The following is a 115,343-nucleotide window of genomic DNA, read 5'->3' as shown; positions in this document are numbered from 1 at the left end:
AACAAGTTTTTCACTAAAATTAAGTTCGTTAAATGTTTTGTTCTTTTTAGAAATCATCAAAGAAGGGCAAATTATATTAAAATTATACTCAAATCCGTTAGGGTCAAGTTCATCATTTTGAATAATATAAACTGTATTTGATTTTTTTAGAGCCTCAATCAGTGGACTTATAACTGCCCTATTTCCTTGTACTAATTTACGTTCCATAGGTTTCCCTTTTGTATGAATAGTACCTGTCTCAAAAGTTTTAAATTCTCTTGCCGTTTTACTTTTTACCAATACGCCATCCTTAAATAAGTACATACCTTTAGCATTAGAGCCTTTACCACTCAGAGTACTTAAAAAAGCTATATCTGCAATAATACTGTCTTTATTTTCCTCTAAAATCGTTTGATCATCTATAAGTAGAGGAGGTGTTTTATGATCTAAAATAATAGCATATTCGCCTTGGGAAAAATCCACATCCTTTAAAAAGTTTTTTTCAGTAGTTTCTATAAATTTATATTTCAAAAGAAATACACCTATTTTAAAAAAAGAAAAAATCAGTAGCAGTACTCCTAATATAATTCCGATCGTTTTTAATTTTATCATTTTTTCTATTTTTAACCAATCAATTACTTATAATGTATAACCTCGGGGCTTGCCCACAAGGCATTAAAAAGGAAAATTAACATTAATTTCGATGTAAACATCGGAGTATTTTAAATCTCGATTATCGAGTAAAAATCCTAAATAAAGTGCTTTAATTTTAACCTAATCTATTTATGTTCTAGTTCCAGAAATATTTGGCTGATGTACTCTTTCAGCTTTTTATCATCTAAATAGTTTCGGTTATGCCAATATACTTTATTGTTTTCTAAATGCGCTTGGTTTTTATGAAACGGTTTTCCTGAAATTAAAAATAGAGTATAGTATTGCTTATCATGAATCACCATTTCTACATATTCTTCTTTTTTTAATTTACCCTTATGTACTATATTTTGCTGATTTCCTGTTCCTAAGTACACATCAAAATTGGTAAATTTATAATGTGGGTTATTACTATCAAAGTTTCTATAGGTTTTACGGTCTCCTCTTTTGAAAATAAATTTTCTGACTTTTTCAAAATCTTCTTTCGAAAAAATTTCATTTAGATCTAGGAATTTTTCTTCTTCCAAGCTTTTCCAATCTTCTAAAAGACTATAAGTATCAATACCTTCTGGCAAATCCCCCTTTCGTTCCATTTTAAAGCGAACGTTTTCTTTTGAGTTAAAACGAATAAAACGACCTTCTATTTTTCCTGTTTGCGATTCATATTTGTATTCTTCTAAATGAGGGTAACTTATAAGGTGATTTTCTTCATCAGAAGAAAAGGAAACTTTTCGTAAATCTTTAAGGTCTTTATATTGTATGTATATGGTTGCATTTAGTTTTCCTCCATCCTCATAAAGATATTTTGATGTCATATAGAGAGGAGCTAAATCTTCTATTAATTTTTGTTTTCTCATTAGAGAATCTAGCCCAACCTTAGCCATATCTTTATATTGTGTTATACTATACAAATCATATTGGTGAATTGTGATCTGTTTTGTTTGTAGGTTGATTTCTATTTCGGCAGATGTAGCAGCTATAGGAATATTTTCATTAGATAAAAAAGATACCAATGCAAATACTAATAGTTTTATTTCTTCCATTTATATGTTATTATTTTAAACATTCCTTAACCTAATTATAATAGGTATTATTAGAGCAATAAAACTGAAGCCTGTTTAATAGTTTTTATAAACTTCATTTCATCCAAGAGCTCTACAAACTGATGCTATAACATTAGCAACATTTCTTCTGGTACTATCTGCAGATTTATTAAAACTTTACTCTGCTTCATCTTAAAGATATTTTCTCGTTTTTAGAAATTTCACCATTTTTGGATGAATTTCTTTACGATCCATCTTTTTAAGTGGTTTTAGTTTTGCTCCTTTCTGCACGAGAAAACCAACTAACTTAGGATGGTAATTTTTAACGGCTTTACATATTGGGGTTAAATGATGATAAATACTATCTCTAACTTCTAAATCAGCCCCATTGCCAACCAATACTTCAACAACTTCTAAAATTTGCGCTTCACTATATTTTGATATAGCATCTTCTTCTATAAGTGCTGTAAATATAGGGTAGGCTCCTAATGGAGAAAAAAGATTGGGATTTGCTCCTACTTTTAATGCATATTTTATTCCTTCAATATTTTTGCTTCTACAAAGTGATGTTAGAATTGTTTGATGAAATAGTGTATCTTCTTCTGATGAAATTGGCAAAAAATTAATATCACCTCCAGATTGTAATACCACATCTGCTATTTCAAAATTATGATGGCTAATAGCTTGTTTTAATCCACTAGTACTAAATTTATTGGTTGTATTAGAAGAAACTCCTTCTTCTAAACATTGTAGAACAGTTGCTAAATCACCGTTAGCGCACGCTCTAGTAAAAGTAGCTTCTAGATTTGTGAATCCAAATGCATCTAGTTTTTCTTCTGATTCTAGAGCTACTGAATTTGTAACAACCTCTTCTTTCTTAGGCTCTACAGTTGGTGCTGCATTTTTGGTTAATTCCCAAAAAATATGACAATTTTTATCTGCTTTATCAGATTTTAAATAGTCAATACTTTGTTCAAAATACTTTTGTGTATTGGCATTTAAACTCTTTTTGTAAGTATGGGCAGCTTCTTTCTTTTTTAAGGATAAAGATGCCATAGCATATGCCGTAATTTGCTCCGGCAAATACCCCTGACTTTTCATTTGCCATCCAAAGCCATTATTTAATCCCGATTGAAATTGAAACTTAGCATTTGCTATGAAAATTCCAAAACCATAAGCAATAGCGGTAAGATCTGTTAAATACTCGTCATTTTCAGCAATTCGTTTTTCCCCTAATAGTTTTTCATGAGCTAGCTCATGACATATCGTAGCTATTAAACTTTCTGTATTTTTTAGCTGCCCCCTTTCAATTCTAATTAAAGATTGCTCTCCTATATTTTGATAGGTACCCGCTGCTCCTGAAGATCTTCCCATGATGTCTGCGTTAGAACTTAACAAGGTACCATCATCTAAATAGGTGTTATCTTCAGTATAGAATGCTAAAGAAATCTTATTTTTTTGAATGTGCATAAGTGCTAAACAGTGCTCTAAAATAAATTCGGCATCAGCTTCTGAACCATCAAAATCTCGATTAAAGAATTCTTTAGTTGGTGTTATCGTTTGTATTGCTAGTAAACGTTCTTCACCAATACTTTCCTTCAATAAAGCTAAAGATTCTTCTACCCAAATTTGGTCTTCAGTTGTTATGGGTAATTTTGGTTTCTTTTTCCAGAACATCAACAATTATTTTTTAGTAATATACACTTATACAACGTAAGCTACACCAAATAAATTATTTTTTTACTCTATAATCGAGATTTTAATACTCCAAGGCTAGCCTAGATATTTTTAATTTATTTCATAGTGAATACCTCGGAGATTAGCCGGTAGTTTACTACCAAATCGCAGGACCATCAAATCCAACTACAAATAAGTATCTTTTTTTGTCTACAAAAGCAGAATTTGTAATAGCGTATGGATCTTTTCTACTTTCTTCTTTTGTATCTGGAGTACGGAAAATTTCACCATTGCTAAAAGCTTCCGATAACTCGTATACCGTTACCTGACCATTACCAGCAACTACCATTTTTCTTTGATCAGAAGAAAAATCAATATCCACCACACTTAAACCAACATGTAAATACCCGTATTGATAACCGTTAAAATGCTTAAACCAAATATAACCATCACCTGCACCTAAAGCCCAACCCCAATTGTAAACTCCTGCTGTGTTAATCCATCTTTGGTTATCCGTAAAATTTAAAAAGTCTTCGCAACTTTCATCTGATGTGTAAATTTCCAAACCAGATTTTATTTTATCTATGGGTAATGAAACACTGGCACTTCTTGAAAAGTGACAAGAACTTAACAATACTTGAGGGCCTGACTTGGCTATTTCACTTTTATCTACTAAATAATTAAATTTTGCAAAATTAGGATAAGACGAAAATGGTTCAACCTCAGTGATAGTCTTCCAAGAATTGTCCTTTTTTTCAAGAATCAGATGATTAGAATCTTTAGAACCTGCAACAATATATTTAGCATCAGGAGAAACATCTACATGCGGATATTCCACTTTCATTTCATATTCACCATAGTCCTCTTCATCACATTCAAAATATTCTGTATTAATAATTTTTGATTCATTTTCAGTTAACACAAAAATACCTGCTCGTGATGCTATAGCTAGTTGGTCACCGCCTGGAAAAACAACTACTTTATGGATGTTCATTGTTAAAAAGTTTTTTTCAGAAAGGTCATCTACATACGCTGGATTTTCTTTTAAAAATGCTTCTCCATAGGTTTTAGGTGGTGTAAATGTACTCACAATTTTTCCGTCCCAACCTTCGTGAACATCAATTTTATCTGGATATACTTTAGCTAAGTATTTTTTATCGAAAGACTTCCCTGTCATAAAAATACCGCCATCTAAAAAGGTTCTTGTATTATCCTCTAACATATATACCAAACGTTCTTGAAACCATTCATTAACAGTGGCAACAATACGGCCATCATCTAACAATATTACCTGAGATGCTACACCCGTTATACCTTGTAAGTCTAGAGGATCTGTATCTGGTGGAAATAGTTTGCGTAATTCATCATATTTTTTAGCCTCATTATATGCTCCTATGATATTAAGAACATCTTCGGACATATCTTTTCTGGTTTCTTCTGGGCAGGGTGTTGTTGGGTTTTCTTGGTCCATATAAATAATATCTAACCAATCGTTTACTCCATTTTTATACGCTAAACCTTCTTTTATCCAACGTTGAGATTTTTCTTCTGCTGAATTGTTGTTTTGATTTTCCATGTTGTGCTGTTTTATTATTTAGATTACTGTTTGTGTGGTATTAATTTGTATAAAACTTTCTTCATGGTAAAATTACATCTCCAATATGTTCCGTTTACCCCTATAAACCGTGATAAATTGCTTAGTATCAAATTAAAATTGTAGAACCTTTGTAAGAAGTAACATATTTTATGCTAAACGTTCAATAGCATGTGTATCAGAAAGAAGTGCTATGATGTATCCTAATATTTTTTTAAAGTCCTTCTCATTAGCTGTCCAAATAACACAAGTGGCACTTTCAGAATCACCTTTAAGCTTTTGGACTAATTCTGGTTCTTTTTCAGTTATATAGTTACGAACCAACTGTTCCCATTAATGACCATCTATGGTATCATATTCCTCAAACACAGAGAAAAGTGCTTGAAAAGAAATTACTTCTTTTCCCTTATACAAGCTTTCTTCTATGCTCATATAAATAGGTTCAAAAGATTCGTCTTCCCAGAAACCTTCTTCCTTTAAAATTACGCCCAAATTTTGTGGAACCTGAAATTCGCTTATTGGTTTTATTTTCATTTTTCAAAGGGTATCGGCAGTAATTTCATTGAGCATCGCATTCCAAATAGCATTAGGAAAACAATAATCATCCATACTCATGTTTACATCATATATGTTAATTGGTGTATGAAGTCCGTTGTTAAAATATTCATTTCGCATTGAATGTGCTCCAAATCCAAATAAAATAAACATATCACTTTCTGCCTTCCATGAAATTCCTTCATTAATTGTAAATCGTAAAAAATGATTTGGTATCGTAATACTTTTCATTTTCATCACCCAATCTGAGCCATAAATTTTATTTCCGTAGGTACTACCTTTTGTAATTGTAGCAGTGATACTAACCACTGTACTACATAAATTCTCATAGCTCTTAATGCAGTTTTGCATTAAAAAATTAGCATCTTTCTCATTAGTTAGGGTAACAAATCTTGCTAAAAAAAGCATATAGGCAGCCATATCTACTTTATTCACTTTCTTTTTCTTAAGGAAATTCAGCAACAGATAAAACTCTTCCACCCTAAAAACCATTTCATGATTATGGCTATTAATCCAACCCAATGGGTAATAATCATTTCCCTTCTTTAGATATAAATTTTCTTCAACCTCATTAGTATCGTGTATCTGAATTAAACTAGAAAACGAGAAGTTTTTAGTAATTGAAAAATCTAAGCGCAGGGTTTCAAAATTCCAGGGATATTTTTCTCCTTCATAAACCGATTCTTGAATTTGATTTTTATAAACAAATTCTTCTTTGAGTAATTGCAAGGTGTCTGAAGGTAATGGCTGTTGCCCCATACTATAAAGCCATGACCAAAACTCTTTTTGTTTAAAACATTTCATCTATTATATATACATTATTTCATAAAGATCAAATAATTGTTCTACTCTTTCATAATATGCATTAGGCAAACCCTCTGTGTAGACAGAGTAATCTGGAGGACTAAGTTTTTTACCTGCTAAAGGTTGAAGCATTACAGAAGGAATTTCACGAACGTAAACCATATCTTTTCGTTTTTCACTCCAATCTGTTTCTTGATCTATTTCTATGTTCTTTGGATTAAAAGCTAGGGTATTAGTACTATAAAAACCCGCAACATATTTTGTTTCTATTTCGGTAATAAAATCAAAAGCTTCTATTGCCCAAGATTCTTTTTGCAAACAGTCTTCACGATTTAAAAACTGCTTAAAATAATAAGGCTCAGACATCCAATAAGCAGCTAAAACAATTGCCTTATCTGTTTTAGGGTTATTCTTTATCCAATTTAAAAAATAAGCGTTATCATCAAAATTAGCAGTAAGCACAGCATGATATAATTCTTCGTTAGACGCTTTGCTCAAAAAATCATCCCAAATTTCATTTTCAAGTTTTAAATATGCTGCTTCTGATATTAGCTTTTTCATGGTCTATTCCTATTTATTTTTAGTGCATTATTTCGTCTTTTCTTAAGCTACCATTTATAGCATATTATTTTTCCTTTACACAACATTCCATATTTTTCCGCATCAGCGTCCATACTTAAATACCAATAATTTGTTCCATGTTTAAAGCCATCCCCGATGAGAATAGATTCTATGGTAATATGAAAACTTGAAAATAGGACTAGGAGAACAACAATTGATTTATAGGCCATTTTAAAAATAGTATTGCCTCTGGTTTTCTTCATCCATTTTAATGCAACATACCTCAACACAGCTAATAAAACACTCCAAACCAAAGTATTTAATATTAAACCAAAAATACTGTAATAATATTGCATAGAGCTCACTATAGATTTTTCTTTAAATACAAACGGACTTCCATAATAATCTGGCAACACTTCTTCACCTGAACAGTTATATTCTACACCAATTATTAAAGAAAGAACAAGCCCTAGAGCGATATATGGAATGATTAGATATTTGATTTTTTTGATAGAAGACACATTGAATTTATTAATGTAAAACCTGTGTTGTAAAAGCGTCTTACATTTATAATTTTAACTGATGCATTTATTTAATTTAATTGTATAAAATTAAACGCTAATACTGCTATTATTATCCCTGTAAATAGGGAAATCACCAATATGCTCCTGATAAAAAAGTCATCCGAATAAAGCTAACGATACTTTCTTCCGTTAATTTAAAGGGATGCTCTAAATCGGTTATTTCTTCATCATCTATAAAAACAAGATAAAGTCCGTCTTTATGAGCTAGTAAGGCATTTTCAATAGCAGTTTCTTCTAAAGCCAAGGTTTTATTGGTTAAATCGCCAAAATCTATTTTACCTGTTTCACTCTGTTCTTGAATTTCTGCAGCGTTCAAAAACGAAAGTACTGTAACACCTTCACGCTTTTTGTTATACTTCTTTACTTCATGACGCACGCAAGCTTCTATCAGTTGTTTTAGATTGTTGGGTCTAGCATCTAATGCAACATCAAATGTTTTTACTTTCTTCTTGCCTAAACGCTTTAGCTGTATGGTGAGTTGTTTCATAATTTTCGTATTTAAACAATAGCTAAGCTTACCGTAACGGTAAAATACTTGATTTTATTCCTATCAAATTCCAATCGTACGCCGGTTGGTTCTTTGGCATCAAGAATTTCCCCGGAAGCACCCATCGTAACAATTCCGGTCAAATAAGGGTCTATTGCCTTGAGTTCTTCATTTTCAAAACCACCTAGTTTGCCTCCACTTTCCCAACCGCAGCACACCCATTTCAACGTGCCCATATTGTAATTTAGCACTAAAAAATCTTCCACTTTCTTCGCATTTTTCCCTGAAACGCGGTAGGTTGCCTTTACCAAAGTTTGACTATCCGTTATCACTTCGCAGGACATAAATTCAAGTCCTTCTGGCTTTTTCGCATAGATTTCTAACAAATCACCACATAAAGAAGACTTGTCCAATACTGAAGACTCTTGAGCTTTTACAAGACAAGAAACAAAGAGCAAGCTTATGAATATATTAAAAACAAGTTTTTTAGCTACCATATTTATTGGGTTAAGGTATTATATGTTTTCAAAATTTCCTGATACTCTTTTAACGTGATGCCCCCTAAAATAATTTCATAAGGCAATTCTTTATCTTCTTTTCTAAGCGATAAAAACAAGACCCTATTTGCATCATTCCATACTATAAATTTGTTTTCAAACTCATATATTAATGGGTTTTGGGTAGCTAAATTTTCAAAAGCATCCCAATCATCATTTGATAGTTGTAGCGCTACTGGAATTAAATCTTTGTTTGGTTCTTTACCAAGCAACTCTGTAATTTCACTTACAAAAACATCATATTTTTGCGCTGCCAGTGTTTCCTGTTCTTCATACGATAAGTTCCCTGCATCATTAAAACCATAAAAAGATTGGGAATGTGCTAAACTAATTTCTGGCCACACATATGCTTCAGGTTCATAGTCTTTTTCTTCACCAAAATCATCATCAAAATTCTCTTCGGTAATACCTTCTACATCTGGGTTTGTTTCCCACATTTTTTCTAAATTTTTAAGCATTTCTTGTTTCTTTTCAGGAGAATAATCTGGCGAATCAAGCATCATCTTCCGAAGATTATCTTTATCGGTTTCTACAATATGCTTTTTATTACTTTTTTCTAAACGATCTTCTAAATCGTCTAAAAACTTGTGGATCGTTGCATCAGTTTGTTTTTGGGGCAATAGATATTCTTTTGCTATTTTCTTTGCAACGGGGATCAAATTTGTATCTAAATCATCAATGATTTGCTCTTCTTCTGAATATGTGAATTCTTCTATTGCACAACATAAATCTTCTATCCCTTTTCTGGATAAGACTATCCCTGCTAAATCTGAGTTTACAATTTTATCTATCATACGATCTTTATCTGCTAGCCAAGTTGCATTGGAATCTGCTGGTTCACTTTCAAGAAATATCAATGCGTAATCTGTAAAAATATCCCAAAGTGTAGCTTTTGGATTTTCGGGCTTTATAAATGCTTCAACAATTTCTTTTGGGCTTTTTGTTACTAACCAAAAATCTTTCATTTGCTATTCATTTTCTTTAATTTCTGCTAACTTCCATTCATTATACATTTTAAAAGCTAGCATTTTCTTTTCATTATATTCAAAAAGGAATTTCCCTTCACGCTCGGTCATAAGATGAAATTTTTTATGATACCGTTCTTGCATAAAAAAATCCAGACTAAACATATCACTTTTGCGCTGCTCCCTCACCGCCCATCTGATATATGACATACCATAATCTAAATAATTAATTGGATTAGAACAGCCTAAAATCAAGTTTTCAGATTTCTTTTTCGGATTTGGGTTATAGCTAAAGTTGATGACTAATTCATTACTAGCCTCTTTATTGTTAACCTTCCCATAATACAGTTCATCAGCTATCTTTGTGGCATCTCCATTTGCATGACCTCTAAGCAACATACTGTTAACAACAGTACCTTTTTTAACCCGTGGGCCAGACATATGCTTTAGCACTTGAAAAGTATAACTCAAAATAGGAATATGGCAACCCGTGTGATGTACTTCTATTAGTTTAACTTTTGCTGTTGTATATTCAAGTGAATCTAGATCTACTTGCTGCCCAAGTACCAGATTTCCGAAATTAAAAAACAATGTCATAACTAATATTACAATTGTATTTTTCATTTTAACCTTTATGAATCTGTGCTAAAATTGTTGGGTCTTGAATTTTATGGTCTTCTGCTAATAATTTCATTTTAGAAATTAATTCTGCCGTTTTGGGGTCATCATCAACAAAAGGTAAAAACATGCGCCCTCTGTGCTGGCTTTGTATGGCAATAATATTAAGTGCTAAACCTTTCTTACTAACATTAGCACTTCCCAAATGAATACTGTATTCGCCTAACTTGCCTTTAATAATAAGGTGGCGTTCTTTTACCTCAACATTATCTAACTTAAACAAACGAGCGGATTCTCTTGCTAAAACACCACGCATTTCCATGGTACTATGACTCGCCTCTGGGTCTACCCCACCTACATGAGCAACACTCACTACCAAATCTACATCACGCATTACTTCACTGAACAATACTGGAGGAATCTCCGTCATAGGTAAAGGCTTGTAGTCTTTTAGTGAATGAAAACAAACATATTCTAAGGTTGGTGCTTCCACATCTGCTGGTGAAAACCAATCTGCCATGGCATACATAGTTGCCATAAAACCTTGCTTATGATATACTTTTTGCAATCCTTCATCACGGTTTACAGTCCAACCTCTACTGCGCAATAAAGCAACTGTTTTTTTGGGTTGAATTTGATGTCCTTGGTAACGTTCAGATCTAAAACTTCGTTCGCGCTCATCTTTTGTAATGACATACAACTCTCTAAACACCTGTTTAAAAGGTTGGGTAATCCGATTTTCAAAAAGATATTTTTGATACAAATCCCATTGTACACTTTCGTACAATTGTGATGCGTGAGCTATTACTAAACTATCTGTAGCTTTTATGGTATGTTGTTTTTTATCAGTATCTATTAAAAAACCATCATGATAAAATCCAGCTACTTTAGTTTTTGGATTAAAAAACACCAACTTCCCTAACATAGCTTTTACTACCGGATGCCCCATAATTTTAGATAATTCTTCCTTGGTAAAAACATCTCCACGTATCATGGCATTTTCTAAAGAAAGTCTGGTTCTAGAGTATTGTTTAGACAAATAGCTTTTTCCTTCTTTTAAGGTCTGGATTTGTTTGTCTTTTTTGTATTTAGCAGGAATGGTTTTTTGGATTTTATCACCTTTATGAACCTTAATATCTGCCTTACCATGATCATCTACGACTAGTTTTACAGTAACATCATCAAAAACTACAGTATCATTTTCCATAATTTTAGCTGTTGCCTTCCCTTCCATTGCCCAACTAAAACGAATGCTATCTTCAAAACCAGCGTTTCTGGAGAGATTGTCTAAAGCAATTTCTGATGCTTTTTTCTCACTTTCTTGTCGTTGGGCTCCAAACTGTTTGCTTTCTTTAAGGAAATTTTGAATTAAATTATACCGATTTAATAAGTCCTTTTCTGCATTGGTTTTACTTAAAGGAATAAGACCCAAGGCTCTTAGATAATCTTTATCTCGTTTCTCTTTTATTTTTTTTAGGGTGCCAGTAATTTTAACTTCGCCAAGCATTACACTAGAATAGAGCTTTACTTGTCTGTGGCCATTACCATGCGAAATGTATTTTGCACCATCATGCAATAATTTCCAATTTGCTTTTCCTAAACTGCTATATACGCTATTAAACCAATCGATATCTATTGCTCCTTTTGCAAAATCGTTTTTATCAATATTAGAATACCGCGCAATTAGCGTTTCTTTTTGTGCACTCATATAATCCGAGGCATGGGCATGAAACCACCAAATGGCATTCTCTAAATCATCTATTTGTAAATATTTACCAATCCATTCTGCCCATTGGGTGGCGTAACAAGCAACTTCTATTAGACGCTTTTTAGTGATTTTTGCTGCTTTTATTCCTGCTTCAAAGTGTTCATATGTATCTGTTTCGGATGGAACACTGATACTCAAAATAGTACTAAAATTCACTTTTTTACTATCTTGATGGTAACTGTAACCTCTGTCTAGGTTTTCTTTACCAAGCCGTTCCAAGATTTCAAAAACATAGTTAACCCCTTCAACTTTTACAAAACTACTGATATACTCAGAGGCTTCAGTAGGTAAATCGCCGCGCTCCACCTCTACTTTAAGCATGTTTTCTTTTAACTGTTGTACTGATGCAATGGAGGGTGCAAAATCTTTATAGGGTTTGGTATAATAATTAATACCACCATCTAGCAAACGAAACAAATCTTTTTGATACAAAGCCTGAAAAACAACATTTTCATCAGGAACTAGTCCTTTTTGATACAGTTTTAATAAAAAATGAATATTTGGTGTTTGTATTTGTTCCTCGCTATTTTTTGCTTCTGTAATCGCATCAAAATTGATTACTTTTTTAGGAAAACCTAGAAATTGTGCAAATACATAAACCTGTAAATTATAATAGTGTTTTGCCTTTGTTTCGTTATTTTCTAATAAATAATCAAACTCCTGATTTGAAATAAGAAAACCTGCTTGGTTTAATATATGTGTCCACAAAGTATCTGCTCCATAATGATATTGCGGCTTTTTTAATGCTCTTGTTTTAAACTCGTTTGGGCAATTGGCAATCATATCTTCAAATACATCTACCTTAAAATTAATAAGTGTCATCTCATCTTTATGAACTTGATGTATAGCAGATAAGATCGTACCTACTTTTCTATTAATACTATGATAATTTCCTGTTTTATCTATATGCAAACCGTCTAAAGCTGGATAATACGATTTTACAAAATCTGCCATTTCTCTACAACGAGCAAATGGGTCCAGATAAGCATTTAAATAAAATAAAGTATAAAATATTTCAAAATCATTTAAAGTACTTTGAGCATACCATGCTTTCCAAACTTCTGCTAAAGGCAAATCATTTAAATACTCTTCTTTGGTAAAGGTTTTTCGGTTTCTGGTTTTTGAGATAACGTCTGTTCCTAATAAAGTGGTTTCCGTAGCTCCTTGATAGCCCTCATACTGGTATTCGTAATTTCGGTTTTCTTCAAATAGCGCTATTAATTTATTGATTTCTGTAACTGTTTTCTTTTCATCAACAATATCAGTTATGCGGAGTCTAGACTTTGATTTCATAAAATCTAGCAATCCTTTTTTTTCTTTAAATTTAGATTCAGGAGTTATTAATGGACTCATAGCATTATAATTAATGACTCCAAAACCATTAGCAAAGTTATATTCACTGGTTTGCTCTTTAGAAAATTTTGCTAGATAAACTTCTTCATTTTTATTGAGAGTTTTACGCTCTTGATAGTTTTTTACTTGGGTTGCTACAAAATCAGGATATCTTTTTTCTTCGCCTAAAACGCTTAAAATTTCTAAACCTGCCAAGCGTTGTTCTACTTTTTTGGAGCTTACCAGGTTAATGGTGCTTGTTTTTAATTTAGTTTCTGGTTGTTTTATCAGGAGTTCTATAGTATGCTTTCTAAGATCTTTGCCTTTTCTAGATAGTAAATCTTCTAAAAGCCCAAGTTCTTCCTCTTCTAGATCCATATACTCAAAACCTCGCAATCCTGTAGCCATAACAGATCCGTTACGGTCTTTTACAGCTTGTTGTAATAACACTCGTTGCCATGCATTTTTTTCAAAATGTAATCTAGGAATTTCTTGCCCATGTGTTTGACGATAATTCCAAGAAAGAGAATAGGTATAATGCTTTGGGAAAATCTTGCGCATAAAAGATTCGCGCGCTTGGTTTGGTAACTTAGACAAATCTTGCGCTAATAGCATCATTTGTTCTTCCTTTGCATAATTAATAAGGTAGTTGTAGAAATAGAAGGGTGTAATTTCATATTTTTTCCATTCAAAAACGGTACCTCCAAACCATTTCCCTTCTGTGGGTAGGCTATCAGCAGTAGCTTTAACTTTTTCAAAGAAATCGGTAGTCCAATCAATAGTTGGAGCGTTCAAGAGCATCCAATAATCTAACTCTATATCTTTACCCCAATGTTCTTTCATATAAGGCGTCAATTCGTGTTTGGTGCGAACCGTTTCATAGATAAAAAACAAACAAAGTAGCTTTTTTTCTTTGTTGGTATTTTCATCAAACACCAAATCGAAGGCCTTTGTATTTGCCAAAGAGACATTTTTGAGTCCTATTGACCATAATGCCACATAACTTTCTAGGTGATCTTTGCTTTTCAAAGCTTCATCAACTTTTTCAGGAGCGTCCATAAACTCGGCCGCCAATTGTAAAGTGCGCTTGATTGCAGCTTTTTTAGGGGCATTCCACCCAAAACCAAACCAAGTATCTACTGCCCTAACTACGCTACTAAAGCGTATAAGATCGTGCTCTAAAATAGTATTTATTAGATAACGAAGCGCACCAATATTAGTTTCGTCTAAAGTTTCAAGGATTGTTTGGCGTAATCCTTCTTGGCGTTGTGCTGCCAATAATAGGCTCTCTACCAATTGCCAGTTTTCCTTTTTATCTGTTAATAATAAGGCTTTAATAATATCTCTAGATACAGCACCTAGCTCATCTTCGCCTTGAATAATAGCTGTAATAGTTTGTAATAATGCTGTATTACCTTCCTGCAAAACCACTGCTAATATATAGGCATTCCCCATATTTTTATAGTAACCTGTTAGCTGTGCTTGCTCACTAAAAGAACAGTCCGCAAAGCCAAGTGTACTGGTGTTACATAAGGATCTTAAGGTATTGATAGCTCCACTAATATGCTTGCTAATGATGGCCATCCGAAATGGACGCCTATTGTACCCTGATTGATATGGTAATTGCATGAGAAGCGACCATATTTTAGCTATATAAGGCGCTCGCAATGTTCCATAAAGTAATGCTGCCAATTGCAAACCTTCCTTAGTGTCCCAAGGGTTTTGTTTTAGATCTTTAAAAGCTTGTTTGTAATAGCTAACAACTGGTGTAGTATCTCTGTATTTAGGGAGATGAGCAATAATAAGCCTCCCTAAGATTTGGTATGGTTTTGAAAAACCACTAAAAGTTTCTGCTTTAAAACTTAACTTCTTTTTATCTTTTAAAACCGCAGCTACTTGCTCTTTTGTCATCATAGTTATCTTTTTTATTGTAGTAAAGCCTTCACCTTCCAAAATGCTATGGCATCTTCCATTTTTTTACGATTCTCTTCAAATCTACTTTGTTGTTTTGCATTTAGTTTTTCCGAATAGTATATTGTTTCTTCCATAACAAATTCTAAAAAATGTACTACGCATGTTGCTTGTTTGGTATTGAGTAATGAAAATCGTTTTTTGGAATAGTCCGATTCCAAATTATTCATAAGGGCAAATCGAACCTCGGGAGGTGATAGATTAAAGTCTTTATTCTCATTAAGTTTATCTTCTTCATCCATAAAAACATCTAACGCAAAAAGAAGATATATGGGCAAATGAAAACGCATGCCTTTAGCATCGTGGAAAGAGATGGAACTACTACATTCGTATAATCTAAGTACAGGAATCTTGCGCCAATCATCTCGCTCATCTTTAGCCTTTAAACGTTGGTATTCTTTCCCATCTTGGAGTCTTTCGTCTAGAGCCCAACCTTCCCAAAGCCCTATGCCATCATCAAGAGTAACTGCTTCAAAGGCTTTGTATATTTCTCCGATAAGTTGTGCTTTGGTATGTGACATTTTTTTAGTTTAAACTGCTATATGTTTCAAAATTAAGGCATCGATAAGGTTATAGGTACACTGTTTTCAGGGGAAAATTAAGTACATCAAATATTTAGGTGATACAAAAATCTTATATCCATTGCTGTAAATTAGCATCCCATTTTTTTATTTCCTTTTTTTTCAATGCTTCAAAAGCTTCATCAAAATTGTCAAAGAAAAAAATATGATCTATAATAGCATCATTGTCTTCCGTAACATCCAATAGTGTAGCAATAGCGTGTTTGTTTTTATTACTTAGCACCACAACCTTTTGTATATGTTCTGGCTCGCTAAACAATCTAAGCATATCGTCTCCCCAAGTATATGTTACATTTCTGATATCAATTAGGATTTTAAACGGGTTCCAGACTTCAACTGCTAGCATTACGTTTCCTAACAAATAACCCAATTCTGTTTTACCTTCAGAACCTTCTCTATAGGTACCCGAAAACGTGATAGATAAAATATCATTTAAATGGTTATCCTCTAATTCAGTTATTGCAAACTCGCAAGACATACCATTACAAGTTTCCTGTAGGGTAACGTTTTTTAAAGCAGAATTGTTTTCATTACTATTCAAAATATGTTTGGTATTAGGTTTTACTAAATTAGCTACTTCAATAAGGTTTCTATATCTGTTATCATATCTTGAAGTTCTGGCTGATATAGTTTTTTAATAAATGCTTCATGCTCATTTTTATACTTTGCCAGCATGGAAGACCCTTGTTCTTTAGAATAGGTTATATTGGCCATTCTATCGCATAATTTCACAAAAGCAGCATTGGGTGTTTCCTGAATACCTTGGTAATATTTGTCATTTGCACGCGCTGCTCTGGTTTTTCCTTTTTCATTGGTTAAGGCATAAGCAAGTTCTGCTATTGTTTTATTGGTATTTTTTAAAACATCATTATAAGTTTCTCTAGCATCTTCTATAATATCATGTACCCAACAAGCACAATACACATTTTCCAAATCTTCTTTAGGGATAAGATAGCTATACTTTTGGGCAACTTCATACACCATATTTAGATGAAAAGTATAAGGTTTATCGTCATATGTATGGTTTACTTTTTGGTGACAATCGGTGGCATATTTTATGGTTTTCTGTAGCATCGTCATATTTTTTAAATAAAATACTAAGTCATTCTCCCCTTAACTCTTGCGTTATTCTGATTTCTATTGTACAAAACCACAACCTAATTTTCCCGTTTTTGTTTCTTCACCAGTATCTAAATTGTACTTAACTTCTTCCGTGACAACGTAACAGCATTTGCCTTCCAGTTCAGGACAAACCGAAGCTACATCAGTAGCTACTTCAGAATCTATAAAACCAATTAAAAACTTTTCATCTGCGGAAACCTTAAATTCGCCCATAGTACCAAAACTAGACATGGTTTGTTGGGCAACATTAACAATAAGATATTCTTGATAGCTTGGATCACCTTGTAAATCAATAATAAAATGATGATCTAAAAGCATATTAATACTTGAAAAGTCCATTTCTAATATTTCTGTTTTAACGGTATACAGAGTATCTTTCATACTAATTTTTAACTCTTCTCCTAGCTTTAAAGGCTTTGAAAATAATGCATAACGGCTTAGGTTAGTATCTTCTTCGTTATAGTTTTCAAGCACCCCATAATTACCCTTGCTATAATATGTTATCACATTACTTCCTTTTTCGGTTGTATATATATGGTAATTAGAATCATTTTCATTTCGCCAATCAGTAACTTTTTTTAAAGTATATGATGTAGTTTTTATTTTATGTTCTTCTTTAGGCTCCTCAATTTCTTTAGAAACAGAATCTATGGCAATTTCATTAGTTACTACTTCTGTTTTGTTCTCTGGAGTATCCTTAAAAGACATTAAAACGGTGACAAAAAGTACTATACTAGTTAACAAAAATTTGTTTATCATTTTATATTTATTTGTATCATTGTTATAATTGTTCTTAGCCTTATAAATTGCTAAGTTATTTACTCACCGTTTTCAGTAAGTTTTTATTCTAATTCCCAAGATTCTAAAAGTGTAAAGATTTCTTTATCTTCCCATTCACTATCATCTACCAAAAAACAATCATCATGATCAAATAAAAGACTGTAAAATGGGTCATCAGGTTTTTCGGGATGCGTAAAATCAATCACCGTTTTCATTTGATGTTTTTTAGCTAATGCTTGTGCTATTTTAATTTGATATTCCTTGATGATGTCTTCATCTGTTTCTGTAAAACTGATTTCTATAGGATAACTTTTTACATCTGTAGCAACGGTATAAAAACCCATACTATTACTTCTTAAATGATGTGTAGTTTCTTCATCCGAATACAAATCGATATAAAACCATTTTTTCTCTGGATAATTCTTTTCAAAAAAACGAAGTAAGGCTTCTGGTTTTATGTTTTGTTCTATGAGTATCATACGCTTAGTAATTGGCCACTTTAATTTTTTTGGCACGTAATTCTTTAATTAATGCTTTAGAAAAATTCATACTATTAGTTGCTTTTAGATTAGGAAGGTGCTTTACATCTTCAATAGATGTTACATCAAATTGGTTATCCTCACCATCCCAAAAAGGAATTATTTGCCTGTACACTTCATCTCCTCCATCTGGTTTTAATTCTTTGATATCCAATAGCAAATCCATAGGTATTTCTAAGTCTTTAAAATACAAAATTACTTCAGGAATAATTGCATAACCTTCTGCTTCAATATCAATTTTTCGTTTTTTATAGGTTTTTGCGAAGCCCCAAACATCAAATCTTGGCAGCAGTACTTTATCTATATACATCAATTGGTTGATAACCATTAATTTGAAATTAAAATCGTTATCAAACTTTACATTGCCCTTAGGGTAGGTATCTAATTTAGCTTTGGTTTTAGCATTATATAAGGCTTCATTCCGCATTTCTATTTTTACGGTTTTCTTGGGAAGTTTTATAAATTCTTTCGGCAAAGATGTAAAGGGATTCTTTTTTATCTGGAGTTCTTCAAGCCTCGGTAACGTAACGATTTCAGCCGGCAAGGCGGTTAATTCTGCTTGTGTAAGGTCTATTAGTTGAAGGTTGTTCAATTGGCCAATCCATTTAGGGATTTCTACTAATTGATTTCCGTTTAATCTTAATACTTTTAATTTTTTTAATTGTAATATTCCCTCTGGCAGATGCTGAATTTTATTATTACTTAAATTCAATTCCTCTAGTAAGGTTAGCGCTGCAATATCTTCTGAAATTGACGTTAATCCGCAATCGGATAAGTCAAGCTTTCTAAGGTTTTTTAGGGTCACAACTTCCGACCAATCTGACAAAGCATTCCCAACAAAACTAAAGTAATGCAAGCTTTTTAAGGTATCTAAATGAGCCGGTATTTGGCTAAAACTTTTTCTGTCTATATACTTATCCGTATTCGTAAGACTTAATTCTACCAAGTAGGGTATTTCATGAATTACATTCAAAATATCTTGTGATAGCTCCCCTACATTATCTAAGGCGAGCGCATTGAGGTTTCTGAATCTCAGGAGTTTTTTGGGCGTCAAATCTTTCACGGATTGCTTGTATATAGCCAATGCCTTTAGTTGGATTTTATCATACAACTCTTCTGGAATGGCAAATCCGTAGCCTAAATATTCTTTAAGGATATAGTCATTGCCCGTATCATGCCGCGCTAAGTCATAAATATCTGTATAATATGGCCTAGGGTATTGCTTTGCATAAGACAGTACTTCCTTTAAATAGGTTTCCCTTTTTACTTTTTCGGCATGTGGATTGGTACTATTGTAATCGTCATCATCACAATAGCCATAGACCTCATCCTTACCCAAGGTACCCAAACGCTTTTCTAAAATAGCTTTAAGCTCGTATCTTAAAACAATACTTTCATAACGCTCTTGAAATTTTTGAGAACCAAGAAGCTTAGATAAACCACTAATTCCTGTTTTCACAAAACCTTTGAATTCTCTTTCGGTCAAGGCCACTTGTAGCACCTCAAATGCAAACAATCCTTTAGGGGCGGGGTTATCTTTGGAGCGAACCGGTGGGAGTATTTGGCAAACAAAAAATCTTTCCTGCCCGTACCCACTGGCTTCTTTAAAGAAAATATCACCAAAAGGAGTAGCTCCTAAAACAGTACGTTCTTTATGGTCCTGGATAACAACATCTAAAATTTGATTTTCTAAAGTCATCTTTTCAATGCTACTTTTTATAGGGTTAAACTATATTATTGTGTTTATAACTGTTACCGTATTCATCTATTATCCCTCTGTCGTTATTGTTATTAATTTATAAGAGGGATCTAATTTTAGCACCACCATAGTGTCACGATAGCCACTATCTATGTCATAAGCAAAAGCAAAATCCATGACTATAAAAGCTTCTGATTCTGCTAAGGCATAAAAACCTATTCTTACAATTTTTAGCTTGCCCAATAACAGTTTTGGTGTACTCTCATCAAAAGGTTCGGGCACTAGCCCTTTAAAAGGTTCTTCCTTTAAATGATAGTCTACCCACTCCTGAATGTAATCTTTAACCGTATTGCCCGTGTTAAAGTCTTTCTCTACCAACTGTTCTGCTTTTGTTACGAGTGTATCCAAATTATCTAACGCATCAGTTACCATAGCAAGATTCGTTTCACTTAGGTCGGTAAAATTCACATCAAGGTCCATGGACATTCCTTTATACCTGAAGTCATCACCGTATAGTTCTACAATAGCATAGTCGTACCGATATGGTGTATGTTCATCATCGAAATATTCTAATTCAATTTCACCAAAATATGGTAGGGCTATTTTCTCCATGGTATGCTATTGTGGGTTGCCCGTCATCGTTATTTTCTGGAATTTGTAGTCTTGATTTAAATGCAACACCAACATATCATCTCTGTAGCCTAAATCCCAACTCCAACCAAAAGCAAAATATACTACTATAAAAGCCTCAGAGTCATGTAAAGCGTTAAACACGACATTCACAATATCTAATTTTTTCAATAGTAATTCAGGTGTTTCTTTGGTAAAAGGTTTTGGTACAAGACTATCGCTATCATCTGAATACCATCTTGTTTTACTTAAATGCCAAAGCATCCAAGATTTTATATAATCATACGCAGTTTCTCTCTTTTTATACCCACTCTTTTCATTTTCCGTTGCATTCAAACGTGCATTAAAATCGTTTGTTACAATAGTATTGGCTTTAGAGAATATTACATCTAACTCATTTAAGGCTTTGGTTACTAGGTTGATATTAAAATCAGTCAACTCGGTAAAATTTACATCTAACCTTCTGGGTTTATCTTGAAAAACAAAGTCTCCATAAGCGAGTTTACCAATGGCATAATTATATTTAAATGGTGTAAACCCTTCTTCGTTATATGGTATTTGCACCTCTCCAAAATGGGGTAATGTTATTTTTTCCATAAGCTTTAATTAACAACTCGTCATTGTCACAACTACATTTTTAAAATTGCTTTTACGGAACATCTATATAATATTTACCTTCCAAGGGTTCTTCTTGCCAAAAAGCTTGTTTAAAAGTCCAATGTGGTTTGTCCTGATAAAGTGTGTGATAATCGCCCCAAGAATACCTAAAATCATAGGTTTGTTGTGTTTCTTTACTATATACTGTTCCATATAAATAGGCGCTTGTGGTGCCACTTACTCTACCCGTAATCAATTTAACTTTATCAATACTAACTTTGGTCCCTATAGGAAGCGTTTCTGAAATGGGTAAATCAGGATTCATCCCATAACTGGTACCATCTTCTAAGTGAAAATATTCAGCATCGCTAGGATGTTTCAAAATCTGTGTCTCTTTTTTCGTGGTAAGGGTTTTATTAACAATATCTACAAACGGAGATTTATCTGAAACATCCTTTGACTTTGGCCAGAATAATAGATAAATACAAAGTACAAAAAATGCTATTCCTAATATTGCGACAATCCCACAACCGATCAATACTTTTTTCATTTTTGTTCAATTAAATTTTTACGGTAATCTGGGTAAAACACATCAAACGGATTGTAATCTCCTAGAATATAATATTGTTCTAAGTCATTATCATCATAAAACTCGAGAATCTCCTTATCGTCGCTCTCCAAAACATGGGGATATAACTTTTTATCCGTATTTGTGGCATAATAGGTACCGTCAATAGATTCAACACAGTAATACCTTTTTAGTTCGTTCTCGGCTTTGGGAACTTTGGAATCCAGCGCATCAAGCAACTGTTTTCGTTGCTCATCTGTGAAAGGATATATCTCTCTATCCGTATACACCGCTATCAAAGTCTTATCACGGTTTTCATATTTTTTATATAACGTAATGGTAGTGTCAAGAGGATTTTCATTAGGTAATACCTTTATGTCTTTACGCAACGATGTAATACTATCCCTTAAGTCATAATATGAACTGCGAACAGCTCCTATTTGAGTTGAGAAAAGTCTAAATTTTGCACTGACCACAAACTCTGGATACGTATTCCCTAAAAAACTCAAATTATTAGCATAATGGTACTGTAAGAGTTCATAGTAGGTTCTATCGATATCTTCTAGCAATTGAAAATAACGACGAAATGGAGAATGCTGCTCTTTATGGGATAGGTCTACAGCATCTGTCTTTTTGGTTTTGTCCAAAATATGATAATACGTTTCATCTAGTTTTTCCGCATCCTTAAAAAATTGCTCTTTTATCCGTATCGTACCCAACAGTAACTTTCTATTAAGATCTGCTGGAAAGTATTCTAATACTTCACTACTATGAAATCTGTTTTGATACTCCCTGTCCTTTTTAATACCATTTATCGTAGCCATAATATTTCTATGATATTCTGAAAAGGTTGCCATGGTATAAGCAGCATGTTGCACAGTATCACGAGTATGGTTCAATGTTAGTTTTGCAAACTCGGTATTCCAATAAGGAGCTGCCAGTTTGAAGAGTTCATATTCGTACTTTACATCTGTGTATATTGTAGAGATCGCATTTTTTCTGACTTCCTTATCGTTGTTCTTATTTTCAACTTTTTGAATATAATCTAGTCTCGCGAGAATTACTAAACTTAATCCTATTATACAGAGAACGACCAAAAAGGTTAGCAAAACATTATACTGCTTGTTTGTTATTTCTTTCATTGTACTTACTTTAACTACTCTCTAGAGTGACAAAAACATTACTGAAATCTTTTTTTACCAAATCGCTCTTGTGTATTACATAGAAAATATCACCGGCGTCACCCCATTGCATATCTCCAGCGGATGTTACCACTAAAAGTGTGATCCAATCTTCAGGGTTTCCTTTTTTAGCCAATGACGCCTGTAATTCAGGAGCTTTATGTTGTGTGAAACCATGAGCGTTTACTGCATACTCAAAAGAACGCTTCTTATTTAGGGGTTCTTCAAAACTATCGTATAACGCATCTAGAAGTTTATTATCTTCTTGAATTTTAGCGCTTTCACCTGTAAAGAGGTGTTTGTTTACATAACTGGCGTAAAATGATGGAGCACTGTTCATTTTCGTAGCACCAACTTTAAAGCCTTTATATCCATTATCGATCATTTCAAAATAATCCTCGTTGGTAAAATCGAAACGCTTGCCCGAAGCGAGGTTCGCATTGTCATCTACATAAATAATCTTACCAGGGTTATTGAGACCCCCATAAATATTATGCATGGTTTCCAAAAAGAAAAATAGCGTACCGGTTCTAGGTAAATATGCTTGTAAGTGCGCAATTTCAGCACAATTAATTTGCCCTATGAACTCATAAACATAATCTTCCTTATCATCTCGCCAATTCTCACCAAATCGGGGATATGGTATATTCTCGGGTAAATCTGGCATACCGCCAAAACGATGGTTGCCTATGGCAGCATAGTCTTCTTCGTTTGTATGTTTAAACCCGATGGCTTTCTTAACCAAGGGCTTTAGCGCTGTTTGGTATTCCGCCAAGGTATTGTCTTTGATGACCAAATCGATTTCAGGTACCAATTCCGTATCATACTGAGACCAAAAAACAGCATCATCCCAATCTGCTACCCCTTTACCATCAGCGCCTTTATATGTAAAATCTAACAAGCGTCTCTTATCGCTTATATTCAACATAACCTTTTCTATGTGGTTGAATGCCTTTGGCAACTGTTCTAATGGGTTGGCTATTAAATCTACTTTCTTTATTTTGGGCTGTAACGCAAGTGCTTCGGGTATGGTTTTAAATTGGTTCCTATCTAGCCAAATATTTTGAAGTTCAGGTAAATTGATTTCTTCTGGAATATACTTGAGTTTATTCGCCGATAGCCACAAATGTTTTAATTTAGGAAGTTGCCAAATCTCATCTGGTAGGGATTTAATTAAACAATTATTAAGGGACAATTGCTCTAAATTTTTAAGTTTTGCTAGGTTTTTGGGAAATTTTTCCACAAAAATGCCATTGATATGTAAACGATCCAATTGCGTTAATGTTCCAATGGCTGCTGGTATTTGCAAAGTAGGGAGTTCCTCTTCTTTTTTATAATGCGCTGGGTTGGATATTGTTAAGTTTTTCAAATTTTTAAAAGTGAAAATAGCATCAGGCAACACGGTAAAATCAGGTTTTTCAATATGCAAAAAACACACATCCAAGGGGTTTGCCGTTGCCGTTTCTTCCATGGAGGTGAATCGGTAGTCTTGCCAGTTTAAATGGTCTACACTGAACTTCTTTGCCACTGCAATAGGAAATGTCTTATCATGGTAGCTTTTCGTCATTTCTCCCTTCAAAAGCACCCAACCAGAATCAAAAGTGACCGATCCATTGAAAGCTAGCCTATAATCAAACCCTTCGCTTTTCGCATGAAGAAATAAAGGCGCATTGGTCTTTTCTTCTTCAAAATACAACTGCCCCGTGGGTATTCCATTTTTATGTATGCCTTTGGCTTGGAAGGTAAGAGAAACGGATCCATCATCCGGATAATCGTCCAACAGCATTTTGGCGACACCTTTTTTCACTTCAGTTGTTCTTGCCTTTAACTGAACTTGTACGTCACTGGAAAACGACCCAATACTTATTCTGGTTTCCTTAGCAACGAACTCAAAATCAAAATCGCCCACCTTGAAAAATTCTTTCCCGTCTACGGGAATCCGAACATCGCGGAATTCCTTTTTTTTATCCTCCTTCTCTTTCTCCTCTGCTGTTTTCAAAGCTTCTAAATTGGCTCTTGAATTTTTGTCTATAGCTGCAATATGTTGTACTAGAGCTTGATTGCGAGTTTCTGTATTTCCAATAATTTCAATGGATTCGAAAGACGCTAACACCCAAGCCTCCAATGCATCTGACGGAATTTTTTCGTGGATGGTCTTCACCTCTAGAAAAAACTGGTCATCTAAAAAAATGGCGGCACGAAAATACTGGAGTTTAAAATGAACATCATTCCAAGACGCATCGTTATGTGAATGAACTATAAAAGTTGTAAACCCTTTGAATTTCGTTTCTTCAAAACTGATTTTTTCGGATTTGTAATACAAAGACAAACACCAATCTTTCCATTTCTGTTCTAAAGTATCACCCTTATAATCTTCTGAATTTAGATCAGCGATTTCAAAAAGCCTTGCCTCTATTTGCGGATGTTGTACTTTACATTGAATATTCTGGTTCTCTGCCCTAATACCGATTTTGGACTGATGGATTACTTCAAAATCTTCCGGAATTTCAAATTGAACAATAGCTGTAGTGATTTTTTTCATAGCAATTTACTTTTGGACTTCTAGTTGGGTAGAACAGTTTAAACGCGCATCGCCGTTTTTATCCCAAATTTCAACTTGCCAAGTAACCGGATTTGTCAAAACCCCTTTGTTTATTTTCACAGTAGAACCTAAGCCTTGTTTTATCTGCGCTTCGGAAAGATCACGGTCTTTCAGCAAATCAGGTAAGTCTAAAATTACCTTGTCTTTGGCATCCGTTACTTTTACAGACATCCCTAAACTGGCTTTTCCATCGCGCATTGCATACCCCTTTAAACCTTGCATATCTAGTAATACATTGTCATCAAAACCGATTTTACCATCTGTGATTATGGTACGGTTATCTTGGTTAAAAATATAAGCTTCCTTTACCGAAAGTCCGTTTTCAATTAATTTTACTTTGGGGTCTTTTTCCAGTTCTAATTCCAATTTGGAATAAAACACACCATCGCCTTTGGTATCAAACACTTTATATTCTACATAGTATGTTTCTCTGGACTGAATTGGGGAAGCCAACGTTATATTACCATTTAAATCGGCCGACGCAGCTTTGATTGGCTTCCCCTCTAAAAGGTTTTTATTTTGGAGTACCGTATCACCTGCTTTAGATATCACTGCAACTTCCATTTCTGGATAAATATTTCCGTTTTCTACAACAAAGCCACCAATATTTTTGAAATTCGTGTAGACTATTTGACCATAAAAAAAGGTGTTATCATTCAATTTGTTCGTGCCATCAGAAATATAAACCTTATCTGCCGAAAGTCCATCTCCCTTTGTGGTTAGGCCTGTCATCAAATCAGTACTGACGGATTTATTGAAATTACAGGCTGAAAAAAGTCCTAAAATGCTCATTGCTAGTATTGTATTTATTTTTTTCATCTTTTTATCTTAATCCAGGTCCGCCAAGGTTAGTCTTTGCGAACAAATGAAATTCTTTTCTAAGCGCTTTCTTGTCAATACCATATTTATCAGCGCTTTCATTTAAAGACTTTGTTATTTTTCGCACAGATTTAAATAATATGCCTGCTAAAATAAGTAAAGTGATTACAAAAACACCCATTATAGAGGCCATGGTCATTTTAATTGTATTCAATTCATCTAAAGGAAAACGCTTGCCTGCCACAAAAAAATTATAGCCTACAATGACTGCTACTACGCCAAAAATGATATATCTAAGGTATTTGTATTTGGCAGCATATCCCAAATAGCTTTCCACTATAGTTTTCATTTCATTCTCGGGTATCTTAGTTAATAATTGCAAACCTTGGTTCGCTGTATTGGTATTTTCCATAGTTTAATTATTTGGGTATGTTTTTGTCATATTATTTTAAAAATAATTGCGTTGAAGGTTCAACAACTCATTTAATTTGGGCTTGCCATCCAAAACGCTTTGCGCTGAGGCAATCCATTCCTCTTTTATAGGGTGTTTTTTTTCACTAGTCATAGCCATAGCTTCTTTGGCGAAGTCAAAAGCTTTTTTGGTATCTCCCTTTTCAAAGTAATGTATGGCGTACACTAATCGCAACTCAATATAACTCTGAAAAAACTGATGCTTCTGTGCTTTCTTTTTTAAATAGCTTTGCGCTTCTACTATTGACATTTGAAAGTCGTTAAAAAGGGGCTTTTCGTATTCGGAAACTATTTTTGCCCTATATTTTTTAAGGTAAAGGAGCATATTTTCCACGTATTTTTTTAGCGTTGCTTCAGAATTTTTCAAACTAAATTTCCACCCTCCCATATAGTGCAAGTTTTTGTTGGTATCCCAATGTTTTGTTGGAACATAACTAATCAAAGTCTGAAAAAAATGAATATATTCTGGGGTATGTATCGCTTTTCTACCCTGCCATCTATTCAACAAACCGTGTTGAATGCCGATTTTAGGATACAATAATTTTAAATCTTTATAGTCCGCATCTAAAAAAAGATAGGTATGCAAATCGTCATCACTAGGCTTCCCTTCTTCTCCTTTTAATTGATGATGATATAACCATTTATAGCCGTATTTGTACTCAGCACTCCAAACTAAGTTCCAATTTTCAGTGTCTAAATAGTTTTCCAGTGCTTTGGGAATAATTTGAAGTTTTGCTTCTTTTTTGGGGTTGGGGGTTATCTCTTTCGTATAGTCCGTTTTTATTTGGGCTTCATCACATTTGAAATCCAACAACCATTTAATGCAATACAAACGTTCTATATCATTTTCATACTCTTCGATTTCCTTTAAAATAGGCGTTTCTAATTCCCCAGAGGCGGTATCATCGCGTTTTCCACTAAAAGGAGGATTCGATTTACCGATTTCTCGTATCGCATTGATATCTTTCTGTTGTACAAAATCATTGAATTGTTTTGGAAAACCGTCTTCCTCCTCCAAATCAATACTTACCAAATTAACCAAAAGCGCATACCAATCACTGAATAAAGATGGGTTGTTTTGAAGTTCTGCTTCTTGAAGCATTTTTAATATAAGTGCACTTGGCTTTAGTAGTTTTGGAGCATTGTGTTCTTTCTTTGGGAGGATTTCATGCTCACATAAACGTTGCCAAAAATTACTTCCCGCATCAGCATACAAAAATATTCCTGTTTCTTCTTTTTGAGCATAAACGGATTCATCTCCCTTGCTGACTTTAGATGGAAGCCAATTGTTTTCTTCAATATTCAGTTCTTTAAAAAAAAGAGGATGGCTATGGTAATCAGGATGTTTTTCTAAAGGAATACGATAGGTGAATTTTAAATCTAATAAGATATCTATAACCCGAAAATGAGTATAGCCTGTATCAAACTTGTATTGAAAATGGTACAGATTATACAGAAGATCTCGCTTTACAGAAGCCTTTATTTTGGGCTTCGCAACCAAATGGACAGAATCTTCAACTATACCTTCTATTTCGTGCATTGACATATCTACAAACTTTAAACGCCATAACCACCATAGGTGGCAATCACAAATTGATTAAATTCTTTTCTAGTCTTTTTATTAGATAAGTTATACTTTAAAGCTACCCTTTTTATTGCATTCCTAATTATAAACTGACCTTTTAACAAAATACCTACGACAGCGAAACAAGGAATTAAGAACAGAATCAATATTCCTATAACTATATTTTCTGTGGAGAAATCACCTCCATACATATCTGTGAAAATCAAAAAATTATGGAGACAAGCTAGCACACCAAAAGCCAAGATAATCATCTGTACTTTTTTCATTTGTTTACCATGGGCGAGGTATAAGTCTACTAAGTTTTGAAGCTGAGCATCAGAAAGTTCGAAAAGCTCGGGAAATGCGCTTTTACTGTAACTAAATAAGGGTGAGTTTGTTGTTTTGATTTTAGACTCCATTGAAACACTATTACTAGGTAAAGTTCTGTTAATAACGCGAATAATGCATCCCTTATTTCAGGGGTTTATCCTTATTTGCTCTTAAAAAATTGAAAACTGAGATAATGGACACATAAACTCCCTCCAAAAATCCAAAAGCCTTTTGCTTTATGTACAAACAACTCCAAAAATACTTCGGCAGGTAACCAAGTTGCCCCAAATTCGCTGCGAGCATCAAAGGCAATTTGAAATCCCACAAAAAAATATCCTATAGAGAACAACAAAAAGATAAGCGTTGCCAGTACCCGTTTTGATTTTAAGAAAATTGCCAGGAGAAATACTAAAAATCCATAAACAACACCCGTAGAAATTACAGGAGGCACCACATAATCCTTAAAATTATAAAACTTTATATCACTAATTAAAATCTTAGCGAAAAGGAATAAACAAACTATCATCAAGAGTGCTGCGAATATCGACAAAACCATACGCCATAACCCCTTCATCTATTTGGTTTCTTTATCTTTTGAAACCTCAACCAAGTCAAATTTCAGAAGTCCATCTTCCTTTTTAGGCAGATATACAATTTCGTAGTCAAAAGTATAATCCGCTATTTTTTCCCCCTTTAAGCTAAGGGTCAAATAATCCCCATCATAATTCCAAGTACCTTTTTCTAGAATAAAGGCCCCAACGGGACATTCTCCAATATCTTCGTTGGACATGCGCTGTGTAAAAGTATGATCATCTTCAAAAGTGAACACGTACTGTCCCGAAGATGCTTCGGTTTTCTTAAAGATAAGACTATCATGTGGAAAAAAACCACCGGTTATCCAATCCAATTCCCAAACTCCTTTGAGTTCAGTTTTTTGAAAATCTTGTGCGTTCATTTGTAATACGGTTAATAACAGTCCTATAATAATTCCTTTTTTCATATCCTTATTTCGCTAATCCATTTTCAAATTCTCCCAAATAAAAATTCTTTGTACTTGAAAACCACTCAGTCATATCTTTTTTGATAGGAAGTTCAAATCCTAATTGAAGATGTTTGTGGTGATTCCAACCCATATACTCTTTTCCTACAAAACGAATTTTAGCTTTTCCATCTTTAAAAGAGAGGATACAGAAGCCTGTTTCTGTAAAAGTTATTCCAGTATCTGGATTAAAAAATTCAAGCATATTTTTGCTATTCTTTATGCTTGAAACATCAATTTTAAATTCTTTAGCCCTACGTTTTACCCAAGTATCTTCTTTAAAAGCTTCAATTACATCTTTCTCGTCAAAAAAATGTAAAATTGAAATCTCCTCACCTGTTTTATAGTTTATTGTTTTTACCCCTACACTGTTTCCCATTTTTCCACAAGCAGATTCGCTTGCTTCACCATATTCATAACTAAAGTAATTACTAACTAGTGAGAGTGGATTGTAATACGATGCATAAAAAACAGGACAATCATCATTAGGCATAGATTCTTTTTTTATAAAATTATCATGATCTGTTTTTGAGTTATACAGTTCTTTATCATCATACACTGCTTTATTGGTGTAGAGTGTAAAATTCCCTTTAGAGAATAATGGCTTTTTTCCCATTTTCTCTTTTAGTTTGTTCAGTACTGCTTGAGATGTTGCCATATCAAAACCACTTATATTGAATATGCCATTAGGTATTGGCATATGTACTGCAGCATTGCTGACTACTCTACCATCTAGCACTAATGCAATCTTAGTTGGAGTATTGTTTTTAGTAAAAATTTTAAGCTTTTCTGTACCTGTAGCATTAAGGGTAAAAAACAAACTATTTTGGTTTCCAAAATCCATAGGTTGGGAATTCATATCCACAACATCAAACAAACTAAAAATAGACTCTTTTTTTATGTAAAGGTTAGCGTCTGTATCTAACTCTTTTACCAAAACACCTTGTTTGTTTTCATCAATTTGAAAAAAACCAGTAGGTAAATCTTGAGCGTTACTAAAGTGTACCACTAAAAATATGAGTAAAAAGAAAAAGATTCGCATAAGAAATTAATAAAATTACTTTTGGTAATAGCTCACATACAAATCAGCCATTTTTTTGTAAACTCTGCTTCATTGACAATCTGATAAGCTCCAGCTGAAAGTGAATTTTCAGTTTCGGAAGCTAATCCTAGTTGTAAAACGGTGGTTAAACTAAGTCCGTAATGAAAAAGCGAATTAGAATCATTTCCATGTTTTATAGCGAGTTGATGATTTTTATAAAGGTTAGCAATAGCGCAGGTATTTACTTCAGCTTTTTCTTTAGCCGCGGTTAACCATTCTTCTAATTGGGTTTTAGCTTTTGGTTCAAAATTGGACTGACTTATTGCCAATTGTATTCCAAAAACAATTAATATGATTAGCGCTATTCGTTTTCTCATCCCTTTACATTTGGTCTAGAAGCTGTTGTTTTTTTGTATTAAATTCTTCTTCAGAAATTAAATCATCTTCAAAAAGCTCTTTAAGTTCTTTTAATTTTGCTCTTATATCTATTGCTGCAGGTGTAGTTTCTTTTTGTGATGCTTGTGGTTGCTGCATTGCATTGCTCATATTCATCCCAGCAAACATACCCATGCTAGCGCCTGCCATACCCTCGTTCTTCGCCATATCACGCATCGCTTTTAACCTTTGAAGTTCGGCATAGTCTACTCCCGCAATGTTTGCAGTGCGAACCTCTGCCTGCATATCACTTATTTCGCCAATTCTTTTATTAGTTTCTTCATCAAAAGAACTTCCTTCTATTCTAAAATCTAATAATTTAAACCCTAAATCTTCAAAAACAGATATGGTTTTAGCTTGTGCTTCAGTAGCAATCTCTTCTATATGGCTATCTATTTCAGCATAAGAAAATTTTGCATTGGCTAAATAATTAGAAATTGGTTGTGTAATACGAGATAAAAAGATTTCCTGAAGTTGTTCTACAAAATAATCTAACTGCCCAGCTAGAACATTTCTAAAAAAATTCTCTGGTTGTGTAATTCGTAAAGAATAGTTCCCAAAGGCTCTAAGGTTTACTGGAAATGCATATACAGGATCATTATAAGTAATAGGAATTCTTGTTCCCCAGCGTATATTTAACATATCTGACTTTCTGTAAAACCAAATACCCGTTTTATGCTCACTTTCAAAAGCATTCATAAACTTTTTAATGGTAGTCCAAAAAGGCTTATTACTTGTTTTTATATCATGCATTCCTTCTTCTTCAAAAACGCCTTCTACTTTACCCTCATACGTAAATATACAGCCTTGACCCGGCTGCAGTATCAGTTTAGAAGCGTTTTTAAGTTCGTCTCCCCTATCGGTAAACCTATAAAATAATTGATATTGCTTTGGGTTCTCCCATTGGATTACCGACCGCATTTGGTTTTTTAAATTCATCTTTATTTTTATTTGAATAAAATGCTAGATTAATCTAGAAAGCTATTATTTAATTTTTTGGGTTTTTAGTAGTGTTTTAAAAGCATTTAACTCAGTTCTAATGGCTTCTTTGGGTATTAAATTTACAAGGTGTTTGCTTGGTAGATTAAAAACCAATCTTTTACTTCTTTAACCTTACGTGTTTTGGACCATTCCATTTCAGTTGTAAACGATTCACCTTTCATTATTATTTTGTCATCAATAAAGGTATAGCTAATTTGCTCTTGTAACATTTGATTAGAAAAAAAAATCTCTTTTAGATCTAATCTTAATGGAAACGTAAGGCATTAATATAATCATGATACCACAAGTTAAAATAATAAAGGGGTCAGAAATTGCAACTTCATTATCCTTTAAAAAAAACACTAAAACACCCATAACAACAAAAAACACTCCAATAATAATAGTGATGATCACCATAGGTTTCTTGTAAAATAATTTTGTCATTAAACTAGAATAGCTCTTAAAGTTTAATTTTGTTGTTATGGTCATGTGGGTTTTCTAAAAGTCTATATCGCCTCCTAAATCTACAGCATCATTTTTGTAATGCTCTTTCCAGTGCTTCTCCCATTTTTCCATAATAGCAGACATTTCTCTAAAACGTTGCTCATAATCTGGGTGCGTATGGTCCATAAGCTCCCTATTTTTATGAGAATAATGTGCACTAACCTGACTCCATTCTTGCAAATTAAAACCATAATCCTGTAATACGGTTACACCATCTATTCCATGTTCTGCTCCTATAGACATATGAAAGAATATTTTTTGAAAAGTATCAAAATCAGGTACTTTTTCTAATAGACTTTCTAAAGAGGGCGCATCTGAACTTGCGCCTGCAAATTTGCCTACTTTTGGATTGGTAAAAAAGCCACTATACGTTGTTGCTACCGACATGTCTTGTGCCATTAAATCTCCTAATTTATTAGTCCACTCTTCGTTAGTTTTTTGCCAAACAGGCAGTTCTAAACCCAATATTTTACAGACTTCTTCTGCTGACATTCCTGCTGCTATGTTTCCACTAGCTGCTCCCCAATCTTCAAATGTTACTCCGTTTATTGCTTCCATTCTTTACTTTTTATTGTGTTTGTATTTGTTTATAATTTTCAAATTCTTTCTTTTTACGTTCCATATCAGCTTCATACCTTTCTTCTAATTCTGAATTAAGCCCCATACGTTCTTTAAAGAAACTACTCCAATACCTTGTATACGCATCTAAATAAGTAGACCAATAACTTTCAGGAGCCTGCCCCCTATGATCTTGAATTGCATCTACTGCAGCACTCATAAGCTTATATTCTTTTGCTGTTTTTATTGCAGCAATATTATCTACAATACCCCAACCAATTTTTATAAATTTTGTTTCAGGTTCTACTGTGTTTACCGAATTACAAAATTTGCACGTAATGTATTGCGCTCTAAAAATGTCTTTTTCTATCACTAAATCGGCATTACACTGTGAGCATGAGGCTTTTTTATTTGCAATTTTAATAGCATGATCATAAAATTTCTGAGAAAGTTCTCCTTCTAATTTTCTTTGAAAATCATCTAAGGCATAGGTTAATTTGTGATTTAAATCGTATGCTTTTTTACCTTCATCAAAGGCAAAATCTCCCATAGACTCCATTTCTAACGCTACTTTATTATGCCATACCTCATCTATTTTTTCTATTAATGCATATACCTGTGCCTTCATCCCACCCCAAGCACGCATTACAGTATCGTATTCATAATTTGTATCTACTAATTGCTCATGGCATGCTTCTTCAGCATGTGAAAGTGATTCGTTAAATCGGATTTCTATTTTTTGTAAAAAGGAATCCCAACGTTGTATTAATTCTTCTTTAGTAGCCATATGCTATGCGTCTGCTTTAAAATCTTTAACATCTTCCATAAAAGGTTTTCTACAATAATCACATACTACCAAGTTTGTGTTTTTTGGTCGTGGTGCTCCGCAAGCATCACAACTTCGAGAAGCTACTGAAGTTTCTGTTTTTTGCCCTTTAGAATTTATTTCGTTTCTAGAGTTAGCAGCATTATTTGTAATTTTCTTAAATGGATTAGACATTTGTTTGTATACTATTATGGGTGCAAATTAAACTGAACTAAAAATTTACACATCCCTGTTTTCCGTAGTTTTAAACTTTAATTATGATTTAGTAACTAAAAATACTTAATTGTATTGTTGAAAATAGTGCTATGATACAAAAACAAGTACCATTTAACTGAGTGGTACTTCATTTCATCAAAAATTAATGTGATTTCTATTCCACAGGAAATAATAGCGATCCAAAATAAACTTTCAGTAATTATTGAAAGTTTAAAAATATTTGTATATTTGTTGTATGGAGTTTGAAGAAGCAAAATATAAATTTATAAATACCTGGGGGAGTTTAGGATCGCTTTGGGGTATTAATAAAGCTATGGCACAGATACAAGCTCTACTTTTTATATCTCCAAAACCATTATCTACAGAAGAAATAATGGCAGAGCTTAAAATTTCTCGTGGAAATACGAGTATGAATGTACGTCAACTTATAGACTGGGGCATTGTTACAAAAGAATTGGTTGCGGGCGAACGTAGAGAATATTTCTCCACAGAAAAAGATGTTCAAGAATTAACGCGCATCATTGCAAATGAACGTAGTAGAAGAGAAATAAAACCTGTTATCAAAGCTTTACAAGAAGTAAGCACGATAAAAGATGATGGTACTCTAGCAACAAAAGAACTCATAAAACAAACAAAAGCTTTAAAAGATTTAACAGAAACAGCAGATAGTATCTTAACAAAAGTATTGGGTGAAAAACAAAACTGGTTAACAAAATCTATCATTAAAATATTCAAATAAAAAAATTTAAACAATACTTTCAATATTTTCTGAAAGTTCAAAATAATAAAATATGAGTGATTTTATAAAAACATCCAAAGCATTAAATGGTGTGGCGCTATGCAGTTTAATATTTGGAGCATATGGAATAATTCTAACGGGTTTCATACAAATTTTAGCAGCTATTTTTTTTCTAATAGCATTTCCCAAGGACAAATGGATTTATAGCTACTTTGTAATCACTGGTTTATTTTTTTTGTTTTGGGATAGATATTTTTTTGATTCGCAATTTATAATTCCTATCGGCTTAATGTTATACTTAACCTATATTATTCATTTTAAAAAAATAAAAATTCAATAATTTTTAAAACTCATCATTATGAAATATAACGTTCCAAATTGGCTTATTATCCTTGGGGGTATTGGTCAAATATTTACCGCATTAATTTATCCATATATACGTCATAGAGTTTTTGATTGGTATACTGATGTTAGACAGTTAAAACCCTTAAATCAGGAAATTGCAAAAACCTATGGCAGGTATATTCAAGGTTTAAATTTCTCCTTTGGCTTAATTGCTATTTTACTTTTTACAGAACTACAAAACGGCACAAAACTAGCAATTGCTCTAACTGGTTTAATTGCTGCCTACTGGGTAGGTAAAGTAGCAACTCAAATTGCTTACTACCCTATGTACGAGATTCCACAAGAAACCATTTTTAAAATAGGTAGTTATTGTATGAATACGCTATTTGTTCTTTTTGCAGTGGTATATACATGGCTTCTCATAAATAATCTTGTACAATATTTTTAATAAAACCTAATATTATGGAAACGATACGATTAGAACAAAACCATATGGCTTCAAAAGAAACTTCAAGAAATGTTGTAGACCTTGTAGATTTTTATAATGAAGCTACTGAAGATTATAAATTTTGGAGTAAAGATTTTAATATGCATTTTGGATACTTCTCTCCTTTTAAAACCAATATGTTTAAAAGAGATACGATGCTTAATGAAATGAACAGGCAAGTTTTAAAACGTCTTGGTGCACAAAAGCAAAAATTTAGCTTAGCCGATTTAGGTTGTGGTATGGGAGGCACCATGCGTTACGCTTTACAACAAAATAAAAACCTTAGTGCATTAGGAGTAACATTATCCGAGTTTCAAGCTAGGGAAGGAAACAAATTATTAAAATCTTTAAAAGGAACTATTTTAAAAGAAAATTATAATAATACCTCTTTACCCTCTAATTCTTTTGATGGTGCATTAGCTATAGAGAGCTTTTGTCATTCAGGACATCACAAAGCATCATTTAAAGAAGCCTATCGAATTTTAAAAAAAAGTGGTAGACTTGTTATAGCCGATGCGCTTCTTAAAAAAGAGATTGATCAATTATGCTATGGCAGCAAATTATCCCATAATAAACTCTGTGATTACTGGGCTTTAGAAAAATTAGGAAATATACATACTGTGGCGAAAGAGTTGAAAGAAGTAGGTTTTAAAAAAGTAATCATAGAAGATATTTCTTTTAAAGTTGCACCTTCTGTTTTACATGCCCCTTTTGCAATTATAGGTTTTGTATTGCAAAAACTTTTAAAATTGAAACCCATAAAAAAAGAAAGTCTTCATAATTTAAAAGGTTCTTTTTATGCTTTACTTTCTGGTTTACAAATGCAAAGTTTTGGCTATTATATGATTACCTGTACCAAATAACTAGTATATGATATGCCCTAGACTCAAAAAAGATTATATACGAGGGTCTAGGGTATTCTATTAAAATCTTGTTGAAAAAAGAAGTAAACTTTAACGTAACACCGTCAATGTGTTTTACAAACTCCTTAAAATTAGGTTTCACAGATCAATATTTAATAAAAATGTGAATTTAAGTGATTTTTTTATTTCTCTATTTTAGAGAAATAAGTAAACAGCCACTTAAATAAATCATAACTCAGAATAGACAGCAAACATCTTATAATCTTATTCTTTAAATTTTGTAGTATAAAAGTTATATTCTTATCTCGTATAAATATTTCTTTTATTATTTTATTTTACTATTTTTAAGATAATCCATTAAAAGAAATTACGCTTTTAAGCTCCTATTTAACAGGCAAAAACAACTTTCTTAAAAACCTTAATACTATCAATAAATAGTATAGAGTATAAAAAATTATGCACTTTTTAAAAATACCTCTAAAACATTTACAGTATTTTATTGTAAATTAAAAAAAAATGTGCTAATAAATTATTGTATATGATCTACAACTCTTTTCATTTATACACCAATTAATCTTTAAAACATCTTAGTTTTTATTGATAAAATTGGATAGAAAAATAGTTGAATAAAGTTATCGCACGCAGATTAGTTTTTAAAATTTTATGTATGATAAAGAAAAAAAACCTCGTTTATGTGCTATTTTTTTTATGCATATACGCTTGTGATTTTAATAATGAAAACAACACAAATTCTAAGATTAAAGAGTATCAAAAACAAGCAATTGAAAGCTCTTCTGATTCTAGTTATATCTTTTTAAAAAAGAGCGAAAAATTAATAAAATCTTCATCATCGATTTCAGATTCGTTAAAAGCAGAAAATAATTATTTATTGGGAAAATATTTTAGAAAAGATGGGCAATTAGATAGCGCAGCTATTTATTATCATAAAGCTACTGATTTTGTTAATAATGCAATAAGTAATCAGCAAGAATTATTTTATTACTATGCGACTTGGAGTGCTTATTTCGATCAAAACAGATATGGTGATTGTATTGCGATTACCAAAAAATTTAGAACATTACTAGACGATAATGATTTTGAATATCTTTCAACGTATTATTATATGGAATTAGATATTTATGATATAACAAAAAATTACAAGGAGGCATTAAAGATTAACAAAAATCAAATTAGAACTCTTAGAAAAAAGAAAGATACAGTAAGTATTAATACTGCTTTAATTTCGCAGGCTAAATACAAATACCTTTTAGATGATAAAAAAGGAGCTTATAGAATTTTAGACAGCCTCTTATCAGCAGGTGATATACTTAGCATTAACGATAAACGTCAGCTATATTTAGATTACGGTGTTCATCGTTACAACGATAGAGATTACAAAAGTGCATTAAAAAATTACTTAGTAGCATTAGAAAACACTAAAAAATTACCTAAAAATGGTTTTAAAAATAATGAATTAGCTAGAGTTTATATCAATATTTGTGACGCTTTTATTCAACTTAAAGATTATAAAAACGCGGAAACGTATCTTGATTCTGTGTCTAATATTGGGCTAAATAAAATCAATAATATACAGCGAAGAGATGTTTTAGGGTATCAAGTTCAACTATCATATTTAACTAATAAAGACATCTCTAAGGTAAATAGTTACTTAGATACTATTTATGACTATCAATCAAAAGAATATGAAAACAAGTATACTAAAGAATTAGTAGCCCTTACAAAATCAAATGAAAATCAAAAACAAATATTAATAGAAAAAAATGATTTAGAAGTTAAAAATCTCAAAAGAACCATTATTCTGTTAAGTCTAATTGCTTTGATCATAATAATTGGTGTATTATTATACAAACAAAGACAATATCGTTTTGAAAAGCAAAGCTTACAAATGCAGCAACGTTTGTTACGTTCACAAATGAATCCACATTTTACATTTAACACACTAACTGCAATTCAAAACCAAATTGAAGAAAATCCAGAACAAGCAACTAGTTATTTATTGAAGTTTTCAAGGCTATTACGTTTGATTCTAGAGAATTCTACCCAAAATTATGTTCAATTAGATAAAGAGATAGAAGCTTTAAAAAAGTATATAGCGTTGCAATTACTTCGGTTCCCAAATAAGTTTGAATTTAATATTGATTTGAAAAACATAGAAGAAGATGATTTTATTTTTATTCCTCCCATGTTATTACAGCCAATAATAGAAAATAGTATTGAACATGGTTTTTTAGGAATAGATTACCTAGGCAAACTAAAGTTGATATTAACAAAAAAGGAAACCTATATTGAATGTATCGTAGACGATAATGGTAAAGGATTTAATTTGTCTACAAATAAAAACAAACAATCTACGTCTACTCGTTTGATTAATGATTTTTTAAAAAAATCAACGAAATTTGAAGTTGAAGTAGTTAATAAATCTGATAAAAATGGAGAACAAACAGGAGTTATTGTTAAATTTCGAATCCCAGTAAAATTAACAGAAAATGATTAAAGCTATTGTAATAGACGATGAAGAATACATGAGACGAGATGTTTGTACCAAACTCGCAAACAACTTTAGTAAAGAAATTAATGTTATTGCCGAAGCTGAAAGTGTATCTAGTGCGTTAGCAGTAATTGAAAAATTTGAACCAGATTTATTATTTCTCGATGTTAATCTTGCAGATGGAACAGGTTTTGACCTTTTAAAACAATGTAAGTTTAAAAAACTAGATGTTATTTTTATAACTGGCTTTGATCAACATGCCATTAAAGCTATAAGGATAGGTGCTTTGGATTATATTTTAAAACCTGTTGATATAGATGAATTTAAAGAAGCCGTTGTTAAAGCTATTGATAATAATGACAAAGAGAATCACCTTGAAAAACTTATAGAGATTTCTAGTGAATATTTTAATGGTGTAAAAAATAAGAGGATTATTTTAAAAACCTCTGATAATGTATATGCTATCTATGAAGACGATATCGTTTATTGTAGATCAGATGGTAATTATACTACTTTTTATACGCAACAATTGGAAAAGATAATAGTATCAAAACCTATAAAAAAGATTGAAGAAATACTTTCGGAAGATGTTTTTATTCGTTGCCATCAATCTTATATCGTTAATAAAAAGCATGTGCTTAAATATAATAAGCAAGGTATCCTAATTGTAAATTTAGATATTAAAATTCCGGTATCTAGTAGACGAAAAGAGTATACTTTAAAAAAGATTTTTAATTAAAGATCAATTATGAAAAATATAATATCAATTATGAATTAGTTACATGCGAATATACATGCATATATAATGTTGTAGAAAAATAAAAGTAATATTATAACATAATTTAAAAAAAACCGATATGAAACTGTCACAACTTATTTTAATGTCCTTTAGTCTTTTATTTTTTTCTTGTAGTACAGATAATGATGAATTTTCTGTAGATAAAGAATTAAATAGTCTAGAAGAGATTAATAAATTATCCTCATTAGACAAACAGACACATAGATCATCCATCAGAATTGGAGATCCTTTTGAAAAAACAATGCAATGGGCATCCTATATTGCTGCTCAAACCATTATGTCTGATAATAATATCCGTACAGAAGTATTTAATATACTTAATGGTAGAGATGCTATTTCTTTTGAAGAATTGATTGGAGGAGGCGAATCAAATAATTCGCTTTTTAAAGCTAAATTCATGGCTACTCTTAATTCAATCCTACAATTACATAGAGCTTCATCAGGACCAACTTTTGGTAGGCAAACTCCACCGCCACCTGTTGTAGACTGTGGTTGCGCTATCCCTGAAACTCCAGAGTCTGAAGCAAATTTATTTATGAACAGTTTATTAGAAGATAATTGTATAGAATTATATATGCCTGAAGGCTTTTCACCACTTACCCCAACTGGTATAACACACTCTCTAACATCTACTGCACATCCATTAAACGGGGATGATTTTAACGAAGGAATCATACATTATTCAGAACCTATTTTTAATGGTTTATTTGATGTTATAACTAAAGAAGTAGATGTAGATTCAAATTATTTAACCGATATAAATTTTGATATAGTTATCGTTGTAAGGCCAGTCAGAGTTATGCTTGGGCTAGGTACTAATCCTTGTTTTTATCCTCAATACCCAGATATCGATTTTACAGATTTTTTAAGCAATTAAACTTTTAAAAATCAATTTTTAAAATGTGTAAAACTCTCTAGAATCTTTCTAGGGGGGTTTTTTTAACTCATTATTAAAAATAACTTACGAATATGAAGTAACACGCATCACTTATGAAATGACTATTGCTGTCTTGGTATTTTCAATTCATCTTAGTAACACAATTACAATAAGATTAAAACTTACACCTATGAAAAACTCACTAGCAAGCCAAGTACAACTCTTATTATTAAAAAATAATATTCCTTGTGATAAAGAAGAATTAGCTTTTCAAATAGAAAGTCATCCATCATATCCTAGCTTACATGCTATAACGGGTGTTTTAGATCATTTTAATATTGATAATGTAGCTTTAGATGTTCCTATTAACAAAGAAACACTTTCGCAATTGCCAAATTGTTTCTTAGCACAAATTAAGGACAATGATACTATGAGCTTTGTTATTGTGAATAATAACAACGGCAGTTATAACTTAATTTCTGAAGATCAAAAAAAACAAAAATTATCTTCCACCGAATTTTTAGAAAAATTTACCGGCATTATAGTCGCTGTAGAAAAAACAGAAGATATTGCGTTTCAAAAAAATAATGATTCAAAGATTAATAGGTTCCTTATCATATCTTCTTTCATTCTATTAGGAACATTTTTTATCCATATAGGTACTGGTCTTAGCACATTAGCATACTTTTTATTGGCTGCTATAGGTGTTTATATTAGTGTTTCTATTATAAAGCAAGAATTAGGAGAAAAAACATTTCTAGGAGAGGCTTTTTGTGCTCCAACCGCCACAAATACTAATAGTTGTGATGCTGTACTAACATCTAAAGGGGCCCAATTTGGAGCCTATAAACTTAGTGATTTTAGCATTATTTATTTTATAGGTTTACTCATCGCTACGGTTCTTTTAACCACCTTAAACAGTACTGTAAGTATGCTAATGCTTATAAGTGCTATTACAATTCCTATTACGATCTATTCCATTTACTATCAGTATGCTATTGTAAAACAATGGTGCTTTTTATGTTTGGGGATCACAGCTGTATTATGGGCACAAGCAGCTCTTATGATTAGTACTCATTACAATAGCACTATATTTTCTAACATTACGATAAGCGATGTTTTTGTATTAGTATTTGGTTTCTTATCTGCTTTTACCATTTGGAATGTAATTTCTCCTAATCTGAAACGTATTAAAGAGTTAAAAGAATCAAAAATAAAATACTTTAAATTTAAGAGAGAGTACCGTTTATTTGAAGCTTTATTAAACAAATCAGCAGTTGTAGAAACGTCTATTCCAAATGCTTCTGAGATTGTTTTTGGGAATCCAAATGCGGCTCTAAATATTACTGTAATAACAAGCCCTTTTTGCGGACATTGTAAGCCTATCCATACCTTAATAGCACAAATCTTAAAAAAGTATTCAGAACATGTTCAGATATGTATTCGTTTTAGTACTCATGAAGCCAATACTCCTTTAATTGATATTACGAGTAGAATCTTAGAACTATACCATACCGAAAGTAATGCTAAATGTTTAGAGGGTATGGATAATATTTATGGTGGTTTAACTACTGAACTATGGTTTAAAAAATGGGGCAAAACAACAAATGGTACCCCATATATACATACACTACAATTAGAACGTGAATGGTGCCAAAATAATAACATCAATTTTACACCCGAAATTTTAATCAACGGACGTTCATTTCCTAAAGAATACGAACGCTCAGAGCTCCTCTATTTTATAGAAGACCTCTATGAAAATATCCATTTACAAGAAGTTAGCACCTTACAGAAAACCTTATAAAATACGTAAAGCCCTTTTACAAGGGCTTTACAGAACAATATTCTCTCGCGAAGAATAGACACAATCTGTGAGTGTCTTTAAATGTTCACGGCAAATATAATTATTAAATATTTTTAATATGAAGAATTTAAAAAACTTAGGGAAATCTTTACCTAAAAATGAACAACAAAACATTTTTGGAGGATTGAGCTCTAGTGGAAATCGATGTGTTAATGAATGTATCAGCGGTTCTTGTAGTGATCCAAATCATAGCTGCGTAACAACGATATGTCGTAGAGAAAATGGTGGTGTGATGGGTAAAAATGTATGCAGATGTACAAGTGGCAATAACTAATATTCTTTTTCTTATAGTTAATTAAATAAACATAAATACAAAAAATAATTCTTTATCAACCCTAAATTCGATAAAGATAATGTTTTGGTTAGGTTAAATATTCTCTCGCGAAGAATAGACACAAACTGTGAGTGTCTTTAAATGTTCATGGCTAATATAATTATTAAATATTTTAAAATGAAAAATTTAAAAAACTTAGGAAAATCTTTATCTAAAAATGAACAACAAAACATTTTTGGGGGATTGAGCTCTAATGGTAATCAATGTGTTTCAGGTTGTTGGTATGATGCACAATGTGGCGGAGGCCCTGATTGTAGGTGTATAGGACATACTTGTACAACATCTGATGGAAGTTCAACTCTTCAATACCTCTGTAGATGTGTAAATGGTGAAAACTAAAAAATCACTTATAATATTCTTTTTAACTGTTAAGAATAGACACATGCTGTGAGTATCTCTAAATATTCACAATAAACATATAATTTATTAAAACTTTAATCATGAAAAAATTGAAAATTTTAGGGAAAAATCTCAGTAAAAATGAGCAAAAAAAAGTGTTCGGTGGATTAAGCTCTCAGAGTTATGGTTGTGCTTCTGGTTGCTCTAATAATGCTCAATGTGGTGGAGGCACTGATGGCGCTGATTGTAAATGTATTGCAAGTCTATGCCACACTGGTGGAGTTGCTTATGCTCAATATCTATGTAGATGCGTAAATGGTGAAAACTAAAAATATTAAATAGATATTAATAATATTCTCGCGCGAAGAATAGACACAAACTGTGAGTGTCTTTAAATGTTCACAGCAAATATAATTTATTAAATATTTTAAAATGAAAAACTTAAAAAATTTAGGAAAAATCCTAAATACTAAAGAGCAAAAAGAAATTAATGGAGGATTGCTTCCTGTTGGTTTAGGAGAATTTAGATGCCCTGGTACAAGGCAATGTGTTATAAGCGTCCTTCCTAGTGGAGATCTTTTATGTGGCCCTTGCCATTTATAACTTTATGTAAAGCGAGCTTCGGCTCGCTTTTTATTAAGCTCCACATTTATAACTCTTTTTAAAAGCTTTAAAAAAATAATTCTCTAAATAAACATAACTATTTAAATTAAACTCTCTCTCCTCTATAAATAAACCAAGGGTAAAACAAATTTGAATTAAGAAATATGTTCTAACAACGAATAAACATAAATTGTGAGTGTCTTTAAATGTTCACAGCAAACACAATTCATTAAATACTTTTACATTAAAAATTTAAAAAACTTAGGGAAGATTTAAGCAAAAAAAGATTAAGGCGGTGATATCATCCATGGGAACATGATGGTTGTATATGGTTATACTGTAGAAATATATTTAACAGGCTTTCTATTTTCGTTTGTCTAAAAAGAATTCATACCTAACAATATTTTATTTGAATTTTCAAATAACTCTAAATAATGCTCTTAACTATTTCAAATAATTTAGAATATTATTTAACACATTACTCTAGTCTAAAAAAATCAAGTTTATTAGCGACTATTTGTATTATTATAGACAAAAAATACATACTTTAGTTTTATATCATTTAAATTTATTTTTTTTGAAAAAATTCCCCTTTTACAAACAGGCAGAAGCTAAAGATTGTGGTCCTACTTGTATTAAGATCATTGCCAAACATTACGGTAAAATTATTAATGCTCAACAGTTACGTACACTCTCTGAAACCACTCGTGAAGGTTCTAGCCTTTTAGGACTTAGTGATGCTGTAGAAACCATAGGCTTTCGCTCCATTGGCGTTAAAATATCCTTTGCCAAGTTTAAAGAAGTACCCTTTCCTTGCATTGTACATTGGAATAAGAACCACTATATTGTGGTCTACAAAATAAAAAAAGATAAAGTCTATGTCTCCGACCCTGCTCATGGGCTTCTTACTTATTCTAAAGCCGAGTTTATTAAATTTTGGATTGGTAACAATGCTGATGAATTTACCGAAGAAGGTATTGCTCTGCTTTTAGAACCTACTCCCCTGTTTTACAATGAAGAGTTTGACAATGACAAACAAAACTTTGGCTTTGGCTTTATCTTAAAATATCTTTATAAGTATAAGCGCTTTGTGCTGCAACTCGCCATTGGTTTATTAGCTGGGAGTTTATTACAGCTTATCCTTCCCTTTTTAACGCAAAGCGTGGTTGATGTGGGGATTAACAATCAGGATCTTAATTTTATCTATCTTATTCTTGCAGCACAACTCTTTCTCTATATCGGGAGAACTGCTTTAGAAATTATTAGGTCTTGGATTCTATTGCATCTTAGTACCCGTATCAATATATCCCTTATCTCGGATTTCTTTATCAAACTTATGAAACTCCCTATTTCTTTCTTTGATGTTCGGATGACGGGAGATTTATTGCAACGTATTAATGATCACAGGCGTATTGAGCAGCTATTAACTACTTCCTCACTTAGTATGCTGTTCTCTTTTTTTAATTTAATTGTGTTCAGCTTTGTATTAGGCTATTATAATTTACAAATTTTTAGCGTTTTTTTCTTGGGCAGTGCTTTGTATATCGGTTGGGTGTTGTTTTTCTTTAAACGGCGTAAAGAACTCGATTACAAACGTTTTCATGAGGTGAGTAACGAGCAGTCTAAAGTTATTGAACTTATTAATGGTATGCAGGAAATTAAACTTCATAATGCAGAAAAACGTATGCGGTGGAATTGGGAGTTTGTACAAGCGCGGCTCTTTAAAATCTCTACTAAAAATTTGATCTTAGAACAAACACAATCGGTGGGTTCTAATTTTATCAATGAACTTAAAAATATGTTTATCACTATTTTATCGGCTAAGCTTGTTGTTGATGGGGATATTACTATTGGGGCTATGCTGGCCATTACTAGTATTGTTGGCCAACTCAATTCCCCTATTAGTCAGCTCATTAGTTTTATGAGAGATGTTCAGGATGCTAAAATATCTTTAGATCGTTTAGGGGAAATTCATAACAAAGAGGATGAAGAATCCCCTACGGATGAAAAAATAAAAACCCTTCCTGATGATGCTACCATTCAACTTAATAAAATTTCTTTTCGTTATCTGGGAGGTTTAGAACCTGTCCTTAAAGACTTAACCTTAACAATTCCTCCAAACAAAACTACGGCTATTGTTGGGGTTAGTGGTAGTGGTAAAACTACTCTTATGAAACTCTTATTACGGTTTTACCAAGTGGAACAAGGAGATATTACTATTAATAATTTTAATCTTAATAATATCTCTCAAAAGGTATGGAGAGCGCATTGTGGGGTGGTGATGCAGGAAGGCTATATCTTTAATAATACCATAGCCCATAATATTGCTATTGGGCAAGATTATATTGATAAAGAAAAATTAGACCATGCTATTGATGTGGCTAATATTGCTGATTATATTGATAACCTGCCACTTGGCATAAATACTAAAATAGGTAGTGAAGGTTCTGGGCTTAGTACCGGGCAAAAACAACGCTTACTCATTGCCAGGGCGGTTTACAAAAATCCTAAATTTTTATTCTTTGATGAGGCTACTTCTGCATTAGATGCTAATAATGAATCGGTAATTATGAAAAATTTAAAGCACTTTTTTAAAGATAAAACAGCAGTGGTCATTGCACACCGTTTGAGTACTGTAAAAAACGCGCATCAAATTGTGGTCTTAGATCAAGGGAAAATTGTAGAAATTGGAAATCATGAATCTTTAATTAAACTAAAAGGAAATTATTACAACCTGGTGAAGAATCAATTAGAACTGGGGGCTTAACAATACAATCTCGCGAAGTTGTAGACACAAACCTTGAGTGTCTTTAAATGATCAAGGATTTAAATATAATTTTAAATCATTTAATCATGAAAAATTTGAAAAACTTAGGGAAAATCCTAAACATATCTGAACAGAAAGAGATTAATGGAGGTAATCCTTTTAGGCCTTCTTCTGGAGGATGTAGTAATGGATTTTATGTGTGTAATGGCATAGAAATTTGGGTAGGACCATGTCAATGGCCACATATAGCACCATGTTAACCTATTAAGAACCTTAATAGTGCCCGAGTAACTCGGGCACTATACTATAAATTTAGAGTATGCCAGAAAATACAAATCACATCGAACTTCGATCGGAAGAAGTACAAGAAATTTTAGAAGCAACTCCTAGTTGGATGATCCGTTGGGGAAATATCCTTATACTAGCCCTAATCTTAATGTTACTTTTTATTTCTTGGTTTGTAAAATATCCTGACATTATTAATGCAACTGCTATTATTACTACTAAAATACCACCACAAAAGGAGTATGCGAAAAGAAATGGTAAAATAGCAGCACTTCTCGTTGAGGATAATCAAATGGTTAACGCTAACACACCTTTGGCTATTCTAGAGAATACCGCTAATTATAAAGATGTGTTTCTCTTAAAAACTATTGTTGATACTATTGCGATAAATAATGAGGCATTCTCTTTTCCTTTTGAGGAACTCCCTATTTTATTCTTAGGGGATATTGAAACTGAATTTGCACTCTTTGAAAACAATTATATCCAATATCAATTAAATAAACAATACCAACCCTTCTCTAACCAAGCAAATGCCAATAGAATTACCAAACAAGAAATACAATCGCGACTGAGAACCTTACAAGCGCAGAAAAAACTTAATCAGGCTGAATTAAAAGCCCAAAAAAGCGAATTAAAACGCAGTAAATTATTACTTGAAAAAGGCGTTATTGCGAAACAAGAATTTGAACAAGCGGAAATCGCTTACTCGCAAGCAGAACGAAACTTTACTAATATGGATATCTCCATCTCTAACCTTAAAGAGGCCTTTACCAATGCGAACAATACCTCTAAAACAACTTTGATAAATAAAACCAGAGAGGATATTAGTTTACTTAAAAATGTAATTCAATCCTTTAGTCAATTAAAAAGAGCTATCAAAAATTGGGAATTACAATATCTATTACAGTCTAATATTAACGGGAGAGTAGCTTACCTCAACACTTGGACAAAAAATCAAAATGTAAATCAAAACGATTTAATGTTTACTATAGTCCCCAAAGAAAATTCTGCTTTTGTAGCCTATTTAAAATCTCCTGCACAAAACTCTGGAAAACTAAAAAAAGAACAGCTTGTAAATATTAAACTGCAAAATTATCCTGATACTGAATATGGTATCCTAAAAGGGCAGATAGAAAATATAGCTTTATTCCCTGATAAAGAAGGGCAATACCTCTTAACGGTTTCGTTACCAAAAAAACTCATCACTTCTTATCAAAAAGAAATTGCTTTTAAATATGAAATGAATGGAAGTGCAGAAATTATTACCGAAGATCTCCGCTTGATAGAACGTTTCTTCTATCAACTTAAAAATATAACACAAAATTAAAATATTCTTTCGCGAAGAATAGACACAAACCTTGAGTGTCTTTAAATGATCAAGGATTTAAATATAATTTTAAATCATGTAATTATGAAAAATTTGAAAAACTTAGGGAAAACCCTAAACAAAAATGAACAAAAATTAATTAATGGGGGAGTAATGACAACCGATCCTTTTGCTGAAAATGATTGTCATTCACAAAATGAGCCTTTATCGTGTTGGCAAGCATATTGTAGAAGAAATCCATTTGCACCTGGGTGCCGTTTTATAAATGCTATTCCTACATCATAGTATTATGTTTCATAAAAGCTGACTATAAAATAATTTTTAGTCAGCTCTTTTTTTAATTATATACTTTTCAAAAAGAGATCTATTTACAAGTTAAATTGCTTAAACAATATTTAATACAATACCTTCCAACCAACTATATGGAAATCTTAGATGAAGAACAAGCTATCATTTAGTTTATTCTGTATTGAATTTACACAAAGAAAAATTCCTTTACAGGGTCAAAAATTCCTTTTCAACTATATTTCTGACACAAAACCAGTTACAACTAAGTACTTTAGTTAAGTAGTTTACTTAGTATTAAAAAAAACAATAAACTTACTAGGTTATCATATAATTAACACAAATGTTACATTTAAATATATTCTCGTGATATTTATGTGATAGCTAATCTTAATCTTTGTTAAAGTTAAAACAAAGTACTACTTGAATAAATGCAAATAAATTTAATTAGTTCATAATTAAACAATTTAATTCATTTATTTTTTTGACTAACAATAAAGTATAAAAATTAACTAAAAATAATTACTTTTGGCACTATTAAAGACACAAATGGCGACACATCAACTTAACCCAGATAATTGGGTAGATAGTTATGCAGATTACTTATATAATTATGCAGTAGCAAGAGTTAGCGATGCAGAAATTGCTAAAGATTTGGTACAAGATACTTTTTTTGCTGGCTTAAAATCTGCAAAAAATTATAAAGGAGATGCTGCGGAACGCACATGGCTTATAGCCATATTAAAGCGTAAAGTCATTGATTATTACAGAAAAATAAATTCTAAAAAAGGAAAAGCCGAAGTTAGAATGAGCTATAGCTCCAATACAGATTCCGAAGGTGATTGGTTAGAAGAACAAGTTGCTGACCCATCAAGTTCTTTTGAAAACGATAAAATAGAGAATGAAGAATTGGGTTCTGCAATACATGAATGCTTGGCAAAATTACCTCATAAGCAAGCACTTGTTTTTAAGATGAAAACAATACAAGGCATAAGTACCGAAGATATTTGTAATGAGTTAGATATTAATCCGTCTAACCTCTGGGTTATGATCCATAGATCTAGAACGGCCCTAATGGAATGTCTAAACGATAATTGGTATTAATATATGATTTCATGTGAAAAAGCAGCTATAATCTGCAATAAATCTCAATATGAAGAAGCTGGTTTTATAGAAAAACTAAAACTACGTTTTCATCTTAAAATATGTAAAACCTGCTCTAAATTCACAAAACAAAATACAGAATTAACCTCTTTATGCAATCAGGCTAACTTAAATAGCTTGGATGATAAAATAAAGGAAGAAATGAAAAAAAAGTTGGAGGGCAAATTCTAACTAAAATATTCTAGAATTAATAAAGTCCCAAACCAAAAAATTGGTATACTTTCTACGAAAAATGAAGAAAAATACCTATGCTGTTCTTTTTTTGTCAATAACATTAAAAAGCCTAATAGTAAAAAAAGAACACCTTTAGAAATTATTTCTATTACACTTACCTTTTCTTTAAATATTGTTAAAAAGAAAAATAGCACTACAGTAAAAGAGCCTAAAACTCTTGTTGTAGAAGTACCGTATAATTGCGGTATGGTATTTAAATCTTTAGCGTCATATTTTAAGTCTCTAATTTCAAACGGGACTAGTAAGATTAACACGAATAAAAAACGCTGAATCACTTCTATAACTACATTAAAGTTAATAGCATCTCCATTATCTATTACTGGTAATATTACAGTAATTCCAGACCAAACTAAGGCTACTACAAATATTTTTAGACCTCCTAAACTTCTTAAGTTTTTAGAGTTTGGAAGAAAAGGCAAAGCGTATAAACCTGTAAGGAGTAACATGAGCAAAATAAAACCCCAGCTGTCTTTAGCAATAAAAAAACTAAAATAAATGGTTAATGCTAGTGCAATAAGACTAAAAAACTGAATACTTTTATGATATTTATTCGCAACCAAAATATATTTTTTAGCCTCTACTCCATATTTTATAAAATTATAAGCACAAATCACACTAAAAAAAATAAAATAATACAAGCTATTTTTAACAGAAGTGTTTAACAAAATGCTACTCACTTTAAGGAGCGAAATAACTGCAAAAGCTACATGAACACTTGCGTCTAAATAAAAATCAAATAATCGCTTAAAAATCTGCATCAAACAAAAATAATCAAAGTGTTTATAACCATGCCTAATAGTTAAAAACTTTATACTATTTACAACTACAAATCATTAATTTTAAGATAATTAATTATTAATTTCGTGCTGGCTAATTATAAGAAATATTTTTTTAAAAAATATGAAAACAGACGTATTTGCATCGCGCCATATAGGCATCAGAAAAGAAGATTTACAACAAATATTAGATACTATTGGTGTAGAAAATATAGAACAACTTATTTATGAGACTATTCCAGAAGATATCCGCTTAAAAAAACCTTTGGATTTAGACAAACCGATGAGTGAACATAAGTTTCTAGCTCATCTACAACAATTATCAGAAAAAAATAAAGTATTTCGTTCTTACATAGGATTGGGTTATCATGAAAGCCTTACTCCATCAGTAATTAAACGTAATATTTTAGAGAATCCAGGTTGGTACACTGCATATACACCGTATCAAGCAGAAATTGCACAAGGAAGATTAGAAGCCTTATTAAATTTTCAAACTATGATTTGTGATTTAACAGGGATGGCATTAGCAAACGCTTCTCTTTTAGACGAAAGTACTGCTGCTGCTGAAGCAATGACGATGCTTTTTGATGTTAGGAGTAGAAATCAAAAAAAGAATGCGGTTCTTAAATTTTTTGTATCAGAAGAAATACTACCACAAACTTTATCATTATTGCAAACTAGAGCTACACCATTAGGCATAGAATTAGTTGTAGGTAAACCTAATGAATTTACGTTCGCTACGGATTTCTATGGTGCTTTACTTCAATATCCTGGAAAAAGTGGTCAAGTAGATGATTATAGCAATTTTGTAACCAATGCAAATGCAGCTGAAATTAAAGTAGCATTTGCAGCAGATATTCTAAGTTTAGCATTATTAACCCCTCCTGGAGAACTAGGAGCTGATGTAGTTGTAGGTACTACACAACGTTTTGGCATACCGTTGGGCTATGGAGGTCCACATGCCGCATATTTTGCTACTAAAAAGGAATACAAAAGAAATATTCCTGGTCGTATTATTGGCGTAACAAAAGACACAGATGGAAACCATGCGTTACGTATGGCATTACAAACTAGAGAACAACATATAAAGAGAGATAAAGCTACATCTAATATTTGCACCGCTCAAGTATTACTAGCTGTTATGGCTGGTATGTATGCTGTTTATCATGGACCAAATGGTATAAAATATATAGCTAATAAGGTACATAGCTCCGCTGTAACTTTAGCGGATGCTTTAGAAAAATTAGGATTGTACCAAATTAACACTTCTTATTTTGATACCATTACGATAAAAACAGATGCTATAAAAATAAAAACAGTTGCCGAAAAGCAAGAAGTAAACTTTTTATATGTAGATAACCAAACTATTTCCATTGCTGTAAATGAAGCAACTTCAATTAAAGACTTACAACAAATTGTAGACATATTTGCTGAAGTTTTAGAAAAGCAAACCATAACAATTAAAGATTTACAAAAAAAATCTGCTATTAAACCAAGTATACAACGCGAAAGTCCTTTTTTACAGAATGAAGTTTTTAATTCATACCATTCTGAAACGGAACTTATGCGTTACATTAAAAAATTAGAGCGTAAAGATTTAGCTTTAAATCATTCTATGATTTCTCTTGGGTCCTGCACTATGAAATTAAATGCTGCTACAGAGATGCTTCCACTAAGCTGGGCAAATTGGGGTAATATTCACCCTTTTGTACCTGTAGAACAGGCTGAAGGTTATCAAATTGTCTTAAAGGAATTAGAAAAAGACTTAAATATAATTACTGGTTTTGCTGGTACATCACTACAACCAAATTCTGGTGCCCAAGGAGAATATGCCGGATTGATGACTATACGTGCCTACCACCAATCCAGAAATGAAGCGCATCGTAATATTTGTCTAATTCCTGCTTCAGCTCATGGAACTAACCCAGCATCAGCAGTAATGGCTGGTATGAAAGTAGTAGTTACCAAAACAGATGAAAGAGGAAATATAGATGTTGCTGATTTAGAAGAAAAAGTAAACTTACATTCTGATAATTTAGCTGCTTTAATGGTTACCTACCCATCTACACATGGTGTTTTTGAATCTTCAATTCGTCATATTACAAAACTTATACATGACAATGGAGGGCAGGTTTATATGGATGGAGCTAATATGAATGCCCAAGTAGGTCTTACAAACCCTGCAACTATTGGCGCTGATGTGTGTCATTTAAATTTACACAAAACATTTGCTATTCCGCATGGCGGTGGCGGACCTGGAGTTGGTCCAATATGTGTTGCTCCACAATTAGTTCCTTTTCTACCAGGCAACCCAGTAATTAAAACAGGGGGAGAAAAAGCAATTACAGCTATTTCTGCAGCACCTTGGGGAAGTTCTTTAGCCTGCTTAATTTCTTATGGATATATTAAAATGCTTGGAGAAGAAGGACTAAGGCATTCTACCGAAATTGCTATTCTAAATGCTAATTATATTAAAGAGCGATTAAATGGTAGTTTTGATGTTTTATATACTGGTGAAAAAGGAAGAGCTGCTCATGAAATGATTTTAGATTGTAGACCTTTTAAACAAAAAGGTATAGAGGTTACTGATATTGCAAAAAGATTAATGGACTATGGTTTTCATGCGCCAACAGTTTCTTTCCCTGTAGCAGGTACAGTGATGATAGAACCTACAGAAAGTGAAGGCTTAGCAGAATTAGATCGTTTTTGTGAAGCTATGTTAGCCATAAGAGCAGAGATCAATGAAGCTACTGATGATAATGTAAACAATGTTCTTAAAAACGCACCACACACCTTAAAAATGGTAACGAGTGATACTTGGAGTTTTCCATACAGCAGACAAAAAGCAGCTTTCCCATTAGATTATGTTTCGGATAATAAATTTTGGCCTTCTATAAGAAGAGTTGATGAAGCTTATGGAGATCGAAATTTAATCTGTATTTGTGCTCCTATAGAGGCATATCAAGAAGTATAATACACTTTAGAAGATCTTGATAAAAATTTAAACCAAAAAAGTGAGGTTTCTCAATGCTGAAACCTCACTTTTTTAGTTTAAAAATTCTTTTTAATACGCTTACCAAATACGTACACGCTCTTCTTCAGCTAAAAACATTTTGTCTCCTTCTTTAATATCAAATGCCTCATAAAAAGCATCTACATTAAGTAGCGGTTGTATTGCTCTGATCTTACCCGGAGAATGTGGATCTGTTTTAATTTGAGTTCTTAAGGCCTCATCTCTAGTTTTTGTTCTCCATACTGTTGCCCAAGACATAAAAAATCGTTGCTCAGCTGTAAAACCATCAATATCTTCTGGTCTACCATTTTCTTTATAGAATTTTTGTAAACCATCATATGCACCAAGAACACCACCTAAATCTCCAATGTTTTCTCCTAAAGTAAATTTACCATTTACATAAACACTATCTAATACTTCTAACTTGTCATATTGTGCAGCTAAAGCATCTCCCCTTTTTGTAAAGGCTTCAAGATCTTCATCTGTCCACCAATTTTTTAAATTCCCGTCAGCATCAAAACGAGCACCACTATCATCAAAAGCATGAGAAATCTCATGACCAATTACTGCTCCTATACCACCATAATTTACCGCTTCATCAGCAGTATAATTATAGAAAGGAGGTTGTAAAATAGCTGCTGGAAAAACAATCTCGTTATTTAAAGGATTAAAATAAGCATTAACGGTTTGTGGAGACATTCCCCATCTAGTTTTATCAACTGGCTCCCCTATTTCTGAATAATTTTTAAGTTGCCCCCATTTACCAACTGCTGTCATATTTTCAAAATACGTCTTATCTGCAGATACTTCCATAGTAGAATAATCTTCCCATTTATCTGGATAAGCTATTTTAACAGTAAACTTATCTAATTTCTCTATTGCTTTTGCTTTTGTTTCATCACCCATCCAATCTAATTTTTGAATACGAGCTTTGTATGCATCAATTACATTAGCAATCATTTTCTCCGCTTTTGCTTTTGCTTCAGGTGGAAATTTAGCATCTACATACAATTGTCCTAGTGCTTCACCTACAGTACCATTTACAGTAGCTAATGCACGTTCATCAGCAGGTCTTTGTTTTTTAGAACCACTTAAATACTTGCTATAAAACTCCCAATTAGCAGTTTCTATACTTGTACTTAACCTGCCTGCCGCACTATTAAAAGTATCCCAACGTATTAATGTTTTGATATCTTCAATAGAGGTTTCTTTTAAAAATTTATCTAAAGCAGTTGTATATCTTAATTGAGTAACTAAAAGAGTATCAAACTTTTTAGTAATCCCTAAATCAGAAATCATTTTCTTTACATCAACACTAGAAAGCATTTCATCTGCCTCTGCTATTGTTCTAGGGTTATTAAAATTATTAACATTTCTACTTTCTACTTTATCTAATCTTGGTTCCGCTAATGCCGTTTCCATCGCTAATATTTTAACTGCGGCAGCATTTGCATCTTTTTCATTATCTCCAAGTATTTGTAGCATACGGGAAATATGTTTTTTATATTCCTCACGGATTTCCTTAGATTTTGTATCTTGCTCTAAATAATAATCCCTGTCAGGAAGTCCAAGTCCGTTAGCGCCCATGTAAACAGTATTCATAGCACTATTGTTTAAATCAGCACCAGCACCAATACTAATAAAAGGTGAAGAAACAGCAGCATTTGTTGCTAAAACAGTTTGTAAATCTCTTAGGTTTTTAATACCATCAATAGCCTTTAGCGCTGGCTCTAATGGAGTTATACCAGCTTCATTTCTTTTAGCAGTATCTAATTTGGTATCAAAAATAGCTAATGCTTTTGCCTGATCCGTATCTGGAGCATATACACCACTTTCTTTAGCTTGTGCTAAAATTTTCAGCACATCATTATCAGTTGATTTTCTAAGAACCGAAAAACCTCCCCAACTAGCTCTGTCATCAGGAATCTCTGTGGTTTTCATCCAATTACCATTTACATAATTGTAAAAATCCTCTTTAGGGCTTTTTGTAGCATCCATATTTTCTAATATGATACCAGGAATCTTTTCAACTTGGGCTGTTTTATCTACTACTTTGTCTTTACAACTTGTAAAGGCAATAATAGTAATAGCCAAGAAACATACTTTCTTCATTATTTTAGTTTTAGATTATAATTTAGTCATTATCGTTATATGACGCTAAAAGTAAAAAAATGTTACTTATTACTTTTACTATCAATTTTTAAAAAAACGCTTTATCCCTTTATAAAGATGAAAAAAGATTTTAATTATTCTTAACTAATTGAAAATCAAATTATTAAGAATTAATAGTCATTCCATTTTTTAACAAATAATTATGATATATAAGTCTTAAAAATATCAAATATGATGTGAAAATGATTACTTTTTTAGTAAAAAACAAAAACTAATACGTATGTTGGGAATCGTAATTTAATAGAATTTTAAATTCCCTGAAAAACATCCAATATACTAACATACAGTATTTTAAAAATATTTTAATCGATTTTTAATTTTTATTATTCCTTAATTATCTTATTGAACATCATTACATTTATTATGCACGCATAACACCTTGTTCTTAATAGTTGTAGATTGGTACAACTATACCAATACTAAAAAATGAAAATTGGAATTACTGGCACTGGATGCTATATACCTTCGCAGATAGCTGAGAATAAATCTTTTGAAAATCACGAATTTTTAAATAATGATGGCTCCCCATTTCAATATACCAATGACGTTATTATAGAAAAATTTAAGGCTATTACAGGCATATCTGAAAGGCGTTATGTTACAAATGATTTAAACACATCAGACATAGCAACTTTCGCTGCTGAAAAAGCTATTATTGATGCAAAGATTAATAAAGAAACTATTGACTATATCATTTTTGCTCATAATTTTGGTGATGTTTCTCATGGAAAACGGCAAGGAGACACACTACCAAGCTTAGCTACACGTGTAAAACATCTTTTAAAAATAAAAAATCCTAAATGTGTTGCGTACGACCTTTTATTTGGCTGCCCTGGATGGGTTGAAGGCGTAATACAGGCCAAAGCATTTATAAAAAGTGGAATGGCAAAAAAATGCTTAGTAATAGGCGCAGAAACACTTTCTAGAGTTATAGACCCTAATGATCGTGATTCTATGATTTATGCTGATGGTGCTGGGGCAACTATGATAGAAGCTATAGAAGAAGGTGGTAAAATTTTAGGACATGCTTCAGCCACTTATGCTTATGATGAAGCTAACTATCTTTTCTTTGGAGAATCATACGCAGATACCGAAAAGAAAAACGATAGATATATTAAAATGTATGGAAGGAAAATCTACGAATTTGCAGTAATTAATGTCCCAAAAGCAATGAAAGACTGTTTAGACAACAGTGGGGTTGCCATTACAGAAGTAAAAAAGATTTTTATTCATCAAGCAAACGAAAAAATGGATGAAGCCATCATCAAACGTTTTTACAAAGCATATGGAATGCAAGTACCAGAAGGTATTATGCCTATGAGCATAGGGAAGTTAGGAAACAGTTCAGTAGCAACAGTTCCTACATTATTTGATTTAGTAAAAAGAGGAAAATTAGAAAATCAGCATATAGAAAAAGAAGATGTTGTTATATTTGCAAGTGTTGGCGCAGGAATGAACATTAACGCCATAGTTTACAGATATTAAGCAAAGCCTTTCATGTACGAAAATAATTTTCCAAGCAAGCGTTTTAAGCATACTCTTACTTTTCTAGAAAAACATATTACTAAGGATCAAAAAATTTTAGACTTAGGTGTTGAAAATCCTTTTTCTGAAATTATGTCAGCACAAGGATTTGATGTTGAAAATACTAAAGGTGAAGATTTAGATATCGATTTCTCAGCTGTATTAAATTCTAATGCAACTGTAGTAACTGCCTTTGAGATTTTTGAGCATTTAATAGCTCCCTTTAATGTTTTAAAAGAAATTAAAGCTGATAAATTAGTAGCTAGTATTCCAATGCGTTTGTGGTTTACTTCTGCCTACAGAAGCAAAACAGATCCTTGGGACAGGCATTATCATGAGTTTGAAGACTGGCAATTTGATTGGCTTTTAGAAAAGGCTGGTTGGGAAATAAAAGATGCTGCAAAATGGACAAACCCAGTCAAGAAGTTTGGCATTAGACCCTTACTCCGTAGATTTACCAATCGATATTATATTGTTTACGCAGAACGAAAGCAATAGTTTTTAATATATTGTGAGAAAGCTCAAAAAATGAACTATCAAGCAAATAAAATAGAACTAGAAGAAAATGGTTATTCAATTTTAACTCATTTATATTCTAAAAGTGAAATAAGTAAAATTCAGACCTGTATTGATTGTAAAGAGCAAGAGGGGAGTTCTTTCCTAAAAACAAAGGATTTATTTGCCATAAGACAACTTTTAAAACATATTCCTGAATTAGCAAAACTACTCTTTACTAAAAAATTAAAAGAACTAATTTATGCCCTATCATGTTCTGATTATTTCTTAACAAAAGCAATTTATTTTGATAAACCAAGTGAATCTAATTGGTTTGTTCCTTATCATCAAGATTTAAGCATCTCTGTTGATCAAAAAATTAATTTAGAAAATTATACAAATTGGACTTTTAAAAAAGGGCAATACGGAGTACAACCCCCTATCAAAATTTTAGAGGACACCATAACTATTAGAATTCATTTAGATAAAACAAACGCAAACAATGGTGCACTAAAAGTAATTTCAAAATCACATTTAAAAGGAATAATTCGTACTGACTCTAATGCTTGGTTTTCAAAAAAAGAAGATATTTGTGAAGTAGAAAAAGGTGGAGTTATGTTAATGAAACCTTTAACTTTACATGCTTCAAATAGAACAACAAATGGAGAAAAAAGAAGAGTTATTCATTTAGAACTGAATAAGCATAAATTACAAAAACCATTAAATTGGTTAGAATATTATGATATAAAAGCAAGTTAACTTAATCTCTTTACATTATAATTGAACTACTGCATCATCATACCTGCTCATAATGAAGAGAAAGATCTAGCATCTTGCCTAGAGGCTTTTGTTTCGCAAACCGTAATACCGACTGAGCTTATTGTTGTAGATGATAATTCTTCTGATGCCACTTTTAAAATTGCGCAAGAATTTAGTAAAAACAACTCTTGGATAAAAGTAGTTCAAAACACTTCTTCTAACCTACACATTCCTGGTAAGAAAGTAGTAGACACTTTTAATTTTGGTTTGCAACAACTCACTACTTCATATGATAGTATTGGAAAATTTGATGCCGATATTATTCTCCCTCCAAATTATTTTGAAAAGATGTTACAGCATTTTTCTGATCATCCCAAATTAGGAGTATGTTCTGGTTTAGTTCATATCAAAAAAGGAAATGATTGGATTTACGAAAACATAGCAGACAAAACACATATAAGAGGGCCTATAAAGTTATATACCAAAGCTTGTTTTGAGAAAATTGGCGGACTAAAACCCTCTATTGGATGGGATACTGTTGATGTGCTTTTAGCAAAATATCATGGTTTTGAAACTTATGTAGATCAAACTCTTTTTGTAAAACATCTTAGGCCTACTGGAATATCATACAGTAAAAACACAAAATTTCTACAGGGTGAAGCACTTTATAAAATGCGTTATGGCTTTATCATTAGTGCTATCGCCTCTATAAAATCTGCTTGGAAGAAAAAAAGTTTTTCATATTTCATAAACAATATAAGAGGTTATTTTAAAGCTAAAAAAGAAAAAGCCCCTTTTTTAGTTTCTAAAGAAGAGGGCAAATATATTCGTAAGCTCCGTTGGAAAGGCATCAAAAGGAAATTGTTTTAATACTATTACTACTTTTCTAATACTTTACTAATAGTATTTCCTGTAGTACCATTTGGAAAAGCAATTCCTAATAAAGATGCTATAGTGGGTGCTACATCAGAAATTTCTGTTCTTTCATAGGTTTCTCCTTTTTTAATTCCTTTTCCATAAAACAATAAAGGCACGTGTGTATCATAAATTTGAGGCGAACCATGGGTAGAACCCGTTTTAGGGTAACTTATCGTTCCTGGTTTTAATACCATAAGTACATCTCCAGATCTTTGTTGATTGTAACCATTTTGCAACACATATGGAATACCTCTTGTATACTCATTTTGCCACATTTGGTATGCCGTATAACATTTGTCATAAAAGCCATATGTCAATAACTCCTTTACCAATTGTTCTTGAACAACTCTTAATTCTAAATCTAAATTTTTTACAATTTTATGATCTAAAAACAATTGGTTATTAGACCAATTTTTCACAATATCTGTAGTTCCATAATTATACTTTAAAAAAGTATTAAAACGTTTTTTCATATTTCCAGTTTCCAAATAACCAGCAGGTATTTTCTGATCTTTTAAATATGCTGGCACATTAATGGCCGCATGGTCAGCAGTTAAAAAAACAGTATATTCTCCAGTTCCTACTTTAGCATCTAAAGTTTTAAAAAGCCTCTCTAAATCGGCATCTAAACGCAGGTATGTATCTTGAATTTCTTTAGAATTAACTCCAAAGCCATGCCCTACATAATCTGTACTCGAAAAACTAACTGCTAAGAAATCTGTAACACCATCCATTCCTAAATTTTCACCTTCTAAAGCAGCGATAGCAAAATCTGTAGTTATGGCATTTCCAAAAGGAGTCATTTTTAAAAGTTCAAAATTGTTATTTGCATTCCAAAGCGCTGGAAGATCATGAGGGAAAGCAGTATTTACTTCACCTTCAAACAAACCTTCGTAACCATTATTATCTGTACCACTTTCTAGATATGTACTTATATCTTTAAAGGTATTCCATGGTTTTTTATAAGATTCTGCTTTATCTGAATCGTTAAAGTCTGTAACCCATTTAGGCAGGCTATTCATATAATAACTACTTGTAATAAAATTGCCTTCTGCATATCCATTAAACCAATAAGCGGCATTTGCCGAATGTCCTCCAGGAAGTATTGCTCCTCTATCTTTTAAGGCAATAGCAATAACTTTTCCACGCATTTGAGTATGCAATCTTAACTGATCTGTTAGGGTAGTCACCGTCATTCTATGTGGCGACATCTTACCTGCATCAGTACTTGTTCCTATTGAATTATAGCTATCATCTGAAGCACAATACACTTCTTTTTCCAAATCCTTATCATACCAATTATTCCCTATAATTCCATGGGCAGCAGGTGTTGTACCTGTATATATGGATGCATGCCCTGGCCCGGTACTGGTTGGCGCATAATTAAAATGATTGTTTTTACAATTAAAACCATCATTAATCAAACGTTTAAAACCGCCATTACCATAATGGTTCCAAAAACGGGTTAAATAATCATATCGCATTTGGTCAACAACAATACCAACTACTAATTTTGGATTGGTATATGGGCTTACTATAGTGTTTTCTTCTACTTTCTTTTTAGACTTCCTTTGCGCTTGTACTGACAATGGATTTAGGCATAAACACCCTATTAATACAAAAAAGGCAAAACAATTTCTTGACATCTGATCTATTTTAAAGCGATAAAAATAAAGAAATAAACACTCTTAACATCTAAATGAAGGTTAAATGAAATTTAATATTATTATTTTTACCCTTAATATGTTTATATTTATTTAATGAGCTATTTAGCATCTATTGGCAGTTATTTTCTTATGGTACGAGAGGTTTTTAAAAAACCTACAAAATGGCGTATCATGAAAACACTTATTCTAAAAGAAATTGACGAGCTTATTTATGGTTCTCTTGGCATCATTATATTTATTTCTTTCTTTATTGGTGCCGTAGTAACCATACAAACTGCCTTAAACTTATCAAGTCCATTAATACCTAGAAGTTTAATTGGTTTTGCAGCAAGGCAATCAGTAATTTTAGAATTTGCGCCAACATTTATCTCCATTATTATGGCTGGTAAAGTAGGTTCTTATATTACTTCTAGTATAGGTACTATGCGTGTTACAGAACAGATTGACGCATTAGAGGTAATGGGTGTAAACTCTTTAAACTATTTAGTTTTCCCAAAGATTATTGCCTTATTATTTTATCCATTTGCCATAGCTATAGGAATGTATGTTGGTATATTTGGCGGTTGGCTAGCTGGCGTTTTTGGTGGTTTTTTAAGCAGTGCAGAATTTGTAGAAGGTTTGCAACTAGATTTTATTCCGTTTCATATAACTTATGCTTTTATAAAAACAATAATTTTCTCTTTTATCATTGCTACCATACCGTCTTTTCATGGTTTTTATATGAAAGGCGGTGCTCTAGAAGTAGGAAAAGCAAGTACAACCTCTTTTGTTTGGACTAGTGTTGTTATTATTATATTAAATTACATATTAACACAATTACTACTAGGCTAATGATACAAGTAAAAGACATTCATAAATCTTTTGGTGAGGCAAAAATTCTTAAAGGATTAAGTACTGTTTTTGATAAGGGAAAAACCAATCTAATTATTGGGCAAAGTGGTTCAGGAAAAACAGTTTTTTTAAAATGCCTTTTAGGGCTTTTTGAACCGGAAGAAGGTGCTATCTGTTATGATGGTAAAACATACTCTAGCCTTTCTGCTGAAGAGAAAAGAGATTTAAGACAGGAAATGGGAATGGTTTTCCAAGGTAGTGCATTATTTGATTCTATGACAGTTGAAGGTAATGTGATGTTTCCTTTAGAAATGTTTACCAAACAGTCTAAATCTGAGATGCAAGACCGCGTAAATATTGTTTTAAAACGTGTAAACCTTATTGATGCGCATCATAAATTTCCATCAGAAATATCTGGTGGGATGCAAAAAAGAGTTGCTATAGCCAGAGCAATTGTAATGAATCCTAAATACTTATTTTGTGATGAGCCTAACTCTGGTTTAGATCCTAAAACTGCTATTTTAATTGATAATCTTATCCAAGAAATTACAGAAGAGTTTGATATTACTACTGTAATTAACACACATGATATGAATTCTGTTATGGAAATTGGTCAAAAAATCCTCTTTCTCAAAAATGGATTAAAAGAATGGGAAGGTACTAATAAAGAGATTTTTAAAACTAACAATGAAGCTGTAACGGACTTTGTATACAGCTCAGAGCTTTTTAAAAAAGTACGTCAAATGTATATTGAGGAACGGAATTAGGTATCAATAGTCAGTAGTCAGTAGTCAGTAGTCAGTAGTCAGTAGTCAGTAGTCAGTAGTCAAAGTTATTTTTTTGTGCTATTCGTCACTAATAAATACTCGTTTTTTAACATACTACATACAACACTACTTTGATTTAGCCTGTTCTTCTATTAGGTTAGGTAAAGTTCGTACCTGTATAATTGTATCATTAAGTCTAACCTTTAACCAATTCGATAGTTTTTTAGTTTTTGCTGTAAAATCTTTCTCTTTTTTGCTTTCTTTCCATTGCACTTCAAAGACAGGTATCGTATCTGTTTTTTGAAAATTTGTTTTTAGCATATAAGAATACGCTAAAGAAGAAAGGTTTTCATAATTTATTTTAGCCTCTGCACTAATCTCTTGAAATGGAATTTTTTTAGATACCGATTTTTGAAGTTTTGCCACTTCAGATTCTAATAATCTAATTTTCTCATCTTTCCCCATCAATTCTGCTTTTGTATTTTCATACAATTCATCTACATACTTCAGTTGATCTATCTCTTTATTCTTACTACCTTGTATAATTCGGAGTTCTGTGTTTTTAAGTCTTTCGCTTTCATTCTTAATAGCATTCCAACTAGAAATAATGTTATCCGGAACCAATTCATTACCCATAAACATAACAGATATGTACGAATTACTACGAGTATCAACCGTCTTTTCAGGCTTAAAGAGGCTTACTAATTTCTGCAAGATAGAAACGTTACCTTCACCATACTTTATAGCAGTAAAGTCATCCAAAAATCTACCATTACCAGAAAATTGATATTTTGCAATAGTATTATTCACAAATTCTTTTGCATCATTATTATGTAAAGACTGTTGTAACGCATTATAAAATGTGATCCCTGCTGGTATCATTACAGAAATAGCAATGACTGATGCTAACCGCGCAATTTGTGCTCGCCGTTTAGAATTGGCATAGCGCACCATGGGAAAACGTAGTATTTTAATCACTAAAAAAGTAGCCAAGGCTATAAAAATTGTATTTATGGTAAATAAATACATGGCACCAATAGCATAATCCCAATTGCCAATTGCCAAACCAAAACCTACAGTACACAAAGGCGGCATCAATGCTGTTGCTATGGCTACACCAAAAATAACACTTGCAATGGTCCCCCTTTTAGCCCTTGCAATTACTAACGCTAAACCTCCAAAAAAGGCAATTAATACATCTCTAATATCTGGAGCTGTACGTGCTAACAACTCAGAGGATTCAGTTTTTAAGGGAAAAAATTTAAAAAATAAAAAGGCAGTCAATACACTTAAAACTACCATCACCGAAAAGTTTTTTAACGATCTTCTCAGAGTATCAATATCATTTATGGCTAAGGATAGCCCCATTCCTAAAATAGGCCCCATTAATGGAGATATTAACATGGCCCCAATAACAACAGCTGTAGAATTTGCATTTAGCCCAATAGAAGCAATAAAAATAGAGCAAATTAAAATCCATGAAGTGTGACCTTTAAAGGGAATATCATCAATAATAGAAGTTTTAGTAGCTTCCTGATCGGTATTGCTCCGTATACTCAATAATTCAGAAATAAATTTTTTAGAACTTCCTACAAGTCCCTTAAAATCTTTTTCTACTTCTTCTACGCTTTCATTTTGGTTTTGGTTTGGTTCGTTTGTCATATCATGGTTGTATTAGTCTCCAAATTTATCTTTCACTTTTACAAGCACTTTTTTAATATCTTGTTCTTTAGATTTTGGATATATTAATAAAACATCTTCTTTATCTACTATAATGTAGTCATTTAACCCGTCTATTACAACAATTTTATCTTTTGCAGATCTAATCATATTTCCAGAAGCGTCTTCTGCTAATACTTTACTGTTAACAATAGCATTTTGATGTTCGTCTTTACCTAATTTGTCATAAAGTGATCCCCATGTTCCTAGATCATTCCAATCAAAAGTAGCAGGTAATACAGCTATATTAGTATGGTTTTCTAGAATAGCATAATCAATAGATATATTCTCTGCTTCTGGATAATGGACATCAATAAATTCTTGCTCTTTAGGGGTGTTATACATTTCTATCCCTTTCTCAAACAATTTATATTGAGCAGTTTGGTACATTTTAAATGCTGCAACTATGGTTTGTACACTCCACATAAAAATACCGCCATTCCATAAAAAGTTTCCTTGCTCTAAAAACTGTTTTGCAGTTTCATAATCTGGCTTTTCTCTAAACTGATTTACTTTCTTAATTGCTGAAGTGCTTGTTTTGTTATATTCTATATATCCAAAACCTGTATTGGGGAAAGTAGGTTTAATACCAAGAGTACAAAGTACATCTTCATTTTTACATAGATCAAAACACTGTTGTACATCTGTAGCAAAAGCCGCTTCGTTTTCTATCCAATGGTCGCTTGGAGCAACAATCATTACTGCATTTGGATTTTCTTTCTGTATTTTTAATGAAGCATATAAAATACATGGTGCTGTATTTCTCATGGTAGGTTCTAATACTACTTGCTTTTGTTTTACTAAAGGCAATTGCTCTAAAACTAAATTGTTATAACGCTCATTAGTTAGGATTAAAATATTTTCTGTTGGAACAAATTTATTTAGGCGTTTAAATGTTTTTTGAATCAATGTGTCACCAGTACCTAACATATCATGAAACTGTTTAGGGTATTCTGCAGTACTTACAGGCCAAAAACGCGATCCTACTCCTCCAGCCATTAAAACTGCATAATTATTTTTATTCATCATATGTAATTAATCTGTTATTAATTCTACCTCAGCATTTGGTTGAAACAAATACATTCTTCCCGTGGCAATTTCAGCACATTCGTATCTTTTTATTTTCCGATTTCCCTTTTTAAAAACCCTTCCATTATGTATTCTAAAAATACTACCTATAGGAAGTTCATACACATAGCTTTGGTCTATCTTTTCTACTTTATCATATTCTTTTAAAGCTATTGATAGTCGTGCATCGGTATCACTACTGGCTTTTGGGTTTCTAAAATGGTTAGCTATTAAAGGCAATACTTTGGAAGGAAAAATTTCTGGTCTAATAAATGGTAACATTAATTTTTGAAATGTATTTTTCCATTCTAAACCATGTGGCTTTATTGCTCTACCATATTTCTCAAAAGCAACTAAATGGGCAATTTCATGCACTAAGGTCATTAAAAACCTATATTTATTAAGAGAAGCATTTATTGTAATTTTATGAGAACCATCTGGAAGCCTTCTATAATCTCCATGTCTTGTAACACGCTGATTAACAACCTTTAGATTTACATGATACTCTTTTATTAAAGTAATGCAATCCGTTATGGCTCTTTCTGGAAGGTATTTCTCAAGAATACGCTGCATATTACAAAAATAATCTTTTCTATAATTAACTTAACATTATTTTTCTTACGGAGTACTATTGCTCACTTGCAACATTTTTCCATTGAACAATTTATTCCCAGTTAGGGCAAAATCTTTTATATATGTCGCCATTTCTAATGCTGTAGTAGGTGCTATATAACCTGGAAAAGCTTCTTCTAGCATTTCTGTTTGTACTGCGCCTAAAGCTAATACATTAAAAGACGGTCCTGTTTCTTTAAATTCTTCGGCCCAAAGTTCTGTTAAAGTAATCACGGCTGCTTTACTAGAACTATATGCAGATAAACCTGGGAATTTCATACTACCTTGTACGCCACCCATAGAACTTATGGTAATAACGTGTCCATTTTTAGGCATTTTTGGTATTACTAGTTTTGTAATACGTGCTACACCAAATACATTTACTTTATACACTTCTTCAAAAGCAATTGCCTCCGTTTCTAAAAAGGGTTTGTTTAATAGTTTCCCTGCATTATTAATAAGTATATCAACTGTTCCCCAATGGGTATCTATAAAATCTTGAAGCTTCTCTAAATGAGATTCATTTCCTAAATCAAAAGAAAAAGCTGTAATATTTTTATGATTTAAAGCTAAAATAGGCTTTTCATTTCTAGATAAAGCTAATACTTTATGCCCATCATCAGCAAATAATTGAGCCATTTCAAAACCAATACCTCTACTAGAACCTGTTATTATAATGTTAGCCATTAATTGTATTTAATTTCTTTAGTTGATGCATTTACAATACCAGTAACCATCGGTATAGATTTATTTACTACTCGTGCCATATGGTCAAAATTCATTAATTCTACTTCATCACCTACTTTGTGGTAATGGTTGAAGTTTGTAAAATCAAATGTGCAAAATGTTTGCGAAGGCACATTAAATGCTGTATGAAAAGCATAATTGTCTGAGCGGCGGAAAAGATTCATATTCTTAGCAGACGGCAAGAAACCAATTAATTTTTCACCCGAATAATCATTTGCTACAGCAGCCATATTAGAGTTTTCATAGCCTGTAACATACATGAAATAATCTTTGTCATTTAAGGCCACACCTACCATCTCAAAATTTAACATGGTGTACAAATTAATATTCGCTTCTTTTAATCGTAAAGCTAAATCTTTTGAACCCAACAATCCTTTTTCTTCAGCCGTAAACAAAGCAAAAATTACAGTTCGTTTATTCTTTTTAGTAGTTCCAAAATAACGTGCTAATTCTAAAACAGTAGTTGTTCCAGATGCATTATCATTAGCTCCATTGGCAATAGCATCACCATTTTCTGGAGTAAGCATACCAATATGATCATAATGAGCACCTATAATAACAACTTCTTCTTTTAAAATTGGATCAGAGCCTTCTAAAACACCAACAACATTATATGCTGGTTTATTAAAATTAGAAATGGTATCCTTGTATGTTTTAAAATATGGTTTTACTCCATTCTTTTTAAATATTGCTTCAATATAATTCGCTGCAACTTCAATTCCTTCACTTCCGGTATCTCTTCCTTTTAAATCATCTGAGGCTAAGAAAGAAATAATTTCTTTTACACCTTTACTTGTTGCAAAAGAAACTTTAGCAAGCGCAGTTCTTTTAACTTCTTTTATTATTTCAGAATCTGCCACTTGGCTCTCAACAACTTCTTTGGCTTCAATATTTTCAGGTTTTGTTTTAATAATTTTTGATCCACCACAGCTGCACATAAAGACTACTGCTAACACATATACTATTATTTTCATAAGAGGTATTCTATTTAAAAACTTAAAGATAAAAAAAGCATCCGCTAAAAACGGATGCTTTATATGATTTTTTAAAGCCTCTAGTAATTAGGCTAACATCGTTACTGGATTTTCAATAAAAGATCTCAAAGTCTGTAAAAACTGTGCTCCTACGGCACCATCTACAGTTCTATGATCACAAGCTAAAGTAAGTTTCATTGTATTTCCTACCACAATTTCTCCATTTTTAACCACCGGTTTTTCTACAATTGCTCCTACAGATAAAATTGCAGAATTGGGCTGATTTATGATTGATGTAAATGACTCAATACCAAACATTCCTAAATTAGAAACGGTAAATGTACTACCTTCCATTTCGTTAGGTGCTATTTTTTTACTCCTAGCTTTCCCTGCTAAATCTTTAACTGCTGCCCCAATCTGAGTAAGTTGTAATTGATCCGCAAATTTTACTACTGGCACTACCAAGCCTTCATCAACAGCAACAGCAACACCTAAATGAATATGCTTATTATAACGCGTTGTATCTCCGTTCCAAGAGGTATTTACTTGTGGGTGTTTTACTAATGCCATTGCACAAGCCTTTAAAACCATGTCATTAAACGACACTTTAGTATCTGGCAAACTATTAATTTGTGCTCTAGAGGCTTTAGCATTATCCATATCCACCTCTACATTAAGGTAAAAATGTGGTGCTGTAAATTTAGATTGCCCCAATACTTTTGCAATAACTTTTCGCATAGAAGAATTTTTAACTTCTTCTGAGCCTTCTTCACCAACAGGTAATACTGGAGCTATAATTTTAGTTGCTGCTACAGTATTAGTATCATTTGCTACGGTTGTAGTTTTTGTAGATGTAGCAGAAGGGGTATAATTCTCTACATCTTTCTTAACTATCCTACCATTATCTCCTGAACCTGAAATTTGAGATAAATCTAATCCTTTATCAGAAGCTATTTTTTTAGCCAATGGTGATGCAAATACTCTTTTAGTATCATTAGACGACACTGTTGGAGTATTAACTACTTCTTTATTTTCAGTAGGTTTTGTTTCCACTTTTGCATCATTATCTGTACTTGCTGTTGATGGTTTTGCATTTAAAACACTGTTCACATCTGTACCTGCAGGGCCAATAATAGCCAAAAGCGTATCTACAGGAGCGCCCTCACCTTCTGCAACCCCAATATGTAAAAGAGTTCCTTCATTAAAAGACTCAAACTCCATGGTAGCTTTATCTGTTTCTATTTCTGCAAGAATATCGCCCTCTTCTACAGTATCACCTACATTTTTTAACCAAGCAGCAACAGTACCTTCTTCCATAGTATCACTAAGTCTTGGCATGTTTACAATTACTACTCCTTCTGGTATTGTTGTAGCTGTTTCACTTGTTGATGTTTCTGCTACTTTTTCTTCTTTAGGCGCATTATCTTCCGAAGCTGTATTTTCTGATGAGGATGCAGCACCATTTAAATGTGCTGAGATGTCTTCTCCTTCATCACCAATAATAGCTAAAAGCGTATCTACTGGTGCACCATCACCTTCTGCAACTCCTATGTGTAAAAGTGTTCCTTCATTAAAAGACTCAAACTCCATTGTAGCTTTGTCTGTCTCTATTTCTGCAAGGATATCTCCTTCTTCTACCTTATCTCCAACATTTTTTAACCACTTAGCAACAGTACCCTCTTCCATGGTATCACTAAGTCTTGGCATATTTACTACTATCGCCATTGAACTATAATTTATGTTTTACAAATGGAAAATCCTCTTGCTCGTATACCATATCATACATCTGGTTTATCGGCGGATATTCTGATTCTTCAGCAAATTTTTCGCACTCAGAAACTCTAGCTTTTACGCTTTTGTCTATTGCTTTAATTTCTTCTTCAGTTGCGTATTTATTCTCCTTTATTACATCTAATACTTGTGTAATTGGATCTATTTTTTTGTATTCTTCTACTTCATCTTTTGTTCTGTAGTGTTGAGCATCTGACATAGAATGACCTCTATACCTGTATGTTTTCATTTCTAAGAAAGTTGGTCCTCCTCCTGTTCTTGCTCTTTCTATTGCTTTACTCATTTCCTTTGCAACAGTTACTGGATCCATACCATCTACAGGCCCGCATGGCATCTCATACCCTAAACCTAGCTTCCATATATCTGTAGAATAAGATGTTCTTGCTACAGATGTCCCCATAGCATAACCATTGTTTTCACAAACAAAAACTACTGGTAATTGCCATAGCATCGCTAAGTTAAATGTTTCATGCAAGGAACCTTGCCTAACAGCACCGTCTCCCATGTAACATATTGTAACGGCATCACTCTTTTTATATTTATCCGCAAAAGCTAATCCAGCACCTAAAGGAATTTGACCTCCAACAATACCATGCCCACCATAAAAACGATGTTCTTTAGAAAAAATATGCATAGAACCTCCCATTCCTTTAGATGTTCCAGTAACTTTTCCATACAATTCTGCCATTACTCGTTTAGGATCTTCTCCCATACCAATTGGCTGAACATGATTTCTATATGCTGTAATCATCTTATCTTTTGTAAGGTCCATTGCATGTAAAGCCCCTGCTAAAACAGCTTCTTGTCCGTTATACAAGTGAAGAAACCCTCTAACTTTTTGTTGGATATAAACGGCTGCAAGTTTATCCTCAAACTTTCTCCAGAATAACATGTCTTCATACCATTTTAGGTAGACTTCCTTAGTGATTTTTTCCATTAATTGTGTTTTTGTAGTACTGCATTATCGCTATTATTAATGATTTAGAGAAAAAGCGAAACACAAAAATACACATATAAATCAATTAGGTAAAAAAATTAAAGCAAAAGCTTGTTGAGAAAATCAGAATTTCATGAATTGCCCCTTAAAAGTGATATTTATCAATTTTTTAGCCATTAAATTCATAAAAATGAATTGTTAAAGGCGAGGGGTAAAATATCTGCAAGCGAATTACATTGAATTACTTCTCCTTTTTCTCCCATTAAAAATAATTGAATAGGCGTTTTTTGCCTTTGTTCGTACTCAGCTATAGCTTGCCTACAATTACCGCAAGGCGCAGCAGCTGTATCTACTACATAATTTTTAGAAGTAGCAGAAATCGCTATAGCTATAATTGTTTCTTCTGGATATTTTGCTCCTGCTTGAAAAACAGCAACTCGTTCTGCACAAAGCCCTGCAGGAAACGCTGCATTTTCTTGATTATTCCCTATTACTACTTCTCCATTTTTTAATAATACAGCAGCCCCTACTTGAAAGTTTGAGTATGGAGCATATGCATCTTTTCTGGCAGCAACAGCTTTTTTCATTAATAGATACTCTTTTTTAGGTAATTCTTTTAAAGAATCGAAAACAGAAAATTCTATACTTAGTTGTTGTTTTCTCACAATAATTTAATTTTATAAATGGTAAAGTAAGATAACACAAAGAATTTTCTTAAAAACTAAAAAAGACCAAAGAAATAAATTCTTTGATCTTTTTACATCTTTTACACTTTCTTAGTTATTCAGCTAAAGTTGGTTGATCTCCTAAGTTGAATGTTAAAGAAAAACGTAATGTATTTTCTAATGGACTTCTTATTCTTGATGTAGAAAACAAGTAAGATAAATCTATTTGTGCTGCTCTAAATTTAAAACCAGCACCTAAAGAAAAGAATTTTCTAAATCCTTTTTCTTGACTTTCATTAAAATATCCTGTGCGCAGCATAAAGGAATCTTGATAGGTATACTCTGCCCCTAATGCCCATGTAGTTTCTTGTAATTCTTCTGAAAAACCTCCAGGAGCATCTCCAAAAGAGGAAAAAATTCCTTCCACAAAACCTATATCTTGCAATTCATCATTATCCAAACCATTAACAACACCATCGTTATTAAAATCTTGTGGTGTAGGTACTAATAGCTTATTAAATTCTGATGTTAAAGCTAAGACATTATCTGCGTCTAAAATAAAATCAAAACCAACGCCAAATCTTAAATTAGTAGGTAAAAAGTTTGTGTTACCGCCCTGGTCATAAGTTATTTTATTCCCAACATTAGAAATATTAAAACCTGCTCTCCATCTACCGTCAAAAGAATTATATGCCTTTTCTTTAGAGGTATAGAAACCTGCAACATCTACTGCAAAAGAAGTTGCCGATTGCGCATCAGAATTTGGCTGATTTTGTAATCTAAGATTTGAACTTATAAACCTACCTGCAACTGCCATAGAAAAGGTTTCACTTAACTTTAAAGAATAAGAACCATCTAAAGCAAACTCATTTGGTTTAACTCTAGTTCCTGGTTCTCCAGCCGTTTGTCTTAACTCTATTTCTCCAAGAGTAAAGTATCTAAGACTAATAGCATATGCGCTTTGAGCATCAATCTTGTTATAAAAATTAGCATTTAATAAACCTATATCATTAACCACACTCTCTAAGAAAGGAGTATAACTAATACCAATACCTATTCTATTTTCTGCAAAAGCAAATTTTGCTGGATTCCATTGTTGGGAATATGCATCTACAGAAGTAGCAACTCCCATATCACCTAGACCAGAAGCTCTGGCATCAGCAGCTATATTTAAAAAAGGGACACCTGTAGTAATAGCTCTTTCTCCTTGTGCAGTTAATTTAAAAGTGATTATTAATAAGGTAAAGACTAATAATTTTTTCATTTCTATATTTTAATTAGTGTATATTTTTAGAATAATACTATTTTTTCTAAAAATTCTCGTTCTCATTATATTAAACGTTCTATTTTAAAAAAACTTATCTACTTAGAAATAAAAATTTAAAAAATGGTCGGCTACAATAATACAATTTAAATATAAAAGTTTTATTACAATCCTATATAAAAATCCTATGAAATTAAATTTAAAAAAGGTGAAATGCGAATACTATTATCATTTTTTATTCGTTATCATAATAGTAATACCATATTGTATTCTGGTTATTGAATCTTAATATTCTGCAAAATATTTCAGTTTAATGAAATATTCTTTGCAAAATGACGTTTTAATGCCGAATGCGATAGTAAAGAAAATATAAATATTGAATTCAACTATAAATTATAAGTTGATATTATAGAACTCAAGTCCTAATTATGAAAAAACAATTCATTAAAGTTATTCTCTCTTGTGCTATTATAGCAGGTGGCGTAAGTAGTTGTAAGAAGTCTTCTTCTTCATCTAAAAATACTTCAAGAGCCACTGGATGGAAAATAAATGCTAAAGAAGGTGGATTTAAACAAAATACAGATTATAAAGAGCAAGAAACTGCTCCTGGCTTAGTATTTGTTGAAGGAGGTACCTTTACAAAAGGTAAAGTTCAAGATGATGTAATGCATGAATGGAATAATACACCATCATCGCAGCACGTTCAATCTTTTTACATGGACGAAACTGAAGTTACGAATTCTATGTACTTAGAATATTTAGACTATTTAAAAAATGTATATCCTCCAGACGATCCAAGATATGCTAATATTTATAAAGGAGCATTACCAGATACTTTAGTTTGGAGAAACCGTTTAGGATATAACGAAACAATGACTAATAATTATTTACGTCATCCAGGTTATGCAGAATATCCTGTAGTTGGTGTAAATTGGATACAAGCTACTCAGTTTGCGGAATGGCGTACAGATCGTGTAAACGAAATGAAATTAGTAAAAGAAGGTTATGTAGCAGAAGAAGCTTTATACAAAGTGTATAATGGTGAAATAGATGAAGGATCATTTAGCACAGAAACTTACTTAAACAATCCACATTCTTCATATGCGAGTCAAATAGATTCTTTACAAGGTAAAAAGAAAAAAGATTCTGTCTCTGTATTTGCAGGAAGAAGCACAGGTGTAATTTTACCAGAATATAGATTACCTACAGAAGCGGAATGGGAATATGCTGCACAAGCACAAGTGGGATCTAGAGAGTACAACAATTACAGAGGAAGAAAAAAATATCCTTGGGAAGGTGATTACACTAGAAATGGAAAGCGAGTAGGAAGAGGAGATCAATTAGCAAACTTTAAACAAGGAAAAGGTGATTATGGTGGAATCGCAGAATGGTCTGACGATGGTGCTGATATTACTGCTCAAGTAAAAAAATACAAGCCTAACGCTTTAGGTTTATATGATATGGCTGGTAATGTTGCCGAATGGGTGGCTGATGTTTACAGACCGATTGTAGATGACGAAGTGAGTGATTTTAATTACTACAGAGGTAATGTTTACATGAAAACCGCTATTGGTGATGATGGTAAAGCACAAGTACTAACTGGTAATGAAGTTGTTTATGACACCTTACCAAATGGCAAAGTAGTTGCTGTAAATTTACCTGGTGAAATACGAATGGTAGCTGTTGATGAAGAAGAAACGTATTTAAGAACAAATTTCTCTAAAAGTGATAATAGAGGTCACCGAGACGGAGATCCAAGTTCTTCAAGATTTTATGACAGATTTAATGATGAGGAAGAAGGTGAAGATGGTGAGAAAAAAGAACAAAAGAAGATGTATAACTCTCCTAAGCACAAAGTAGAGCGAGATTCTCTTGGAAATATCACAAGACAATATGACAAATCTAACAATAGAACTTCTTTAATTAATGATGAAGTTAGAGTTTACAAAGGTGGTTCTTGGAGAGATAGAGCGTATTGGTTAGACCCAGCGCAACGTAGATATTTACCACAATATATGGCTACAGACTATATTGGATTTAGATGTGCAATGTCTAGAGTTGGTTCTAAATCAAAAATTAAAAACAAACAAGTACGTCACAAAAAGACAAAATAAATTTATACAACATAAAAAAAGTCCTGATGAAAAAACATCAGGACTTTTTTTATACCTTAGTTTTATGATAATAGCAGAACTTCACCAGCTGTTTTTACAGCATCCTACAATATCTACAGACACCAGAAAAATCACAAAGAACTGCCTTTTCTTTGCATTAAAAGGGGATAATTTTAACGGTAACGCTTATGCCCAAAAAGCATTAGAAAACGGTGCTATCTATGCTATTGTTGACGAAGAAAAATACGCAAATCACAAAAATACAATTCTAGTAAAGGATGTATTAGTTACATTACAAAAACTTGCTAATTACCATCGTAAACAATCTAAAGCTAAAATTATTAGTTTAACAGGAAGTAATGGAAAAACCACCACAAAGGAACTGATTAACGCTGTATTAGCCACAAGTTATAAAACTATTGCAACCATTGGAAATTTAAACAATCATATTGGGGTTCCTTTAACGCTATTAACTATAAAAAAAGATACAGAAATAGCCATAGTAGAAATGGGTGCCAATCACCAAAAAGAAATTGAATTTCTATGCACCATAGCTGAGCCAGATTATGGGTATATAACTAATTTTGGAAAAGCACATCTAGAAGGTTTTGGGGGTGTTGAAGGTGTTATAAAGGGCAAAAGTGAGCTTTATCAATATTTAATTAGTGATAATAAGTACGTTTTTCTTAATGCAGACGATCCTATTCAAATAGACAAACTAAACAATTATGCTAAAAAGTTTGGTTATAGTCAAACCAATTCAAAATACTATCCAATTCAGTTTATATCCGCAAATCCATTTGTGCAAATTGCTTTTGAAAATTCAGAAATTAACTCAAAACTAATTGGGGCATATAATTATAATAATTGCTGTGCTGCAATACTAATGGGTAAATACTTTAACGTAAGTATAAAAGATATTAAAAAAGGTATTGAGAGTTATACTCCATCAAATAACCGTTCACAAATTATAGAAAAAAATGGTCATCAAATTATTTTAGATGCTTATAATGCTAATCCTAGTAGTATGGAGGTTGCATTAGAAAATTTTAAAAAAATAGATGCTACTTCTAAAATTGTTTTTTTAGGTGATATGTTTGAGCTTGGTGAAACCGCAGCAAATGAACATCAAGCAATTGCAGATTTAGCGATCTCTATGGATTTTGATTATACTTATTTAATAGGCGAAAATTTTAATACTACTCAAACAAAAATAGATACTTTTTCTTCTTTTGAAGTTTTAAAAGAATTCTTAAAAAAACAAGAAATTCCAAAAAGTAACATTCTTATAAAGGGCTCAAGAGGTATGGCGTTAGAACGTATTTTGGATGTATTATAAAGATTATTCAAAATTAGAATGGTTGTAAATTTCTTTTTCTAATTCTTTCTTGTAGGATAACACTTTTTCGTCAGAAAGTTCAAAAATTGTTTTAAACTCTTCTAATACCAAATCTAAATACGTAGAAACACTTTCAATATCAAAATACATTCTTCCGGTACGTCTTATAAAAAAATCCATTGGTGTAACAACCATTTCATGTTGAATACAAAAATGTAATTCTGCTTTTATTAGTTTTCCGAAATGGGTTCCTTTTTCAAAAGAATTATAAATAGCTAATATTCTTTCCGTTTGTTTCCCATATGTAGTAGTTAAATACCAAGCATAATAATCACTAAGCCCTATTGTACTATAATCAGTTATTAGTTTATTAATATACGTCAATACTTCTTTATGGCTTTTCCATACACCACCACAAAGTGGAATTTTTTTTGTGGCTACTTTTTTAAAATTAACCGCTGTTTTTCGCTCTAATTTCTTTTGAAGTTTATCAACTATTTTTTGTGCCATTTTACGATACCCTGTTAGCTTACCACCAGCCATACTTATAAGGCCTGTATCTGAAACAAAAATCTCATCTTTTCTTGACAATTCTGAAGGCGATTTTCCTTCTTCGTGTATTAAAGGGCGTAAGCCAGCCCAAGAAGAAATGACATCTTTAAGTTCTAAATGAACACCAGGAAACATTGTATTAATGCCATCTAAAACATAATTAGCATCTTTTTTATTTACATCTATATCGTTTTTATCCCCTTTATAACTTGTATCTGTAGTCCCAGCATAGGTAACTTTTCCTCTGGGAATAGCAAACATCATTCTACCATCAGGAATATCAAAATAAACAGATTGCTTTACTGGCAATTTTTCTTTAGGAAAAACCAAATGAATACCTTTAGTAAGATGCAATTGCTTGCCAGTTTTAGAAGCATTAAATGCTCTTAATTCATCTACCCAAGGTCCTCCAGCATTAATTACAAATTTAGAATTTATATGGTATACCTCATCACTTAAAACATCTTTTACCACAACGCCAGAAACCTGATTTTCTTTGTATAAAAAGTTTTGTACTTCTGAATAATTTAAAATAGTAGCTCCGTAATTATTAGCTGTTTTTATATTCTCTATGGTAAGTCTTGCATCATCTGTTCTATATTCTGCGTAATACGCTGCTCCCTTTAATTCTTTATTAGGCAAAAGTGGTTCTAAAGCTAAAGCCTTTTCTTTACCTATCATTTTTCTTCTATCATCTCCTTTTACATTGGCTAAAATATCATATACTTTTAGTCCAATTGATGATAAAATTTTGCCGTAAGAACCATTTTTTACTAGTGGTAACAGCATTTTTTCTGGTAATACTAAATGCGGTGCAAGTTTATGTACTATAGCTCTTTCTGTACCAACTTCTCTCACTAAAGCAAAATCAAATTGTTTTAGATACCGTAATCCTCCATGTATTAGCTTTGTAGATTTACTGCTTGTTCCTGATGCAAAATCTCCTTTTTCTACTAAAGCAACTTTCATACCTCTAGAGGCTGCATCTAACGCAATACCAGCACCTGTAATACCACCTCCAATAACGACTAAATCATATGAGGCATCCTTAAACTTAGTTATTAATTCCGCTCTCCTTAAATGCGTATATGTTTTTATTTCCATTCTTTTTGTATCGCAATTTTTATGCTTTTTCTTCCCAATTCATAGTTCGTTTCACTGCTTTTTTCCATCCTTTGTATAGCTTATCTTTTTTTTCTTCAGAGATATTAGGTTTAAAAACGGCGTCTATATCTTTAGATTGTACAATATCTTCTTCTTTCCATAAACCCACTGTTATTCCTGCCATATAAGCAGCCCCTAACGCAGTAGATTCTATAGAAGCTGGTCTAATTACTTCTTTACCTAGTATAGCTGCTTGAAATTGCATTAGATAATCATTTGCAGCAGCACCACCATCTACTCGTAAAGATTTCATTTCTAAACCAGAATCGTTTTGCATAGCTTCTAAAATATCTCTGGTCTGATAAGCTAAACTATCTAAAGTTGCCTTTGTAATATGTTTTTTACCAGTATCCCTTGTTAATCCAAAAATAGCTCCCCGTGCATACATATCCCAATATGGCGCTCCTAAACCAGCAAAAGCAGGAACTACATAAACTGGATTATCATTTTGTAATTCATTAGCCAACACTTCCGTTTCGGCTGCAGAAGCAATTAAGGTTAATTCGTCTCTTAACCATTGTATAGCAGCCCCTCCTATAAAAATACTACCTTCTAAAGCATAGCTTACTTTAGCATTTACACCCCAAGCAATTGTGGTTAACAATCCATTTTTAGAATATTGTGGAGCTTCACCAGTATTCATTAATAAAAAACAACCTGTGCCATAGGTATTCTTAGCATCACCTTTATGTATGCATGCTTGACCAAAGAGTGCTGCCTGCTGATCACCTAGTATACTGGCTATAGGAATTTTTTGCCCCTCTAATTCATAATATCCAAATATGCTTGAAGAAGGTTTAACTTCTGGCAATAGACTTTTAGGAATTTCTAAGGCTTTTAATAAGGTTTCATCCCAAGTTAATGTATTAATATTATACAATAAGGTTCGGGAGGCATTAGAATAATCGGTTACATGAACTTCTCCTTTTGTTAAATTCCATATTAACCAGGTATCTACTGTTCCAAAACACAAATTACCATTTAAAACTTTTTCTTGAGCTCCATCTACATGATCTAGAATCCATTTTATTTTAGTTCCAGAAAAATAAGAATCTATGACTAGCCCTGTATTTTTTCTAATATAATTGGTTAAACCATTCTCTCTTAATTTCTCACAATAAGATACTGTTCTTTTATCTTGCCAAACAATAGCATTATAAATAGGTTTACCCGTTTTCTTATCCCAAACAATAGTTGTTTCGCGCTGATTGGTAATCCCTATAGCTTTAATGTCTGACAAAGCGATTTTTTGTTTTTTTATAAGCCTATGAAAAACGTTTAATTGGGTTTCTAAAATAGCATTTGGATCGTGTTCTACCCAATCTGATTGCGGATATATTTGTTGAAATTCCTCTTGTTCCATTGCAACAATAGCGCCATTATCATTAATTAAAAGTGCTCTAGAACTAGACGTGCCTTGGTCTAAGGCAATAATATATTTCTTGTCTGAAATCATTTCGTTTAACTTAGAAAATAAAGTAAGTACTTAATACTAATATGGAAATAACAAGACCAACAATTTTTGCATATTTCCATGGAGTTATATCTATTTCCTCAGTAATTTTAGGCTCATACACCTTCTGATTAGGAAAAAGTATTCCCATAAACAGCATAAATATTACATTAATCACAAAAAGAATTCCCATAATATGTAAAAAGTGAGGGTACGCCTTTGCCTTTATTACACCTAGCTCTTTTGCATTTGTGATACCGTTTGCAGCAGCTTCTGCTAATGCTGCATCCACAAAATAAGGACTTAATACAAATTGACTAATTAGGTACATAAGCACCCCTACTGTTAAAACTATTTTTGCACTTAAAGCAGGTACTTTTTTAGTAATCATCCCCATGGTTACCACTGCTAAAATAGGGACACTTAAACTTCCTAAAGACTCTTGAATATAAGAAAACAATCCGTCTGGTGCATCTGCTATAAAAGGTGCAATAGACATTGATATTATTGCTAAAACAATACCAAATTTCTTCCCTGCTTTTACTCTTTGCACATCCGAGGCATTTTTATTAAAATATTGGCCGTATAGATCTACTCCAAACAAAGTAGAACTACTATTAAGTAAACTATTAAATGAACTTAAAACTGCGCCAAATAAAACAGCTGCAAAAAAACCTAAGAACGCAGACGGTAATACTTTACGAACTAATGCTGGGTAGGCTTGATCTGCGTTTTCTAAATTTCCATCAAAAACATGCCAAGCTATAACGCCGGGTAATACGACTATAATTGGGATAAGAAACTTTACAAAACCAGCAAAAATCATCCCTTTTTGCCCTTCTTTTAAGCTTTTAGCACCAAAAACACGTTGTAATATAGATTGGTTTGTTCCCCAATAATACATTTGAGCGATCATCATTCCAGTAAAGATCGTACCAAAAGGAATAAAAGAATCTATTTCTCCTTTTACATTAAATTTCTCTGGATTTCCTTTCCATAAAGTACTTAAACCATCACTAATACTATCATTACCAATTAGTAATAAACCAAAAACAGGAATTAACAATCCTCCTATTAACAAACCAATAGCATTCACTAAATCCGAAACCGCTACTGCTTTAAGACCACCAAAAATGGCATATACAGAACCAATTAAACCTATACTCCATACACAAATCCAAATAATAGTGGACTGTGGCACTCCTAATGCTGTTGGCAAATCAAACATAGTACTAAAGGCAATAGATCCAGAATACAATATGGTAGGCAATAGTACTACACCAAAAGCTACTAAAAAAAGAATGGACAGTATCGATTTTGTTTGTGCATCAAAGCGCTCTTCTATAAATTCTGGAATAGTAGTAATTCCAGATCTCATATATTTAGGTAATAAAAAAATAGCAGTTACAATCATTGCCACTGCAGCTAAAGTTTCCCATGCCATTACTAAAATTCCTTGCGCAAAAGATTGCCCATTTAAACCAACTATTTGTTCTGCAGAAAGATTGGTAAGTAATAAGGAACCTGCTATGGTTATAGCACCTAAACTTCTCCCACCAAGGTAATAGCCATCAGCAGATTTCTCATCTGTATTTCTTGAAGCATACCATGCAATGATAGCCACTAATATTGTAAACCCTGCGAAAGATAAAATTGGTAATACATCCATTATTTACTGTTTATTTTATTTTTTTAAGCTGAATTATTCCACATTCCGGAACAGCAATTTCCATTAAGCCTTTTTTTAATTTGAATTCTGTTTTATCCATTATGCTACCCATACAATCATAAACAGTACATTTATATTTACCCATTTTCTTTCTATTTCTTAATACAATCTTATTTGTCAATTGCGCATTTAAGATATGTATTTTTTTATCAGCATTTGATATCTCTATAACATAATCATCATACACACCGATAATAGTTTGATTATTTTTTGAAACTTTTTTAATTGGGTAATTGCTTAATGGGCTTAAAGGTATAAAATTTCCTTCCATAAGTACCGTAGCATTTTCGTTCCAATATTTAGTATAAAATGCAATCATTGCTTTATGCTCTCCAGAGATTTCTGTTAAGAGCACAGAAAGTTGTGGGACACCAAAAAAAGTATTTATCAATTGTAATGCTGCAATTTCTACTGGCTCTTTATGATGCCAAGTTACCATATCTGAATGTACGGCAGTTTCTCCGCACAACATACGTATATCTGCTATTCTTACCCTATTCATGGTAGCATCTCCTGGACAGTCAAAAGCGCGTAATATGTTACCATATTTACGCATTGCCGGGCCTATGTATTTTTGACGGAATTCTATAAAAATATTTGGATTAACATGCTTTAATACAGTAATAACATCAGATAATAGCTTATCTACTGCAAGGTTTATAGAAGCATAGTCTCTACCATTTTCTTGATGTAAAGGGGTGTCTTTATACCATCTAAAATCATCTATAAAATCTAATTTAAGTCCATCTAAGTTCCACTCCTCTACAGCTTTTTTATAAATATTGATTAGATATGCTCTTATTTCTGGATAGCGAGGATCAAAAACTGGCGCCCATCTATGATTTTCTGTTAAAAATTTTCCTTTAAATTTTTGATACGCTTTAGATTTCTTACCACAAAATGGCACAGAATACCACAAACCCACTTTCATCCCCGTTTGATGAATTTTAGAAACAAATTTTTTCATATTAGGAATTCGCTCTGGTTGCCAATCTCCCGTGTAATCATAACCCCTATTGTTGTCTTTTGTCTGCCAACCATCATCTAAAATAATAGCTTTATACCCTAAATCGTTTGCTATTTTACATTCTTCTAGTAGTAATTTTTCATCTAAGCTTTGATGAAATTGATACCATGTAGAATACAATGGCATTTTTGCAATAGTTGGTACAGAAGTTGGCTTTAATTCTTCATAAGTCTCCCACCATTTAGAAGTAGCTTTTAAGGTTTCTGAAAAATGAATAGGTCGGTAGTCTAAACGGATTTGTGTTTTAAAATGATTCGTTTCATACGCTTGCTCACTAAAAAAAGTAATATGACAATAAAATTGATTATCTTCTTCTCTAATACAAGCATTCATTTCTAGCTTATTAATTGCATCAGAGCAAGCAAATGTTAGTATATTATGATCATCATGACTAAATAAGCTTATTACTGGGGCATCAATAGAAATTCTGGATTCCATATGATCTAATTCCCAATCGGCTTGGATACGTTTAGAAAAGTCTGCGGTTGGTTTCCAAACGCCTTTTACATTTATAGCAGGCACTTTCCATTTTAAAGTTATTGGATCAGGAAAAACAGCTTCAGTACTCGAAACTTCAAAATCGTATATAATTATTCCATCTTTGTTCGTAATTTCTTTTAAGGATGAACTTACTTTACTATTAGTACTCTGGTTAATTCCAATAGTTTCTCTATCCTCTGTAACATCTACAATCATAAATTATTCTATTTTTCCTTCACTTAAAATACCCACAACATTTGTTTATTCTAAATTACAATTTTAGTACTAGCAAAAGCCAAGTAACTGAGTTACTTGGCTTAAACACTTCCTTAAATTACAACTCAAACTCAAAATTTTAATACCCAGGATTTTGATCTAAATTTCCGTTAGCATCTCTTTCTGAATTAGGAATCCACACCAATTCGTGTTTCCCTGTTTGAAAAGTACCACCAGAAATAGATTTAGGATGATATGTTTGCGAACCGTTGGTGACGTGTAAAGAAGTAGGTCCTAAATAATCATCTGCCAACTCCCATCTAACCAAATCAAAGAAACGATGCCCTTCTCCTGCTAATTCCATAGCTCGCTCATCTATAATTGCTTGGCGCATTGCTGTTTGGTCTAAACCTAAATCTGTTATTGTTGATAGATTGGCTCTTTGGCGAACCATATCTACAAAAGGTCCTGCCTCTGCAGTACGGTTATCTTCATTTAAAGCTTCTGCTAACATTAATAAAACATCTGCATATCGTATAATTCTCCAATTATTACCCACATTAGTTCCTAAAAAATCTACATCAGCTCTAACACCTAATTCCATTCCAGTATATTTTCTACTAAAAATTGGTGCTACTCCCTCTTCAACGGCTATAGTAACTGCATCAGATGGTTCACCTTCTGGTTCAGGCGTTTCATCTCCTATATCTGTAACAAAATCAACTCCACCATAACCTGTTGCACCTGGATAATTAAATGTTAATGTTTCATTTCTTCGTACAACATCTCCATTTGCATTAAATAATTCCAATAACCAAGGATTAATAACATGGCCTCTATCTGGAGTTTTTACAGGCGGAGCATAATCAATATGATAATTCCCCATAGATCCAGTACCTGGGATATCTGTACCCCAAATAAAAGTGGTTTGCCCTTGAAATTGTAATTCAAAAACAGATTCTGAATTATTTTCATTTGTGGTTGAAAAATTATCTGCAAATTGTTCCGCTGGCAACAAGCTATATCTCCCTACTAAACTATTAAGTGCTGTTATTGCATTTGGAAAATCTTTCATATATAAATAGCTCTTTCCTTTTAGCGCTGTTGCTGCTCCAGATGTTGGTCTTCCTGCATTATCACCTTCCCAGGAAGCTGGCAACATACTTTCTGCCATTTCTAAATCCGAAATAATCTGTGCCCATATCGCTGAGGTTTCTGCCTGATCTACCAATAAATTATCTAAATCTGGTAGTTCTGTAATAAGCGGTACTCTACCGTATAAGTTAGTAAGGTACCAATAGTCAAAGGCTCTTAAAAAATAAGCTTGTCCTACAAGACCATTTCGGGTATCATCATCTGGTATACCTTCTGCATTTACATTAATAATAATATTATTACAACGTGCAATAGATTTATACAATTGCTGCCATGGTTCTGTTGCCCAACGATCTCCGGGGTTTCCTTGAAAAGTAGACATTGCTGTATTACTACCAAATGGAAAAATATTGAATTCATCGGAACGCAACATTGCGCCTGTATGAATTATTCTTCCCCAAAAAAAAGTGCTCGTTACTGAATGAAATGCACCATTAACAGCAGCTTCTACTTGCTCTGCAGAACTACCAAAATTGGCTGTAGAAGTTGCATTATTATTTAATTGCTCTAAAACATCATCAGAGCATGCTACCAATACTAATAAACTAGCAAGAAGCATTTTAATTGAATTGAATTGAAAAATCTTTTTCATTTTTATTTATATTAAAATTAGAATGTAGCTTGTAAACCTAAAGTAAATGTTCTTGTATTTGGATAAGCTCTAGCATCAATACCTCTACCTAGTAATGGATTTACGGGTGTTCTTAGGCCTGGTACTCCTGTATTTCTATTAGCTCTACCACCGTTTGTAGAAGAAACATCTGGATCATAACCACTATAACCAGTTATTACAAATACATTTTGCACATTAAGTGATAAGCGCATATTCTTAATCCAATCTATACCATTAATACCATCTTTAAAATTATATCCAATATCTAAATTTCTAAGTCTTAGATAAGAGCCATCTTCTACAAAGAAAGATGAAGGAGCTCTATTCCCAGCTGCATCAGATATGGTAGCTCTAGGAATATTAGTATCTGTATTTGTAGGTGTCCATGAATTTAACACATCGGTTAATTTACCACCATCTTGCCATAAAATACTATAATACCTTCCTACGTTATAAATTTCATTTCCTTGTACTCCATTAAAATTAAGTCCAAAATCAAAATCTTTATATTTTGCATTAAATGTAATACCATAAATAAAATCTGGTGTTGGGTCTCCAATATTTGTAATATCATCAGCATCTACTACACCATCATTATTTACATCTACACGCACAAAATCACCAGTTGCTGGGTTAACTCTATCTTCTACAACAAAACCAAAAAAGGCTCCGATAGGCTCATTAGCTGTGGTACGGTTTACAATACGCAAATCTTCATCAATTGCTGGTCCTAAGATAGGGTTTGGAATATCTCCTGCTCTACTCTCTAAGTTAAATGAGAAATTAGTCCCAACGGTATACGTAAAGTCTCCATCATTTTTACGATAATTAAAATCAAATTCTAAACCTTTATTCACCAAATCTCCTGCATTTCTTGTTACAGGTAAACTTACACCACTTGTGGAAGGCACATTAATAGCCACTAAAACATCTTCAATATTTTTAGAAAAATAATCAACCGTAAGATTCATTTTATTATCTAAAAATGCCATATCAAAACCAACATCAAACGTTTTAGAAGTTTCCCATTTTAAATCTGGATCAGCTAATGAGGTTTGCGCCAATCCTGTAGCTGTAGCTCCACCAAAACTTGTATTAGACTGGTTTGCTAAAAAAACGGCTTGGGTAGGGTAAAAAGTATCTGGAAAAGAACCTAATTCTCCATAAGAAGCACGAAATTTAAAATAGTTTATAGTTTCTGACTTCCAGAAATCTTCATCACTTATATTCCAACCAGCAGAGAAAGAAGGGAAATATCCAGTTCTATTTTCTTTAGTAAAACGAGAAGATTCATCTCTTCTAATCGTTGCAGAAAATAAATATTTACCATCATAACCATAGTTAACTCTACCAAAAAAAGATTGTAAAGCAGCAATATTATTCTCCCCTAGTAACACATTATCTGGACTCGCTGGTAATGCACCTACACTACGGATAACATTAGAGGGTGTTCCTTGTCCAAAAATTCCATTACTATTTTGTGTTTCTCTAAAAAAGGTGTAACCAGCAACTGCTCCTATTTTATGAACATCAAATTCTTTATTGTATGCTAAAGTGGGCTCAAAAAGCACATTCACATCTTCTTGTCTAAAATCTGTTAAATCATTAACATCATTAACATTTAAAACAGCATCTGTAGCACTCATAAAAAATGTTGGTGTAAATTGGTATGCATTTGTATTCGTATAATCTATACCAAAATTTATAGCTGCAGTAAAATCATCTGTAATATCATAATCTAATTTTAAACTACCATAAATAGTTCTAGTGGTTAGCAAATTATCTTCTAAACTTGCTAATCCAAATTGGTTTACACCACCAGGTCCATGAACTGGTAAATTAGGAGCTTCAAAACCACCTTCATTAGCTTCATTTCTCAATGCTAATGTAGGAACTGAAACGCCATCCCAACCAAACCAATTATTTTCTTGTAATTTCGTTTCTGTAATACCTACAGATTCCGTTAAAGAAAATCTTCCAAAATCTGATCTGCTATTGACTCTAAAATTTATTCTTTTAAAACCAGATCCTACCAAAATACCATCTTGATTAAAATAATTACCTGATGCAAAAAAAGAAGAATTCTCTCCTCCTCCGGAAATTGAAAAACCAATATCTTCAACAACAGCAGAACTTATTGACTCTTCTTGCCAATCTGTATTTACGCCATTAAAATTAACTCTGGTAGCATCACCATCATTTATAAAACGTTGATTTAAATAATCTGTATATTGTTGACCATCTATATAATCTAGTTTTTTACTAGCGGTTTCAAAACCATATCTAGATTCTAATTTTACTTCTATACCTCTATTTTTTATTCCATGGTTGGTTTTAATTAAAACCACACCGTTAGCGGCTCTAGATCCATAAATAGCTGATGCTGCAGCATCTTTTAATACCGAAATATCTTCAATATCTTTTGCATTTATAAATTCCATACTATCTACAAACAAACCATCAACAATAAATAATGGATCTGCATTACTTAATGAATTTACACCACGGATAAAGACATTGTTTCTAGCTCCTGGCGCTCCCCCTGGTGATTCTATCTGTACACCAGATAATTTACCCTGTAATGCAGTAGTGGGATTACCCGCTACAACATTTACAATTTCATCTCTTTTAATGGTTGCAACAGAACCAGTAAGTTCTCTTTTGTTACTTGTACCATAACCCACTATAACAACTTCGTTTAATGCTTGTGCATCTGGAAGTAATGTTACATTTACAACTGAACGCCCATCAATTGCTACTTCTTGAGTAGCAAAACCTATATAACTAAATACTAATGTGGCATTACTATCTACTCCATCTAAAGTGTACAAACCGTCAAAATCTGTTGTCACTCCATTAGTAGTTCCTTTTACAATAATGTTAACCCCCGGCAAAGGGCCTTCACTATCAGATACTGTTCCTGAAACAGTTACGGTTTGCGCACTCACAACACTTACAAAAAGTGTTAATACAAAACCAATAAACAGTTTTAGTGATCTTTTGTTCATAAAATTAATAATTAAGTTAGTAATTGAATCAAATTGAGTTAAAGCAAAAGAGAAATCGTGGTTTTATTATGCTATGATACTCTATGCTACAATACAAATGTAAGATAATTTTTATCATATCAAAATTTTATGTTAAAAATATTTTTATATTATTATTTTAAAGCTTTAAAATTAACATATATCTATTTCGATAAACAACCGTTAATTAGGCTCTTGCTGCATGTAGTTTTATCATAAAAGGTAAATCTCAAGGTAAGTCTGGACTTGATATAAGGAATAGGCAAAGGGATCGAGCATATTCAACAAAGATCACAATGGAAATGCGAGATGAATTTAAACTTAAAATTTTGAGTACATCTTTTAGAATTTTCAAAATTAAGTTTCATTAATAAAATTTGAGATAATTCTCAAAATTTTTAGTCTAAATAATTTGATAGGATAAAAACTAAAGCGAATTTCGTTTTATAAGGTTTAAAGGCATAATTTCATGAATAAGTTCTCCATGTTTTACATGTGCTGCAGCCTTTATTGCCATATCCTTAAAATTAGTTGAAATTGTAGTAATACCTCCAAAAACAATTTCTTTCACCACATGATCATTATGCGAAAGGATTCCTATTTCCTTACCCACTACATATTCGCTATTACGACAATCTCTTAAGAGATCCCATAAATAAGTGTCACTTATAAAAAAATAAATACTTCCTTTTTTAATCGTATTAGGTTTATAATGTTGTACAATCTTACCTGCTATGTTATATTCTTGGATAAACTTTTGAAAGGCTTTTGCGATACCTTTAGGGTAATCTGAATTTTCTTTAAAGAATAAAATAAACTTTTTATATTTTTTTATTTCTGGTAGTAAGGCTACTAATTTACGATATGTGTTTTCTTCAAATTCTTGAGAAATATAAGAGTATTCTTCGGGCATAGCCAAATACCTATCTACAATAAGTAATTTTTCTGAAGGAATTGTTTTTAGCAATAATTGCGTTTCAGGATTTGGTATTGGTGCTATAACATACTTACCATATCTCCCCTTTATATTGTTAAAAATAGTTTCAAATATCACACCATTATTATGATGAAAAAAAACATCTATTTGATATCTTTTTCCTAATTCTTTACGCAGAACATTATAAAATTCCTCTTGAAAACGTTGAAAAGAAAATAAAAGCAAAGCTACTTTTAAAGTTACTTTAGTGTCTTTACTAATTATAAAATACCCCTTAAGTCTTTTTGACTCAACAAGCCCTCTACCTTTTAGCTCTTCATAGGCTTTCACGATTGTTTTCCTTGCATAACCCAACTCGCTCACCATATTATTAATAGACGGCAATTGATCTCCAGTAATCAAAATATCAGTATCTATTGCCTCTATAATACCTTGAACTAACTGTTCATGTTTAGAAAGGGAATTAATACTTTGTAAACTTTTTATTTTGTCAATTAAACCCATACAACCTTGCCTTGAAGTTACAATAGTATAAAAATTATATTAATAACTCTTATTTGCATTTTCTATTTTTTAAATGACATCTAAAATTGATACGCTAACTTAACTGTAGTTCCTATTGGTAAAACTGGCACTACTACAAAACTTGCATCTGGATTAGCAGCAATAAATTCTGGTGTTACACCATTTGCACTTGCCCCAAAACTATTAGCACCAAAAAAGTTGGCTAAACCATCAGAATTAAAAAGATTTGTGACCAATACATCTACAGCTAAATTTTGACTTAAGCGATATCCTAGTCCTGCATTAAAAATACTATAGGCTGGTAATTGAAACGCATTAGCAACATTTCCTTCTCGTTCTCCGATATAGTTCCATTTAAAAAAACTATTAAATTTATTTTTCTGATATTCTACTCCTAAATTAAATAATATTTTAGGATTAAACGGAAGCTTATTACCCGAAAAGTCTACTATGGTATCATCTGCAATATCAACAGACCCAGCAGCGTTATATATCGTCCATTGGGTAGCAACTGCCCTTTGCAATACACCATTAAAGCGAAAGGTGAGAGAAGAAAATAGCGTATAAGCACTTTCCCACTCTAAACCCGTTGTTCTTGAATTATTGATTTGTACAGGTGTATAAAAAACACTGCCTGTATCTTGATCAGAAGCAAAATCTGCTAGACCAATATTTTTAAGCTGACTCCAAAATGCTGTCATTGTAGCTGAAAAATCGTTTTTATTGTATTTAAACCCTAGCTCAGCTTGCTTAATTCTTTGTACTTCTCCTTTTTCATTTATGGGCACATTGGTAAAATTATTGAAGTAATAATTCAATTCTGGCGCTTTATTTCCTGAAGAAAAACGAGTAAAAAGAACTGTTTCATTTCCTAACTTATAATTTAATGCTATTGAATAAGACACATAATTATAGTTAAAATCAAATTCATCTTGGTCTCCTGTTGGCATCAAAACCCCATTATCAAAGGCCGTTAAAGGGTTTCTGTCTAAACCACCTTCTTGTTGAAACGGAGCTGATCGATCTTTACTTCCCTTATGACTTATGGTTTCATATCGTAATCCAATATCAAAATGAAGTTTCTTATCAAATTTCCATCGGTCATTGGCAAAAAATGCAACTTGACTTACATCTGCTCTAGAATTATCAAAAAATAACCCACCATAATTACTCAATCCATTTTCATCAGACAAAGCCACTATAGGTTCTCCAGGATTTTCTAAGGTTACTTGCAACAATCTTGGATTGGGCTCAAAAGTAACATATGCAAAACTACCCTCCGTAAATAAGGAAGTATCCGAAAAACCAGACGCAAAACCTAAAGTTACATCATGTTTATCACTTTTCTTACGAATAGTGAATTGATTTATTAGCTCATCAGATTGGTTTTCTTTGTACCAAGCTGCTGTTCCCATTATAGCATCATTAGGGAGCACACCCGCTCCTATATATTCAAAAGATTCTCCTGCTAAAATTCCACTATTATTTAAGCGAGACAACTCATTCCCAGAGGCTACATCACGAAAAACAATTTGACCTATTGGAAACTGCGCTCCGCTTATAAAATAGGCCAACGGATTATTTAAAGACACAAACGCATTACTTATAGAAGTTTGCCAATTGGCACTTTTAGTTGAATATTTAATATTAAAATTAGCGGTCCAATCATTTCCTAAATCATGTAAAATATCCACTCCTAATACTCTATCCTGAGCATGTACTCCTTGCGAAGGATCAAAACTATTGGTACCACCTTCACTTAATCTTCTACCATCTGGCACATTCCCAGAAAAAGCAGGTAGCATTAATGCTGTAGTATTAAAATCTTGCCCAAAAGCTGCTTCTGGATTCTCCCAATTTACAGCTGATACACCTGTATATCTATTGGTAAAATCATCTAGTAACTTACCATAGAATTTAACAGTTCCTTTATTGTGCTTTTTGATTAAATTAAACTTTACTTGCCCTCCTTTACTAAAGGTAAAATCTGTATTTCTTGCTCCTTCATCTTTTCGATAATGGCCACCAATATTGTAATACCAATTATTTGGTAGTGATCCCTCTAAAATACCATCAATACGAAACAAAGGATTTCCTTCTCCTTGCAAACCTCCTTGCAGTTGAATTTCACCACCTAAACCTTCTCGGAGTCCTCTAGAAATAAAATTATAGATTCCCCCAGGCCCGTTTAAAGCAGTAATAGCAGCATTACCACCTCTAACAGCCTCTACTTTAGCGGTAGTAATATCTACTCTATGAAAAATATCTGGACTGTAATAAGAATGTTGTACTAAACTTACAGGAAGCCCGTCTTCCTGCAAAGAAATATAATACCAACCAATATCATCTTCCGCTGATGCTGAAATTCCTCTTGAATAAACTCGAGTAAAAACTTCTCCGGCTGATGCATCTACGAACGTTCCTGGAACTTCCTGCAACAATGCTGCTGTGCCCCTAGGAATATTCTGTTTGATTACTTTAGCACCTAAAGTAGTTACTGTAGTACTAGAAGTAAGCTGAAGGCGAGGTTCAAAATTACCAGTAACTACTATATTTTCTAAATTTAAAACATCATCTTTTAAAATAATAGAAAATGATATATCCTGAGAATCTACGTTTATAGTTTCTACATGTGTTTTTGCTCCTAAGTAGCTTATCTGCAACACATATTTTCCTGTACTTATATTTTGAAATTTAAAAACACCATTTAAATTTGTTGTGGTAAACTTATTTAATGGTTGCAAAGTAACATCTGCATTTGGCAAAGCTAGTCCACGCTCATCTTTAATATCTCCACTAACAGTTATTTGAGAAAAAATTGGAGAACAAATGAGAAGTAAAACAACAGTAAGAAACTTATTCATGAAGCAATTTTATGAAGAACAAATATAGCTATTCCATATAGCACCTCTTAGAATACAATTAAAAAAATAATGATGATTTTATATATTTTTAAATATGTAAAAAAGGAAGAAAAAGCGCACTGAAAACTAAAAAGGGTCATCAAAAGAAGATTTTCTTTAGAAATAACACTTTGTTTTATTAAGCCATATAATTTAACTCTTTTAAAGGATTGCTATCAAGTAAAGGCTTAATATTGAAGGGTTAAACGCTGGTCTATATTTCATAAGATTAGATTCTGGCAAGAGTAAGAAACTAATTATCAAATAGTTTGAATAGTTGCCAATAATGATTTAAGAGAAAAAAGTGGTTATTTAGATACCTGAGGACTATCTCATAAAATGTGTGAGCAAAAAAATAGTTGGAGCCCCAGCTATTTTTTGCTTTCAAAGGCATTTTTAGAAGTATTTCAACTAACTGATTTTCAATTTATTAATTGTGTTTTGGGTAAAATAAAACCCCGAATATGAGCATATACCTCTAAAAAATGCGGTATTATCTAAAATATACATGTTCCAGATAAGCGCATTTTCCAATTTCCAGCTCAGTGTTTCTTTTACCTCCCCAATCAAGGGTTCGAGCTGTTCCGCGACCGTTTCTCACAGGGCAATCTAGGTAGGATATATTCGGCCATACCTTGGGATGCCGTGGTCGATAGCTTTACCTTGGTGAACCGTAGGAAGGAACCCGTTTCAATCTTCGACACCCAGGGCAAACTGGCCTTGATGTTCCTTAAGCAATATGCCGCCTTTTCGGACAGGAGTTTAATCGAGCAGCTCAACAGCAACGTTGATTACCAGTTCTTTTGCGGGATACATCTGGGGCACCATCGTCTTATGAACTATAAGATCGCGAACGAGATCCGCTGCGAACTTGCTAAAAAGCTAGATATTGATAAGATCCAATGAACCCTGTTAGTTCATGATCCGCCCATATGGCCGATAGGCACAATATCGTGATGGATGCCACGTGCTATGAGAGTGAATTGCTACCCTACCGGAGAGAAGAGAAGCTGTTATGGGAGTGCGTAGAGTTGAGCCATCGCCAACTAAGGGCCGTTTGCAAGGCCTTGGGCAAGGATACCTCGTACCAAATACCTGAAATGGAAGAGACGCAACATATCTTATAGCAAACGCGGCGCAAGAAGAAGGGGCCGCATTGTCAGTATCTCCTAAGACTATCTTCGGCTTACCATGCGTGACAAGTAGATAAGGCCTATGAAATTTGACGCAAAGGTAAACAAATACTAGATCGATGGGATTGGCTTTATCGAACATCCGGGCTTTGAGGTCTTCCACGTAGGCAATCGCTTCCAAGATACCATCTTCAAAGCCCTAAGTTTGAAAAAGACCAAAACAAAGGTGGGCCTGGGCCAATTCCATTTACGCCGTCAAATATGGCATCAATGCCGATTTCAAGCAAAAGGAAAGAGCGGGCTAGTATGAGAAATAGCACAAACAGATGACCGCCATGATCACCAGGGAAAAGGCTACGCGTTTAGTGGGCAGCATTGGAAAGGAAAAAGAACATTACCATCTCAAAAAGATAAGGGCATGGATTAGGAAAACCGAAATATAATGGATACTCTTCGGTATCCATACCGCCAACGCCCTCAAAACCGGAAGGTGTATGGCCAAAGCATTGTAAAGAACGGCCTGAAAAACATGGCCCCGGGAACGTCCCCCAAGGGATACCTAGTTCCGAACATTTGCCAAATCGGGTTTAAAGCCATTTCACAAGAAAAATCAAGTCCAAATATAAAAAGCGCCTCTAAAATTATTTAAGGGCTGTTTTTAATCGATTCCATTTTGGCAAATGAGACTACTACTGAAAGTGCCTAGCCAATTTCAGCAATTACAACTTTTAAAAGCATATAGAAATAACTTAAATAGTGCAACCTATTAAAGAATTATTATATTGAACATCTTTTGTTAGTTTAATATGTTGAACTCAACTAATCCAAATTTAGGAGAATTTCTTTAAGAATACCGTTCCTTTAATAAATCCTTCATGTACAGGTTCACATCCCATTGCGAAGTAAGGGGCAGACCGGTAAATGGCATTTTTGTCATGTAGGGAAAAGGGCCAAACTCCGGCGTTATGGTCATGTCCGATGAATTAGCTTTCCTTTTTATATCAATGATAGAATCCCACCAAAATAAATGAGCATCCAATGTAGCTTGCCATTCGGGAGTTCTCGGGTCTGGAATTTGCGGACCCTCCTCAAACCCGACCCTGGCATGTATATGATCTGTTCTTTCAATAGCCAACTGCATGCTTTTAGTTTGGTCTTGTAACAAAGACTCTGCTACGGCGCACCAATGAGAGAAATCCGCCGTGATTCTTAAAAGTGGATTTTTTTTTAGGTATTTTGCAGTAATATGTGCTGCGAAACTAAATTTACCCCTGTGCGTTTCATGTAAGACTTTTACCCCAGTAGAATTGCTGATTTCGGAAGCTAATAGTAAAAACTGCATATTCTCTTCATATGAATAGTAATCCTTGCCACTTTGGATATTAACGAAAAGTGGATTAATGGAGCAAGCATTTCTTAAGTGTTCTTCATATTTCTTTATCGATGTATCAAAATCACCATCTATGACACCACCCCATAGAGCAATTATTTCCAGATCGAGTTCTTGAGCAGTTTGAACTATTAAATCCTTTGCATCTTGATTATATGGAAGTACTATTTCAGTACCATCATATCCAGCATTCTTTATTTTTCTCAAGAAAGAAATATAATCCAGATGTTCCGAACCCCAGTAGGGGCAAAAAAAATTAATCCTCATTCCTTATTTTGTTATATTAGGACTTTCTTTTCCCCTCGTCAGTATTGAAATCCAATACATCGGGTCTTACAAATGGTTTTGACAAGTCCGCTATCCCTTTATGGGCATATGGGTCTGTTCCTGCTACCATAAAAATATCCCTGAAATCCTGTGTAGTCTCCTGTCTTCCATCCTGATCCCAAGGCAACATGGACTCAGCACTGCTGTAATGGGAAACCAAAGCCCTTCTAAATCGTGTTTTAGAACGGTTGGAAAGAGACATATGGAACAAGTACCCATTGAATATGATGATACTACCGGCATCTACTTCTACCTTTATTAAATCCTTCTCGGTATACGGTTCTAAATTTAAAGTTTCCGTGTCGGCAAATTCATTATTCTCGTTTGGCACTCTCTTTCTAATAATTCCGTCTTTATGTGACCCGGGAACGACCCATAGGCATCCATTTTCTTCATCCGCACGTTCTAGAGCAAGCCAAACTCCTGTTAACGACCTGTCTCGGGTTGGAATAAAAAATTCGTCCTGGTGCCAAGATTGGCCTTTCTTTCCAGGAGCTTTTATAAACAGCATGGTTTGCAGACATTTAATGTTCGGGCTAACGAGTTGGGAAAGGTATTTTGCAATACGCTTATGGGCCGCTATATTCTTTATGACCGATGAGATTTTGTGAGGGAAATGGATAGCCACATACTTTTTTAGAATGTCTTCTTCTGCTAAATCAGCAATATTTTCAAGAGCTCCCTGTACTTGGCCCCTTTCACCACTAACTATGGCGGTTGCTTCATCCTGTAAAAGGGAAATCTTTTCATCGGAAATAACATTCTTAGCAATAAGAAAGCCATAGTCTCTATAAAAATTCAAATTCTCTTTGGTTAACTCTCCAGATGTGGTTGCATGTTTTAAATTCATGATGCTATTTTTAAATTGATTCTCTTACCCAAACCTTGAATGGGTTGTGTATTTGTCCAATTAAATTTCCTTCAATGACTTTTATTAGTCGTTCGCCCATTTGTTTGAAATCAGTCGATATTGTGGTAATTCCATTAGCCACAACAGATTTTAATCGCGTTTCATTATAAGAAACGATTCCTATATCTGTACCTAGTTTCCATTGCATTCTATGACTGTATTTAACAATTTCCGTAAGATCGTCATCGTTGATTACTAGAAAAACATCTCCTTTTTTAACTTTTTCAATGGATAATTTTGGGTGTATTTGATAAGGCATCCCAAATTGGTCACAAAAATTTTTGAAGCCTATTTTAAGTTCTTTGGGATGGTATGAAGGTTCAGGAAAAATGAATTGTACTCTATTATATTTTTGTATTTTGTCATTAATTTTTTTTAAACCATTAAAAATATCAAGGTGATATTCTTGACCTACGAAATTATAATTTTGATTTTGCCCATCATGTCTATCTAAGAGTATCAACTGATGGTCAGGAATTGCGGCCAGACATTGCCTCACTAATTCATTTTCAGGAAAAGGACTAATGGCATAGTGGGTAAATTTTCCAATAGACTCATAGACCAAACTTTGAAACATCTGAGGATTGAAATGATGAAAAAAGATTTGATAATCTCCATTCACTTTAAGCTGTTCGTTAATGGCTCGTACCAAAACTTCTTTATATGAAGTTAGTTCATCCAATAAAAGAAAAAGATTAATAGCAATATCGGTTCTTGATTTAGCGACAAAATAACCCTTTCCGTGAACTGCATTCACTATTCCTCTGCTTGTGAGGTCTTTGTACACCCTGATTCCTGTATCCCTAGAAACACCGTAAGTCTTGCGAATGTCGGCTAAAGAAGGTAACTGATCTCCTTTATGAAACACTTCATTGGCAATCTCCGCTTCAATATCATGAATGATTTTTTTAATTTTCGTAGTCATTCAACTGGTATGAACTGGTACAAATATATTTGTTTATATTTGAAACTCAAAATTTTAAATATTAAAAATGAATATTAGGTATGTTTTAGCAATAAGTATGGTTACGGCTATGGGGGGCTTTCTTTTTGGTTTTGATACGGCGGTAATTTCTGGTGCCAATCTATATATACAATCCTATTTTGATCTTGATCAATTTTCTTTTGGTTTTGTGGTAAGCAGTATGTTAATCGGTTGCGCCATAGGGGCTTTGGGATCGGGTAGGCCAAGTGCTATTTGGGGCAGGAGAAAAATGTTGATGTTGACTGCTCTTTTATTTGCCGTTTCCGCTTTAGGTAGTGCCTTGGCTACAACTACAACGACCTTCGTTATTTATCGTATGTTGGGAGGTCTAGGTGTTGGTGCGGCATCTATGTTGTCTCCGGTTTATATTGCCGAAGTAAGCCCTGCAGCGGTTCGGGGAAAGATGGTCTCCCTTAATCAATTGGCCATCGTATTAGGGGTTACTGTTGCTTTTTTCTCTAATTATTTTCTAAGCACCCTTCCAGATATAATAAATTGGAGATGGATGTTAGGTGTAGAAATATTTCCGTCTTTTCTTTTTTTCATCTTGCTAATATTCGTACCTGAAAGCCCAAGATGGTTATTTGCGAACGGAAAACCCCAAATTGCAAAAAAAGTATTGTATAAAATCAATGGAAAAGAAAATGCAATGCGCATCGAGAGTGAGATTATACAACACATGACTACGGAAGAACATAGTACTAAAGATTTTAAAACAACCTATCAAAAACTCCTGAAGCCGCATTTTAAAAAATTCACCATTATGGTAATTATTTTAGCGGCATTGCAACAATTAACGGGAATCAACATCATAATGTATTACGCTCCCAATATTTTTGAAAGTATCGGTGTTGGAAAATCTACGGCAATCCTACAAACCATAAGTGTGGGTATGATCATGTCAGTTTTTACAATCATCGCCATGTTCTTAATTGATAAAATCGGAAGAAAAAAATTGCTAAAATGGGGCGGTTTGGGAATGGCCCTTTCGTTATTCATACTAGGAGCATCATTTTCTCTAGGGCTTGCCCCTCCTTTTTTTATACTGATTATGATGTTGGTCTTTATTGCCTTTTTTTCTGTTTCTGCGGGTCCTGTTACCTGGGTATTGATCAGTGAGCTGTTGCCTAATGAAATAAGAAGTGAGGGTATAAGTGTGGCCACTTTTGTCCTTTGGATGACAAATTATATTGTCACCCTCACATTTCCAGTGCTTTTAGACACTTTTAAAGGCTCGTGGAGCGGAATTACTTTTGGACTTTACGGAATTTTTTGTTTGCTGATTTTCTTTTTTGCATCTAAACATTTAGTCGAAACGAAAGGAAAGACTTTAGAAGAAATAGAGAAATTATAGGTAAAATTTTAATTGCGGTTTTCTCATTGAAAGCGCATAAGTTGCTGTGATAGTTGCGTTTTTTTACGATATAAGAGGGCTAATTCATTTCCAATTACTCTTTGTCAGCAATTAGACTGAAAAGGATATGTTTTGTATGAATTAAAGGGCTTACGGCATACATCAATTAAAGGAAAAGATATAAGCTCGTTAAGCAATCGTATTTTAAATTATAGAAAGAAGAAGTTTTATAAAAAATCCAGATTTGGCAAAATCCCAGGGCATTGGAGGCTAAAGAACTTGTCGAAAGGCGACAGGAACAAACTATGCGCTATTTGTATGAAACGTTGAATAGATAATCCACATCTTATATCGGAACAATTATTTAGGAACCGAAGCTTCAAAGGCAATATAACAAAGTTTGTTTCTGAAATGGAGGACTAAATTTTGCAAAAAAGTCGCAACTACAAGAATTAAAAAAGGCTCTCACATCCGTGAAAGCCTTTGTTTACTAATGTGGGCCCTACTGGATTCGAACCAGTGACCCCCTGCTTGTAAGGCAGGTGCTCTGAACCAACTGAGCTAAGAGCCCTCATTTACTTAACGTATTCCATTAAGCGAGTGCAAATATAGCATAGTTTTTCTTTTACCCAAAAGAAAAAGAAAAAAATTCTAAACTATTTCTGCCACTATAAAAGTACTACCTCCAACATAAATAAAATCTTGTTTGCTAGCATTTTTAAGGGCAGATTTAAATGCCTTATGCACAGAAGTATAAGAAGTTCCAGTTAAACCAAATGCTATTGCTTGCTCCTTTAAAACCTCTACATCTAATCCTCTGTATACTTTTGGGCAACAAAAATAATAGTGTGCTTTTTTAGGTAAAAGTGGCAAAACCAAACTTAAATCTTTATCTTTTACAAATCCAAGAACAATATGCAAATTTCTAAAGTCTTGTTTTTTTATTTGCGCCATTACTAAAGAAAGTCCTTCTTTATTATGCGCCGTATCACACACCACAGTAGGTTTTTCTTGTAAAACCTGCCATCTTCCCATTAATCCAGTATTTTCAGATACATTTAGAAGCCCTTTTTTGATATGCTTTTCATCAATTACAAAAGATGTTAACTGCTGTAATGCCGCTATTACCCCTTTCACATTCTTAGACTGGTACTCTCCTAACAAGCTTGTTTTATAGGTTTCCGTTATGGCATCTTCTGCAAAAAACAATGCTGCTTTTTTTTCTTGAGCAACTTCTTTAAATATACTTATGATCTCATCTTGTTTTTCACTAATTACAACTGGAGTATTTTCTTTTATAATTCCTGCTTTTTCTAATGCTATTTTAGTTAGTGTATCTCCTAATAAATCGGTATGATCATAGCCGATATTTGTAATTAAAGAAACTTCTGGTTGTATAATATTGGTGGAATCTAATCTACCGCCTAAACCCACTTCAATGATAGCAATATCTATTTTTTGATCAGCAAAATATTGAAAAGCCATCCCAACCGTCATTTCAAAAAAAGACAAGTGATTGGTATTAAAATAGGTTTGATTTTCTGCTATAAAACGAACAACTGCTTTTTTACCAATGGTTTTCCCGTTAATGCGAATACGTTCTCTAAAATCTTTTAAATGTGGTGAGGTATACAAACCAACTTTATAGCCAGCTTCTTGTAGTATAGAAGCAAGCATATGGCTACTAGAACCCTTACCATTGGTACCCGCAACATGAATACTTTTAAATTTTTTTTCTGGATTACCTAAGTGGTTCGAAAAAGAAATAATACCGTCTAATTTACCATTAAAAGCATCTTTTCCTTTTTGTTGATACATTGGAAGTTGAGCAAACATCCAATTTAAGGTTTCCTTGTACGTCATACGAATTACTCTCGTAATTTAAAATCTACAACCACAAAACCTATTTGTTTACTAGGAGCATTAGCATCTGGTCTCCATTTGTGCGAAAGTGCTATTTGTTTTGCAGGTTGCAACAAACAAGGGTTCGGGTTATTTGTACCACGTACACCTGGTAATGCATTAACAACTTTACCACTTTGATCTACAGTTATTTTTACTACAACTCTACCCTCTTCATTGCAGTCTTGCTGCACTTTACTATTTCCTAAAAAGCTTCTACCTCCCAGGCCTGTACCTCCTTTACCATTCCCCGCTCCTGGCTTTCCATAATAGCTTGTTGCATACGGGTCTCCTTCTGGTTTACCTTTATCTCCAGCTTTATCATCATTTCCTTCACCTCCAGATGCTGTTCCATCAGAATTATTTAAACCACCCATAAGGGCATCTAACTTTTTCTTTTTAGCATCTTTTTCTCGTTGTATTTTTTCTTCTGCTGCTTTCTGTTCCCTTGCTAACTTATCTGCTGCAGCTTTCGCTTTTTTAGCTTCATTCTCTGCTTTACGTTTTGCTTCTTTTTGTTGTTTGATTACAATAGATTCTTCACTTTCTTGCGTAATTACTTTTTCAGTAGCAGGTGCTTTTACTTCTTCTGGAATTTGCTCTTTTACCTCTTCTACTTGCTCTTGCTGTTTTGGAGGTTCAACTTCTTTCTGTGGTGCAGCTTTAATTTTTTGTTTTGGTTGCACTTTACCTTTCCCATAATCAGTAGTACCAAAATTAACAGAAATTCCGTTTTCTTCTGGTGGATCTAAATAGGTTAATCCAATATAAAAAAGGAGTAATAGCAATGCACTCAACAAAGCTGTTGTTAGTGTAAAAGAGTTTCGCTTATGTTTTGTGTCTAGTATCGACATTATTTAGGACGCACAGCCAAAATAACTTTATACTTATTCTTATTAGCAATATCCATAACGCGTACCGCTTCTTTTATGGCTACGCTTTCTTCTGCTCTTAGAATAATTGTTGGGTTATCTTGCCCTTTCAGTGCTTTTTTTAGTTCAATTTCAATGTATTCTCCGTTAATCTTCTCACTATTAACAAAGTACTCTAGTTTCTTATTAATACTAACAGAAACATTTTGTGTGTTTGTGGATTTCCCTTTTGCCTTTGGAAGCAATAAATCTAATGCATTGGGAGAGTTAGATGTTAGCATAAAAAATACCAACAATAAAAAGACAATATCTGTCATAGATGACATGCTAAAGTCTGGACTAACCTTATTTCTACCTTTTAGTTTCATCTACAGAAATTAAAGTGGTTCGTTCAATAAATCTAAAAAGTCAACCGCATTAGCTTCCATTTTATGTACTACCTTATCGGTTCTATTCACTAAATGGTTATATCCTATATAAGCAATAATACCCACAACTAAACCAGCTACTGTTGTTGTCATTGCTGTATATATACCTGATGCCAATGATCCCATTTCTGCCTGACCACCGCTGGTTGCCATTTGATGGAAAGCTAAAATCATACCAATTACCGTTCCTAGGAAACCTATCATTGGTGCAGCACCCGCTACTGTAGCTAAAATACTAACATTCTTTTCTAATTTATATACTTCTAGCGTTCCTGCATTCTCAATAGCTGTATTAATATCATCTAAAGGCTTGCCTATTCTAGAGATTCCTTTTTCTGTGAGTCTTGCCACAGGAGAATCTGTTTGTGCACATAAAACCTTAGCAGCTTCTAGTTTCCCATTAGCCACATGGTCTCTTATCTGATTCATAAAGTTTCCATCTATTTTTGACGCTGCTTTAATTGCAAAAATGCGTTCAAAATAAATGTATAATGCTACAAATAACATTACAAAAAGCACACTGATGATAATGATACTACCTGTACCACCATTAACAATTAAATCTATTACAGAAAGTGTTTTTTCTTCTGATAGTGCTTCTCCTATTTGAGCCTCTTCAATAGGGTCTTGAAATAAAAACATATAGTGAATTGTGTTTTAGTTGTCTTTATAACGTTATTTTTCAAATAAAATTATCCGTGAAAAATAAAATCTCTCATTAGAATAAAAACTGCTGCACCTGCAACAAAACCAACTAGTGCCAACCATGCAATTTTTTTAAAGTACCAAAAGAAATCTATTTTTTCCATTCCCATAGCAACTACACCTGCTGCGGAGCCTATAATTAACATACTACCACCTGTACCAGCAGAATAGGCAATAAAATGCCATAATGGGCTATCTGTTGGCTCTGCAAACATCCCCATACTTGCTGCTACCAAAGGAACATTATCTATTACCGCTGAACCAACACCAAATAACATTACAACAATATCTGTATTAGGAATAGCTTCGTTTAAAGCACCTGCCGCATTAAATAAAATCCCTAAAGATTCTAAGGCAGCTACAGATAATAAGATACCTAAAAAGAATAAAATACTTGGCAATTCTATTTTAGATAAAGAATGATGCACTGGACTGTGGTGTCCTGCACTACTACTTCCATCAGACTCTCCATCTAAACTAGAAATACTAAACTTAGAACTACTGTATATTTCTGCAAATGTAGCTACCACTGCTAAAGATAACATCATACCAACATAAGGAGGTAAATGCGTTACCGTTTTAAAGAATGGCACAAATAATATAGCTCCTAAGCCTAAGTATAACATAGTTGCTCCAAAACGAGATTTTGGTGCCTCGTCATCTAAATCACCATCTATCTCACCTTTAAAAGCTTTAAATCTACTTGCAATTATAGTTGGCACCACCATACAGAATATAGACGGTATAAAAACATGTTTCACCAATTCTAGCGCACTTACTTTATCTGCAATCCATAACATTGTTGTGGTCACATCACCTATAGGAGACCAAGCCCCCCCTGCGTTTGCCGAAATAATAATCATACCCGCAAACCAAAGTTTTGTTTCTCTATCTCTAATTACTTTTTGCAGTATCGTTATTAAAACAATAGTTGCGGTAAGGTTATCTATAATTGCCGAAAGAATAAATGCTAAGATCGAAAACAACCAAAGTAATTTTCGCTTACTCTTTGTTTTGATAAAACCTTTAATCGTAGCAAAACCATCAAAATAATCTATAATTTCAACAATGGTCATTGCACCTAACAAGAAGAAAAGTATCTCCGCTGTTTTACCCAAATGATGCAATAAGGATTCTTCCATTAGATGCATTCTACCTTCATGGTCTAATGAAGGAAAAGTATCTACTAGGGCCTGCTTAGCAGAATCAAACCAATTTTCATAACCGTCTACTCCCAGTGCTATTAGTGCCCATAGTATCGCCATCATTGCTAATGCTGGGATTAACTTATCTATTTTTAAGTTATGTTCTAAAGTTATAGCAAGGTATCCTGCAAGAAAAACAATGACAATAATAGTCTCCATAGGTATGTAATTTTAATTTTTATATGAGTTGTTTCAACGCTATTTCAAAAGCGGTTTTACTTAAATTTTGTTTTGTAGCATTCTGCTTGTATACATTTAAAAGAGCATTTTTGATAATATCAGAAGTATCATTAAATATCAATTCGTCATCCATCGCTACTCTTCTTTCCATAAAATAGGCAAATACTCTTGCCATGCCACAATTAGAAATAAAATCTGGAATAAGACTTACGCGTTCATCTGTATATTCCATAATAGGGCCAAAGAAAATCTCTTTGTCTGCAAAAGGCACATTAGCACCACAAGTAATCACTTCCAAGCCAGTATCAATCATTTGACTAATCTGATCTTTAGTAATTAATCTTGATGCTGCACAAGGAGCAAATATTTCTGTTTTTAGATTCCAAATACGCTCATTCATTTCTTTAAATGAGATCATTTCATCCGAAACTAATGTATTACCCTCTTTATTTTGATATAGTTTTACAATTTCATCAAAAGAAAAACCGTTTTCATTAATAACACCGCCTTCTCTATCTATAATTCCAACAATTTTAGCGCCCATTTGAGCCAAATAAAATGCTGCTGCAGCTCCTACATTTCCAAATCCTTGAATAATAGCTCTTTTTCCCGTTACGCTTCCTCCATAAATGGTATAGTAGTGTTTTACTGCTTCTGCAACACCAAAACCAGTAATCATATCCGCAACTGTATATTTTTTAGAAAGATCTGGAGAATATGTGGTACTCTCAAGCACTTTTATTACTCCTAAGCGCAATTGACCAATTCTATTAATTTTATCAGCTTCCGTTGGCTTAAAATGACCGTTAAAAACACCTTCTTGGGGATGCCAAACGCCTGCATCTTCTGTTATTGGTATCACTTCATGAATCTCATCTACATTTAAATCTCCTCCAGTTCCGTAATAATTTTTAAGCAATGGCGCCACCGCATTATACCATCGTTTTAAAACTCCTTTTTTTCGCGGATCGTTTGGATTAAAGTTAATCCCAGATTTTGCACCACCAATTGGAGGACCAGAAACGGTAAACTTTACTTCCATTGTCTTAGCTAAAGACAGTACCTCATTCATATCCAAACCTTCACGCATTCTAGTACCGCCGCCAGCAGCCCCCCCTCTTAAAGAGTTGATAACGGTCCAACCTTCGGCTTCTGTTTCAGAATCTTTCCAATTAAAGACAATCTCAGGAGCTTTATTTTCATATAGTGCTAGTAATTCTTTCATAATAATGATTTATTCATAATTCATATTGACTTCATAATTCTAATTTAATTTCCTAAAACGAATTTTACATTTCCCCAAAAGGGGTTACTGTTGTCTCATAATTATATTTTAAAATCTATTGAAAATTTTACATCCAACAAATATAAAAATATTGTACTGCTTTAAAAGCATTTTAAATTTAAAGTATACATCAATTTATCAACGCCTATAAAGAACCATAGTTGTTAAAATATTCTTGAACTTTGCCAAGTTATTTTACAGATATCTTAATATTCATGTATCTTTACAGCAATTTATTATTTATATCGCATTACTATGGATTTTACATTGTCAGAAGAACAAATAATGATTCAACAAGCAGCAAGAGATTTTGCTCAAAACGAATTACTTCCTGAAGTTATTGAAAGAGATAACGAACAAAGGTTTCCAAAAGAGGAAATCAAAAAATTAGGTGAATTGGGGTTTTTAGGAATGATGGTAGACCCAAAATATGGAGGTAGCGGTTTAGACACTTTATCTTATGCTATTGCTATGGAAGAGCTTTCCAAGATAGATGCTTCTACATCAGTAGTTGTTTCTGTAAATAACTCCCTTGTTTGTTGGGGTTTAGAAACTTTTGGAAACGAAGCTCAAAAACAGAAATACTTAACCAAATTAACTACTGGCGAAATGATTGGCGCTTTTTGTTTATCTGAACCTGAAGCTGGTAGCGATGCTACATCACAAAAAACGACTGCAATTGACAAAGGCGATCACTATATTTTAAATGGTACTAAAAATTGGATTACAAACGGTAATTCTGCCGAAGTATACCTTGTTATTGCACAAACCGATAGAGAAAAAGGGCATAAAGGCATCAATGCTTTGATTGTTGAAAAAGGAATGCCAGGTTTTGAAATAGGCCCAAAAGAAGACAAATTAGGAATTAGAGGAAGTGATACACATTCTTTACTCTTTAATGATGTTAAAGTACCAAAAGAAAACAGAATAGGAGAAGATGGTTTTGGTTTTAAATTTGCTATGAAAACTTTAGGTGGCGGTAGAATTGGTATTGCAGCGCAAGCATTAGGCATTGCCGCCGGAGCATATGAACTAGCCTTAAAATACTCAAAAGAACGAAAAGCTTTTGGAACAGAAATAGCAAACCACCAAGCGATTGCTTTTAAATTGGCAGACATGCACACGCAAATAGAAGCTGCACGCCATTTGGTATATAAAGCCGCATGGGATAAAGATAATGGTAACAGTTATGAATTATCTAGCGCAATGGCAAAATTATATGCTTCGCAAGTAGCTATGGACACTACAATAGAAGCAGTACAAATTCACGGAGGAAATGGTTTTGTAAAAGAGTATCATGTAGAAAGATTAATGCGTGATGCAAAAATTACACAGATTTACGAAGGGACTTCTGAGATACAAAAAATTGTAATTTCTAGAGGCATTCTGAAAGATTAACACTTCATAAATAATACTAATAACAAAACACCCCTAAAAATTTAGGGGTGTTTTTATTTTATTTAATAAAAACCAATAGCACACCCCCCTATTTCAAAAATGTTTTAAAAACAAAAAATACACCAAACACTCTTATACCCTTTTTTTTAGAGGACTAGACCAAAAACAAATGTTAATATTATCATAATCTTAATTTTAGGTTTTCAAAAAATCATATTTACAGTTTTTATATACTTAAATCACAAAGGCTAGATTTTTTGTTGATTAAAGGTAACATGTACAAACTTTGATAAAAGAAAGTAATATTTTTGAGGAAAGACCACATTTATGAAGTTGAAAAAGCAAGGATTATACTTACCAGAATTTGAGCACGAAAACTGCGGAGCAGGGTTTATTTGTAACTTAAAAGGCGAGAAAAACAATCAAATTATACATGATGCTTTAGAAATTTTAGTAAAGCTAGAGCATAGAGGCGGTGTAAGTGCAGATGGAAAAACTGGTGATGGCGCAGGATTACTCATTGATATCCCTCATGATTATTTTAAAAGAGTATGCGATTTTGAAATTCCTGAACAGCGTAAATATGCAGTTGGAATGGTTTTTCTTCCTAAAACTAGAAATCAATACAACTACTGCAAAGCTGAATTTGAAAAAGAAATTACAGCACAAGGCCTATCTATATTAGGCTGGAGATCGGTTCCTGTAGATTCATCTCAACTAGGAGAAATTGCATTAGCTTCGGAACCTAATATTGAACAAATTTTTATAGCACAAGGTAATTTAGACGAGAAAACTTTTAGAGCAAAATTATATGCTGCTCGTAAAATTACTGAGCATGCCATTATAAATTCAAAAATGTCTGGAGGTAATTATTTTTACCTATCCAGCTTATCAAATACCACTCTTATCTATAAAGGTATTATAATGCCCGAAGATATTGGACCGTATTATACCGATTTACAACAACCAGATTTAGTAACTAGATTAGCCTTAGTACACCAACGCTTTTCTACAAACACAATGCCTTCATGGGAGTTAGCACAGCCTTTTAGATATTTATGTCAAAATGGTGAGATCAACACACTAAGAGGTAACGTCTCCAGAATGAGAGTTCGTGAAGAAATCATGAAATCTGATGTTTTTGGACCACAAATAGATAAGCTATTCCCAATTATTTTACCTGGGAAATCCGATTCTGCATCAATGGACATGGTTGTAGAATTACTAACACATACCGGACGTTCTTTACCCGAAATTATGATGATGATGATTCCTGAAGCATGGGAAAAGCACTCCACAATGTCAGAGGAACGCAAAGCATTTTACGAATATAATGCTTGTATTATGGAACCTTGGGATGGCCCAGCCTCTGTACCGTTTACTGATGGAGATTATATTGGAGCGCTATTAGACCGTAATGGATTAAGACCATCGCGCTATACCGTAACAAAAAGCGGAAAACTAATTATGTCTTCAGAAATTGGTGTTGTAGACATTCAACCAGAAGATATTGAAAGTCATGGGCGTTTAGAACCCGGAAAAATGTTCTTGGTAGACATGAACAAAGGACGAATTATTAAGGACGAAGAAATTAAAAGCAAAATAGTTTCAGAAAGACCTTATAGAGAATGGCTCGATAAAACAAGATTGCATTTAAAAGATGTTCCATATACAGGAACTACCTGCTCTATTGAAACCATAGACATTAAAACCAGACAACGCCTATTTAATTACACTATTGAAGACATTCAAGAAGTAATAGTTCCAATGGCGCAAGTGGGTAAGGAAGCATTAGGATCTATGGGGATTGACACTCCCTTGGCTGTATTATCTGACAGGTCTCAATTAATTCCTAACTATTTTAAGCAATTATTTGCACAAGTAACCAACCCACCATTAGATGGTATCCGTGAGGAAATTGTTACAGATATTAGCTTAAACCTAGGAAAAGACAGAAATATTTTTAGCATTACTGAAAGGCAGTGTCGAAAATTAAGAATCCAAAACCCTGTTATTTCAAATGCCGACTTAGAAAAAATTAGACATATTACTATAGAAAGCTTTAAAGCGGAAACTATTGAAATATTATATCCAAAAGCACAAGGTTTAAATGGCTTAGAAGATGCCTTAGAAAATATTATTACGCAAGTTGAAAAAGCCATAGAAAGAAAAACAAATATTATTATTCTTTCAGATAGAGGTGCCAATAAAGAATTTGCCCCTATCCCTGCCTTGTTAGCTTGCTCCTATGTAAATCATCAATTAAACCGATTGCGCAAGCGTTCTTATTTTGATATTATTATAGAATCTGCTGAACCGCGAGAACCACATCATTTTGCAACATTGTTTGGTTATGGTGCTAGTGCCGTAAACCCATATATGGTAAATGAAATTATTAGAGCACAGGTAAAGGAAGGTTTTATAACTGGAATGGACGAGCAAAAAGCAGTTGATAATTTCAATAAAGCTATTGGAAAAGGAATTTTAAAAGTGATGAACAAAATAGGAATCTCCACGTTACATTCTTATAGAGGTTCTCAGATATTTGAAATTGTAGGTTTTAACTCAGAATTTGTACATAAATATTTTCCTTATACCGCTTCTAGAATAGAAGGTATAGGGCTTTACGAAATTGAAAAAGAAATCACAAAAAGATACAAATATGCTTATCCAGAAAAGCACATAGACAAGCGCTTAGGCTTAAATATTGGTGGTGAATATAGATGGAGACGAAACGGTGAGCGCCATGTGTTTAGCCCTACTACCATTTCTAAATTACAACAAGCCGTAAGATTAAGCGACCAAGCTTCTTATGATATTTATAAAAATGAAATAAACGAGCAAGCAGAAAAGTTATTGACAATCCGTGGGTTATTTGAATTTAATAATTTAGATCCTATTCCATTAGAAGAAGTAGAACCATGGACAGAAATTGTAAAACGTTTTAAAACGGGTGCAATGTCTTACGGATCTATTTCTCGTGAAGCACATGAAAATTTAGCCATTGCAATGAACCGTTTAGGCGGAAAATCTAACTCTGGCGAAGGTGGTGAAGACAGAAGACGTTTTCAACCAGATGCCAATGGAGATAATAGAAACTCTGCAATTAAACAAGTAGCTTCTGGACGTTTTGGGGTAACTTCTCATTACTTAAGCTCAGCCCAAGAAATTCAAATAAAAATGGCTCAAGGCGCAAAGCCAGGAGAAGGTGGGCAACTACCAGGACATAAAGTTTTACCTTGGATTGCAGAAACACGTAACTCCACCCCATTTGTTGGGTTGATTTCACCTCCCCCACACCATGATATTTACTCTATTGAAGATTTAGCACAATTAATCTATGATTTAAAAAATGCAAATAGAGAAGCTAGAATTAATGTAAAACTAGTTTCAGAAGTTGGTGTTGGCACCATTGCTGCCGGTGTTTCTAAAGCAAAAGCAGATGTAGTATTAATTTCTGGCTATGATGGTGGAACAGGAGCATCTCCATTAACCTCGCTAAAACATGCAGGCTTGCCATGGGAACTTGGTTTAGCGGAAGCACAACAAACATTAGTGTTAAACGATTTACGTTCTCGTATTGTTATTGAATGCGACGGACAACTTAAAACCGGTAGAGATGTAGCAATTGCAGCATTATTAGGAGCTGAAGAATTTGGCTTTGCTACCGCTCCATTAGTTGCTTCAGGATGTATTATGATGCGTAAGTGTCACTTAAATACTTGCCCTGTTGGTATTGCAACACAAGATAAAGAACTACGAAAAAACTTTAAAGGCACACCAGAACACGTGATCAACTTCTTTTACTATGTAGCAAATGAACTAAGAGCTATCATGGCAGAATTAGGATTCCGCACAATGGATGAAATGATAGGGCAAACACAAAAAATAAATGCCAACAAAGCTATTAAACACTACAAAGCAAAAGGCTTAGATTTATCTGCAATCTTATACCAACCAGCAGAATATAATAGCTTAACATTAAGAAATACAGAAAAGCAAGATCATAATTTAGAGGGTGTAAAAGATTTTAAGATTTTAAAAGATGCACATGCCGCTATTTTTAGAAAAGTAGTAACACATCTAAACTACCCAATACAAAATACAGATCGTTCTTTAGGAGCTATTCTATCTAATGAAATCTCAAAAATATACGGTCACTTAGGTTTACCAGAAGATACTTTAAATTTAAATTTTAAAGGTTCTGCTGGGCAAAGCTTTGGTGCATTTGGTGCATCTGGGATAACATTTACGGTAGATGGAAATACTAATGATTATTTGGGCAAAGGTTTATCTGGAGCTAAATTAATTATTAAAAAACCCAAAGAAGCAGATTTTATTGCAGAACATAATATAATTATAGGTAATGTATGCTTATTTGGTGCCGTTAAGGGCGAAGCCTACATTAATGGTATTGCAGGAGAGCGTTTTGCTGTTCGTAACTCAGGAGCTACTGCGGTTGTAGAAGGCCTAGGAGACCACGGTTGCGAATACATGACAGGAGGTAGAATTGTAGTACTAGGAGATACAGGACGTAATTTTGCTGCTGGTATGAGTGGTGGATACGCTTATGTATTAAACACAACTGGAAAATTCACAAATGGTTTGTGTAATGAAGAAACTATAGATTTTGACCCTATTAGTAAAGAGGATGCAGTGGAGCTAAAAGAGCTCATCACAAAGCATGTAACTCATACAGATAGTAATAGAGGAAGGGAAATATTAGCAGATTGGGAAACCCACTTAGCTAATTTTGTAAAAGTTATGCCTAAAGAATATAAAGCTGCTTTAGAACGCATAGCAAATGAAGAACCAATGGTTGAAGAATTAACAGTAGCATAATTATGGGAAAAGTAACCGGATTTAAAGAAATAGATAGAAAAGACGAAAAATACGCACCCGTAACTGAGCGCGTTAAAAATTATAAAGAATTCACAATACCTTTAAGCGAGAAAGAAATCACAGCACAAGGCTCTCGCTGCATGGATTGCGGCATTCCATTTTGCCATAGTGGTTGCCCATTAGGAAATCTTATTCCAGATTTTAACCATATGGTACACCAAGGAGAATGGCAAAAGGCATCTTTAATTTTACATTCTACCAATAATTTCCCTGAATTTACAGGGCGTTTATGTCCTGCCCCATGTGAACAAGCTTGCGTATTAGGTATTATAGAAGATCCTATTTCTATAGAAAATATTGAAAAAAATATTGTTGAACGCGCCTTTAAAGAAGGCTGGATTAAACCTCAAATTCCAAAAATAAGAACAGGAAAAACAGTAGCCGTAATTGGTTCTGGCCCTGCCGGTTTAGCAGCAGCACAACAATTAAACAGAGCAGGCCATTTAGTAACTGTGTTTGAAAGAGATGATGAAATTGGTGGATTATTACGTTATGGCATTCCTAACTTTAAAATGGAAAAAGAAGTTATAGACCGTCGTGTAGCCATATTAAAAGCAGAAGAAATTACTTTTAAATTAAATGCCGATGTAGGTAAAAATGTTTCTGTTGACGATTTAAAGGCTTATGACGCCATCGTATTAGCGGGTGGCGCCACAGAAAGACGCTCACTACCCACTCCAGGCATAGATGCTGACGGTGTTGTACAGGCTATGGATTTTTTAACGCAACAAACAAAAGTAGTTTTTGGAAAAGAAGTTAAAGATCAAATTTTAGCAACAGGTAAAGATGTTATTGTAATTGGTGGTGGTGATACTGGTTCTGATTGTATTGGAACATCTAACCGACAAGGCGCTAAATCGGTGGTTAATTTTGAAATTATGCCTAAACCTCCAGGTCACAGATCACCTACTACACCTTGGCCATTTTGGCCTTTACAGTTAAAAACTTCTTCTTCTCACAAAGAAGGTGTTGAACGCAATTGGCTTATAAACACCAAAGAGTTTATTACAAACAAAGATGGGAAGCTAACAGCATTAAAAACAGTAAATGTAGAGTGGAAAATGACACCCGGAGAGCGCCCTCAATTAATAGAGATAGAAGGTACTGAAAAAACCTGGCCATGCGATTTAGCATTATTAGCGTTAGGTTTTACAGGTCCAGAAAACTATTTAGCTAAACAACTGGGAATAGAGACAAATGCCAGATCTAATTACAAAGCCGAATACGGAAAATATCAAACTAATGTTTCAAATATTTTTACTGCTGGAGATATGCGTAGAGGGCAGTCTTTAATTGTTTGGGCAATTTCTGAAGGTCGTGAAGCTGCAAGACAAGTTGATATCTTCTTAATGGGAAAATCTAATTTACCAACTAAAAACGCAGAAGGAGATTTACCAGGGTTATAAATTTTAATTTAGATTTTAAAAAAGCCTGTTATTATTAATAATAACAGGCTTTTTTTGCTTTAACAACATTACTTACAGTCTTTCATACAGCATTAAACAAACTCTATTTGCTAATTATTTAAATAACATATACATAAAAATACAAATCAACTGAAATAGACTATAAGAAATAACAATTATAATTATTTATAATATCAACTAGTTATCAATCTACCGCTAAATATTAATTTTAATACTATTTAAAGTTAATATTTTGTCAAATTAATGATTAATAAGTTAATATTTTGCCAAAATGATGATAAATAAGTATTATCAAATGGTAAAATAACACAATTATCAAATATTTAAATCATTTAATTTAGCATATTCACGAAAACGATATAGTTAATTTTAAATCGTTTTTTATAGCAATACAATATACAACCTATTAAAAAACTAAAAATCATGAAAAAATCTACTTACTTTTTTTTATTATTGATAATGTCCTTAGGGATGTTATATGCACAACCCCCGGGGCAAAATGCTGCAAACTGGGAAAACGTTCCTGAAATTACAGATGAGTTTAATGGAGCACTAAACACCAGCAAATGGGCATTTGGCCATCCTTGGTGGGTAGGACGCCAACCAATGCTTTTTGGAAACGGAAGAAATGCATATACACAAAATGGAAGTTTATGGATGCAGACAACTGTACAAAACCAAAATGGCCAAGGAAATTACCTTAGAGGTGGTGCCATATATACCAGAGCTGGTAGACTTATGAAGCAAGGGATGTATATTGAGTCTCAATACCGCGCTTCTGGCTTACAGATAGGTACTGGCTTTTGGTTGATGCATAATGACTGGCAAAATGATCCTCAAGGTCTAAACCGTACAGATGAGATTGATATTCAAGAAGCATTTGGTGGATCTAGGTTTAGAGATTTACACCATTCTAATTATCATAATTTTAAACCTGGCAACAATGCTGCGCAAAAAGATGATAGGCCGCAACCCGGATTCTATAGATTTCCTAACGGCGGTACTGTAAGTGGTCAACATCATACCTATGGTTTATGGTGGGTAAACTCTAATACAGTACGCTTCTATGTTGATGGTGTAATGGTAAGAGAATTAAGAACTAATTTTACTTTACAAGATATGTATGTTTCATTAAACACAGAAACATACCCACATCTACTACCTTATCCATCAGTTGCAGATGTTAACAACCAAAGAACACGAGTAAACGGAACGGTAGCTAGAGGTGAATACAAATATATTAGATGCTGGAAACCAAGAGCTGGCGGCGGAAATGCTGGTACAGGAACTGTAGTCCCAATTCCAGGAACTTTACAATCAGAAAATTACAAAGCCTTATCTCCAGGGGTAAGAGTTGTAGATGTTCCAGGCAATAAAAAAGGTCTAGGCTATATTAAAAATAATTCATGGTCCGAGCACTTTATAAATGTACCAGCTTCAGGAAACTATGCTATAGATGTATATGCAGCTTCTGCTGGTAGTGGTGGCACTATAGATTTCACCATTAATGGTAACACATTAGGAACTTTAAATGTCCCAAAAACTAATGGTTGGAATGATTATAAGTTAGTTTCTACAGGGAATATAAGAATTAATGCGGGCATCAAAACTGTTCGCCTTGTATACAAAGGCACTGGGAATTTCTTATTTAATGTAGACGGATTAGTATTTAGAAATGCAGGCGGCGGAAATACTGGAGGCAATACAGGGCCACTAACATGTACTAATGCTCCTATATACAATCCTAATACTACTTACTCTCCAGGGCAACGAGTAATTAATAATGGAGATAGAAGATTGTACCAGCGTACAGCTACAGGCTGGGATTATATTGCACAATGTGGCGCTGCAAGCAGTGTTAACCTTGATCAAATTGGTGTAGCTGTTCCTACATTTAAGGGCGAACTAAATAATTTTGAAGTCTCTACAGTTAATAACACAGGAAAAGTAGATTTGAATATTGAATCTGATAGTGGAGGAGATATATCCGTTGAAATCTTTAATTTAACAGGGCAGTCTGTATATAGCGATAGCTTTAATTCAACTGCTCCACTAGTAACTGTACAGTTAAAAGATGATACTTTAGCAAAAGGATTTTATGTTGCCAGAGTAAGCATTAATGGAAAGACCAAAACAGTTAAATTAATACTATAATTTATATTTGAGTTAGCCGAGAATTAGTTAACAGTTTTTAATTGAAATAAATCCAGTGCGGCGAATTGCACTGGATTTTTTTTGTAATGTCAAACTCTTTAAATTCTAATCAACTCAACAATTTTAAAGTAGTTTCATACAATGGAGTATCATTTATTTTAGCTTTAAGCCAAGCATAAAAACTCATTGTAAAAACATCTTCTTCTATTACATGAAGCGAATTTTTTAATTCCTGAAACTTAGATTTAAATTTTTTACTATTTATTCTTTCTGGATATTGATAATATTCTTTTACAAGAGAAAAGAATACCACAACATCAAAAGCATTCTTTTGTTTTAGATAATTTATATGCTTTTTCTGAAAACTTTTTATTCTAGATTCAACCAAATCCATATAATCTAATTCTATATAAAGTAATAACTCTAACAGATTTTTTTTAATTACCCATAACAAACTCGTTTTAGAAGTATACCATATATCACTATGATGAAATTCATTAAACACTTCTTGTGCTTTCTTAAAATCTGATTGCTGAAAAAAATACACTACAAGACATAATTTTAAATCTAAAACATATGAAAATTCATTTTTATGTTTTTTAAAATCAAAATTTTCTATGAGGTATATTGCTTTTTCAGGTTGATTTGAATAGTTCAAATTAAGCGTTTTCAACAAAATGAATTGCGGTGTAAATCTTTTTAAATACTTTTTATTTTGAAGTTGCATATGCTCTTCCATTACTGAAAGGTAATACAGAGACGTTTTTAAATTTTTATTCCTAAAATAGGCGTTCGCTACA

Annotated in this window: 101 protein-coding genes and 1 tRNA gene (2 of these 102 cut by a window edge); 31 read left to right on the top strand and 71 right to left on the bottom strand. The window is 33.0% G+C overall.

The annotated features are described in order from the left end of the window. The 39 genes from ACZ451_RS09630 to ACZ451_RS09440 form a co-directional block, all read right to left on the bottom strand. Window positions 1-591, bottom strand: partial view of a hypothetical protein gene (locus tag ACZ451_RS09630; protein ID WP_464211823.1) — the 5' portion only. It extends 420 nt beyond the left edge of the window; the window shows 591 of its 1,011 coding nt (coding positions 1-591); it begins with the start codon at window positions 589-591; the stop codon falls past the left edge of the window. A 167-nt stretch (window positions 592-758) separates the two neighbouring features. Then, window positions 759-1,673 (bottom strand): hypothetical protein, encoded by a 915-nt coding sequence (locus ACZ451_RS09625; protein ID WP_464211821.1) that lies wholly within the window; start codon window positions 1,671-1,673, stop codon window positions 759-761. Window positions 1,674-1,865: 192 nt separating this feature from the next. After that, on the bottom strand, window positions 1,866-3,350 hold the full coding sequence (locus ACZ451_RS09620) for an ankyrin repeat domain-containing protein (RefSeq protein ID WP_464211820.1): 1,485 nt from the start codon (window positions 3,348-3,350) through the stop codon (window positions 1,866-1,868). 157 nt (window positions 3,351-3,507) lie between these two features. Next, window positions 3,508-4,926 (bottom strand): hypothetical protein, encoded by a 1,419-nt coding sequence (locus ACZ451_RS09615; RefSeq protein ID WP_464211818.1) that lies wholly within the window; start codon window positions 4,924-4,926, stop codon window positions 3,508-3,510. Window positions 4,927-5,094: 168 nt separating this feature from the next. After that, window positions 5,095-5,268, bottom strand: coding sequence for a hypothetical protein (locus ACZ451_RS09610; RefSeq protein WP_464211816.1), 174 nt, complete (start codon window positions 5,266-5,268; stop codon window positions 5,095-5,097). Window positions 5,269-5,277: 9 nt separating this feature from the next. After that, window positions 5,278-5,478: a hypothetical protein gene (locus tag ACZ451_RS09605; protein WP_464211814.1), complete on the bottom strand. Its 201-nt coding sequence runs from the start codon at window positions 5,476-5,478 to the stop codon at window positions 5,278-5,280. Between the two features lie 3 nt (window positions 5,479-5,481). Continuing rightward, complete coding sequence (locus tag ACZ451_RS09600; protein ID WP_464211812.1) at window positions 5,482-6,303, bottom strand: hypothetical protein; 822 nt, start codon at window positions 6,301-6,303, stop codon at window positions 5,482-5,484. Between the two features lie 3 nt (window positions 6,304-6,306). After that, the gene (locus ACZ451_RS09595; RefSeq protein ID WP_464211810.1) at window positions 6,307-6,864 is read right to left on the bottom strand and encodes a DUF4274 domain-containing protein; all 558 of its coding nucleotides are present in this window, start codon (window positions 6,862-6,864) and stop codon (window positions 6,307-6,309) included. A 47-nt stretch (window positions 6,865-6,911) separates the two neighbouring features. Next, complete coding sequence (locus ACZ451_RS09590) at window positions 6,912-7,385, bottom strand: hypothetical protein (protein ID WP_464211808.1); 474 nt, start codon at window positions 7,383-7,385, stop codon at window positions 6,912-6,914. Window positions 7,386-7,518: 133 nt separating this feature from the next. Continuing rightward, window positions 7,519-7,935, bottom strand: a complete 417-nt coding sequence (locus ACZ451_RS09585; RefSeq protein ID WP_464211806.1) for a hypothetical protein — start codon at window positions 7,933-7,935, stop codon at window positions 7,519-7,521. Window positions 7,936-7,946: 11 nt separating this feature from the next. Continuing rightward, window positions 7,947-8,432, bottom strand: coding sequence for a DUF4952 domain-containing protein (locus ACZ451_RS09580; protein ID WP_464211804.1), 486 nt, complete (start codon window positions 8,430-8,432; stop codon window positions 7,947-7,949). A 2-nt stretch (window positions 8,433-8,434) separates the two neighbouring features. Continuing rightward, window positions 8,435-9,457: a hypothetical protein gene (locus ACZ451_RS09575; RefSeq protein WP_464211802.1), complete on the bottom strand. Its 1,023-nt coding sequence runs from the start codon at window positions 9,455-9,457 to the stop codon at window positions 8,435-8,437. 3 nt (window positions 9,458-9,460) lie between these two features. Next, on the bottom strand, window positions 9,461-10,081 hold the full coding sequence (locus ACZ451_RS09570) for a hypothetical protein (protein ID WP_464211800.1): 621 nt from the start codon (window positions 10,079-10,081) through the stop codon (window positions 9,461-9,463). A 1-nt stretch (window position 10,082) separates the two neighbouring features. Continuing rightward, complete coding sequence (locus tag ACZ451_RS09565) at window positions 10,083-15,089, bottom strand: DUF5724 domain-containing protein (RefSeq protein WP_464211798.1); 5,007 nt, start codon at window positions 15,087-15,089, stop codon at window positions 10,083-10,085. Window positions 15,090-15,100: 11 nt separating this feature from the next. Then, complete coding sequence (locus tag ACZ451_RS09560) at window positions 15,101-15,667, bottom strand: DUF6714 family protein (RefSeq protein WP_464211796.1); 567 nt, start codon at window positions 15,665-15,667, stop codon at window positions 15,101-15,103. Between the two features lie 112 nt (window positions 15,668-15,779). Beyond that, complete coding sequence (locus tag ACZ451_RS09555) at window positions 15,780-16,268, bottom strand: hypothetical protein (RefSeq protein WP_464211794.1); 489 nt, start codon at window positions 16,266-16,268, stop codon at window positions 15,780-15,782. A 32-nt stretch (window positions 16,269-16,300) separates the two neighbouring features. Continuing rightward, on the bottom strand, window positions 16,301-16,801 hold the full coding sequence (locus tag ACZ451_RS09550; RefSeq protein ID WP_464211792.1) for an HD domain-containing protein: 501 nt from the start codon (window positions 16,799-16,801) through the stop codon (window positions 16,301-16,303). A 63-nt stretch (window positions 16,802-16,864) separates the two neighbouring features. After that, a complete protein-coding gene (locus tag ACZ451_RS09545; protein ID WP_464211790.1) occupies window positions 16,865-17,608 on the bottom strand; it encodes a hypothetical protein in 744 nt (247 codons plus the stop codon). Window positions 17,609-17,691: 83 nt separating this feature from the next. Continuing rightward, complete coding sequence (locus ACZ451_RS09540; RefSeq protein ID WP_464211788.1) at window positions 17,692-18,108, bottom strand: hypothetical protein; 417 nt, start codon at window positions 18,106-18,108, stop codon at window positions 17,692-17,694. A gap of 4 nt (window positions 18,109-18,112) precedes the next feature. Then, on the bottom strand, window positions 18,113-19,867 hold the full coding sequence (locus ACZ451_RS09535) for a leucine-rich repeat domain-containing protein (protein WP_464211786.1): 1,755 nt from the start codon (window positions 19,865-19,867) through the stop codon (window positions 18,113-18,115). 69 nt (window positions 19,868-19,936) lie between these two features. Next, on the bottom strand, window positions 19,937-20,479 hold the full coding sequence (locus tag ACZ451_RS09530; RefSeq protein WP_464211784.1) for a hypothetical protein: 543 nt from the start codon (window positions 20,477-20,479) through the stop codon (window positions 19,937-19,939). A 6-nt stretch (window positions 20,480-20,485) separates the two neighbouring features. Continuing rightward, window positions 20,486-21,094: a hypothetical protein gene (locus ACZ451_RS09525; RefSeq protein ID WP_464211782.1), complete on the bottom strand. Its 609-nt coding sequence runs from the start codon at window positions 21,092-21,094 to the stop codon at window positions 20,486-20,488. Window positions 21,095-21,146: 52 nt separating this feature from the next. Beyond that, window positions 21,147-21,644: a hypothetical protein gene (locus tag ACZ451_RS09520; RefSeq protein ID WP_464211780.1), complete on the bottom strand. Its 498-nt coding sequence runs from the start codon at window positions 21,642-21,644 to the stop codon at window positions 21,147-21,149. Continuing rightward, on the bottom strand, window positions 21,641-22,759 hold the full coding sequence (locus ACZ451_RS09515; RefSeq protein ID WP_464211777.1) for a hypothetical protein: 1,119 nt from the start codon (window positions 22,757-22,759) through the stop codon (window positions 21,641-21,643). The genes ACZ451_RS09520 and ACZ451_RS09515 overlap by 4 nt, the downstream gene beginning before the upstream one ends. A gap of 55 nt (window positions 22,760-22,814) precedes the next feature. Beyond that, entirely contained in the window at window positions 22,815-25,385 is a 2,571-nt protein-coding gene (locus tag ACZ451_RS09510) for a DUF1963 domain-containing protein (protein ID WP_464216880.1), read from the bottom strand. 6 nt (window positions 25,386-25,391) lie between these two features. Then, a complete protein-coding gene (locus tag ACZ451_RS09505) occupies window positions 25,392-26,264 on the bottom strand; it encodes a hypothetical protein (protein ID WP_464216878.1) in 873 nt (290 codons plus the stop codon). Window positions 26,265-26,268: 4 nt separating this feature from the next. Further along, entirely contained in the window at window positions 26,269-26,676 is a 408-nt protein-coding gene (locus ACZ451_RS09500) for a hypothetical protein (RefSeq protein WP_464216877.1), read from the bottom strand. Between the two features lie 36 nt (window positions 26,677-26,712). Beyond that, a complete protein-coding gene (locus ACZ451_RS09495; protein ID WP_464216876.1) occupies window positions 26,713-28,281 on the bottom strand; it encodes a hypothetical protein in 1,569 nt (522 codons plus the stop codon). An 11-nt stretch (window positions 28,282-28,292) separates the two neighbouring features. After that, entirely contained in the window at window positions 28,293-28,718 is a 426-nt protein-coding gene (locus ACZ451_RS09490) for a hypothetical protein (RefSeq protein ID WP_464216875.1), read from the bottom strand. A gap of 71 nt (window positions 28,719-28,789) precedes the next feature. After that, window positions 28,790-29,203 (bottom strand): hypothetical protein, encoded by a 414-nt coding sequence (locus ACZ451_RS09485; protein ID WP_464216874.1) that lies wholly within the window; start codon window positions 29,201-29,203, stop codon window positions 28,790-28,792. Beyond that, window positions 29,204-29,584, bottom strand: coding sequence for a lipocalin-like domain-containing protein (locus tag ACZ451_RS09480; RefSeq protein ID WP_464216873.1), 381 nt, complete (start codon window positions 29,582-29,584; stop codon window positions 29,204-29,206). A gap of 49 nt (window positions 29,585-29,633) precedes the next feature. Then, window positions 29,634-30,710 carry a SecDF P1 head subdomain-containing protein gene (locus ACZ451_RS09475; RefSeq protein WP_464216872.1) on the bottom strand — a complete coding sequence of 359 codons (1,077 nt, stop codon included), beginning with the start codon at window positions 30,708-30,710 and terminating at the stop codon, window positions 29,634-29,636. Window positions 30,711-30,742: 32 nt separating this feature from the next. Then, entirely contained in the window at window positions 30,743-31,087 is a 345-nt protein-coding gene (locus ACZ451_RS09470; RefSeq protein ID WP_464216871.1) for a hypothetical protein, read from the bottom strand. Window positions 31,088-31,091: 4 nt separating this feature from the next. Further along, the gene (locus ACZ451_RS09465) at window positions 31,092-32,084 is read right to left on the bottom strand and encodes an SPFH domain-containing protein (RefSeq protein WP_464216870.1); all 993 of its coding nucleotides are present in this window, start codon (window positions 32,082-32,084) and stop codon (window positions 31,092-31,094) included. A gap of 122 nt (window positions 32,085-32,206) precedes the next feature. Beyond that, the gene (locus ACZ451_RS09460) at window positions 32,207-32,356 is read right to left on the bottom strand and encodes a YcxB family protein (protein ID WP_464216869.1); all 150 of its coding nucleotides are present in this window, start codon (window positions 32,354-32,356) and stop codon (window positions 32,207-32,209) included. Between the two features lie 4 nt (window positions 32,357-32,360). After that, window positions 32,361-32,615, bottom strand: coding sequence for a hypothetical protein (locus tag ACZ451_RS09455; RefSeq protein ID WP_464216868.1), 255 nt, complete (start codon window positions 32,613-32,615; stop codon window positions 32,361-32,363). 9 nt (window positions 32,616-32,624) lie between these two features. After that, window positions 32,625-33,188, bottom strand: a complete 564-nt coding sequence (locus tag ACZ451_RS09450; RefSeq protein WP_464216867.1) for a DUF6620 family protein — start codon at window positions 33,186-33,188, stop codon at window positions 32,625-32,627. Between the two features lie 10 nt (window positions 33,189-33,198). After that, complete coding sequence (locus ACZ451_RS09445; protein WP_464216866.1) at window positions 33,199-33,975, bottom strand: hypothetical protein; 777 nt, start codon at window positions 33,973-33,975, stop codon at window positions 33,199-33,201. A gap of 3 nt (window positions 33,976-33,978) precedes the next feature. Beyond that, the gene (locus ACZ451_RS09440) at window positions 33,979-34,188 is read right to left on the bottom strand and encodes a hypothetical protein (RefSeq protein ID WP_464216865.1); all 210 of its coding nucleotides are present in this window, start codon (window positions 34,186-34,188) and stop codon (window positions 33,979-33,981) included. Window positions 34,189-34,465: 277 nt separating this feature from the next. Between ACZ451_RS09440 and ACZ451_RS09435 the strand changes: the two genes are divergently transcribed. Then, complete coding sequence (locus ACZ451_RS09435; protein ID WP_464216864.1) at window positions 34,466-34,969, top strand: GbsR/MarR family transcriptional regulator; 504 nt, start codon at window positions 34,466-34,468, stop codon at window positions 34,967-34,969. 6 nt (window positions 34,970-34,975) lie between these two features. Here ACZ451_RS09435 and ACZ451_RS09430 read toward each other — a convergent pair whose 3' ends face one another. Beyond that, entirely contained in the window at window positions 34,976-35,116 is a 141-nt protein-coding gene (locus ACZ451_RS09430) for a hypothetical protein (protein ID WP_464216863.1), read from the bottom strand. A gap of 211 nt (window positions 35,117-35,327) precedes the next feature. Here ACZ451_RS09430 and ACZ451_RS09425 point away from each other — a divergent pair, with 211 nt between their 5' ends. The 15 genes from ACZ451_RS09425 to ACZ451_RS09355 all read left to right on the top strand — a co-directional run bounded on the left by ACZ451_RS09425 (window position 35,328) and on the right by ACZ451_RS09355 (window position 49,760). Further along, the gene (locus tag ACZ451_RS09425; protein ID WP_464216862.1) at window positions 35,328-35,762 is read left to right on the top strand and encodes a hypothetical protein; all 435 of its coding nucleotides are present in this window, start codon (window positions 35,328-35,330) and stop codon (window positions 35,760-35,762) included. A gap of 14 nt (window positions 35,763-35,776) precedes the next feature. Next, the gene (locus ACZ451_RS09420; protein ID WP_464216861.1) at window positions 35,777-36,664 is read left to right on the top strand and encodes an SAM-dependent methyltransferase; all 888 of its coding nucleotides are present in this window, start codon (window positions 35,777-35,779) and stop codon (window positions 36,662-36,664) included. A gap of 667 nt (window positions 36,665-37,331) precedes the next feature. Further along, the gene (locus tag ACZ451_RS09415) at window positions 37,332-39,179 is read left to right on the top strand and encodes a tetratricopeptide repeat-containing sensor histidine kinase (protein WP_464216860.1); all 1,848 of its coding nucleotides are present in this window, start codon (window positions 37,332-37,334) and stop codon (window positions 39,177-39,179) included. After that, complete coding sequence (locus ACZ451_RS09410) at window positions 39,172-39,912, top strand: LytR/AlgR family response regulator transcription factor (RefSeq protein ID WP_464216859.1); 741 nt, start codon at window positions 39,172-39,174, stop codon at window positions 39,910-39,912. The genes ACZ451_RS09415 and ACZ451_RS09410 overlap by 8 nt, the downstream gene beginning before the upstream one ends. 118 nt (window positions 39,913-40,030) lie before the next feature. Further along, window positions 40,031-40,849 (top strand): hypothetical protein, encoded by an 819-nt coding sequence (locus tag ACZ451_RS09405; protein ID WP_464216858.1) that lies wholly within the window; start codon window positions 40,031-40,033, stop codon window positions 40,847-40,849. Window positions 40,850-41,039: 190 nt separating this feature from the next. Next, window positions 41,040-42,656, top strand: coding sequence for a vitamin K epoxide reductase family protein (locus tag ACZ451_RS09400; protein ID WP_464216857.1), 1,617 nt, complete (start codon window positions 41,040-41,042; stop codon window positions 42,654-42,656). 118 nt (window positions 42,657-42,774) lie between these two features. Continuing rightward, window positions 42,775-42,990 carry a hypothetical protein gene (locus ACZ451_RS09395; RefSeq protein WP_464216856.1) on the top strand — a complete coding sequence of 72 codons (216 nt, stop codon included), beginning with the start codon at window positions 42,775-42,777 and terminating at the stop codon, window positions 42,988-42,990. Window positions 42,991-43,167: 177 nt separating this feature from the next. Next, on the top strand, window positions 43,168-43,389 hold the full coding sequence (locus tag ACZ451_RS09390; RefSeq protein ID WP_464216855.1) for a hypothetical protein: 222 nt from the start codon (window positions 43,168-43,170) through the stop codon (window positions 43,387-43,389). Between the two features lie 101 nt (window positions 43,390-43,490). Continuing rightward, a complete protein-coding gene (locus tag ACZ451_RS09385; protein ID WP_464216854.1) occupies window positions 43,491-43,718 on the top strand; it encodes a hypothetical protein in 228 nt (75 codons plus the stop codon). 103 nt (window positions 43,719-43,821) lie between these two features. Beyond that, window positions 43,822-43,992 carry a hypothetical protein gene (locus ACZ451_RS09380; protein WP_464216853.1) on the top strand — a complete coding sequence of 57 codons (171 nt, stop codon included), beginning with the start codon at window positions 43,822-43,824 and terminating at the stop codon, window positions 43,990-43,992. A gap of 577 nt (window positions 43,993-44,569) precedes the next feature. After that, window positions 44,570-46,759: a peptidase domain-containing ABC transporter gene (locus ACZ451_RS09375; protein ID WP_464215148.1), complete on the top strand. Its 2,190-nt coding sequence runs from the start codon at window positions 44,570-44,572 to the stop codon at window positions 46,757-46,759. Window positions 46,760-46,845: 86 nt separating this feature from the next. Further along, window positions 46,846-47,019: a hypothetical protein gene (locus ACZ451_RS09370; RefSeq protein ID WP_464215149.1), complete on the top strand. Its 174-nt coding sequence runs from the start codon at window positions 46,846-46,848 to the stop codon at window positions 47,017-47,019. Window positions 47,020-47,078: 59 nt separating this feature from the next. Then, on the top strand, window positions 47,079-48,371 hold the full coding sequence (locus ACZ451_RS09365; RefSeq protein WP_464215150.1) for an HlyD family secretion protein: 1,293 nt from the start codon (window positions 47,079-47,081) through the stop codon (window positions 48,369-48,371). Between the two features lie 45 nt (window positions 48,372-48,416). Then, window positions 48,417-48,656, top strand: coding sequence for a hypothetical protein (locus tag ACZ451_RS09360; protein ID WP_464216852.1), 240 nt, complete (start codon window positions 48,417-48,419; stop codon window positions 48,654-48,656). A gap of 549 nt (window positions 48,657-49,205) precedes the next feature. Next, entirely contained in the window at window positions 49,206-49,760 is a 555-nt protein-coding gene (locus ACZ451_RS09355; protein ID WP_464216916.1) for a sigma-70 family RNA polymerase sigma factor, read from the top strand. A gap of 227 nt (window positions 49,761-49,987) precedes the next feature. Here ACZ451_RS09355 and ACZ451_RS09350 read toward each other — a convergent pair whose 3' ends face one another. Further along, window positions 49,988-50,812, bottom strand: coding sequence for a UbiA prenyltransferase family protein (locus tag ACZ451_RS09350; protein WP_464216851.1), 825 nt, complete (start codon window positions 50,810-50,812; stop codon window positions 49,988-49,990). A 142-nt stretch (window positions 50,813-50,954) separates the two neighbouring features. Here ACZ451_RS09350 and gcvP point away from each other — a divergent pair, with 142 nt between their 5' ends. Then, window positions 50,955-53,804: an aminomethyl-transferring glycine dehydrogenase gene (gene gcvP / locus ACZ451_RS09345; RefSeq protein ID WP_464216850.1), complete on the top strand. Its 2,850-nt coding sequence runs from the start codon at window positions 50,955-50,957 to the stop codon at window positions 53,802-53,804. A gap of 99 nt (window positions 53,805-53,903) precedes the next feature. Here the strand turns inward: gcvP and ACZ451_RS09340 are convergent, their stop codons facing one another. Further along, window positions 53,904-55,955 (bottom strand): M13 family metallopeptidase, encoded by a 2,052-nt coding sequence (locus ACZ451_RS09340; RefSeq protein WP_464216849.1) that lies wholly within the window; start codon window positions 55,953-55,955, stop codon window positions 53,904-53,906. 486 nt (window positions 55,956-56,441) lie between these two features. Between ACZ451_RS09340 and ACZ451_RS09335 the strand changes: the two genes are divergently transcribed. From ACZ451_RS09335 to ACZ451_RS09320, 4 genes are read left to right on the top strand one after another with little or no spacing between them, the layout of a single operon-like run. Continuing rightward, the gene (locus ACZ451_RS09335) at window positions 56,442-57,500 is read left to right on the top strand and encodes a 3-oxoacyl-ACP synthase III family protein (protein ID WP_464216848.1); all 1,059 of its coding nucleotides are present in this window, start codon (window positions 56,442-56,444) and stop codon (window positions 57,498-57,500) included. A gap of 12 nt (window positions 57,501-57,512) precedes the next feature. Then, a complete protein-coding gene (locus tag ACZ451_RS09330) occupies window positions 57,513-58,037 on the top strand; it encodes a methyltransferase domain-containing protein (RefSeq protein WP_464216847.1) in 525 nt (174 codons plus the stop codon). Window positions 58,038-58,067: 30 nt separating this feature from the next. Then, window positions 58,068-58,793, top strand: coding sequence for a phytanoyl-CoA dioxygenase family protein (locus ACZ451_RS09325; RefSeq protein WP_464216846.1), 726 nt, complete (start codon window positions 58,068-58,070; stop codon window positions 58,791-58,793). A 21-nt stretch (window positions 58,794-58,814) separates the two neighbouring features. Continuing rightward, complete coding sequence (locus ACZ451_RS09320) at window positions 58,815-59,663, top strand: glycosyltransferase family 2 protein (protein ID WP_464216845.1); 849 nt, start codon at window positions 58,815-58,817, stop codon at window positions 59,661-59,663. Between the two features lie 8 nt (window positions 59,664-59,671). On the opposite strand, the gene pafA is transcribed toward ACZ451_RS09320, so the two are convergent. Then, window positions 59,672-61,357 carry an alkaline phosphatase PafA gene (pafA, locus tag ACZ451_RS09315; RefSeq protein ID WP_464216844.1) on the bottom strand — a complete coding sequence of 562 codons (1,686 nt, stop codon included), beginning with the start codon at window positions 61,355-61,357 and terminating at the stop codon, window positions 59,672-59,674. Between the two features lie 114 nt (window positions 61,358-61,471). Between pafA and ACZ451_RS09310 the strand changes: the two genes are divergently transcribed. Next, on the top strand, window positions 61,472-62,209 hold the full coding sequence (locus ACZ451_RS09310; protein ID WP_464216843.1) for an MlaE family ABC transporter permease: 738 nt from the start codon (window positions 61,472-61,474) through the stop codon (window positions 62,207-62,209). Then, window positions 62,209-62,976 (top strand): ABC transporter ATP-binding protein, encoded by a 768-nt coding sequence (locus tag ACZ451_RS09305; protein WP_464216842.1) that lies wholly within the window; start codon window positions 62,209-62,211, stop codon window positions 62,974-62,976. Before ACZ451_RS09310 ends, ACZ451_RS09305 begins: the two co-directional genes overlap by 1 nt. A gap of 126 nt (window positions 62,977-63,102) precedes the next feature. On the opposite strand, the gene ACZ451_RS09300 is transcribed toward ACZ451_RS09305, so the two are convergent. The 9 genes from ACZ451_RS09300 to porV all read right to left on the bottom strand — a co-directional run bounded on the left by ACZ451_RS09300 (window position 63,103) and on the right by porV (window position 72,753). Further along, window positions 63,103-64,638: a DUF389 domain-containing protein gene (locus tag ACZ451_RS09300; protein WP_464216841.1), complete on the bottom strand. Its 1,536-nt coding sequence runs from the start codon at window positions 64,636-64,638 to the stop codon at window positions 63,103-63,105. 12 nt (window positions 64,639-64,650) lie between these two features. After that, complete coding sequence (locus ACZ451_RS09295) at window positions 64,651-65,721, bottom strand: mannose-1-phosphate guanylyltransferase (protein WP_464216840.1); 1,071 nt, start codon at window positions 65,719-65,721, stop codon at window positions 64,651-64,653. Between the two features lie 9 nt (window positions 65,722-65,730). Next, complete coding sequence (locus tag ACZ451_RS09290; RefSeq protein ID WP_464216839.1) at window positions 65,731-66,336, bottom strand: SprT-like domain-containing protein; 606 nt, start codon at window positions 66,334-66,336, stop codon at window positions 65,731-65,733. Window positions 66,337-66,381: 45 nt separating this feature from the next. Further along, window positions 66,382-67,062: an SDR family NAD(P)-dependent oxidoreductase gene (locus ACZ451_RS09285; protein ID WP_464216838.1), complete on the bottom strand. Its 681-nt coding sequence runs from the start codon at window positions 67,060-67,062 to the stop codon at window positions 66,382-66,384. After that, entirely contained in the window at window positions 67,062-68,096 is a 1,035-nt protein-coding gene (locus tag ACZ451_RS09280) for a M28 family metallopeptidase (protein WP_464216837.1), read from the bottom strand. Before ACZ451_RS09280 ends, ACZ451_RS09285 begins: the two co-directional genes overlap by 1 nt. Window positions 68,097-68,183: 87 nt before the next feature. Further along, window positions 68,184-69,821, bottom strand: coding sequence for a dihydrolipoamide acetyltransferase family protein (locus ACZ451_RS09275; RefSeq protein ID WP_464216836.1), 1,638 nt, complete (start codon window positions 69,819-69,821; stop codon window positions 68,184-68,186). Window positions 69,822-69,825: 4 nt separating this feature from the next. Next, window positions 69,826-70,824 (bottom strand): pyruvate dehydrogenase (acetyl-transferring) E1 component subunit alpha, encoded by a 999-nt coding sequence (gene pdhA / locus ACZ451_RS09270; RefSeq protein WP_464216835.1) that lies wholly within the window; start codon window positions 70,822-70,824, stop codon window positions 69,826-69,828. A 182-nt stretch (window positions 70,825-71,006) separates the two neighbouring features. Further along, the gene (gene cdd / locus ACZ451_RS09265; RefSeq protein WP_464216834.1) at window positions 71,007-71,489 is read right to left on the bottom strand and encodes a cytidine deaminase; all 483 of its coding nucleotides are present in this window, start codon (window positions 71,487-71,489) and stop codon (window positions 71,007-71,009) included. A 115-nt stretch (window positions 71,490-71,604) separates the two neighbouring features. After that, a complete protein-coding gene (gene porV / locus ACZ451_RS09260; protein ID WP_464216832.1) occupies window positions 71,605-72,753 on the bottom strand; it encodes a type IX secretion system outer membrane channel protein PorV in 1,149 nt (382 codons plus the stop codon). Between the two features lie 428 nt (window positions 72,754-73,181). Between porV and gldJ the strand changes: the two genes are divergently transcribed. Next, a complete protein-coding gene (gene gldJ / locus ACZ451_RS09255) occupies window positions 73,182-74,867 on the top strand; it encodes a gliding motility lipoprotein GldJ (protein WP_464216831.1) in 1,686 nt (561 codons plus the stop codon). Window positions 74,868-74,931: 64 nt separating this feature from the next. Further along, a complete protein-coding gene (locus ACZ451_RS09250; protein ID WP_464216830.1) occupies window positions 74,932-76,206 on the top strand; it encodes a UDP-N-acetylmuramoyl-tripeptide--D-alanyl-D-alanine ligase in 1,275 nt (424 codons plus the stop codon). Between the two features lie 3 nt (window positions 76,207-76,209). Here the strand turns inward: ACZ451_RS09250 and ACZ451_RS09245 are convergent, their stop codons facing one another. The 8 genes from ACZ451_RS09245 to ACZ451_RS09210 form a co-directional block, all read right to left on the bottom strand. Further along, window positions 76,210-77,862, bottom strand: coding sequence for a glycerol-3-phosphate dehydrogenase/oxidase (locus ACZ451_RS09245; protein ID WP_464216829.1), 1,653 nt, complete (start codon window positions 77,860-77,862; stop codon window positions 76,210-76,212). Window positions 77,863-77,881: 19 nt separating this feature from the next. Continuing rightward, window positions 77,882-79,378, bottom strand: coding sequence for a glycerol kinase GlpK (gene glpK / locus ACZ451_RS09240; RefSeq protein WP_464216828.1), 1,497 nt, complete (start codon window positions 79,376-79,378; stop codon window positions 77,882-77,884). A gap of 10 nt (window positions 79,379-79,388) precedes the next feature. Continuing rightward, window positions 79,389-81,044, bottom strand: a complete 1,656-nt coding sequence (locus ACZ451_RS09235; protein ID WP_464216827.1) for a solute:sodium symporter family transporter — start codon at window positions 81,042-81,044, stop codon at window positions 79,389-79,391. A gap of 10 nt (window positions 81,045-81,054) precedes the next feature. Further along, window positions 81,055-82,827: a glycoside hydrolase family 36 protein gene (locus ACZ451_RS09230; protein WP_464216826.1), complete on the bottom strand. Its 1,773-nt coding sequence runs from the start codon at window positions 82,825-82,827 to the stop codon at window positions 81,055-81,057. A gap of 139 nt (window positions 82,828-82,966) precedes the next feature. Next, a complete protein-coding gene (locus ACZ451_RS09225) occupies window positions 82,967-84,574 on the bottom strand; it encodes a RagB/SusD family nutrient uptake outer membrane protein (RefSeq protein WP_464216825.1) in 1,608 nt (535 codons plus the stop codon). A 17-nt stretch (window positions 84,575-84,591) separates the two neighbouring features. After that, window positions 84,592-87,603, bottom strand: a complete 3,012-nt coding sequence (locus tag ACZ451_RS09220; RefSeq protein WP_464216824.1) for a SusC/RagA family TonB-linked outer membrane protein — start codon at window positions 87,601-87,603, stop codon at window positions 84,592-84,594. Window positions 87,604-88,048: 445 nt separating this feature from the next. Next, entirely contained in the window at window positions 88,049-89,062 is a 1,014-nt protein-coding gene (locus tag ACZ451_RS09215; RefSeq protein WP_464216823.1) for a GntR family transcriptional regulator, read from the bottom strand. A gap of 80 nt (window positions 89,063-89,142) precedes the next feature. Next, the gene (locus ACZ451_RS09210; protein WP_464216822.1) at window positions 89,143-91,947 is read right to left on the bottom strand and encodes a TonB-dependent receptor; all 2,805 of its coding nucleotides are present in this window, start codon (window positions 91,945-91,947) and stop codon (window positions 89,143-89,145) included. Window positions 91,948-92,490: 543 nt separating this feature from the next. On the opposite strand from ACZ451_RS09210, the gene ACZ451_RS09205 reads away from it, so the two are divergent. Next, window positions 92,491-92,892 carry a transposase gene (locus tag ACZ451_RS09205; protein ID WP_464216915.1) on the top strand — a complete coding sequence of 134 codons (402 nt, stop codon included), beginning with the start codon at window positions 92,491-92,493 and terminating at the stop codon, window positions 92,890-92,892. A 1,071-nt stretch (window positions 92,893-93,963) separates the two neighbouring features. Here ACZ451_RS09205 and ACZ451_RS09200 read toward each other — a convergent pair. The 3 genes from ACZ451_RS09200 to ACZ451_RS09190 are packed head-to-tail and all read right to left on the bottom strand — an operon-like array spanning window position 93,964 to window position 96,671. Continuing rightward, window positions 93,964-94,776 carry a sugar phosphate isomerase/epimerase family protein gene (locus ACZ451_RS09200; protein ID WP_464216821.1) on the bottom strand — a complete coding sequence of 271 codons (813 nt, stop codon included), beginning with the start codon at window positions 94,774-94,776 and terminating at the stop codon, window positions 93,964-93,966. 16 nt (window positions 94,777-94,792) lie between these two features. After that, on the bottom strand, window positions 94,793-95,686 hold the full coding sequence (locus ACZ451_RS09195; RefSeq protein WP_464216820.1) for a phytanoyl-CoA dioxygenase family protein: 894 nt from the start codon (window positions 95,684-95,686) through the stop codon (window positions 94,793-94,795). Window positions 95,687-95,696: 10 nt separating this feature from the next. Further along, the gene (locus ACZ451_RS09190; RefSeq protein WP_464216819.1) at window positions 95,697-96,671 is read right to left on the bottom strand and encodes a GntR family transcriptional regulator; all 975 of its coding nucleotides are present in this window, start codon (window positions 96,669-96,671) and stop codon (window positions 95,697-95,699) included. Window positions 96,672-96,738: 67 nt separating this feature from the next. On the opposite strand from ACZ451_RS09190, the gene ACZ451_RS09185 reads away from it, so the two are divergent. Further along, window positions 96,739-98,085: a sugar porter family MFS transporter gene (locus tag ACZ451_RS09185; RefSeq protein ID WP_464216818.1), complete on the top strand. Its 1,347-nt coding sequence runs from the start codon at window positions 96,739-96,741 to the stop codon at window positions 98,083-98,085. A 496-nt stretch (window positions 98,086-98,581) separates the two neighbouring features. Here the strand turns inward: ACZ451_RS09185 and ACZ451_RS09180 are convergent. The 7 genes from ACZ451_RS09180 to ACZ451_RS09150 all read right to left on the bottom strand — a co-directional run bounded on the left by ACZ451_RS09180 (window position 98,582) and on the right by ACZ451_RS09150 (window position 104,602). Continuing rightward, a tRNA-Val gene (locus ACZ451_RS09180) sits at window positions 98,582-98,656 on the bottom strand. Window positions 98,657-98,736: 80 nt separating this feature from the next. Further along, window positions 98,737-99,948 carry a bifunctional folylpolyglutamate synthase/dihydrofolate synthase gene (locus ACZ451_RS09175; RefSeq protein WP_464216817.1) on the bottom strand — a complete coding sequence of 404 codons (1,212 nt, stop codon included), beginning with the start codon at window positions 99,946-99,948 and terminating at the stop codon, window positions 98,737-98,739. A 5-nt stretch (window positions 99,949-99,953) separates the two neighbouring features. Beyond that, a complete protein-coding gene (locus tag ACZ451_RS09170; protein ID WP_464216816.1) occupies window positions 99,954-100,841 on the bottom strand; it encodes an energy transducer TonB in 888 nt (295 codons plus the stop codon). Further along, complete coding sequence (locus ACZ451_RS09165) at window positions 100,841-101,227, bottom strand: ExbD/TolR family protein (protein ID WP_464216815.1); 387 nt, start codon at window positions 101,225-101,227, stop codon at window positions 100,841-100,843. Before ACZ451_RS09165 ends, ACZ451_RS09170 begins: the two co-directional genes overlap by 1 nt. A gap of 9 nt (window positions 101,228-101,236) precedes the next feature. Further along, window positions 101,237-101,929, bottom strand: a complete 693-nt coding sequence (locus tag ACZ451_RS09160) for a MotA/TolQ/ExbB proton channel family protein (protein ID WP_464216814.1) — start codon at window positions 101,927-101,929, stop codon at window positions 101,237-101,239. Between the two features lie 50 nt (window positions 101,930-101,979). Beyond that, the gene (gene nhaD / locus ACZ451_RS09155) at window positions 101,980-103,356 is read right to left on the bottom strand and encodes a sodium:proton antiporter NhaD (RefSeq protein ID WP_464216813.1); all 1,377 of its coding nucleotides are present in this window, start codon (window positions 103,354-103,356) and stop codon (window positions 101,980-101,982) included. A gap of 19 nt (window positions 103,357-103,375) precedes the next feature. Beyond that, window positions 103,376-104,602, bottom strand: coding sequence for a Glu/Leu/Phe/Val dehydrogenase dimerization domain-containing protein (locus ACZ451_RS09150; protein ID WP_464216812.1), 1,227 nt, complete (start codon window positions 104,600-104,602; stop codon window positions 103,376-103,378). 315 nt (window positions 104,603-104,917) lie between these two features. On the opposite strand from ACZ451_RS09150, the gene ACZ451_RS09145 reads away from it, so the two are divergent. The 4 genes from ACZ451_RS09145 (at window position 104,918) to ACZ451_RS09130 (ending at window position 114,543) form a co-directional block, all read left to right on the top strand. After that, window positions 104,918-106,060, top strand: a complete 1,143-nt coding sequence (locus tag ACZ451_RS09145) for an acyl-CoA dehydrogenase family protein (RefSeq protein ID WP_464216811.1) — start codon at window positions 104,918-104,920, stop codon at window positions 106,058-106,060. Window positions 106,061-106,387: 327 nt separating this feature from the next. Further along, window positions 106,388-110,902 carry a glutamate synthase large subunit gene (gene gltB, locus ACZ451_RS09140; protein WP_464216810.1) on the top strand — a complete coding sequence of 1,505 codons (4,515 nt, stop codon included), beginning with the start codon at window positions 106,388-106,390 and terminating at the stop codon, window positions 110,900-110,902. Between the two features lie 2 nt (window positions 110,903-110,904). After that, window positions 110,905-112,368 (top strand): glutamate synthase subunit beta, encoded by a 1,464-nt coding sequence (locus ACZ451_RS09135; RefSeq protein ID WP_464216809.1) that lies wholly within the window; start codon window positions 110,905-110,907, stop codon window positions 112,366-112,368. Between the two features lie 444 nt (window positions 112,369-112,812). Further along, window positions 112,813-114,543 (top strand): carbohydrate-binding protein, encoded by a 1,731-nt coding sequence (locus ACZ451_RS09130; protein ID WP_464216808.1) that lies wholly within the window; start codon window positions 112,813-112,815, stop codon window positions 114,541-114,543. A gap of 109 nt (window positions 114,544-114,652) precedes the next feature. Here the strand turns inward: ACZ451_RS09130 and ACZ451_RS09125 are convergent, their stop codons facing one another. Further along, window positions 114,653-115,343 carry the final stretch of a hypothetical protein gene (locus ACZ451_RS09125; RefSeq protein WP_464216807.1) on the bottom strand. Its footprint extends 779 nt past the window's final position, so only the last 691 of its 1,470 coding nucleotides appear in the window; the start codon falls outside the window, past its right edge; its stop codon occupies window positions 114,653-114,655.

The sequence above is a fragment of the Allocellulophaga tsushimaensis genome (genome assembly GCF_055383085.1).
The sequence above is the reverse complement of the archived record's forward strand: the minus strand, read 5'-3'. Positions and strand labels throughout refer to the sequence as shown.

What these genes read in the sequence shown, in the direction of transcription:
- ACZ451_RS09625 (WP_464211821.1), bottom strand. Translation starts at nt 1,673, where the DNA reads ATGGAAGAAATAAAACTATTAGTATTTGCATTGGTATCTTTTTTATCT.
- ACZ451_RS09620 (WP_464211820.1), bottom strand. Translation starts at nt 3,350, where the DNA reads ATGTTCTGGAAAAAGAAACCAAAATTACCCATAACAACTGAAGACCAA.
- ACZ451_RS09615 (WP_464211818.1), bottom strand. Translation starts at nt 4,926, where the DNA reads ATGGAAAATCAAAACAACAATTCAGCAGAAGAAAAATCTCAACGTTGG.
- ACZ451_RS09605 (WP_464211814.1), bottom strand. Translation starts at nt 5,478, where the DNA reads ATGAAAATAAAACCAATAAGCGAATTTCAGGTTCCACAAAATTTGGGC.
- ACZ451_RS09600 (WP_464211812.1), bottom strand. Translation starts at nt 6,303, where the DNA reads ATGAAATGTTTTAAACAAAAAGAGTTTTGGTCATGGCTTTATAGTATG.
- ACZ451_RS09595 (WP_464211810.1), bottom strand. Translation starts at nt 6,864, where the DNA reads ATGAAAAAGCTAATATCAGAAGCAGCATATTTAAAACTTGAAAATGAA.
- ACZ451_RS09585 (WP_464211806.1), bottom strand. Translation starts at nt 7,935, where the DNA reads ATGAAACAACTCACCATACAGCTAAAGCGTTTAGGCAAGAAGAAAGTA.
- ACZ451_RS09580 (WP_464211804.1), bottom strand. Translation starts at nt 8,432, where the DNA reads ATGGTAGCTAAAAAACTTGTTTTTAATATATTCATAAGCTTGCTCTTT.
- ACZ451_RS09575 (WP_464211802.1), bottom strand. Translation starts at nt 9,457, where the DNA reads ATGAAAGATTTTTGGTTAGTAACAAAAAGCCCAAAAGAAATTGTTGAA.
- ACZ451_RS09570 (WP_464211800.1), bottom strand. Translation starts at nt 10,081, where the DNA reads ATGAAAAATACAATTGTAATATTAGTTATGACATTGTTTTTTAATTTC.
- ACZ451_RS09565 (WP_464211798.1), bottom strand. Translation starts at nt 15,089, where the DNA reads ATGATGACAAAAGAGCAAGTAGCTGCGGTTTTAAAAGATAAAAAGAAG.
- ACZ451_RS09560 (WP_464211796.1), bottom strand. Translation starts at nt 15,667, where the DNA reads ATGTCACATACCAAAGCACAACTTATCGGAGAAATATACAAAGCCTTT.
- ACZ451_RS09550 (WP_464211792.1), bottom strand. Translation starts at nt 16,801, where the DNA reads ATGCTACAGAAAACCATAAAATATGCCACCGATTGTCACCAAAAAGTA.
- ACZ451_RS09545 (WP_464211790.1), bottom strand. Translation starts at nt 17,608, where the DNA reads ATGATAAACAAATTTTTGTTAACTAGTATAGTACTTTTTGTCACCGTT.
- ACZ451_RS09540 (WP_464211788.1), bottom strand. Translation starts at nt 18,108, where the DNA reads ATGATACTCATAGAACAAAACATAAAACCAGAAGCCTTACTTCGTTTT.
- ACZ451_RS09535 (WP_464211786.1), bottom strand. Translation starts at nt 19,867, where the DNA reads ATGACTTTAGAAAATCAAATTTTAGATGTTGTTATCCAGGACCATAAA.
- ACZ451_RS09530 (WP_464211784.1), bottom strand. Translation starts at nt 20,479, where the DNA reads ATGGAGAAAATAGCCCTACCATATTTTGGTGAAATTGAATTAGAATAT.
- ACZ451_RS09525 (WP_464211782.1), bottom strand. Translation starts at nt 21,094, where the DNA reads ATGGAAAAAATAACATTACCCCATTTTGGAGAGGTGCAAATACCATAT.
- ACZ451_RS09520 (WP_464211780.1), bottom strand. Translation starts at nt 21,644, where the DNA reads ATGAAAAAAGTATTGATCGGTTGTGGGATTGTCGCAATATTAGGAATA.
- ACZ451_RS09510 (WP_464216880.1), bottom strand. Translation starts at nt 25,385, where the DNA reads ATGAAAAAAATCACTACAGCTATTGTTCAATTTGAAATTCCGGAAGAT.
- ACZ451_RS09505 (WP_464216878.1), bottom strand. Translation starts at nt 26,264, where the DNA reads ATGAAAAAAATAAATACAATACTAGCAATGAGCATTTTAGGACTTTTT.
- ACZ451_RS09500 (WP_464216877.1), bottom strand. Translation starts at nt 26,676, where the DNA reads ATGGAAAATACCAATACAGCGAACCAAGGTTTGCAATTATTAACTAAG.
- ACZ451_RS09495 (WP_464216876.1), bottom strand. Translation starts at nt 28,281, where the DNA reads ATGTCAATGCACGAAATAGAAGGTATAGTTGAAGATTCTGTCCATTTG.
- ACZ451_RS09490 (WP_464216875.1), bottom strand. Translation starts at nt 28,718, where the DNA reads ATGGAGTCTAAAATCAAAACAACAAACTCACCCTTATTTAGTTACAGT.
- ACZ451_RS09485 (WP_464216874.1), bottom strand. Translation starts at nt 29,203, where the DNA reads ATGAAGGGGTTATGGCGTATGGTTTTGTCGATATTCGCAGCACTCTTG.
- ACZ451_RS09480 (WP_464216873.1), bottom strand. Translation starts at nt 29,584, where the DNA reads ATGAACGCACAAGATTTTCAAAAAACTGAACTCAAAGGAGTTTGGGAA.
- ACZ451_RS09475 (WP_464216872.1), bottom strand. Translation starts at nt 30,710, where the DNA reads ATGCGAATCTTTTTCTTTTTACTCATATTTTTAGTGGTACACTTTAGT.
- ACZ451_RS09470 (WP_464216871.1), bottom strand. Translation starts at nt 31,087, where the DNA reads ATGAGAAAACGAATAGCGCTAATCATATTAATTGTTTTTGGAATACAA.
- ACZ451_RS09465 (WP_464216870.1), bottom strand. Translation starts at nt 32,084, where the DNA reads ATGAATTTAAAAAACCAAATGCGGTCGGTAATCCAATGGGAGAACCCA.
- ACZ451_RS09460 (WP_464216869.1), bottom strand. Translation starts at nt 32,356, where the DNA reads ATGTTACAAGAGCAAATTAGCTATACCTTTATTGATGACAAAATAATA.
- ACZ451_RS09455 (WP_464216868.1), bottom strand. Translation starts at nt 32,615, where the DNA reads ATGACCATAACAACAAAATTAAACTTTAAGAGCTATTCTAGTTTAATG.
- ACZ451_RS09450 (WP_464216867.1), bottom strand. Translation starts at nt 33,188, where the DNA reads ATGGAAGCAATAAACGGAGTAACATTTGAAGATTGGGGAGCAGCTAGT.
- ACZ451_RS09445 (WP_464216866.1), bottom strand. Translation starts at nt 33,975, where the DNA reads ATGGCTACTAAAGAAGAATTAATACAACGTTGGGATTCCTTTTTACAA.
- ACZ451_RS09440 (WP_464216865.1), bottom strand. Translation starts at nt 34,188, where the DNA reads ATGTCTAATCCATTTAAGAAAATTACAAATAATGCTGCTAACTCTAGA.
- ACZ451_RS09435 (WP_464216864.1), top strand. Translation starts at nt 34,466, where the DNA reads ATGGAGTTTGAAGAAGCAAAATATAAATTTATAAATACCTGGGGGAGT.
- ACZ451_RS09430 (WP_464216863.1), bottom strand. Translation starts at nt 35,116, where the DNA reads ATGAAACCCGTTAGAATTATTCCATATGCTCCAAATATTAAACTGCAT.
- ACZ451_RS09425 (WP_464216862.1), top strand. Translation starts at nt 35,328, where the DNA reads ATGAAATATAACGTTCCAAATTGGCTTATTATCCTTGGGGGTATTGGT.
- ACZ451_RS09420 (WP_464216861.1), top strand. Translation starts at nt 35,777, where the DNA reads ATGGAAACGATACGATTAGAACAAAACCATATGGCTTCAAAAGAAACT.
- ACZ451_RS09415 (WP_464216860.1), top strand. Translation starts at nt 37,332, where the DNA reads ATGATAAAGAAAAAAAACCTCGTTTATGTGCTATTTTTTTTATGCATA.
- ACZ451_RS09410 (WP_464216859.1), top strand. Translation starts at nt 39,172, where the DNA reads ATGATTAAAGCTATTGTAATAGACGATGAAGAATACATGAGACGAGAT.
- ACZ451_RS09405 (WP_464216858.1), top strand. Translation starts at nt 40,031, where the DNA reads ATGAAACTGTCACAACTTATTTTAATGTCCTTTAGTCTTTTATTTTTT.
- ACZ451_RS09400 (WP_464216857.1), top strand. Translation starts at nt 41,040, where the DNA reads ATGAAAAACTCACTAGCAAGCCAAGTACAACTCTTATTATTAAAAAAT.
- ACZ451_RS09395 (WP_464216856.1), top strand. Translation starts at nt 42,775, where the DNA reads ATGAAGAATTTAAAAAACTTAGGGAAATCTTTACCTAAAAATGAACAA.
- ACZ451_RS09390 (WP_464216855.1), top strand. Translation starts at nt 43,168, where the DNA reads ATGAAAAATTTAAAAAACTTAGGAAAATCTTTATCTAAAAATGAACAA.
- ACZ451_RS09385 (WP_464216854.1), top strand. Translation starts at nt 43,491, where the DNA reads ATGAAAAAATTGAAAATTTTAGGGAAAAATCTCAGTAAAAATGAGCAA.
- ACZ451_RS09380 (WP_464216853.1), top strand. Translation starts at nt 43,822, where the DNA reads ATGAAAAACTTAAAAAATTTAGGAAAAATCCTAAATACTAAAGAGCAA.
- ACZ451_RS09370 (WP_464215149.1), top strand. Translation starts at nt 46,846, where the DNA reads ATGAAAAATTTGAAAAACTTAGGGAAAATCCTAAACATATCTGAACAG.
- ACZ451_RS09365 (WP_464215150.1), top strand. Translation starts at nt 47,079, where the DNA reads ATGCCAGAAAATACAAATCACATCGAACTTCGATCGGAAGAAGTACAA.
- ACZ451_RS09360 (WP_464216852.1), top strand. Translation starts at nt 48,417, where the DNA reads ATGATCAAGGATTTAAATATAATTTTAAATCATGTAATTATGAAAAAT.
- ACZ451_RS09355 (WP_464216916.1), top strand. Translation starts at nt 49,206, where the DNA reads ATGGCGACACATCAACTTAACCCAGATAATTGGGTAGATAGTTATGCA.
- ACZ451_RS09350 (WP_464216851.1), bottom strand. Translation starts at nt 50,812, where the DNA reads ATGCAGATTTTTAAGCGATTATTTGATTTTTATTTAGACGCAAGTGTT.
- gcvP (WP_464216850.1), top strand. Translation starts at nt 50,955, where the DNA reads ATGAAAACAGACGTATTTGCATCGCGCCATATAGGCATCAGAAAAGAA.
- ACZ451_RS09340 (WP_464216849.1), bottom strand. Translation starts at nt 55,955, where the DNA reads ATGAAGAAAGTATGTTTCTTGGCTATTACTATTATTGCCTTTACAAGT.
- ACZ451_RS09335 (WP_464216848.1), top strand. Translation starts at nt 56,442, where the DNA reads ATGAAAATTGGAATTACTGGCACTGGATGCTATATACCTTCGCAGATA.
- ACZ451_RS09330 (WP_464216847.1), top strand. Translation starts at nt 57,513, where the DNA reads ATGTACGAAAATAATTTTCCAAGCAAGCGTTTTAAGCATACTCTTACT.
- ACZ451_RS09325 (WP_464216846.1), top strand. Translation starts at nt 58,068, where the DNA reads ATGAACTATCAAGCAAATAAAATAGAACTAGAAGAAAATGGTTATTCA.
- pafA (WP_464216844.1), bottom strand. Translation starts at nt 61,357, where the DNA reads ATGTCAAGAAATTGTTTTGCCTTTTTTGTATTAATAGGGTGTTTATGC.
- ACZ451_RS09310 (WP_464216843.1), top strand. Translation starts at nt 61,472, where the DNA reads ATGAGCTATTTAGCATCTATTGGCAGTTATTTTCTTATGGTACGAGAG.
- ACZ451_RS09305 (WP_464216842.1), top strand. Translation starts at nt 62,209, where the DNA reads ATGATACAAGTAAAAGACATTCATAAATCTTTTGGTGAGGCAAAAATT.
- ACZ451_RS09300 (WP_464216841.1), bottom strand. Translation starts at nt 64,638, where the DNA reads ATGACAAACGAACCAAACCAAAACCAAAATGAAAGCGTAGAAGAAGTA.
- ACZ451_RS09295 (WP_464216840.1), bottom strand. Translation starts at nt 65,721, where the DNA reads ATGAATAAAAATAATTATGCAGTTTTAATGGCTGGAGGAGTAGGATCG.
- ACZ451_RS09290 (WP_464216839.1), bottom strand. Translation starts at nt 66,336, where the DNA reads ATGCAGCGTATTCTTGAGAAATACCTTCCAGAAAGAGCCATAACGGAT.
- ACZ451_RS09285 (WP_464216838.1), bottom strand. Translation starts at nt 67,062, where the DNA reads ATGGCTAACATTATAATAACAGGTTCTAGTAGAGGTATTGGTTTTGAA.
- ACZ451_RS09280 (WP_464216837.1), bottom strand. Translation starts at nt 68,096, where the DNA reads ATGAAAATAATAGTATATGTGTTAGCAGTAGTCTTTATGTGCAGCTGT.
- ACZ451_RS09275 (WP_464216836.1), bottom strand. Translation starts at nt 69,821, where the DNA reads ATGGCGATAGTAGTAAATATGCCAAGACTTAGTGATACCATGGAAGAG.
- pdhA (WP_464216835.1), bottom strand. Translation starts at nt 70,824, where the DNA reads ATGGAAAAAATCACTAAGGAAGTCTACCTAAAATGGTATGAAGACATG.
- porV (WP_464216832.1), bottom strand. Translation starts at nt 72,753, where the DNA reads ATGAAAAAATTATTAGTCTTTACCTTATTAATAATCACTTTTAAATTA.
- gldJ (WP_464216831.1), top strand. Translation starts at nt 73,182, where the DNA reads ATGAAAAAACAATTCATTAAAGTTATTCTCTCTTGTGCTATTATAGCA.
- ACZ451_RS09250 (WP_464216830.1), top strand. Translation starts at nt 74,932, where the DNA reads ATGATAATAGCAGAACTTCACCAGCTGTTTTTACAGCATCCTACAATA.
- ACZ451_RS09245 (WP_464216829.1), bottom strand. Translation starts at nt 77,862, where the DNA reads ATGGAAATAAAAACATATACGCATTTAAGGAGAGCGGAATTAATAACT.
- glpK (WP_464216828.1), bottom strand. Translation starts at nt 79,378, where the DNA reads ATGATTTCAGACAAGAAATATATTATTGCCTTAGACCAAGGCACGTCT.
- ACZ451_RS09235 (WP_464216827.1), bottom strand. Translation starts at nt 81,044, where the DNA reads ATGGATGTATTACCAATTTTATCTTTCGCAGGGTTTACAATATTAGTG.
- ACZ451_RS09230 (WP_464216826.1), bottom strand. Translation starts at nt 82,827, where the DNA reads ATGATTGTAGATGTTACAGAGGATAGAGAAACTATTGGAATTAACCAG.
- ACZ451_RS09225 (WP_464216825.1), bottom strand. Translation starts at nt 84,574, where the DNA reads ATGAAAAAGATTTTTCAATTCAATTCAATTAAAATGCTTCTTGCTAGT.
- ACZ451_RS09220 (WP_464216824.1), bottom strand. Translation starts at nt 87,603, where the DNA reads ATGAACAAAAGATCACTAAAACTGTTTATTGGTTTTGTATTAACACTT.
- ACZ451_RS09215 (WP_464216823.1), bottom strand. Translation starts at nt 89,062, where the DNA reads ATGGGTTTAATTGACAAAATAAAAAGTTTACAAAGTATTAATTCCCTT.
- ACZ451_RS09210 (WP_464216822.1), bottom strand. Translation starts at nt 91,947, where the DNA reads ATGAATAAGTTTCTTACTGTTGTTTTACTTCTCATTTGTTCTCCAATT.
- ACZ451_RS09200 (WP_464216821.1), bottom strand. Translation starts at nt 94,776, where the DNA reads ATGAGGATTAATTTTTTTTGCCCCTACTGGGGTTCGGAACATCTGGAT.
- ACZ451_RS09195 (WP_464216820.1), bottom strand. Translation starts at nt 95,686, where the DNA reads ATGAATTTAAAACATGCAACCACATCTGGAGAGTTAACCAAAGAGAAT.
- ACZ451_RS09190 (WP_464216819.1), bottom strand. Translation starts at nt 96,671, where the DNA reads ATGACTACGAAAATTAAAAAAATCATTCATGATATTGAAGCGGAGATT.
- ACZ451_RS09185 (WP_464216818.1), top strand. Translation starts at nt 96,739, where the DNA reads ATGAATATTAGGTATGTTTTAGCAATAAGTATGGTTACGGCTATGGGG.
- ACZ451_RS09175 (WP_464216817.1), bottom strand. Translation starts at nt 99,948, where the DNA reads ATGACGTACAAGGAAACCTTAAATTGGATGTTTGCTCAACTTCCAATG.
- ACZ451_RS09170 (WP_464216816.1), bottom strand. Translation starts at nt 100,841, where the DNA reads ATGTCGATACTAGACACAAAACATAAGCGAAACTCTTTTACACTAACA.
- ACZ451_RS09165 (WP_464216815.1), bottom strand. Translation starts at nt 101,227, where the DNA reads ATGAAACTAAAAGGTAGAAATAAGGTTAGTCCAGACTTTAGCATGTCA.
- ACZ451_RS09160 (WP_464216814.1), bottom strand. Translation starts at nt 101,929, where the DNA reads ATGTTTTTATTTCAAGACCCTATTGAAGAGGCTCAAATAGGAGAAGCA.
- nhaD (WP_464216813.1), bottom strand. Translation starts at nt 103,356, where the DNA reads ATGGAGACTATTATTGTCATTGTTTTTCTTGCAGGATACCTTGCTATA.
- ACZ451_RS09150 (WP_464216812.1), bottom strand. Translation starts at nt 104,602, where the DNA reads ATGAAAGAATTACTAGCACTATATGAAAATAAAGCTCCTGAGATTGTC.
- ACZ451_RS09145 (WP_464216811.1), top strand. Translation starts at nt 104,918, where the DNA reads ATGGATTTTACATTGTCAGAAGAACAAATAATGATTCAACAAGCAGCA.
- gltB (WP_464216810.1), top strand. Translation starts at nt 106,388, where the DNA reads ATGAAGTTGAAAAAGCAAGGATTATACTTACCAGAATTTGAGCACGAA.
- ACZ451_RS09135 (WP_464216809.1), top strand. Translation starts at nt 110,905, where the DNA reads ATGGGAAAAGTAACCGGATTTAAAGAAATAGATAGAAAAGACGAAAAA.
- ACZ451_RS09130 (WP_464216808.1), top strand. Translation starts at nt 112,813, where the DNA reads ATGAAAAAATCTACTTACTTTTTTTTATTATTGATAATGTCCTTAGGG.